General features: G+C 57.5%; 88 protein-coding genes and 2 tRNA genes (1 of these 90 only partly in view). 38 read left to right on the top strand and 52 right to left on the bottom strand.

Translation table 11 applies throughout. From position 1 onward, the window contains the following. Positions 1–44 precede the first annotated feature (44 nt). Complete coding sequence (locus METAL_RS01820) at positions 45–1,967, bottom strand: TolB family protein (RefSeq protein ID WP_005369053.1); 1,923 nt, start codon at positions 1,965–1,967, stop codon at positions 45–47. A 577-nt stretch (positions 1,968–2,544) separates the two neighbouring features. Further along, the gene (locus METAL_RS01815; RefSeq protein WP_005369051.1) at positions 2,545–4,659 is read right to left on the bottom strand and encodes a RelA/SpoT family protein; all 2,115 of its coding nucleotides are present in this window, start codon (positions 4,657–4,659) and stop codon (positions 2,545–2,547) included. Positions 4,660–4,771: 112 nt separating this feature from the next. Here METAL_RS01815 and METAL_RS01810 point away from each other — a divergent pair, with 112 nt between their 5' ends. The 8 genes from METAL_RS01810 (at position 4,772) to ubiD (ending at position 15,209) form a co-directional block, all read left to right on the top strand. Next, positions 4,772–6,094, top strand: coding sequence for a UDP-glucose dehydrogenase family protein (locus tag METAL_RS01810; RefSeq protein WP_005369049.1), 1,323 nt, complete (start codon positions 4,772–4,774; stop codon positions 6,092–6,094). 174 nt (positions 6,095–6,268) lie between these two features. After that, entirely contained in the window at positions 6,269–6,766 is a 498-nt protein-coding gene (locus METAL_RS01805; RefSeq protein WP_005369046.1) for an acyl-CoA thioesterase, read from the top strand. Further along, positions 6,767–8,998, top strand: coding sequence for a DNA topoisomerase IV subunit A (gene parC, locus METAL_RS01800; protein ID WP_005369044.1), 2,232 nt, complete (start codon positions 6,767–6,769; stop codon positions 8,996–8,998). Positions 8,999–9,235: 237 nt separating this feature from the next. Continuing rightward, positions 9,236–9,565, top strand: a complete 330-nt coding sequence (locus tag METAL_RS01795) for an exosortase system-associated protein, TIGR04073 family (RefSeq protein WP_005369041.1) — start codon at positions 9,236–9,238, stop codon at positions 9,563–9,565. 611 nt (positions 9,566–10,176) lie between these two features. Beyond that, entirely contained in the window at positions 10,177–10,680 is a 504-nt protein-coding gene (locus tag METAL_RS01790; RefSeq protein WP_005369039.1) for a hypothetical protein, read from the top strand. A 149-nt stretch (positions 10,681–10,829) separates the two neighbouring features. After that, entirely contained in the window at positions 10,830–11,606 is a 777-nt protein-coding gene (locus METAL_RS01785) for a pentapeptide repeat-containing protein (protein WP_005369037.1), read from the top strand. A gap of 103 nt (positions 11,607–11,709) precedes the next feature. Then, positions 11,710–13,749, top strand: coding sequence for an oligopeptidase A (gene prlC / locus METAL_RS01780; protein ID WP_005369035.1), 2,040 nt, complete (start codon positions 11,710–11,712; stop codon positions 13,747–13,749). Continuing rightward, positions 13,746–15,209: a 4-hydroxy-3-polyprenylbenzoate decarboxylase gene (gene ubiD / locus METAL_RS01775; protein WP_005369033.1), complete on the top strand. Its 1,464-nt coding sequence runs from the start codon at positions 13,746–13,748 to the stop codon at positions 15,207–15,209. The genes prlC and ubiD overlap by 4 nt, the downstream gene beginning before the upstream one ends. A 429-nt stretch (positions 15,210–15,638) precedes the next feature. Here the strand turns inward: ubiD and METAL_RS21390 are convergent, their stop codons facing one another. From METAL_RS21390 to METAL_RS01760, 4 genes are all read right to left on the bottom strand, one after another. Then, positions 15,639–15,785, bottom strand: a complete 147-nt coding sequence (locus METAL_RS21390; protein ID WP_245549439.1) for a hypothetical protein — start codon at positions 15,783–15,785, stop codon at positions 15,639–15,641. A 154-nt stretch (positions 15,786–15,939) separates the two neighbouring features. Continuing rightward, the gene (locus METAL_RS19720; protein ID WP_051040258.1) at positions 15,940–16,206 is read right to left on the bottom strand and encodes a hypothetical protein; all 267 of its coding nucleotides are present in this window, start codon (positions 16,204–16,206) and stop codon (positions 15,940–15,942) included. A 4-nt stretch (positions 16,207–16,210) separates the two neighbouring features. Then, complete coding sequence (locus METAL_RS20330) at positions 16,211–16,402, bottom strand: hypothetical protein (RefSeq protein ID WP_213069434.1); 192 nt, start codon at positions 16,400–16,402, stop codon at positions 16,211–16,213. Positions 16,403–16,630: 228 nt separating this feature from the next. Beyond that, positions 16,631–17,356, bottom strand: coding sequence for a TonB-dependent receptor (locus METAL_RS01760; RefSeq protein WP_005369032.1), 726 nt, complete (start codon positions 17,354–17,356; stop codon positions 16,631–16,633). A gap of 282 nt (positions 17,357–17,638) precedes the next feature. Between METAL_RS01760 and bfr the strand changes: the two genes are divergently transcribed. Beyond that, the gene (gene bfr / locus METAL_RS01755) at positions 17,639–18,106 is read left to right on the top strand and encodes a bacterioferritin (RefSeq protein ID WP_005369030.1); all 468 of its coding nucleotides are present in this window, start codon (positions 17,639–17,641) and stop codon (positions 18,104–18,106) included. A gap of 209 nt (positions 18,107–18,315) precedes the next feature. Here bfr and METAL_RS01750 read toward each other — a convergent pair whose 3' ends face one another. The 6 genes from METAL_RS01750 to METAL_RS01725 form a co-directional block, all read right to left on the bottom strand. Next, positions 18,316–18,738 (bottom strand): ExbD/TolR family protein, encoded by a 423-nt coding sequence (locus METAL_RS01750; protein WP_005369029.1) that lies wholly within the window; start codon positions 18,736–18,738, stop codon positions 18,316–18,318. Then, positions 18,738–19,436 carry a MotA/TolQ/ExbB proton channel family protein gene (locus tag METAL_RS01745; protein ID WP_005369027.1) on the bottom strand — a complete coding sequence of 233 codons (699 nt, stop codon included), beginning with the start codon at positions 19,434–19,436 and terminating at the stop codon, positions 18,738–18,740. The genes METAL_RS01750 and METAL_RS01745 overlap by 1 nt, the downstream gene beginning before the upstream one ends. A gap of 2 nt (positions 19,437–19,438) precedes the next feature. Then, entirely contained in the window at positions 19,439–20,311 is an 873-nt protein-coding gene (locus METAL_RS01740; protein ID WP_005369025.1) for an energy transducer TonB, read from the bottom strand. Positions 20,312–20,578: 267 nt separating this feature from the next. Then, positions 20,579–20,851, bottom strand: a complete 273-nt coding sequence (locus tag METAL_RS01735) for a hypothetical protein (RefSeq protein WP_005369023.1) — start codon at positions 20,849–20,851, stop codon at positions 20,579–20,581. Positions 20,852–21,196: 345 nt separating this feature from the next. Continuing rightward, a complete protein-coding gene (locus METAL_RS01730) occupies positions 21,197–22,177 on the bottom strand; it encodes a 2Fe-2S iron-sulfur cluster-binding protein (RefSeq protein ID WP_005369021.1) in 981 nt (326 codons plus the stop codon). Positions 22,178–22,219: 42 nt separating this feature from the next. After that, positions 22,220–22,588, bottom strand: coding sequence for a group I truncated hemoglobin (locus tag METAL_RS01725; RefSeq protein WP_213069433.1), 369 nt, complete (start codon positions 22,586–22,588; stop codon positions 22,220–22,222). A 247-nt stretch (positions 22,589–22,835) separates the two neighbouring features. Between METAL_RS01725 and METAL_RS01720 the strand changes: the two genes are divergently transcribed. Next, entirely contained in the window at positions 22,836–23,534 is a 699-nt protein-coding gene (locus METAL_RS01720) for a helix-turn-helix transcriptional regulator (RefSeq protein ID WP_005369016.1), read from the top strand. Here the strand turns inward: METAL_RS01720 and queA are convergent. Then, complete coding sequence (gene queA / locus METAL_RS01715) at positions 23,497–24,522, bottom strand: tRNA preQ1(34) S-adenosylmethionine ribosyltransferase-isomerase QueA (protein ID WP_005369014.1); 1,026 nt, start codon at positions 24,520–24,522, stop codon at positions 23,497–23,499. The two genes, METAL_RS01720 and queA, sit on opposite strands and share 38 nt — an antisense overlap. An 84-nt stretch (positions 24,523–24,606) precedes the next feature. On the opposite strand from queA, the gene METAL_RS01710 reads away from it, so the two are divergent. Continuing rightward, a tRNA-Leu gene (locus METAL_RS01710) sits at positions 24,607–24,693 on the top strand. A gap of 947 nt (positions 24,694–25,640) precedes the next feature. Here METAL_RS01710 and METAL_RS01705 read toward each other — a convergent pair. Together METAL_RS01705 and METAL_RS01700 are read right to left on the bottom strand one after the other, a co-directional pair. Further along, positions 25,641–25,997 (bottom strand): HPF/RaiA family ribosome-associated protein, encoded by a 357-nt coding sequence (locus METAL_RS01705; RefSeq protein ID WP_005369012.1) that lies wholly within the window; start codon positions 25,995–25,997, stop codon positions 25,641–25,643. Between the two features lie 174 nt (positions 25,998–26,171). Continuing rightward, a complete protein-coding gene (locus METAL_RS01700) occupies positions 26,172–26,954 on the bottom strand; it encodes a hypothetical protein (protein ID WP_005369010.1) in 783 nt (260 codons plus the stop codon). A 691-nt stretch (positions 26,955–27,645) separates the two neighbouring features. Between METAL_RS01700 and METAL_RS20325 the strand changes: the two genes are divergently transcribed. The 5 genes from METAL_RS20325 to METAL_RS01675 all read left to right on the top strand — a co-directional run bounded on the left by METAL_RS20325 (position 27,646) and on the right by METAL_RS01675 (position 33,533). After that, positions 27,646–28,011 carry a VPEID-CTERM sorting domain-containing protein gene (locus METAL_RS20325; RefSeq protein ID WP_084675321.1) on the top strand — a complete coding sequence of 122 codons (366 nt, stop codon included), beginning with the start codon at positions 27,646–27,648 and terminating at the stop codon, positions 28,009–28,011. 292 nt (positions 28,012–28,303) lie between these two features. Beyond that, positions 28,304–29,926 (top strand): exosortase E/protease, VPEID-CTERM system, encoded by a 1,623-nt coding sequence (xrtE, locus tag METAL_RS01690; RefSeq protein WP_005369006.1) that lies wholly within the window; start codon positions 28,304–28,306, stop codon positions 29,924–29,926. Between the two features lie 133 nt (positions 29,927–30,059). After that, on the top strand, positions 30,060–31,256 hold the full coding sequence (lhgO, locus tag METAL_RS01685; RefSeq protein WP_005369004.1) for an L-2-hydroxyglutarate oxidase: 1,197 nt from the start codon (positions 30,060–30,062) through the stop codon (positions 31,254–31,256). 391 nt (positions 31,257–31,647) lie between these two features. Further along, positions 31,648–32,253: a polysaccharide biosynthesis/export family protein gene (locus METAL_RS01680; protein ID WP_005369003.1), complete on the top strand. Its 606-nt coding sequence runs from the start codon at positions 31,648–31,650 to the stop codon at positions 32,251–32,253. A 17-nt stretch (positions 32,254–32,270) separates the two neighbouring features. Next, on the top strand, positions 32,271–33,533 hold the full coding sequence (locus METAL_RS01675; protein ID WP_005369000.1) for a porin family protein: 1,263 nt from the start codon (positions 32,271–32,273) through the stop codon (positions 33,531–33,533). 166 nt (positions 33,534–33,699) lie between these two features. Here METAL_RS01675 and METAL_RS01670 read toward each other — a convergent pair whose 3' ends face one another. Next, complete coding sequence (locus METAL_RS01670) at positions 33,700–35,454, bottom strand: O-antigen translocase (protein WP_005368998.1); 1,755 nt, start codon at positions 35,452–35,454, stop codon at positions 33,700–33,702. A gap of 1,016 nt (positions 35,455–36,470) precedes the next feature. Here METAL_RS01670 and METAL_RS21785 point away from each other — a divergent pair. Both METAL_RS21785 and METAL_RS01655 read left to right on the top strand, forming a co-directional pair. Then, positions 36,471–38,465: a LamG-like jellyroll fold domain-containing protein gene (locus METAL_RS21785; RefSeq protein WP_005368994.1), complete on the top strand. Its 1,995-nt coding sequence runs from the start codon at positions 36,471–36,473 to the stop codon at positions 38,463–38,465. 246 nt (positions 38,466–38,711) lie between these two features. After that, entirely contained in the window at positions 38,712–40,139 is a 1,428-nt protein-coding gene (locus tag METAL_RS01655; RefSeq protein WP_005368993.1) for a chondroitinase-B domain-containing protein, read from the top strand. 169 nt (positions 40,140–40,308) lie between these two features. On the opposite strand, the gene METAL_RS01650 is transcribed toward METAL_RS01655, so the two are convergent. Continuing rightward, positions 40,309–40,992, bottom strand: coding sequence for an FkbM family methyltransferase (locus tag METAL_RS01650; protein WP_245549506.1), 684 nt, complete (start codon positions 40,990–40,992; stop codon positions 40,309–40,311). Between METAL_RS01650 and METAL_RS21370 the strand changes: the two genes are divergently transcribed. After that, positions 40,972–41,172, top strand: coding sequence for a hypothetical protein (locus METAL_RS21370; protein WP_031430531.1), 201 nt, complete (start codon positions 40,972–40,974; stop codon positions 41,170–41,172). The two genes, METAL_RS01650 and METAL_RS21370, sit on opposite strands and share 21 nt — an antisense overlap. Positions 41,173–41,199: 27 nt before the next feature. Here the strand turns inward: METAL_RS21370 and METAL_RS19710 are convergent, their stop codons facing one another. From METAL_RS19710 to METAL_RS01605, 8 genes are all read right to left on the bottom strand, one after another. Continuing rightward, positions 41,200–42,168, bottom strand: coding sequence for a glycosyltransferase family 2 protein (locus METAL_RS19710; protein ID WP_005368991.1), 969 nt, complete (start codon positions 42,166–42,168; stop codon positions 41,200–41,202). 20 nt (positions 42,169–42,188) lie between these two features. Continuing rightward, a complete protein-coding gene (locus METAL_RS01635; protein WP_169740951.1) occupies positions 42,189–43,535 on the bottom strand; it encodes a glycosyltransferase in 1,347 nt (448 codons plus the stop codon). Positions 43,536–43,650: 115 nt separating this feature from the next. Beyond that, positions 43,651–44,586, bottom strand: coding sequence for a glycosyltransferase family 8 protein (locus METAL_RS01630; protein ID WP_005368986.1), 936 nt, complete (start codon positions 44,584–44,586; stop codon positions 43,651–43,653). Positions 44,587–44,804: 218 nt separating this feature from the next. Beyond that, the gene (locus tag METAL_RS01625) at positions 44,805–46,478 is read right to left on the bottom strand and encodes a glycosyltransferase (protein WP_005368984.1); all 1,674 of its coding nucleotides are present in this window, start codon (positions 46,476–46,478) and stop codon (positions 44,805–44,807) included. A gap of 408 nt (positions 46,479–46,886) precedes the next feature. Continuing rightward, entirely contained in the window at positions 46,887–48,299 is a 1,413-nt protein-coding gene (locus METAL_RS01620) for a class I SAM-dependent methyltransferase (protein WP_005368979.1), read from the bottom strand. A gap of 18 nt (positions 48,300–48,317) precedes the next feature. After that, a complete protein-coding gene (locus METAL_RS01615) occupies positions 48,318–49,718 on the bottom strand; it encodes an O-antigen ligase family protein (RefSeq protein ID WP_005368977.1) in 1,401 nt (466 codons plus the stop codon). A gap of 62 nt (positions 49,719–49,780) precedes the next feature. Further along, complete coding sequence (locus tag METAL_RS01610; RefSeq protein WP_005368975.1) at positions 49,781–50,653, bottom strand: glycosyltransferase family 2 protein; 873 nt, start codon at positions 50,651–50,653, stop codon at positions 49,781–49,783. Between the two features lie 93 nt (positions 50,654–50,746). Continuing rightward, positions 50,747–51,706 carry a glycosyltransferase family 2 protein gene (locus tag METAL_RS01605; RefSeq protein ID WP_005368974.1) on the bottom strand — a complete coding sequence of 320 codons (960 nt, stop codon included), beginning with the start codon at positions 51,704–51,706 and terminating at the stop codon, positions 50,747–50,749. 525 nt (positions 51,707–52,231) lie between these two features. On the opposite strand from METAL_RS01605, the gene METAL_RS01600 reads away from it, so the two are divergent. Both METAL_RS01600 and METAL_RS01595 read left to right on the top strand, forming a co-directional pair. After that, on the top strand, positions 52,232–53,737 hold the full coding sequence (locus METAL_RS01600; protein ID WP_005368972.1) for a polysaccharide deacetylase family protein: 1,506 nt from the start codon (positions 52,232–52,234) through the stop codon (positions 53,735–53,737). A 3-nt stretch (positions 53,738–53,740) separates the two neighbouring features. Continuing rightward, a complete protein-coding gene (locus METAL_RS01595; RefSeq protein ID WP_005368969.1) occupies positions 53,741–54,925 on the top strand; it encodes a glycosyltransferase family 4 protein in 1,185 nt (394 codons plus the stop codon). Here METAL_RS01595 and METAL_RS01590 read toward each other — a convergent pair. The 12 genes from METAL_RS01590 to METAL_RS19700 all read right to left on the bottom strand — a co-directional run bounded on the left by METAL_RS01590 (position 54,902) and on the right by METAL_RS19700 (position 76,234). Further along, positions 54,902–56,221, bottom strand: a complete 1,320-nt coding sequence (locus METAL_RS01590) for a nucleotide sugar dehydrogenase (protein WP_005368967.1) — start codon at positions 56,219–56,221, stop codon at positions 54,902–54,904. The two genes, METAL_RS01595 and METAL_RS01590, sit on opposite strands and share 24 nt — an antisense overlap. Before the next feature lie 82 nt (positions 56,222–56,303). After that, positions 56,304–57,041, bottom strand: a complete 738-nt coding sequence (locus METAL_RS01585) for a CpsD/CapB family tyrosine-protein kinase (RefSeq protein WP_005368966.1) — start codon at positions 57,039–57,041, stop codon at positions 56,304–56,306. Between the two features lie 37 nt (positions 57,042–57,078). Next, positions 57,079–58,794: a GumC family protein gene (locus METAL_RS01580; protein ID WP_005368963.1), complete on the bottom strand. Its 1,716-nt coding sequence runs from the start codon at positions 58,792–58,794 to the stop codon at positions 57,079–57,081. An 18-nt stretch (positions 58,795–58,812) separates the two neighbouring features. Next, entirely contained in the window at positions 58,813–60,012 is a 1,200-nt protein-coding gene (locus METAL_RS01575) for a DegT/DnrJ/EryC1/StrS family aminotransferase (protein ID WP_005368961.1), read from the bottom strand. Beyond that, on the bottom strand, positions 60,009–60,986 hold the full coding sequence (locus METAL_RS01570; RefSeq protein WP_005368958.1) for an NAD-dependent epimerase/dehydratase family protein: 978 nt from the start codon (positions 60,984–60,986) through the stop codon (positions 60,009–60,011). Before METAL_RS01570 ends, METAL_RS01575 begins: the two co-directional genes overlap by 4 nt. Positions 60,987–61,021: 35 nt before the next feature. Next, positions 61,022–61,711 carry an LbetaH domain-containing protein gene (locus METAL_RS01565; RefSeq protein ID WP_005368956.1) on the bottom strand — a complete coding sequence of 230 codons (690 nt, stop codon included), beginning with the start codon at positions 61,709–61,711 and terminating at the stop codon, positions 61,022–61,024. Positions 61,712–61,728: 17 nt separating this feature from the next. Beyond that, positions 61,729–62,847, bottom strand: a complete 1,119-nt coding sequence (locus tag METAL_RS01560; protein ID WP_005368954.1) for a DegT/DnrJ/EryC1/StrS family aminotransferase — start codon at positions 62,845–62,847, stop codon at positions 61,729–61,731. Next, the gene (locus METAL_RS01555) at positions 62,844–63,887 is read right to left on the bottom strand and encodes a Gfo/Idh/MocA family protein (protein ID WP_005368952.1); all 1,044 of its coding nucleotides are present in this window, start codon (positions 63,885–63,887) and stop codon (positions 62,844–62,846) included. The genes METAL_RS01560 and METAL_RS01555 overlap by 4 nt, the downstream gene beginning before the upstream one ends. Positions 63,888–64,003: 116 nt before the next feature. Further along, entirely contained in the window at positions 64,004–64,528 is a 525-nt protein-coding gene (locus METAL_RS01550) for an acyltransferase (RefSeq protein WP_005368950.1), read from the bottom strand. 82 nt (positions 64,529–64,610) lie between these two features. Beyond that, entirely contained in the window at positions 64,611–68,129 is a 3,519-nt protein-coding gene (locus METAL_RS01545) for a DUF4082 domain-containing protein (RefSeq protein WP_213069432.1), read from the bottom strand. Between the two features lie 490 nt (positions 68,130–68,619). Then, entirely contained in the window at positions 68,620–75,018 is a 6,399-nt protein-coding gene (locus METAL_RS19705) for a DUF4082 domain-containing protein (RefSeq protein WP_005368945.1), read from the bottom strand. Positions 75,019–75,094: 76 nt separating this feature from the next. Beyond that, positions 75,095–76,234: a sugar transferase gene (locus METAL_RS19700; RefSeq protein WP_005368942.1), complete on the bottom strand. Its 1,140-nt coding sequence runs from the start codon at positions 76,232–76,234 to the stop codon at positions 75,095–75,097. A 987-nt stretch (positions 76,235–77,221) separates the two neighbouring features. On the opposite strand from METAL_RS19700, the gene METAL_RS01525 reads away from it, so the two are divergent. The 5 genes from METAL_RS01525 (at position 77,222) to METAL_RS01505 (ending at position 85,632) form a co-directional block, all read left to right on the top strand. Next, positions 77,222–80,464: a chemotaxis protein CheB gene (locus METAL_RS01525; RefSeq protein ID WP_169740950.1), complete on the top strand. Its 3,243-nt coding sequence runs from the start codon at positions 77,222–77,224 to the stop codon at positions 80,462–80,464. A gap of 343 nt (positions 80,465–80,807) precedes the next feature. After that, a complete protein-coding gene (locus tag METAL_RS01520) occupies positions 80,808–81,386 on the top strand; it encodes a hypothetical protein (RefSeq protein WP_005368936.1) in 579 nt (192 codons plus the stop codon). Positions 81,387–81,858: 472 nt separating this feature from the next. Then, the gene (locus tag METAL_RS01515; RefSeq protein ID WP_005368935.1) at positions 81,859–82,962 is read left to right on the top strand and encodes an AI-2E family transporter; all 1,104 of its coding nucleotides are present in this window, start codon (positions 81,859–81,861) and stop codon (positions 82,960–82,962) included. Between the two features lie 27 nt (positions 82,963–82,989). After that, positions 82,990–84,942 carry an aconitate hydratase gene (locus METAL_RS01510; protein WP_005368934.1) on the top strand — a complete coding sequence of 651 codons (1,953 nt, stop codon included), beginning with the start codon at positions 82,990–82,992 and terminating at the stop codon, positions 84,940–84,942. A gap of 240 nt (positions 84,943–85,182) precedes the next feature. Then, positions 85,183–85,632 carry an RpnC/YadD family protein gene (locus METAL_RS01505; RefSeq protein ID WP_031430497.1) on the top strand — a complete coding sequence of 150 codons (450 nt, stop codon included), beginning with the start codon at positions 85,183–85,185 and terminating at the stop codon, positions 85,630–85,632. Between the two features lie 128 nt (positions 85,633–85,760). Here METAL_RS01505 and METAL_RS01500 read toward each other — a convergent pair. The 7 genes from METAL_RS01500 to hisC form a co-directional block, all read right to left on the bottom strand. Further along, a tRNA-Lys gene (locus tag METAL_RS01500) sits at positions 85,761–85,836 on the bottom strand. Between the two features lie 73 nt (positions 85,837–85,909). Beyond that, positions 85,910–86,299, bottom strand: a complete 390-nt coding sequence (locus METAL_RS01495) for a ClpXP protease specificity-enhancing factor (RefSeq protein WP_005368932.1) — start codon at positions 86,297–86,299, stop codon at positions 85,910–85,912. Next, positions 86,296–86,871, bottom strand: coding sequence for a glutathione S-transferase N-terminal domain-containing protein (locus METAL_RS01490; protein WP_245549438.1), 576 nt, complete (start codon positions 86,869–86,871; stop codon positions 86,296–86,298). Before METAL_RS01490 ends, METAL_RS01495 begins: the two co-directional genes overlap by 4 nt. Positions 86,872–87,060: 189 nt before the next feature. Continuing rightward, a complete protein-coding gene (locus METAL_RS01485; protein ID WP_005368928.1) occupies positions 87,061–87,783 on the bottom strand; it encodes a cytochrome c1 in 723 nt (240 codons plus the stop codon). Between the two features lies 1 nt (position 87,784). Further along, entirely contained in the window at positions 87,785–89,200 is a 1,416-nt protein-coding gene (locus tag METAL_RS01480; RefSeq protein ID WP_005368925.1) for a cytochrome b, read from the bottom strand. Further along, positions 89,197–89,796 (bottom strand): ubiquinol-cytochrome c reductase iron-sulfur subunit, encoded by a 600-nt coding sequence (gene petA, locus METAL_RS01475; RefSeq protein WP_005368923.1) that lies wholly within the window; start codon positions 89,794–89,796, stop codon positions 89,197–89,199. Before petA ends, METAL_RS01480 begins: the two co-directional genes overlap by 4 nt. 184 nt (positions 89,797–89,980) lie before the next feature. Further along, positions 89,981–91,072 (bottom strand): histidinol-phosphate transaminase, encoded by a 1,092-nt coding sequence (hisC, locus tag METAL_RS01470; RefSeq protein WP_040578411.1) that lies wholly within the window; start codon positions 91,070–91,072, stop codon positions 89,981–89,983. Between the two features lie 395 nt (positions 91,073–91,467). On the opposite strand from hisC, the gene METAL_RS01465 reads away from it, so the two are divergent. Then, on the top strand, positions 91,468–94,908 hold the full coding sequence (locus tag METAL_RS01465) for a PPi-type phosphoenolpyruvate carboxykinase family protein (protein WP_040578267.1): 3,441 nt from the start codon (positions 91,468–91,470) through the stop codon (positions 94,906–94,908). Between the two features lie 92 nt (positions 94,909–95,000). On the opposite strand, the gene METAL_RS01460 is transcribed toward METAL_RS01465, so the two are convergent. Further along, positions 95,001–97,046 (bottom strand): TonB-dependent receptor, encoded by a 2,046-nt coding sequence (locus tag METAL_RS01460; protein ID WP_005368917.1) that lies wholly within the window; start codon positions 97,044–97,046, stop codon positions 95,001–95,003. A gap of 224 nt (positions 97,047–97,270) precedes the next feature. On the opposite strand from METAL_RS01460, the gene METAL_RS01455 reads away from it, so the two are divergent. Beyond that, the gene (locus METAL_RS01455; RefSeq protein WP_005368915.1) at positions 97,271–98,623 is read left to right on the top strand and encodes an ATP-binding protein; all 1,353 of its coding nucleotides are present in this window, start codon (positions 97,271–97,273) and stop codon (positions 98,621–98,623) included. A gap of 652 nt (positions 98,624–99,275) precedes the next feature. After that, entirely contained in the window at positions 99,276–100,526 is a 1,251-nt protein-coding gene (locus tag METAL_RS01450) for a cysteine desulfurase-like protein (protein ID WP_031430485.1), read from the top strand. Positions 100,527–100,689: 163 nt separating this feature from the next. Here the strand turns inward: METAL_RS01450 and METAL_RS01445 are convergent, their stop codons facing one another. The 3 genes from METAL_RS01445 to METAL_RS01435 form a co-directional block, all read right to left on the bottom strand. Next, complete coding sequence (locus tag METAL_RS01445; RefSeq protein ID WP_005368911.1) at positions 100,690–101,361, bottom strand: 2OG-Fe dioxygenase family protein; 672 nt, start codon at positions 101,359–101,361, stop codon at positions 100,690–100,692. A 135-nt stretch (positions 101,362–101,496) separates the two neighbouring features. Then, a complete protein-coding gene (locus METAL_RS01440) occupies positions 101,497–102,207 on the bottom strand; it encodes a hypothetical protein (RefSeq protein ID WP_213069431.1) in 711 nt (236 codons plus the stop codon). A 429-nt stretch (positions 102,208–102,636) separates the two neighbouring features. Further along, complete coding sequence (locus METAL_RS01435) at positions 102,637–102,867, bottom strand: hypothetical protein (protein ID WP_169740932.1); 231 nt, start codon at positions 102,865–102,867, stop codon at positions 102,637–102,639. 4 nt (positions 102,868–102,871) lie between these two features. Here METAL_RS01435 and METAL_RS20320 point away from each other — a divergent pair, with 4 nt between their 5' ends. Next, positions 102,872–103,027, top strand: coding sequence for a hypothetical protein (locus METAL_RS20320; RefSeq protein ID WP_169740931.1), 156 nt, complete (start codon positions 102,872–102,874; stop codon positions 103,025–103,027). Between the two features lie 15 nt (positions 103,028–103,042). Here the strand turns inward: METAL_RS20320 and METAL_RS01430 are convergent, their stop codons facing one another. After that, the gene (locus METAL_RS01430) at positions 103,043–105,511 is read right to left on the bottom strand and encodes a histidine kinase dimerization/phosphoacceptor domain -containing protein (RefSeq protein ID WP_213069430.1); all 2,469 of its coding nucleotides are present in this window, start codon (positions 105,509–105,511) and stop codon (positions 103,043–103,045) included. A 328-nt stretch (positions 105,512–105,839) separates the two neighbouring features. On the opposite strand from METAL_RS01430, the gene METAL_RS01425 reads away from it, so the two are divergent. Then, positions 105,840–106,313 carry a Crp/Fnr family transcriptional regulator gene (locus tag METAL_RS01425; protein WP_005368905.1) on the top strand — a complete coding sequence of 158 codons (474 nt, stop codon included), beginning with the start codon at positions 105,840–105,842 and terminating at the stop codon, positions 106,311–106,313. 339 nt (positions 106,314–106,652) lie between these two features. Here METAL_RS01425 and METAL_RS01420 read toward each other — a convergent pair whose 3' ends face one another. Continuing rightward, on the bottom strand, positions 106,653–107,345 hold the full coding sequence (locus tag METAL_RS01420) for a carbonic anhydrase family protein (protein ID WP_005368903.1): 693 nt from the start codon (positions 107,343–107,345) through the stop codon (positions 106,653–106,655). Positions 107,346–107,382: 37 nt separating this feature from the next. Continuing rightward, on the bottom strand, positions 107,383–108,924 hold the full coding sequence (locus tag METAL_RS01415; RefSeq protein WP_005368901.1) for a SulP family inorganic anion transporter: 1,542 nt from the start codon (positions 108,922–108,924) through the stop codon (positions 107,383–107,385). Positions 108,925–109,082: 158 nt separating this feature from the next. Between METAL_RS01415 and METAL_RS01410 the strand changes: the two genes are divergently transcribed. The 3 genes from METAL_RS01410 (at position 109,083) to METAL_RS01405 (ending at position 110,884) form a co-directional block, all read left to right on the top strand. Next, positions 109,083–109,775 carry a TetR/AcrR family transcriptional regulator gene (locus tag METAL_RS01410; protein WP_005368899.1) on the top strand — a complete coding sequence of 231 codons (693 nt, stop codon included), beginning with the start codon at positions 109,083–109,085 and terminating at the stop codon, positions 109,773–109,775. Between the two features lie 146 nt (positions 109,776–109,921). Next, entirely contained in the window at positions 109,922–110,059 is a 138-nt protein-coding gene (locus METAL_RS20315; RefSeq protein ID WP_005368897.1) for a hypothetical protein, read from the top strand. Positions 110,060–110,224: 165 nt separating this feature from the next. Next, positions 110,225–110,884, top strand: a complete 660-nt coding sequence (locus METAL_RS01405) for a peroxiredoxin (RefSeq protein WP_005368895.1) — start codon at positions 110,225–110,227, stop codon at positions 110,882–110,884. 36 nt (positions 110,885–110,920) lie between these two features. Here METAL_RS01405 and METAL_RS01400 read toward each other — a convergent pair whose 3' ends face one another. Next, complete coding sequence (locus tag METAL_RS01400) at positions 110,921–111,280, bottom strand: DUF3301 domain-containing protein (RefSeq protein WP_005368893.1); 360 nt, start codon at positions 111,278–111,280, stop codon at positions 110,921–110,923. Between the two features lie 86 nt (positions 111,281–111,366). Here METAL_RS01400 and METAL_RS01395 point away from each other — a divergent pair, with 86 nt between their 5' ends. The 4 genes from METAL_RS01395 to pyk all read left to right on the top strand — a co-directional run. Beyond that, positions 111,367–111,789, top strand: a complete 423-nt coding sequence (locus METAL_RS01395) for a GFA family protein (RefSeq protein ID WP_005368891.1) — start codon at positions 111,367–111,369, stop codon at positions 111,787–111,789. A gap of 8 nt (positions 111,790–111,797) precedes the next feature. Then, positions 111,798–112,463, top strand: a complete 666-nt coding sequence (locus METAL_RS01390) for an alpha/beta hydrolase (protein WP_005368889.1) — start codon at positions 111,798–111,800, stop codon at positions 112,461–112,463. Between the two features lie 543 nt (positions 112,464–113,006). Then, positions 113,007–114,020 (top strand): type I glyceraldehyde-3-phosphate dehydrogenase, encoded by a 1,014-nt coding sequence (gap, locus tag METAL_RS01385; RefSeq protein ID WP_005368887.1) that lies wholly within the window; start codon positions 113,007–113,009, stop codon positions 114,018–114,020. A gap of 15 nt (positions 114,021–114,035) precedes the next feature. Further along, positions 114,036–115,343, top strand: partial view of a pyruvate kinase gene (gene pyk / locus METAL_RS01380; protein ID WP_005368886.1) — the 5' portion only. It continues 138 nt past the right edge of the window; 1,308 of the gene's 1,446 nt are visible here — the first part of the coding sequence; it begins with the start codon at positions 114,036–114,038; its stop codon lies beyond the right edge, outside the window.

Here is a 115,343-nt window from a genome sequence, read left to right as displayed (position 1 = left end):
GGCGTAATACGGCTATCGCCTATGCGCCCTACGGTCCTTGAGAATTATCCGGGCAGGGTGAATTTGAGCGTGGCGCGATTGTTTTTCCGATAGTTTTTCGTTTCTTTGGTGGCCGAGGCGGCTTTGGCCCTAAGAGCGATTGTTCCGGTTCTTTTTTTGACTTGCATGCTCAATTCGACGTGGATTTCGGAACCGGGCGCTAACGCGTCGAAACGGCATTTCAAATGTTTTTTCACATCGCAAGCGCCGCTGTCGGATACCGCGGACACCAGTTTAAGACGAGGTGGCGTTTTGCCGCTCAGCCTGATTCGTTCGAGAGTTTTGTCGCCCCAGTTGATCACCTTTATCGTCAATTGAAGGCCCTCGCCATTCGGGCTCAGTTCGTATTGACCGAATTCGACGCCGAGGTCCGCCACATTCTCGTTGCCAGCCGGTTGCGAAGGCCCCGTGACAACGCCGTTGTCAAGGTCCGCCGTATCCTCGTCGCCAGCCGATTTCGAAGACTCCGTAACAACGATGTCCGCAACGCCGTTGTCGTCGCCGCTTACCCGCTGCTCCGACTCCGTGGCGAACGACGTGATTCTCCCGTCGGCGGATACGCCGCCCAGGTGATCGCGTACAGCCGGATCCGCCGGCAGACTGGCCGGGTCGTAGCTTACCGGTTCCGATGACCGGGATATTCTGTCGTAACGCATGACGTGGCGGGCTTGATTGAAAAATACATAATGTTCATTGCCGGATAGCGCGATCGTTTCGAACGCTTCGATCGGACTTTCGACCCACATGCCGGGATCGATCGGAGCGTACTGTGGAAAGGTAAGGTTAACCATACAGTAGGTCGCGCCCGAGAGGATGAAATGACTATAGAAATCCTCTTCAAGCGGAACGACAGTCGCGCTATTGACATTTTGCATGTAGGCGTAATCGTTTATGCGGCCGCCGCAAGAAGGGCCAAAAGATTGAAAAGGCGTCGCCAGAAATACGGCTTCTTCTCCATTATTTGCAACGGCTGGCATGGCCGAGGGGGAAAAAAATTCGATGCGCTTGTTATCGATGGCCGAGGTTTGACCGGTTTTCCGGTCGTGCACGAATACGTTGGTATTTCTTGCATAACCCAACTTGGCGGAAGGCGCCCAGGATCGGCTATCGGAAATGAAAATGACATAGTATCCGTTGGCCGAGATGCGGGCCGAGCGGGTCGTCGCATCCGTGGGTTGGCCGCTGCCGCTCACGTTGACGCGTTCTGTCGCGCCGTTTGAGCGATCCGTGACGAACACGTCGATTTCGCCGTTGCTGTCGCCGGCTATCAAATTGTCCGCGGCGGACAAATAAGCGACAAAGCGCCCGTCTTGAGACAGCGACGGCAAAAATGAGCGGCCATTGGCTTCGGCCATGCCGGGGCCGTGGCTCACGCGTTCGATCGTTCGATTTTGCCTGTCGTAGACAAAGATATCTTGCTTGTTATTGGTGTCGTCGGCGACCAGATTGCTGGCGCGCGAGCTGAAAGCGATGAAGCGGCCATCGCCGGACATCGCCAAGGCATCGATGCGGCCTATGCCGTGGTTACGGGGGGCCGGGCATACCAGGTCGGATTCGGGATCGGGTTGAGAGCAAATGGGGATATCCCATGATCGGTAATCGCCCTCCGCTTCACTCCGATAGACGTCGATGCCGCTGGCCGCGTTTCCTTCCTGGCCCTCCGCGTTGATGCTGATCCGCTCGGTGGTGCCGGTTTGCCGGTCACGGACGAATATATCGACCGCCCCGTTCGTATCGCCTTCGACCAGGTTGCTTGCCGCCGACGAAAACGCCACGTAGCGGCCATCGGCCGATAAGGCCGAATGATAACTCGCGGCATTCGCTTGGTCGCCCTGGCTGGAAATACTGATCCGCTCGATCAGAGGAGCGGCGCTGTGCGCGGGAAGGGAAAGGGCCAATAAGAAGGCGGCGTGAACGATAGGGCGCATGATTAAGAAATTAAGGGCTGATTTTGGATAACGGCAACTCTAACATTTATTATGAAGTTTTCAAAGCCCGGCATTTTCGATGTTTGAATGGGCCTCGGTTTCGGATCATCGCCTATCTGCGGCATGATTGTCGATTTATTGGGGGAAAGAAGTAAACTGTAGGGCGTTTTCGCGATAGCAAAACGCCAACAGACTTCAATGCAAGGCGGATTGCCTGCCGGCGAATCCACCCTACAAACGTTGTAGGGCGTTTTCGCGATAGCAAAACGCCAACAGGCTTCAATGCAAGGCGGATTGCCTAACGGCGAATCCGCCCTACAAACGCTGTAGGGCGTTTTCGCGATAGCAAAACGCCAACGGGCTTCAAAACGATGGCGGATTGCCTGCCGGCGAATCCACCCTACAAACGCTGTAGGGCGTTTTCGCGACAGCAAAACGCCAACAGGCTTCAAAACGATGGCGGATTGCCTGCCGGCGAATCCGCCCTACAAACGCTGTAGGAAAAGAGGTGGTGCCAAGATCACAGGCGTCCGATTACGCTAACCGGACCTACGCGAGCCGGATATTTTTATCTCCTTCAAACCGTCTGCCGCCGCGAAACCTCGACAATGTTCGGCAGGCAGCTGATCCGGTTCAATACCTGGCTCAGCTGGCCGATGTTCTCGATCTGGATGGTCAGGTTCAGGTCGGCCGAGAAATCCGGATGCGTGTTCAGCGAGGCGTTCGAGATGTGAATCTTCGAATGGGCCAGAAGCTGGGTCACGTTGCCCAGCAAATCCTTGGCGCTCTGGGCCTGAATCCGAATCGGCACCGAATAGTAGGATTTGTCGCCGCCCCATTCGACCTGAATTAACTGCGCCTGCTTTTCGGGCGGCAAGTGCAGGATATTCTCGCAGGCCGTCCGGTGGATAATGATGCCTTTTTTGTGCGAGATGTAGCCGATGATCTCGTCGCCCTGCACCGGCGAACAGCAGTGCGCGAAGGTGGTCAGCACGTTGTCGATCCCGTCGACGGTAACCGCCGATTTGGCGGACGGCTTTTTTTGCCGCACCTTGGCGGGCGGCGCTTCCAGCTCGGGAATCTTGACAAACGCGGCGAGCTGGCGGCTGTTGATGTCGCCGCGGCCGATCGCCTCGAAAAACCTGTCCTTGTCGGTATGCTTGAAGTGCTTCGCCAAGTCGTTCAAGTTGACCATTTTCAGGCCGAGCCGCTGCGTTTCCTTGTCCAATATGCTCTTTCCGGTCGCGATGTTCTGCGCCATCTGCTGGTTCTTGAACCAGCTTTTGACGCGCCCGATCGCGTGCGGCGATTTCAGGTAGCCCAGATTCGGATCGATCCAGTTGTGGTTCGGCCCGCCTTCCTTCGCGGTCAGAACTTCGACCTGTTCGCCCGATTTCAACGCATAGGTCAACGGCGTAATGCGCCCGTTCACCTTGGCGCCGCGGCAGCGGTGGCCGATTTCGGTGTGGATCGCATAGGCGAAATCGAGCGGCGTCGAGCCTTTAACCAGGTCGATCAGTTTGCCGGCCGGGGTCAGCACATAAACGCGGTCGGAGAACAGTTCGGTCTTGAAATCCTCGGCCAGGGTCTCGTCATTGTCCTTTTCTTCGAGCAGCTTGCGCAGGGACGCGATGTTTTTTTCGACCGCGGCGTTGTGTCGGCCGCCTTCCTTATACGACCAGTGTGCCGCAACCCCCATTTCGGCGAACTCGTGCATTTCGCGGGTGCGGATCTGCACCTCGATCCGGTTGCCTTCGTTGTCGACGATGACCGTGTGCAGCGACTGATAGCCGTTTTCCTTGGGGTTGGCGATGTAGTCGTCGAACTCTTTCGGAATGGTCTGCCACAGGCTGTGCACGAGGCCCAGCACGGTATAGCACTGGGTCAGATTGGTCACGATCACGCGCACGGCCAGAAGATCGTACAGGTCCTCGATGTCGAGCTGCTTCCGCTGCATCTTTTTCCAGATACTGTAGATATGTTTCGGCCGGCCGTACACTTCGGCGGTGATGCCTTCGAGGCCGAGCGCGGCGTTCAGTTGTTCGATGAAACGGTTCACGCAGCGCTCGCGCTCCGTCCGCTTGTCGGCCAGCGATTTGGCGATGCTCTTGTAGACCAGGGGTTCCAAATAGCGGAACGCCATGTCTTCGAGCTCCCATTTGAACTGGTGAATCCCCATCCGGTTGGCGAGCGGCGCATAAATGTCGAGCGTTTCGCGCGCGATGAAGTGGCGCACTTCTTCCGGTTCGCCCGCGAGGCTGCGCAGCCGCTTGATCCGATAGGCCAGCTTGATCAATACCGCCCGCACGTCGTGCGTCATCGACAGCAGCATCCGCCGCAAGGTTTCGGTCTGGTTCGGCTGGTGCGTCATTTCGGGCGTGTAAACGGAAAGCTTGTTCAGCCAGTTCACGTCCTTGACCAGGGAGTCGACCGTTTCGCCGAACAGGCCGGCGATGTCCGGCTGGGGATCCAGGGTGCTCAGCCGCGGGTCGCTCAGAATGGCCGCCAGCGTGGTTTTCAGATCGACATGAAAATCCGTTAAAATAGCCGCCACTTCAAATCCTTTCGGGCGGTGATAATCAGGATCGTCGGGAATCCTGGCAATAATGGCGAGCGCCTGGTTCAGTTGCTCGCGGTCAGGCTCGGAAAACCCGTCCAGCAGCGATTTATTGGGATCGATTTTTTTCGACATCGTTAAGAGGATGCAAGAGCCGCACGGGCTGTTGACTCGATTACTCGGAAGCGTAGACAGGCGTTACCGCCGTTTAGAATCAAATTCTTCTTCTAATAATAAAACGAATGATATGAAAATTACAGTATTCGGTAGCGGTTATGTCGGTCTGGTGACGGGCGCCTGTCTGGCGGATGTCGGCAACCAGGTCGTTTGCATGGATATAGACGCGGAAAAAATCGCCAAGTTGCAGCAGGGTGGGATTCCGATCTTCGAACCGGGCCTCGATGCGATGGTCAGGGAAAATCAGGCGGCAGACCGCCTTCGGTTTACGACCGACGCGCAGGAAGCGGTTGAGCACGGCGTTTTCCAGTTCATCGCGGTCGGCACGCCGCCCGACGAAGACGGCTCGGCCGATTTGCGTTATGTGCTGGCCGTCGCCGAAAGCATCGCCGAGCACATGACCGATTACCGGGTCGTGATCGACAAATCGACCGTGCCGGTCGGCACCGCCGACAAGGTCAGGGCAAAAATCGGCGAAGTACTGGCAAAACGTGGCGAAGAAATCGAATTCGACGTGGTTTCGAATCCGGAGTTCTTGAAGGAAGGAGCGGCGCTGAACGACTTCATGCGGCCCGACCGGATCATCATCGGCGTAGACAACCCGCGCACCGCGGAATTGCTTAGAGCGCTGTATGCGCCGTTCAACCGCAGCCACGAAAGGATCATCACGATGGACGTGCGTTCCGCCGAACTGACCAAGTACGCCGCCAACGCGATGCTCGCGACCAAGATCAGCTTCATGAACGAGCTGGCGAATCTGGCCGAATATCTGGGCGCCGATATCGAACAGGTCCGCCAGGGCATCGGCTCGGACAGCCGGATCGGCTACAGTTTCATCTATCCCGGCTGCGGCTACGGCGGCTCCTGCTTTCCGAAGGATGTGAAGGCGCTCGAACGCACCGCGCGCGAACAAGGCTACCATGCCGAACTGTTGAACGCGGTCGAAAATGTGAACAACCGCCAGAAGAACCGGCTGTTCGAAAAAATTGCCGATTATTACCAGAATAAGCTCGAAGGCAAGGTCTTCGCGCTCTGGGGGCTCGCCTTCAAGCCCGACACCGACGACATGCGCGAAGCGCCGAGCCGGGTGGTGATCGAAAGCCTGTGCGGGGCCGGCGCGGCCGTTCAGGCCTACGATCCCGAAGCGCTGGCCGAAGCCCGGCGGATTTACGGCGGCAATCCGCGTTTGAAACTCTGCGCTTCGCCCCACGAAGCCCTGGAAAATGCCGATGCGCTGGTCATTGTGACCGAATGGAAAGAATTCAGAAGCCCCGATTTCGACGCGTTAAGCCGCTCGTTGCGCGACAAAGTGATCTTCGACGGCCGCAACATGTACGAACCCCGGTTTGTACGCCGCAGCGGCCTGGATTATCATGCCATAGGCAGACCTTAATCAATACTGTTATGATAAAAGTGTGATAAGGCGCGCCGCGGAGCGTACCCTGAACTTAACAATCGGAAAAATCTCCGAAAAAGGAGAAGCGTTGCGTTTCCTGTCCGATCTTCGAGATCACACTCCTAACTCTCCCTCCTGTGGAAGAACTCAACCATTTTTTTAACGCCCAACATGACTAAACAAGAGAAATCCCTCGCGATGACCGTGCTGATGACGCCGGACATGGCCAATTTCGCCGGCAATGTGCACGGCGGCTCGCTGCTGAAACTGCTCGACCAGGTCGCCTATGCCTGCGCGGCGAAATACTGCAAGAATTACGTCGTGACCGCGGCGCTGGATCAGGTGTTTTTCAAGGAAAATATCAACGTCGGCGATCTGGTGACCTTTTATGCGCATGTGAACCATGTCGGCCGTTCCTCGATGGAGGTGGGGATCAAGGTCGTCGCCGAAAATCTGACGACCCACGAAAAGCGGCACACGACTTCCTGCTATTTCACGATGGTCGCGATCGACGGGCACGGGCACAGCATCGAAGTGCCCCAATTGATACTCGAAACCGACACCGAGCGTCAGTTGTTCAAGGATGCCGAACAGCGCAAGAAAAATCGCGAGGAATTGCTCGAAAAAAACCGCGCGATCCGGGTCGATCTGCCGGAGGGGCTGCTCTAAGTGGGCATTCAGGACAATTTCGAACAGCAGCCTTTAAAAGAGTTCGCCGAGAAAGCCTACCTCGATTATTCGATGTACGTGATCCTGGACCGGGCGCTGCCGCATATCGCGGACGGCCTGAAGCCGGTGCAGCGGCGCATCGTCTATGCGATGTCCGAACTGGGCCTGACCGCGCTGGCCAAATACAAGAAATCCGCGCGCACGGTCGGCGACGTGCTCGGCAAATACCATCCGCACGGCGATTCGGCCTGCTACGAGGCGATGGTGCTAATGGCGCAGGATTTTTCCTACCGTTATCCGCTGATCGACGGCCAGGGCAACTGGGGCTCGCCCGACGATCCGAAATCGTTCGCGGCGATGCGCTACACCGAATCGCGCCTGACTCAATACGCGCAAACCCTGCTCAGCGAGCTCGGCCAGGGCACCGTCGAATGGACCGATAATTTCGACGGCACGCTGAAAGAGCCGGAACTGCTCCCCGCCCGGCTCCCGAACGTACTCTTAAACGGCACGATGGGCATCGCGGTCGGGATGGCGACCGACATTCCGCCGCACAACCTGCGCGAAGTCGCGGCCGCCTGCATCCGGCTGCTCGACGCCCCGGACAGCACGCTCGACCAGTTGCTTGAACATATCCAGGGCCCCGATTACCCGACCGACGCCGAAATCGTTTCGGCGAAAGACGACATCCGCAAGATGTATCTGAACGGCGGCGGCTCGATCAGAATGCGCGCGAAATACGAAGTCGAGGACGGCAACATCGTGATCACCGCGCTGCCGTATCAGGTTTCCGGTTCCAGGCTGATGGAGCAGATCGCCGCGCAAATGCTCGCGAAAAAACTGCCGATGATCGAGGATCTCAGGGACGAATCGGACCACGAGAATCCGACCCGCCTGCTGGTGATTCCGAAATCGAAGCGCACCGATACCGACGCGGTGATGTCGCACCTGTTCGCGACCACCGACCTCGAAAAAAGCTACCGGGTCAACCTGAACATGATCGGCCTGGACAACCGCCCCAGAGTCAGGGACCTGCGCGAAATCCTGGTCGAATGGCTGCAATTTAGGACCGAAACGGTCCGGAAGCGCCTGCAGCACCGGCTGGATAAGGTGCTCGCGCGCCTGCACATCCTCGAAGGCCTGTTGATCGCCTATCTGAACATCGACGAAGTGATCAGGATCATCCGCGAGGAAGATCATCCGAAGCCGGTGCTGATGGCGCGCCTCGACATTACCGACATTCAGGCCGAGGCCATCCTGGAACTGAAACTGCGCTATCTCGCCAAGCTCGAAGAAATGAAGATCCGCGGCGAACAGGACGAACTGCAGCAGGAGCGCGCCGCGCTCGAAAAGACGCTCGGTTCGCCGCGCCTGTTGAATCGGCTGATCCGCAAGGAACTGGAGCGCGACGCGGAAAAATACGGCGACGACCGCCGCTCGCCGATCGTCGAACGGGAAGCCGCGCAGGCGATGGAAACGACCCAATTGATCAACAACGAACCGTTGACCGTGATCCTGTCGCAAAAAGGCTGGATCCGGGCCGCGAAGGGCCACGACTTCGACGTCGAAAGCCTGAACTACCGGGCCGGCGACAGTTTTCTGGAAGCGGTCAAATGCCGTTCGACGCAGCCGGTTTACCTACTCGACTCGACCGGCCGCGCCTACGGCACGACCACTCACGACCTTCCCTCGGCCAGATCGCAGGGCGAACCGTTGACCGGCCGCCTGAATCCGCCGCCCGGCGCGCTGTTTGCGCATCTTCTGGCCGGCGATCCGGACGACTGGTATCTGGTCGCGAGCAGTTACGGCTACGGTTTCCGGGTGCAGATGAAAGAGTTTTACAGCAAAAACAAGGCCGGCAAAGTCCTGCTGACGCTGTCGGAAGGCGCCAGAGTGGTCAAACCTGTCCAACTCCACGGCGAGAAGGATCTGCTCGCGGTCGCGACCCTGCAGGGACGCTTATTGATATTTCCGGCGCAGGAACTGCCCGAACTGGTCAAAGGCAAGGGCAACAAGCTGATCCAGATGCCTACGGAGGATCTGGCGGCCGGCAAGGATGCGGTAGCCGCGGTGGCGGCACTGCCCGCAAACGGCCGGTTGAAAATCACCGCAGGCAAGCGCCAGTTGACATTGAAAGAGGGAGACATCGCCCAGTATATAGGCTCGCGCGCGAAACGCGGCCTGCACCTGCCGCGCGGATTCCAGCGGGTCGAGGCGCTGGAGGCCGAATGAAAAAATAGGCCGCGGCATGAATTAGGCGAATTTCACGCGGTCTTAATGTGAGGTGGATAATTGCCGAGTATAGTCGAGAGCGCGTTATTTTCTTGAATATACTGGCTACGCATAACAGGGAACGAATCGGGCCCGGGAAAAATCCCCCAAACCGTCTTCGATACTCCCTGATTTATGCCCACTCGATAAAATTTTTGCCGATAAGGTGCAAGAGCACCGACTACGGGAGGTTGATAGATGAACACATTACGTTTTTATTCGACGGTCGCGATTGCCGCACTATGGCTGGGCATCGCCGCCAACGCCAATGCCGACAATACGGCAGCCGGAAAATTCGGGCGCGGCCTCGCCGGAATGACTTGCGGGGTTCTCGAAATTCCGGGCAATATCGTGCATGAAACGCGCCGCAACGGGGCAATGGGCTTTCCGGTAGGTCTGGCCAAAGGATTAGGCATGACGGTAACGCGTGAATTGGTCGGCGTTTATGAATTTATCAGCGCGCCTTTTCCCGTGCCCGCCGGTTTCAGACCCATTTTAAGCCCGGAATATCCTTGGGATTATTTCTAGTCGACAAATCGTTCAACCCTTTCATCGCTCCCACGCGCGGCGCTCGCCGTTATATACATCGGATAGCCCGATCCCATCAACGGACCGGCAGAAGTCCAAAGCTGGCTTTGGATCGCTCCCGAATACGCCTTTCAAAGCGGGCTTTGAACTCCCCGGGATGAATATTGCAGGATTTGCGTATAACGACGAGCGCGCGGCGGGAACGATCAGCGAAAGTTATTTTTGACCGGATCCTGAACATCTTAACCGGTTGGCACCAAGCCCTGTAGCCCTGTAGGTCGGGCACGCTTTTTGTGCCCGACATTTTCAAGACGACGATATCAGGTCACGGTTACGGATCATCGAACGGCCGCTTCGTCGCCCAAATGTCGGGCAACGGTGAAGCGGTTGACGCTAGGCCGTCATCCGCCGAGGCGATAACCGAGCGTCTGGCGCGACTTTACCGGCCACCTTCCGTTATCCATTATTTCGAGCCCCGAATCCCCGGCGTCAACAATGAACCGGACGCCAAACGGACGAGTCCAACCTTCAAGTAAATCCTCCGTGCAGCCTGCATCCGAACTTATTTTCGGGACAGGTTCTTAACCGATCGAAATTGAGAGGGCAACGCGATGAGACGCATCTATTTTCTAGTGCCGGACATCAAAACCACGCATCACATTGTCGACGAACTCCACCGGGAAGGCTTCAACGACCGCCACATCCACATACTCGCCAAGCGCGACACTCCGCTCGAAGACCTCCCGGAAGCCACCATTCTGGAAAAAACCGATTTCATCCCGGCCGTCGAACGCGGCATCGTACTGGGCGGCACCTCCGGGTTGCTGGCCGGCTTGATCGGCCTGTCCTACGCCGGCTTCGTGATCGCCGGCGGGCCGCTCCTGGGCGTTATCCTGGCCGGCGCCACCATCGGCTCGCTGGCGGGCGGGCTGACCGGCATGAGCGCAAGCAATTCCAAACTCAAACAGTTCGAAGAGGCGATTGAAAAAGGCGAATTGCTGGTGCTGCTCGACATTCCGATCGAACGAATCACCGAAATCACCCAAAAGATCCTGAAACACCATCCGAATGCCGAATTCGACGGCATCGAGCCGATTTTACCGCCGACGCACTGATCCTCGCGGCACGCGCTAAAACCTCAAGGCCGCCGAAGACAAGGCGAAACGGGCGTTTGCCGGCACGGCTTTGACGGGTTGCAATCCGTTCGCTCCGGCGGTAGAGTTGTCCGCTCACTCAGCTTCTCACTTTTCTGGAGTTTGTCGATATGACTTTCCGATCCATCTTGACGGGCCTGCTGGCGATCGGCTTTTACGGAATGGCTTGTGCGGCCGAGATCGACCGTGCGGAAGTCGAAAAGCGCCTTGCCGCGGCCAGCAAGAACCGTCCCGCCGACCTGCGCCGGAAAGACCTGACCGGCCTGGACTTGTCCGGTCTGGACTTCCGGCAGGCGGATTTGTGGGGCGCCGATCTGCGCCAGGCGAATTTCAGCCGAAGCAACCTGTCGGGATTGAATCTGGATCTGACCGTGATGACCCGCATCAATTTGTCCGGCGCAAACCTCTCCAACACCAGCATCTTCGGGGTTTCGATCATGAACGCCGACCTCAGCGGCGCCAACCTGACCGGCAGCCGGATCATCGCGAATCTGGACCGGTCCGATCTGAACCGCGCCGATTTGTCCCATGCGAACTGGGGCGCGGACATGAAGAACCAGCCGATGGGCTTGATGCGGGTCAGCCTGAACAACGTCGATCTGTCGGGCGCCGATCTGAGCGATGCGAATCTGAGCCGCGCCTTGATGCGGCACGCGAACCTGAGCGGCAGCCGTCTGCACAATGCAATGCTGGCCGGCGTCGATTTATCCGGCGCGAACCTGACCCATGCCGACTTGAGCGGCGCCGACCTGTCCGGCAGCCACCTGGAAGACGCCGATCTGACCGGCGCCAATCTGGCCGGCGCCCGCTTGACCGGGATAGGCAACAAGTCCACGATCAAAGGCCTGGATGCGGCAAAAAATCTGCAATCGGCGATTTTCGACTGACCGCGCTTTTTCCCGATAAATTCGCCGGCCGAAGAAATCCCGGCCGGTTCCGCACTGTCTTATTTATAATGACGCCAACTCGATTTCATTACCGGATATTTTCATGAGCAACCCATTACTGGCCCATACCGAACTGCCGCTATTCTCGCAAATCAAACCCGAACATGTCGTACCCGCGATCGATCAGCTTTTGGCGGAGGCGCGCGCTACCGTCGAAAGCTGCCTGAACACCGCCGACCGCTACACCTGGAAGAACCTGATCGAGCCGATCGAAAACGCCGAGGACCGGCTCGGCAAGGCCTGGTCGCCGGTCAGCCACATGAATTCGGTCGTGAACAGCGACGAACTCCGCGAAGCGTATAACGCCTGCCTGCCGAAACTCAGCGCCTATTCGACCGAAATGGGCCAGAACGAAGCGCTGTTCAGGGCCTACAAGTCGATCGCCGAGAGCGAAGAATATGCGGCGCTGGATACCGCGCAGCAAAAGATCATCCGGAACGCGCTGCGCGATTTTCATTTGTCCGGCATCGATCTCGACGCCGAAAAAAAGCAGCGCTACAAGGAAATCAGCCAGGAACTGTCGCAATTGGCGAGCAGCTTTGAAGAAAACGTGCTCGATGCGACGAACGCCTGGACGAAACTGATCACCAACGAACTCGACCTGACCGGCCTGCCCGCATCGGCCCTGGCGCAGGCCCGGCAAACCGCCGAACAGAACGGGCAGGAAGGCTGGATGATCACGCTGCAGTTTCCGTCCTACCACGCAGTCATGACCTACGCGGACAACCGCGAGTTGCGCCGCGAGCATTACGAAGCTTATGCGACCCGTGCGTCGGACCAGGGCCCCGATGCCGGCCGCTGGGACAACAGCGAAATCATGGAGAAGATTCTTGCATTGCGCCACGAGAAGGCGCGCCTGTTGGGTTTCGAAAATTACGCCGAACTCTCGCTGGCAAAGAAAATGGCCGAAAAGCCCAATGAGGTGACGCATTTTCTCGAAGACCTGGCCGACAAGTCCTGGCGGCAGGCACGGCGCGATCTGGCCGAACTGCGCGACTTCGCCCGCACCTATTATGGCGTGGGCGACCTGCAAAGCTGGGATATCGGCTATTACTCCGAAAAGATGCGCCAGCATTTTTATCAGCTGTCGCAGGAAGAAGTGAAAGCCTATTTCCCGATCACCAAAGTATTGCCCGGCCTGTTTGCGGTAGTGGAAAAGCTGTACGGCCTGCGCATCGCCGAAATCCACGATTTCGATACCTGGCACCCGGCCGTCCGCTTTTTCGAGATTACCGACCAAAACGGCGAACTGCGCGGCAGATTCTTCATCGATTTATACGCGCGTCCGAAAAAACGCGGCGGCGCCTGGATGGACGACTGCGTCGGCCGCAAAAAGATCGACGGCAAAGTGCAAACGCCGGTCGCCTACCTGACCTGCAACTTCACCCCGCCGGCCGGGAATGAACCGGCCCTTTTGACGCACGATGAAGTGACGACGCTGTTCCACGAATTCGGCCACGGCCTGCAGCACATGCTGACGAAAATCGACCATCTCGGCGTGTCGGGCATCAACGGCGTCGAATGGGACGCGGTCGAGCTGCCGAGCCAGTTCATGGAAAACTGGTGCTGGGAAAAAGACGCGCTGCCGTTGATGTCCGGCCAGTATCAAACCGGCGAACCCTTGCCCGATGAACTGCTGAACAAAATGCTCGCAGCAAAAAACTTCCAGTCCGGCATGCTGATGGTCCGCCAGCTCGAATTCAGCCTGTTCGATTTTAGAATCCATCGCGACTACGAGCCGGCCAAGGGCGGACGCATCTACGAAACCCTGAACCAGGTCCGAGAACAGGTCGCGGTCGTGATTCCACCCGCCTTCAACCGTTTCGCGCACAGCTTCGGACATATTTTCGCGGGCGGCTACGCGGCCGGCTACTACAGCTATAAATGGGCCGAAGTGCTGTCCAGCGACGCGTTTTCGCTGTTCGAAGAGAAAGGCATCTTCGACTCCGCAACCGGCAATGCCTTCCTGACGAACATCCTCGAAAAAGGCGGCAGCGAAGAGGCGATGGACCTGTTCGTCAAATTCCGCGGCCGCAAGCCGACGATCGATGCACTGCTCCGGCACAACGGCATCGAAGTATGAAATATAAAGACCTCCGCGATTTCATCGCACAACTCGAAAAGGAAGGCGAACTGAAGCGCGTCAAAGTACCGGTCGACCCGCGCCTCGAAATCACCGAAATCTGCGACCGTACGCTGAAAACAGGCGGCCCCGCGCTGCTGTTCGAAAATCCGCTCGACTCGACGGTTCCGCTGCTCGGCAACCTGTTCGGCACCGCGCGTCGGGTCGCGATGGGCATGGGCGCCGATTCGGTCAGCGAACTGCGCGGCATCGGCGAACTATTGGCTTATCTGAAAGAGCCCGAACCGCCGAAAGGCATGAGGGATGCGTTCGAAAAGTTTCCGGTGTTCAAACAGGTCCTGAACATGGCGCCGAAACTGGTCAAGGAGCCGCCCTGCCAGCAGGAAGTGATCGAAGGCAGCGACATCGACTTGAGCCGCTATCCGATCCAGACCTGCTGGCCGGAAGACGCCGGGCCATTGATCACCTGGCCTTTGGTCATCACGAAGGGGCCTTTCAAGGAACGGCAAAATCTCGGCATCTATCGCCAGCAAGTGATCGGCAAGAACAAGGTGATCATGCGCTGGCTGGCGCACCGGGGCGGCGCGCTCGATTTCCGGGAATGGCAGAAAGCCCGCCCCGGCGAGCCGTATCCGGTCGCGGTCGCACTGGGCGCCGATCCGGCGACGATTCTCGGCGCGGTCACGCCGGTGCCCGACGCGCTGTCCGAATACGCGTTCGCGGGCCTTTTGCGCGGCAGCAAAACCGAAGTGGCGAACTGCCTGAGCAACGACTGGCTGCAGGTGCCGGCCAGCGCCGAAATCGTGCTGGAGGGCTTCATCTATCCCGGTGAAACCGCGCCCGAAGGCCCGTTCGGCGACCATACCGGCTATTACAACGAAGTCGACGAATTTCCGGTATTCACGATCGAAAAGATCACCCAGCGCCGCAACCCGATCTACCACAGCACCTACACCGGACGCCCGCCCGACGAACCGGCGATCCTCGGCGTCGCGCTGAACGAAGTGTTCGTGCCGATCCTGCAGAAACAGTTCCCGGAGATCGTCGATTTTTACCTGCCGCCGGAAGGCTGCTCGTACCGGATGGCGGTGATCAGCATGAAAAAGCAGTATGCCGGCCACGCCAAACGGATCATGTTAGGCACCTGGTCGTTTCTGCGCCAGTTCATGTATACGAAGTTCGTGATCGTGGTGGACGACGATGTCGACGTGCGCAACTGGCAGGATGTGATCTGGGCGATCACCACCCGGATGGACCCGGCCCGCGACCTGACGATCCTCGAAAACACGCCGATCGACTATCTGGACTTCGCCTCGCCGGTTTCGGGACTCGGCTCGAAAGTCGGCTTCGACGCAACCAACAAATGGCCGGGGGAAACGAACCGGGAATGGGGCCGGACGATCGCCATGACCGAAGAAGTCGTCAAAAAGGTCGACCGAATCTGGGAAAGTTTGTTTTAGGGGATGTAGATGCGATTGGCGCAGCGTAATCGCACGCACGTGAGCGGCAACCTTCCTCCGATTACGCTATCGCTAACCGGAGTACAGGTCCTGCCCGCTACATATCCGCCCACATGCGCAGCAGGTTGTGATAGCAGCCGGTCGGTCAGGTTGACTACTGCCGGAGTGTCCCCCTGCGTTTCGCGCAGTTCCAGAATCGCCATGTCCATTTCGAACAGCAAGCGACGGCGTTCGGTTTCGCGCACCCGGCTCTCGATCCAGAAAAACGACGCCAGCCGGGCGCCGCGGGTAACCGGCTCGATCCGGTGCAGGCTGAACCCGGATACAGCACCATGTCGCCGGCCGCCAGTTTCACTGCGTGCTCGCCGAAGGTGCCTTCGACCACCAGTTCGCCGCCGTCGTAGCTATCGGGATCGCTGAAGAACAAAGTTACGGACAGATCGGTGCGGACCCGAACGCCGGAGCCGGCGCAGACGCGCACCGCATATTGTCGATGTGATTGCCGAAGGCGTTGTAGGCGCCTTCGTAGCGGTTGAACAGCGGCGGAAAGATCCGTTTGGGCAGGGCCGCAGACAAAAAACAGAGCGTTCCGGCTCAGCGCGTCGAGCACAATCTAGCGGACGGCCAGGCTGGCCTCGCAAAGCTCCGAGCGCCCAGCCGATGCCCATGCCGACGCCTTTATGCAGATTGGTCAGCAACACAAACAGGTTGCCGGTGCCGCGCTTGACGGTCACGGAACGGTTGCCCGGCCAGTATTCGGCCTGCCCCGATTCCCGCGGCGTACGCAAGGTGACCTCTGCCAGCGCGGCGGCTGCTCGACACTGATGCCGTTCCAGACGACCGTTCTCGCCGGTTCGCGCTGAATCCTGGCATGACGAGCGTCTAGCCCGAACTCCTGCCCGAGCCATTCCGCCAGTACTTTCGGATCGGCAGGAAGCGGCTCCGGCAATGCCAGATGCGCTTCGGACTTTTCGATTTTAGCGGCGGGAATCTTCATCGCTTCATGGTGATTCAACAAAATGCCGGTAATCCCGAACAGCAGCCCCAGCGATGCCCCCCCAGAGCCCGAACCAGCCGTGGGTTCGGCGCAACCATTTCAAAAAACTGCCGCGCGCCCAGCGTTTCGGCAGGAGCAGATAGCCGCCCCCGGTTTTGGGGCGGGGATTGACAGTAATATTTTGCGATTTATGCATAGAGTCTCAGGATGTGATGGCCGCGTCCCTATCGCTCCGATGTTCCCCGCGAACCCTCAGCATAACAACGCCTTGGATACGACATACGGTAGGGTACGCTGTGCGTACCTTTTCAGAATGTTCTGCGGCTGAGGTGTTGTCAAAGGTACGCGCAGCGTACCCTACGCGCGTCCTTTCGCCGAATGCCTGCCGTCCAGGAGCAAAGGATATACCTGTACGGCCTGCATGTTAATATTTCAGCCTGACCGACAGTTGCCCGAACGCCGGAGCGCCCGGCAACGCGGAACGGGTCTGCCCGGACGCGTAATAGACCGTGTCGGTATGCCGCTCGCTGCTGTAGAACACCCCGCCGCCGATCTCCCAGGCACCGGTCAGATGATAACCGAGCCAGGTTACGCCGCTGTGCCGGGGCACGTTGACCGGGATCATGCCCTGCAACGACTTATTAACGTTGCTGACCGTACCGACTGCCTCCGTATTCGATTTGGTCACTTCGGCATCCAGATAGGCATAGGTCATCGACAAATCCAGACGCGGCAGAATTTCGCCGAACAGCCCCAGTTCAAAACCGTCGGTGCGCTGTTCGCCCGACAGTACGGTCAGATCGGATTGATTCGCCGCCACGGTGCGGGCATTGGTCTTTTCGAGCCTAAATAAGGCGGCGGTCGCCGATAGCCTGCCGTCGAACAGGTCGTACTTCGCGCCGATCTCGAAATTGCGGTTCCTTTCGGGCGGCAACGGGCCGGTCTGATTGCTCAGAGCGTAGGCTTCGGCGGACGGATTGAACGAGGTGCCGTAACTGAAATCATACGATTGCGCTTTGGTCGGCTGCCAGACGATCCCGGCGCGCGGATTCCACTGACGGTCGATGCGCTCGAAATCGCTCGCATCGTTCAGCCGGTCGTTCTGCGAAGCCGAGAACACATCATAACGCACGCCGCCCAGCAGTTTCATCCGGGGTCAGCTCGAACTGATCCATCAGGTAGCCGGCATAGGTGCGGGTTTCGGTGTAGCGGTCAGTATCCAACTTTCCGTTAAGATCGGTAGCGAGCCCCGTCCCGACCGAATATGGGTTTTATCCCGACGCCAAGCGCCAATTGAACGCAACGCAAATGCGGCCGATTGCCTAAATGAGACCGGCATGCTTATAATCCCCAGCAGAGCGGATCGAGCCCGGCCGATGCATTTTCCCTGCAACGTCCGGTTCGTATTTTTAATTCTTTGGAAATAGAACGCATGCAAGGCAATCAACAAGTCATCGAATATCTGAATCAACTATTGACCGGCGAACTGACCGCGGCGGATCAATACCTTATTCACTCCCGGATGTACCAGAACTGGGGCTTCGAAAAGCTGTACGAGCGCATCGCCCACGAAGTGCAGGACGAATTGGGCCACGCGGACGCCCTGATCAAACGCATCCTGTTTTTGGAAGGCACGCCCGATGTCGCCAAGCGCAATCCTCTCAACGTCGGCAACAGCGTTCCGGAAATGCTGAAAAACGATCTGGCGCTCGAACTCAGCGTCGTGGCGGCGCTGCGCGAGGCGATCGCCGTGTGCGAACAGCAGCGCGACTACCAGACGCGCGAAATTCTGCGGGTGATGCTGGAGGATACCGAGGATGACCACACGCACTGGCTGGAAAAACAACTGGGGTTGATCGGGCGGATAGGGCTGGAAAACTATCTGCAATCGCAGCTTTAGCCGGCGGCATAAAACCGCGCAGCAGATCGCCTCTTCGCCCAGCGCATTTTGGTTACGACGAATAGCTTACGGAGCAGGAAGTGAATTTTTCTCCGTTCCGGGCGAAGCGAAGGCGAACGGACGCGCTTCGGCCCACGCATTAAAACGCAATCCGTCGGCCGCGCGGAGCCGAAGCCGGCCATTTTCTGCTGCGTGCGAAATGGAAAGCGCTAGCGAGAGACTTCCGGCTCGGAAATAAAACCGATCCGGCTGACTCCGGCCGTGGCCGCATCGGCGAGCGCCTCCGCGACTTTGCGGTACGGCACGTTCTGGTCGGCGCGGACGTGCAGTTCCGGCTGCGGCGTCTCGGCTGCGATTCGCTGCAGGTTCTCCCGGAGCTGATCGCGGCTGACAGCGGCCGCATCCCAAAAGATCTGGCCCTCCGCATCGATCGCCAGATCGATGTGCGGGGTTTCCTGCGTCTGGGCGATGCTGTCGGCTTTCGGCAGATCGATCTTGACCGCATGCGTCATCAAGGGCGCCGTAATCATGAAAATGATCAACAGCACCAGCATCACGTCGATCAGCGGCACCATGTTGATCTCGACCACCGGGTGCGCATTACTGTTTTGATTGAAGCCTCCGAATGCCATCAGCGTTCTCCCTGCACGACAGGCAAAGCGCCTGTGGTCAACAGCGCGAACAGGTCATGCGCGAAGGCGTCGAGTTTCGCCAGCACCAGCCGGTTCGAGCGCGCGCAGGCGTTGTAGGCAAGCACGGCCGGAATCGCCACCGCCAGCCCCAGGCCGGTCATGATCAGCGCCTCTCCGACGGGACCCGCGATTTGTTCCAAAGTGGCCGCCCCGCCCTGGCCTATGTTGGTCAAAGCGTGAAAAACCCCCCAAACGGTGCCGAACAGGCCGACGAACGGCGCCGTACTTGCAATCGAAGCCAACGCCGTCAACCCCCATTCCAGACGCGCCGTTTCTTCATCGATGATACGACGCATCGCGCGGGTCAGAAATTCGGATGCGGAACCCGCTTCCTGAAGCCGCTCTCCACCGTGCCGGGCATGATGGCGCCGGGCGTTTATCGCATGCAGCGTCAACAGCGAAAACGACTCTTCCGGCGTTTTCTCTTCCAATCGTTCGGCAATCTGTTCCAGAGATGCGGCACTCCAGAACGCTTGCAGAAACTGTGCGGAGCGGCGGCGTGCGCGGATACCCTGCCAAGCCTTGATCAGAATGAAGTACCAACTGGCGACCGACATGGCCGCCAGAATAAAGAACAGCGTCCGGCCGACGCCGTCACTTTGAGCAAGAAAATGTTGCAGGGAGGTTGTCGTATTCATTGTTATCCTTCCAAAGAAAAAGAGATCGGCACCACGACCCAGGCCGAAACGGCCGCCGCGCCGCGCCGCGCCGGCACGAACCGCCATTTTTTGACCGTTTCCAGCGCGGACCGGTCGAGGTCGGGAAAACCGCTGCTTCGCTTCATCGCAAGCTCGGCGACGGTGCCGTCGGCATTGATCAGCGCCCGTACCAGAACCTTGCCCTGTTCGCCGCGTTCACGCGCGCCCTCGGGATAATGAGGCGCCGGGTTATCCAGATAATTGGCATTCAGATTCGGCAGAGTCAGCGGCAGACTGCTGTCGGCCGAGGGCGCCGCGGGAGCCGGCCGAACGGCAGTGGACGCCGGTTTGGCGACCGGCGCTTCATGAGGCTTTGTCATGGGCGGTGCGGTTCTCTCCGTGTTTTCTGCCAGTGCCGGAGCCGTTACCTGCGCCGGAGCATGGGTAGAAAGCACGGCTTTGGGACGGCTTTTTTTCGGCTTAACGGCCTTCGGCTTCGGTTTGGGCTTGTTTACCGTCTGCTGTTTCGGTGGCGAGGGCGGCGCGACCGGTGCGACCGGCGGTTTTTCTGTCTTCGGTTGGGGCGCAGCAATCCAGGTAACCTGGATCGGGGCCGGCGCAGTCAGCGGCTCTTCATGCTCCGCCGCAGACAGCCAGGCAAACCCGGCAAAATGCAGACCCACCACCAACAGCAAGGCAAAGACGCCCTCATGGCGTCGACAGCAAGGATACGCCTCTAAAGGGCGATACATCGCAAGATGTTCGGACTCCGGCGCGAAAGGAATCACCTTCCGGCCGATAAGGCTCGATTGGCTCGAACCGTCCGGGCGGTTCGCAGGCGCAGAAAAATCGACTTTATGAATAATAGTGGGCATGGCCGTACCTCCTGTATCGGAATTCAGAGTGGCCGCCTACCCGGTACGGGATAGCTGGCTATGGGTTGGCAAGAACACTATTTGGTCAGCATCGGCTTGCCGTTGCGGGTGATGCGCAGGCGGCATGCTTCTTCATTGGAAGAATCACGCTTTCGTTCCGGGTTCCGAACGAAACGTTGCTGCTGATCCTGCGCTTCTCGCCGAGCGAATCCATTGGCGGCATCGCACCCGCCGCTACGGAGAGCTTTCCGCTTTTCATCGACCCGCTCAATGGTAAACCGCGATTCTACGGGCGTGGTGTTGTTGTTCCAGAAGCTGCGCGGCGATCTTTTGCCAGTGTTCGAGCATTTGCAGGTACATGTCGCGCGCGCTCGAAACGGGTTCCAATTCCGGATGGGCCAGCAGTTGGTTTAATTGGTGAACGATCATGTGCGCCAGCTTGGGACATTGGTGTCCATTGATGAACCGCGTCATCGACAGGCAGGTTGCCGTATGCAGACGCGCCAATTCCCCCTTATCAACAGATTGTGATTCGAGCATAAGAGTCCTCGCTTCGAGTAATACGAAAAAATGTTCGACGCATCCGCAGAGAGGGTTGCAGATGCGCCGAACAAGAGCGACGAGAGGTCAATGTTATGGCCCTCGGATAAATGATAATCATTATCATTAATTAATGCAAGAATTGGCGGATCGTTTGCCGAATGAATGCATGCACAGCATGCCCATCAACAATCAAATTATTGATTAATAAATATTATTATCTCAGAGACGCGCCGGCCCGCGGTATTGATGAAATTCCGCCATTGCCGCTTATCGAATATTTGAAGGAAAAGAGCGCCGTCCCTTTACGGTCCGGCGCGAAACATGGAGAATTGGAAAGACAATTCAGTCTGCGGCCTCGGTCGAGACGACAAAGGCGTCGCAGTAGATATCGGCCAGCCTGGCGCCTTTCAGATAAGCCTGCTTTTGGGTGTTTTTGACCATATCCGGGTGGCCGCAAAGAAATACCCGCCAACGGGACAAGTCGGGATGCGCAGCCAAGGCCACCTCATTCGCACGTCCCGGAGCGAAGCCTTCCGGTGCATCCCCGCTCGAAACGCACGGCGTATAGGAAAGATTCGGGTAGCGCTTGGCAAGTTCGCGCATTTCCTCGGTCCAATACAGGTCTTCCTTCTCGCGGCTGCCGTGGAAAAGACGGATCGGCCCCGAATGGCCGTGGGCCAGCGCATCGGCCAGAATACCCGCAAGGGGCGCCAGCCCGGTGCCGGTCCCGATCAGCAGGAGTCCCTGCTCCTTGCGGTCGGGCAGGTAAAAACAATGGCCTTGCGGCTCCGAAACTCGAAGCGAGTCGCCGACCTTCAGCTCATCATGTACCCAGGCACTGAACCGTCCGCCAGGCAGGCAGCGAATATGGAATTCGAGAGCCCCCGACGATTGCGGAATGTTCGCGATCGAATAGCTGCGCGTCAGGCCGTCGCTACGCTGCAGATTGACGAACTGGCCGGCCTTGTACCTGTGCGCGTCATTGACCCGGATGATCAACAGGCGGGTATTCCGGTTCATCAGCTCACTGCCAATGACGGCACAATCCGTATAGCCGGCTTCCTGAGCGGGCAGCTTCAGCCTCATCGCTTGCTCGGGAACGCATTGGCAGGCCAAAAAATGCCCGCTGCTTTTGAGCGTGTCTTTCAGGTTTCCCTGCGCCTCGGCCGGCGGGGTGACGTCGAGGCTTTGCACGACACAGCTCTGGCAAATGCCTGCCCGACAGCCGTAAGGAATATTGACATTCTCGCGCAGCAGCGCATCGAGCACGGTTTCGCCCGGCCGACAGGTAAAACGGTTGTTTTTAATCAGTAAGTCGAACATAATGCCATCTCGACAATCAAGCCGCGGTTTGCAATCGCTCGATTACAAGCCCAGGACATCCGAACGCGCGCCGAGAGCAATACCGGCAGCTTCGGCGATCAACTCTCCAGGCACATTCAATTCGTGCAGCGTAGCCCCCAAATGCTCCATCACCACATCGAAATGCGAACCGTCCATACCCATTTTGACCAGACGCGCATGTGCGCTGCGCATGTCTTTGCCGGTGTAATGGTTCGGCCCGCCGAACGCATAAGTGAAAAACGCCTTTTGCTTGGCAAGCTGGCTGTCCATGTCGGTTTTGTCGAAGAAACGGTTGATCCGATAATCGTTCAAGACTTTCCGATAGAAAAGCTCCACGGCGGCGTTGACCGCTGCTTCGCCGCCAATTCTTTCATAAAGTGAATCACTCATTGTAATTTTCTCATAATTTCTGGACATTAAGTTCTTCATGCGGCCTCCTTCCGATAGCTCGAAAAAAACCCGCGACGATAATTCTAACTCGATATTACACTTATGCAATACTTTTATTGCAAAATAGAATAAAATAATCCGCAATCCCGAACCGGGCACGTCACTACTTTTTGCGAGGAACATTCCTGCAAAAACGCGTATTTGCTATGATGCATCCTGATAAACCTTAAAAAACAGACAGGCTTTTATGGCTGAAAGCATAAGTTCCAGGCAACATCAAATTCTCGATCTTTTACTCAACACCAAAGTTGGCCTAAGCATCGATGAACTTGCCGCTCAATTGTCGATTTCCCGGAATGCGGTGCAACAGCATATCGACAAACTGGAGCGGGACGGCTACGTAAAGACCGGCATGCTGAACAAGACCGCCGGACGTCCGGTGCGCGTGTTCGTGCTGACCGAAGCCGGCATCAACAGTTTTCAGAAACAATACGCCTGGTTTTCCGAACTGCTCCTGACAAAATTACGGCAGGAAATGGGAGCCGAGGAATTGAAACGCTATCTACATGATCTGGCGGAGTCTTTGGCGCAAGGCTTGCTGCCGCAATTTGCCGGCAAACAGGACGCGGAGCGGCTTACCGAGCTGATCAGAATCATGAACGAACTCGGCTTCAAGGCCAGGCTGAACACATCCGGCGAAGAGCCGGCCTCCATCGAGGCAGTCAATTGCATCTATCACGATCTGGCACAAAAGTTTCAGGAAGTTTGCGAGTTTGACCGCACCCTGATCGCGAAGCTGCTGGAGCGGGACATCGAGCATCTCGAATGCATGGCCAAAGGTGGAGGCGTATGTAAATTCAGGACCCAACCCAGCGCCCTCCGAATCCGTGAAACCTTCACTTCAGCGCTTAACCGCTTGCCAGAAACATCGCATCGCCGTAGCTGAAAAAACGGTAGGAGTGGTCGATCGCGTGCCGATACGCCTTCATGGTCGTTTCATAACCGGCAAAAGCCGATACCAGCATCAAAAGGGTGGATTCGGGCAGATGAAAGTTGGTCAGCAGTGCATCGACCACATGAAAACGGTATCCCGGCATAATGAACAAATCAGTATCGCCCCAGCCCGCTTCCAGCCGGCCGCTTCGGCTGGCCGACTCAAGTGCCCTAACCGAAGTCGTGCCGATCGCGACGACACGCCCGCCGCGCTCCCGCGCCTGTCGAACCGCTTCGACCGTTTCGGCAGGGACCGAAAAAAATTCCTGGTGCATCACGTGGTCGGCCAGATTCTCGACCCGCACCGGCTGAAACGTGCCGCTCCCGACATGCAGGGTCACGAAAGCGGTCGAGACGCCTTTCGCGGCAATCCGTTCCATCATTTCCCGATCGAAATGCAGCCCCGCGGTCGGCGCCGCCACCGCACCCGGCCGCTTCGCGAAAACGGTCTGGTACCGGCTCAGATCTTCCCGCTCGTCGGCCCGGTCGATATAAGGCGGCAGCGGCACATGGCCGATCTGTTCGAGTATCTCCGGAAGCGGCGCCGCCGAATCGAATTCGAGTTCGAACAAATCACCGGCCCGCCCGACAACCCTGCATTGATGCCCCCGATCCAGCACGATTGCCGCACCCGGCTTCGGCGCCTTGCTAGCCCGGACATGCGCGACGGCGCGATGCGCATCCCGTATTCGTTCGATCAGGATCTCGATCTGGCCGCCCGTGCTTTTCCGTCCGAACAGCCGGGCAGGAATCACCCGGGTATCGTTGAATACCAGCAGGTCCTTTACGTCGACCAGATCGATAAAGTCGGTAAACTTACGGTCCTCGATCCGCCAGTCGGGAGTCCGCATGCATAACAGCCGGCTGGCCTGCCGCTCGGGTAACGGATGCTGGGCAATTAGATTTTCGGGCAGATGGTAAAAAAAGTCGCTTTTCTTCATGATGGCAATGTTAAGGGTTTTCCCTGCTATTTTAAAAAAATGCTTGCCAATATGAAAATTATTTCATTATAATGTCGATTCTTTGCCGGGGTGGCGGAACTGGTAGACGCGCCGGATTCAAAATCCGGTGATGGTGACATCGTGTCGGTTCGATTCCGACCCTCGGTACCATTTCATGGTTCAGAGCCGTGCAAAGAGATTCAAAAACCCGCTAAGCCTTGGCTTAGCGGGTTTTTTATTGCCTAACGCAGCCGGGCATCCAGACACGGGATGGGATCCCGAGGTTATACATCGGCAAGCCCATTACGACGGCCCGCACCGCCGGTTTGAGTTCATTGATCGGCGCGCCTGTCGGCTACAGATGCCTGTTATCTCGGGCGCGCCCCCAAAAACCACCACCCGCTACGCATCCAAGTATTCTTTCTGGTCCAGATCGCCACTTCAACCCAGACCCTGCCACCCATCGTGATACACAAGTCCTGCAAAGCTCAAGTGTTGGCGTTCAAAGCTCGCTTTGAACGTGATAGAAGAGTGATCCAAAGCGAGCTTTGGACTTCTGCCGGTCCATTTAGGAGGCAGAGGTGCGAAAACCCTGCGCGAAGAGAGCGCTAATCCAAAATTGTCTCGCGATTGACGCCAGGTCATTGTCGGGCACAAAAAGCGTGCCCGACCTACTTCGCGGAGTTTGCGGTCAAGCATGAGTAGGGCTCCGAACGCCTTCAGTTGTGTATAACGATGAGGACCGTGCCATGGGTTTCGGCTTCGCTTAGCTTCCGTAAGAACCTATTTTCGTGAAGAGTTGGGAGCGCGCTCAAGCCGCCTTCTTTACGGTAAGGCGGAACACACGAAGGCCGCGCTATACATGATTTTTGCCAATCCGGACCGGGGGTCCCGGCAAATCCCCTGACCGAAATGACCAGAGAACGCTAAGGACTTGCAAACGCCTTGCCTGGAATGAATGAAAATCCGGACGCAGCTTGCAAGATTGTAACCGAGGGGTTTGAAGCAGGCTCCCGCGCCACATTGAACGCGGCGCGAGAAGCATTGGAATATTGCGGAGATCGTCTAACCGCTTTTACGCAAGAACAAACTCCGCTTTCGCCTTTTTGGGATCCGGATTATCCTGCCTGCGCTGAATGGTTTTTAACTTCGCCGCGCTGCATCCGGACGTAATCTTCGAGTTGCCTTGTCGCGGCATTGAATGCGTCGCGGATCGCGACATATACGTCTTCGTGAGCCTGGTTTTCATGGCGCTCGCGGCTGGTGACGATTTCCTTGCCCGGCGTGGTAATGTCGATGCGAATATGGTACAGATTGCCCTGGTGATGATGGTGATGACCGGATTCCACCGCCACTCTGCAACTCATGATGTGCGAGTGAAACCGATCGAGTTTGGCGACTTTTTCCCGAATTCTTGCTTCAACCGCCTCCGAGGGCTCAATGCCGCGGAAAATGATCTGTAACGGAATTTGCATGATGATTTACCTCTTCTGTTGTTTTCTAAATACGGCTTAGGCTTTTTTGCAAGTCAATGGCATGCTTAACAGCACTCCAGCCCAAGCTTGATTGTAAATCTCAGTCTACTTCGACTGTCATTGTTTACATTGCGAACTGTCCGCACAATCGGTACGAATACCTAAAACCGCCCGCTAATTCGACGCTATGCTACCGGAAGGCGCCTTCCCTACCAGATTACCATAGTTGATCGAAATCTTGAGCCCCGCAAACCGGCCCGACATTTTGGTCAGCTCCTGCGTTTTTTTATCGAAGCTGAGGTTGAGAGTGGTCAATTCCCGGTCTTCGTATCCTTTTTCGATCCCGTGCGTGATCAGCTTGAAATGGTACACGTAGATCTCCTGATCAGGGCCGTCGTTGATGCGTAACGGCTCGCCCAGTTTCTCCACGACCTTGCTTTTCAGGGGCAGGTCCACATGGATTTTGCCGAGATGCGACGTATCGGCTTTCAACTGCATTTTTTCTTTATTGATGTCCGCACCGCCTATCGAACGCAAGGAGACTTCGAGAAGCTTCGGCGGCGCGATTTCGAGAAAAAGCGAGGAGAACGACCAGGCCGTAATCCGGTCCTGCCTGTTGAAGTTCAGATCGGAATAGAACTCGATTTTCGGTTTGACCACTTTGCCTTGTCGATCGACTTTCCGGAACCAGTAGCGCCAGCGTTTCCCGTCAGCAGTCGGTTTTTCTTCGCTCGCGTGCAGTTTGGCGAGAGAAACGAAGTCATCGCTGTACAGAATCGGCTCCTTGAATTGCAGGGTAAAATCGTCGGCAACCGCAACCTTGAAGTAGCGGTCGAACTTACTCATCTGCAAATAGGTTTGATAGGCGCGCCACCAGTAAATACAGCCGGTTAGCGGCAGTGCCAGCAGCAGTATCAGGATGATGCGGAAAATTTTCCGGGAGAAAAATGAATTCATGAAAAAGGTTTTGAGAGAGAGACTTCCGGCTCTTGGGGATGTTCAGAGACAGCCCGGCCTAGACCAAGTGCAAGGAAGTCGACCGGATAAGCAACGGAAAAAGACTGCACCGGGCGGGTATCCGCGCTCGCTGCCGCGAGCTTGTCAAGAACCGGCGCCGAAAGGTAAATTATTGCGCGCCTGCACGCTTTGTCAAGCCAAGTCTCTGTTTTTTGCCGGCTGATCGCTCTATATACCGCCTTTTTCCCGAAAATCGCTCTGTCCGATAAATACCGGCCGCTCAAGCAAGCGCGGCTTTTTCGCCGGCATAGACTGTCTTTACTGGACCCATAGCAATTCAATAGATTCGGAACAGCGCGCCGGACAATCCGGATTTTCCGGCGTTTGACCCATTCCGGCCCGACGGCCATTTACTCCGAACCGCACACCCAACAACCCACTACGGCTGATTTTCGGTGCGCCCATAGTCTTTATCCACCGTTTCATGAAGCCTCAAAAACCCTTCTCGAATATATAAAATGGATATCTATTTCCTATCTTCTCAATATCCTTTTTTATAAGTATCAGCATATCATTATTAATATAAACTGTGCTCAACAAGAATAATAAATTAGTTGCTTCTATTTATGTCCCATAGCGTATCGGCAGTAGTTTATGGTTTGATTTTTTCACCCATGAGAAAACGAGGTGTATGATGAAATTAGGACAAAAAATAATAATGGGCTTAATGGTGATATTGTTGACTACGGGCAGCCCACTGGCGTGGTCCCACCCCAGTTCCGACTCCAATTTTCACAACTGGAAACATACCTGGTCACGCACTTGGTCACATGGTTGGTCACGCGCCAAGTCCCATAGCGGCTGGTTCCATAATAAGTTCGGATGGTTAAAAAATAACAATGAAACGAACACCAACATCGGCAAAAATCCCCCCAGTCAGTCCGGAGCGCTCTATGTAGTACCGGAAATCGACGCGGCATCGGGTACCCGCGCGTTTGCGCTGCTGACGGGCTTTTTGTTGCTGGCGGGAGAAAAATCCCGATCTAAACGCCGCTGACATTTTACCGGCGATACGAATGACAACCGGACCGGTAAATGGTTTTTTTGACTGTTTATTGGTCCGGCCTCTTCTCTTTGGCAACTTTTTCTTGCGAAAGCCTACAATCTTGCCGCAATCGAAAGGCAAAAGACAGAAAAGGCAGGGGCGACATTATGCGACAACATTCTTAGGATCGAAATGCATGGATCGGTATTTTCGAATGCCTCTTTCATTTATGCACCGTATTTAGCCAATGGCTTCTGAAAGTGTAATGCAAGTCCATGTATCGACATCCTCGAAGCCGTCAGCGATGCGCTGGCTGCTGATTCTGGGAATCGCGGCCGCCGAAATCACGGCGCTGGCGGCGCGATACGAAGCACCGCCGCTCCAGCCGTACGAGAACGACTGGACGGCAAAACTATTTCATTTTTCAAAAGAGGTCTGGCCTGCCGGCCTGTGGATGGCCGGAGCGTGCTGCCTTATCCTGAGCCCCCGGCATAAGGCGATCCTCGCTAATTTACGGGAGCACGGCATCGGCTATCGCTGGCAAAGCTGGCTGATAGGGCACATGCTCGCGTTTGCGGCCTTCGCCGGTTTCACTCAGCTCATATTCGGAATACCCCGCGATCCCGCCCATCTCACGTTACCCTGGCTCGCAGGCTGGACCGGAATGGCAGGCGTCACGGTGTTTTCGTGGATGATGGCGTTCGCGCCCGGCCACTTTTGGCAACGCCTGGTTCGCCGGGAGTACGCCGCCTTGTTCGCCGGCTGCCTGTTGGGAACAGGGGCCCAGACACTCATTGTCATGCTCGGCCGGTTCGAAACCTCATTGCTCGGGCAGAACGAATTCTGGAATATGCTCGGCACACCCACTTTATACATCGTCCATGCGCTGCTCGGCTGGATATATGCGGATCTCGTCATTCAGCCCGAAAATCTTATCCTCGGCACCGCTGCATTCCGCGTCAAAATCAGCTATGCCTGTTCGGGCATCGAAGGCATCTCGCTCATCGTGCTGTTTCTCGCCCTTTATCTCTGGCTGTTCCGCAAAGAGCTGCGTTTCCCACAGGTCTTCTGGCTGTTCCCGCTGGGAATTGCAGCCGTCTGGTTAGCCAACGCCGTGCGTATCGCCCTGCTGATAGCGATCGGAACCTCCTTTTCACCGGAAACCGCCATGCAGGGCTTCCATTCCCAAGCGGGATGGATAATCTTTACCCTAATCGCGATCGGTGCGATTACCCTGTCAAACCGGATGCAGTGCTTTACTTTGACGCAACCCGGCCTGCCTGCCGCAACGCCCGCCAAAAATCCGGCCTCGGCGTTGCTCTTTCCTCTATTGGCTCTCATGGCCGCCACAATGATAACGTCCGTCTTTTTTTCCGGCTTTGATTCCTTTTATCCGTTGCGCATGGCGATTCTCGCCGCAACGCTTTACTACTTTCGCAAATACTACAGGAATCTCGGCTGGGCATGGGCCTGGCACGCGCCGGCCATCGGAACCGCCGTGTTCCTGCTCTGGATGCTTTTGGAACCGGACGCGGCCGAAGGCGTAACGCCTATGCAGGAAGGATTGGCCGAACTCCCGAACGGGATGGCCGGCGCCTGGCTCGTGTTCCGGGTGCTCGGTTCGGTGATTGCCGTGCCCTTGGCTGAAGAGTTCGCCTTTCGCGGCTATTTGCTCCGTAAGCTGATCGCCAAAGATTTCGAAAGCGTTCCGCTCGGACGGCTTACCTTGTTGTCTTTTCTGCTGACCTCCGTGCTGTTTGGATTACTCCATGAGCGCTGGCTTGCGGGCACCCTGGCGGGAATGGGGTACGCTTTGGCCCTTCACCGCCGCGGACAGCTGGGTGATGCGGTTATCGCCCATATGACGACCAACGCCCTGATCGCCGTCGCGGTCCTAACCCAAAGCAGATGGTCTTTATGGACGTGAAAGAACACGCGGTTTCAGAATGCCGACGATCGGTCCGGCTTGAATACATCTTTACACCGAGCCCGGCTGCTCGCTGCCACCGCAGCTGCCGGACAAGCTCCGCCGCGATTTTTTCATCTTTTGAATTGACGCCATGAAAACACGAAAAACTTTTCTGATCGTCGGCGGCGGCCTGGTCGGCCTGGCAACGGCTTACCGGCTGCTTGCGCGGCTCCCGTCCGCGCACGTGACCCTGCTTGAAAAAGAAACGCGCGTCGGCGCGCACCAAAGCACTCACAACAGCGGCGTCCTGCACGCGGGCCTTTATTATGCGCCCGGTTCCGCCAAAGCGAGATTAGCGGTCGGCGGCATACGGCAAATGACCGACTTTTGCCGCCGGGAAAACATCGCCCACGAAATCTGCGGCAAACTCGTCGTAGCCGTCACGCCCGATGAATTGCCGCGACTGGATGAATTACTTCGGCGCGGCATCGCCAACGGACTGAACGGGCTGAGAAAAATCGACGCAGCCGCCATGCGGAAAATCGAGCCTCACGTCAACGGCATCGCCGCCGTGCATGTGCCCGAAGAAGGCATCGTCGACTACGGTCAGGTTTGTGACCGGCTGGCCTTTCGCGTGCAGGAAAGAGGAGGGACGATCGTTACGGGCGCCAAAGTCGAACGTCTCGAAAGTAAAGCCGATGCCTGGGTCGCCGACACGTCAAGCGAAGAATTCAGCGCCGATTTCCTGATCAACTGCGCCGGGCTGCAATGCGATCTCGTAGCCAAGCTGGCCGGCGAACGGCGGGATGTCCATATCGTACCTTTCCGCGGCGAATACTATCATCTCGGACAGGAGGCCAGGCATCTGGTAAAAAACCTCATTTACCCGGTGCCCAATCCGCAATTTCCGTTTCTGGGAGTCCATTTCACGCGGAAGATCCACGGCGGCGTGGAAGCCGGCCCGAACGCCGTCCTCGCCTTTGCGCGCGAAGGCTATCGCTTGACGGATGTCGACCCGCACGACCTGCTGGATACCCTGCTTTTTCCGGGAATCTGGCGTTTTCTCCGAAAATACCGGGCAACAGCCTACGCGGAATTAATCCAGTCATTCAGCAAAGCCCGGTTTTGCCGCGCACTGCAGCGGCTGGTGCCCGACATTCGCCCCGTCGACCTCGCTCCCGGCGGCGCGGGCGTCCGGTCGCAAGCGATGAAACCTTCCGGCGAGTTAATGGACGATTTTCATCTCGTCGTACGCTCGAACGCACTGCATGTGCTGAACGCCCCCAGCCCCGCGGCCACGGCGTCGCTGGCCATCGGCGAATATATTGCCGATCGGCTGCCGGACTGAAGCGGCGCCCAAGGGAAGAACAACTTAATAAATAATCGATGTATCTATTACTTACCTCTCCACTATCATTTTTTACCGATACCGCTACCTTGTCATTAAATATAAACTGTGACTCGTGTAATGACTGATAAAAATTATTACCTCAAAATAAAATAGACTTTTCGTATCAAATATTGATCATCAACCCAAACCTTTGATACGGGACACCGCCGGAAATTGGAAAACATTCCCGGCAGATACGCGCAATGTTTCTTCGATTCAAGCGGAAGCGATTGCAATTGAATGGACAACAAGAGCGATTTCCATGATGGGCCAGACTCTGAAAAACCCGTTGCCCCGCTGGCTGGGCCGGGTGCGGAGATCGCTCTCGATGATTTAGGATTATTCGCAAATGAACACATTCACTATCAAAAGAAGCCCGATATTTTTATCTGGCAAGGGTGCTGTTTCCGCCATTTTTTTCGGCTGCCTGCTCTGGCTGGCCCCTCCGGTCCTTGCCCTACCCGACGACAGCTACCGGCTCAATCCGGGAGACAAGCTGGAAATTACCGTCTGGGAAGAAGAAAAGCTGAAACAGGAAGTCGTGGTGCTGCCCGACGGTACCATCTCTTTCCCTCTGGTCAGGCAACACGTGAGGGCTGCCGGCAAAACGACCGAGGAATTGGTGGGTACGCTGCGTTCCCTGTTGGGCCAGTTCATCGCCGACGCCGAAATCAACGTCAGGCTGATCGCCGCCGAAGGCAACAGAATCTATGTCATGGGCGAAGTCGCCCATCCTGGCGCGTTCGTGATGACGAGCCCCACGAATATCATGCAGGCTTTGAGCATGGCGGGAGGCTTGACGGAATTCGCAAAAAAGAACGATATCCTGGTATTGAGACGTGAAGCGGACGGACACAGCCGGTCTCTGCCTTTCGAATACGGCACCGTGGAAGACGGCAAAAATATAGAATCGAATATCCTCTTGCAAAGCGGCGACACCCTGGTCGTGCCCTGAATGATTTCCATAACAGCATGTACCGCACCCGAAGTATAGGATTGATTGTCGTTGCCTGCGGTTTCTTCGGGAAAAACATCGCCGCAGCCGAATGGGAGTTAAAAGGAGAATTGGGCCAACAGTTCCAGTATAACGACAATTTTTCGTTGACGCCCGTCAGGCAAGAATCCGTAGCGGGCTATCTCCTGAATCCGAGGTTCCACACCAGCAGAAAGACAGGAAACCTGGACCTTGCCGTTGATGGCCAGGCGGATATTCGCCGCTACAGTGACTCACGTTGGGATTGCGATAACTTCAATCTGGGCGCCAAAAGCGAATACCGGACCCGCCGCAGCATCTTTAACTTGAATGGCGGATACGGCGTTAACTGTACCTACTCACAACAGATCGTGGATACAGGCTTGATTCTGCCCAATAGCCAGTCCGAAAACTACCTGCTGGCACCGTCGTGGACTTGGCAATGGACGGCCCGCGATCAATTGATACTCGATGCCTCTTATACAAAAACAAGCTATAACAATTCGCAAAACGGAATAGCTTCGAGCAATCATTCATTCTCCTTCAGCGGCAACGACACCTACACCGTCGGACTCGGCGGCAATCATCAATGGAGCCGGCGCCTTGTCCTGAATGAAAAACTCTATTTTTCCAATATCCAATACACCAGTTCGAACGCTTCGACCCAAAACCTGTTCGGTTTCCAGCTCGGCGGAAATTATAAAATTAACCGCTTATGGAAAATTAACGCGAATGCAGGACCGGTATGGGTCGATGCCCGGATGGACGATTCGAGTACGATCGCTTCCGCCGGCAGTTCCTCGTGGACCGTAGGCCACGTCGCCAATATCAACTTACATTATGATGGGCGGCTAACCCAGTTCTCTACCGGTTATTCCAACGCCCTCAACCCCAGCGCCATCGGCCAGACACTGCAAAATCAATCACTCTTTGCCAATTATTCGTACCGCCTGGCCCGGCATCTGATGATGAATCTCTCCGGGATCTATAGCTTGAACGAGTCGATTGCCAACAATTCGATTAATCGTTCAAACGGTCAATTTGACCGCACTTACTTCACCGTAGCCGCGGGCATTACCTGGGATTTGACGAAACATTGGCAGCTTAGGGGCAGTTATGCCTATAACTGGCAGAACTATCGGCAACCGCAAAGCCAGCAAAATCTCGACGGCATAGCGAATTTGAACGTGGGATCGAGCGAATCCAATGTCGTAATGCTCTTTCTGAACTACTCCTGGGACGGAATTCGCCTTTCCCGCTGACCCGATTCATTTTCGCCCATTACCATGAAAATAGGCCGCGTAAGCGGCGCCCTTCGTCTAATCCCCTGGCATTTTCCCCGGAAAGCAAACAGCCCCGCCCCGTTCCGTTGTTACCGCAAAGGCCGTCCCCTCCACAGGGACATCTCAGGCCTTGCCGTCTCGCACCTCACCCTCCGGTCCAATGTTTCAGTCTGTCGGGCAAAGCCGGCAACAATGTCTCGACTTCCAAACCCAAAGATTTCCATTCGCCAGACCATCCGTAGACTTCTTTATACCAATGGGCCCACAGCGAAAACGCGGTACAAATCATGATGGCAAAAATCAACCGTTTCAGGCCCGTTAACGGTTTATTTACAAGTGCGGCTCCGGCTACCGTTATTTTGACGCACGACGCCTCCACATCTTCGTATCCGTACGAGCCGGCATCGATCAACTTGAATCCTTTCAATAATCTAAAGATGGGACCGGGCAACCGGTCGGGGGAAACAAGATCGAGCAAGACTTGCAGCGAATAAAGGCCGCTTAACAAGACGGCCAGCGTGCCGACGCCCATCGCCAACCATGCAGGCAAGGCATAATAGCCGCAGAAAACGGCCGTGATCAGGGCCAGGAAAAGAAAGCTGGTCTGTAGGTTTTCGGTAGACCAGCGGAAGCCGCTCAGCTTCCGGACCATCACGTAGATCATCAGTACATGGAACACATACGACCCAAAGAAAGCGATACCCGCGCCTTTTAAGCCGAAAGCGTTCACGCCGATCCACGCAAGCCCGAGATAGACGGCTGTCCAGGCCACCTCGGAAAATATCAATAGATTTTGCACGCCCTTGACTACGATAATGTAACCCATCGGCCAGGAAATGACGCGGAGAGTCATGCCCAGGCACAGCCAGCGTAAAATCTCCACCGCGCCCTCAAACTTCGGGGTATAAAAGATCGCAATAACCAGCGGTGCAAAAGTCAGGGTTCCTATGACTCCCGGACCAGCCAGCAACAAGCTGACATGGGCCTGCTCATTGACCACGCGGTTGCATTCGGTATTGTCCTTGGCGATCGCCGTCAAGCGAGGATAAAAATCCGCGCCCATCGCCTGCAAAATGAACCCGATATAAAGGCCGCCGAGCGCCCAGGCCGACTGGTACAATCCGGCCGCATCGAAACCGACCTTGCGTACGACGATCAGGCGCACCGCATAAGCCGCGCCGCTCATCAACAGGCCGCAGGCCATGAAAGCGAAGCCGAGCCTCAACATGGCGGCGGCTTCATGCCCGATTTGGACCGCCGATATTCGAGGCATGTGTAAATGAATTTTTCGGCTATACCACCAGGAGATGGCGAGCGACATGGCGGCAGGCAATACCAGTGACAGCACAAGCCCCTCTTCGCGAAACAAGTAGACGACGCCGATGCTGATCAGCGCCCCTCCCAGCGTGCCCCATATTCCCATCCTGGCCATATCCGAAATGCGGCGCATCCCTTGCAGCAATGCACCCTGGCCAGCGGAAACCAGATTGAAAAATAGGGCAATGGAAAGCAGCGCTACAGCGGGAGCATATTGATCGCTGCCGAAAGTCAAAGTGGACACGAACCGGGAAAATCCAAGCAGAAAAGCCGCGCCGATCAAGCCGAGAAAAATCGAAATCCGCCGCAGCACGACCGCAGTCCGCGCCACCCTTTCCGCCTCGCCGGAACCGGCTGCCTCGGCAATCTGGCGCACCCCGCTGCTGTTGATGCCCATGCCGGCAATGTTGACCGTCAGTTCCAGGATCGCCCCGTACAGCCCCATCATCCCGACGCCGGACGGGCCCAGCAATATCGCCATGACCTTGGTGCGAACGACTCCGATCGCAACGTTCACCAAGGACGAGCCGCCGATCAAGGCTGAAGATTTCAAAATCTGTCCGTAGGTATGCTTTTCAGCCATGACTCCTCCTGCATGTCAATGCCTCGGGCGAATGCCCCAGGTATCCGTTCGAAAATAGGCGTTCCTTTTTGCGAAAAGCGTTGTTATCCGCAGCCTGCGCCGGCCGGCCTTCCGGTTCCGAACCGCAACCGGACGCTATAAGGCGGCAACCGCACCGCCGCTATATATTTATTCAAATTATTGATTTTTAATATAGATATCATTTAACACAGCCAACATCACGACGCCATGCAAACATAAACCCGGCATAACTAAATAGATATTGTTTATATACATAAGGACCTGTTAAGTATTGTAGATTATGATCTTGAGCTACGGACATACCGACCATAAAAGCTACACTATTATTTTCACAGCTTTGCCAGGGAATTTTTATATTAACTAATATATTGTTAATTAAAGTAGATTATGATCTTCAGCCATAGATGAAAATATCAGGAAACCCGCCTGGCCTTCATCCGAAGACACTAGATTTCTATCCGCAAAATTAAAACTATCGAGGTATATGCTTATAAAAAACATGCATTTGTGAATTATTTTTTCAAAGATCCAAGAAATTCACATACTTAAGCCACCGGTATCCCTTAACCGCATGCGAAAGGATTGCCGGCAGATAAATGCGCACTCTAAACGGTAGCACGGCAAAACTATCGGAAAGGTGCTGCGCAAAATTTCCAGTCTAACTGGGCTTTTTCCTAATGACAGTGGGGAGCGACAGGCCACGCAGCAATGCGAATGCTGCTTAGTTGGCTGCCGCATACCCATAATGGAACTCGTCGCGATCGATCAAGGAACTCCTCGGCCCTATTTTTTACTAGGAGAAGAGTTTTGTACTCATATATTCAAGACTTTCAAATCATATAAAAGTTCCTAAAGAATTCAGGAACATATCGACTTTTTCCTTGTGCCTTCTCAAGGGCTTCGACAAGCCCCGCGGGACAGCTTTGGGTAAAAAAATCATCCACTTTGTCCGGCTTGTTTTCGATGAGCCAGGCATTCAATCACTCTCGACAATAATGAAAAATTTTCTTATTACGAACACCGCCTTACGCAAGCTTTTTCCGCGTAATTTTTTGACCCTGCTTTCCCTGCTTTTGTTCGGCGTCAATTCATACGCGGGAACCATCAACCTCGCCTGGGATGCCAGTACATCCTCCAACATTGGAGGATATAAAGTTTCTTACGGAACCAGCAGCAATAAGTACACAACGACCGTTGACGCCGGCAGCAAAACCACTTATTCGGTTTCGGGGCTGCAGGATGGCACCCAGTATTTTTTTGCGGTAAAAGCCTACGATACGGCCAAAACGTCCGAAAGCGCTTACTCCAATGAAATCAATACAACAGCGCCTGCCGCGACGCCGGCGTTGACGGCCGATTTCACCGCGAGCAAAACCAGCGGCATGGCACCTTTGACGGTGGATTTCACACCGGCAACGACGGGCACAGTCACCAGCTGGAAATGGGATTTTCCAAGCTCGTACACGCCTACCGTCACGAACTCCAGCGCTAAAGTCACCACCGTGACTTACGCGACGCCGGGAACCTATAACGTAAGCCTGACGGTTACCGGCGCGAACGGCAGCGCGACCAAAACCAAGCCGGGCTTTATTACCGTCAGCGGCGGCACAGCCCCGGTAGCCAATTTCTCGGCCACCCCGACCTCCGGCGGCGCACCTTTGACAGTGAATTTTACCGATACCTCCTCGGGCAACATCACCGGCAGATCGTGGAATTTCGGCGACGGTTCGACCAGTACGGCAACCAGCCCGAACCACATCTACAGCGCACCCGGCACCTACACCGTGAGCCTGACGGTTACCGGCACAGGCGGCAGCAATACCAAAACGAACAGCAATTTCATCAATGTCTCTTCTTCTACGGGAGGAACCACGCAATCGCCAGCGAACAGCAACGACGGCCTGGTAGCCGCTTACGGTTTCGAAGAAGATAGCGGCACGACAGTGGCGGATGCTTCAGGTAAAGGCAACCACGGCACGATCAAGGAAGCGGTCAGAATCGCTAACGGTCGCTATGGGAAAGCGTTGAAGTTCGACGGTATTAACGATTGGGTCACCGTCAACGACAGCGCCTCGCTGGACCTTTCGACAGGCCTTACTCTCGAAGCCTGGGTGTATCCGCTGTCGCAATCGAACGGCGGCAATACGATCATTCTAAAACAAGCCTCAGGCGCCGAAGTTTATGCTCTGTATTCCGAAGAAGACGACAATCTGCCCGTCTCTTATATCAACGACGGCAGTTACCGCAGTGTCGTAGGGCCCAACCGGTTGCCTACAAATACCTGGACCCACCTCGTAGCGACCTACGACCAGACCTATCAACGGCTGTACGTCAATGGCGCCGAAGTGGCCAAGAGCACCCGGAATACCTTGATCCAGCCATCCGACGGCGTGCTGCGCATCGGCGGCAACAGCCTGTGGGGCGAGTATTTCCACGGTTACATCGACGAGGTTCGTATTTATAACCGGGCCTTGACCGCAAGCGAAGTCAGCACCAACATGAAAACCGCGGTCAGCGTTTCAAATCCTTCGCAGCTCGTGATGGGCGACAAAAACGTAGAACCGTGGGCCGAAGCTAGAGCCCGGGGTACGGCCGAAGCCTTCCAAACCGTGCCGTCGGCGTCGAAAACGATCACCTCGGTTCAGATCTACCTGGATGCCGGCTCGACTGCGACGAAAGTGGCGGCGGGCATTTACAGCGACAACTACGGCCATCCGGGCACCCGCATCGGCCAGGGTAAAATCGGCAACCTGAAGGCAGGCGCTTGGAACACCGTGCCGGTTTCCGCCGCGGCGGTGACTCAAGGCAAGCCATACTGGATCGCGATCCTCAGTTCGCAGGGACAGATCGTCTTTCGCGACCAAGTCGGCTCATCGACCGGTAAATTGGAAACCAGCGCCTCGACCGCGCTGACCGACCTGCCAAACACCTGGAGAGGCGCGGCGGCGAAAGGTCAGGCCGCTCTGTCGATTTACGGCAACGGTTATTAACCCACGGGCCAGCTTTAAAGGCATGAAAAATCCCGGCGTGTGCACCTGAATCCACACGGGTGCTTCCGCCAGGCCATCCGGGAAAGGAGAAAAAACCGCCCCGCATGCGTGAAGCGCGAACCGAAATTCGACAAATGAGATTTTAAAGAATCTAAATAGTCATTAACCTGCGGTCGCCCGCTCCGGGCGGCCCTCGATTTATGTCTTTGCTTTCCTGACCGAAAGACACTTACTGAGATTATCTAAATGAAAAAACATACCACTACCACTGCAACGCGTTATCTTCTGATTCCGGCCCTAGCCTTCCTGTCCTCGGGCGCCTGGTCCTACGCGAGCGCCGCGACTTACCACGTCCGCAAGGACGGCAGCGACAGTTCTTGCAACGGCTCGGCCAACACCGCGTCGTCCTCCGCGCCGAACTGCGCCTTCTCGACCATTCAAAAAGGCGTCAATGCCGCGCAAGCGGGAGATACCGTAACGGTCCATGCGGGCGATTATTCCGCTGCAGCCATTTCTTCCGTCAGGGCGGGCACATCGTCTGCGCCGATCACGATCCAGGCCGCATCCGGCGAAACCGCCACAATCGGCGCCGTGACCGTCAATAGTGGGCACAATTACTTGACGGTCCAAGACTTCCAGGTCACGGGCTTTCAAGGGCCGGCAGGTCTGTTCAGGCTGAACGCGAATAATACGAAGATCCTGAATAACTATTTCTATTCGAACAAAACCCAGGATTATTACGATGCGATCGGCATCTACATGAACATCAATACCTCGGGCGTATTGATCGACGGCAATACGTTCGACGGCAAGAGCACCCCGAACAAGGTCGGCCCGTCGATCTATATTCCGATTGCCGCGAAAGGCTCGAACCAGAAGATTTCTCATAACATCTTCAAGGACATGGTCGATCCGGAACGCGTGATGGACCTGAACGGCTTTTCCAACTCGACTATTTCCAACAACGAGGTCCGCAATATCACTTACAACGGGGCGAACGGCGCGCACGTCGATATTTTCCAGTACTGGGTCAGCGGCGAACCGACTCAGAACGTGATCATCGAAAACAACTATTTCCACGACCTGCAAAGCCAGATCGGGGATCTGGTCGACTCGACGACCGCGAACAACATCACCTTCCGTAACAACGTATTCGCAAACATGTGGCAGGGCAACAGCGCGATGTTCGGCGGCTCGCCCTACATGAAAATCTACAACAATACGTTCTACCGGGTTGGCAACGGGGTACAGCCGCTCTTGTTCAACTACGCGCCAGGCGCCAATAACGCGGATATCAGGAACAATATTTTCTATAACTGCGGCAACAGCAACAGCATGGGCTGGTACGGCACCAACGGTTCGAACACGATCAAGGATTACAATTTCGTGGCCAACGGCAGCAACGCAGCGAAGTCCGGATTTTCCGAACCGCACGCGGTGAATGGCGGGGATCCGGCGTTCGTGGCGGCCTATTCGAATTGCGTAACCAACGCGTGCGACTTCCACATTAAATCCACTTCCGTCGTGAAGGGTAAAGGAACCCCCATTTCGGGCATCACCACCGACATGAGCGGCGCGTCGCGGTCGTCGGCGCCTTCGATCGGCGCCTACGAAGCGGGCGGCACGGTTTCGGCCTCGCTGAATCCGCCGACGAACCTCAGATACCTTCCCTAAAGTCCGGGCATTTCCCGGCTTCTGAATCGGCAGGCCGATCGGCTCGACCTGCCGACTGCGTTTAGCTTCCGATCCTTTCGTTTCCGGCGTTAGCCGGGCCGGAGGGATCGCTCTCCGGTTCGACCGCGCCTTCCTGCCAACTTCGGGCTGGCCGCTATATCCCGACTCCCTACGCGTCCAGCACGAGCTGGCTATATCCCGCCTCGCCTCCGCGAAACAGAGCGTAAACCTTTTTCACCTTTTCCCGGGGTATGAACAGATAATCGCAAAGGTCCTTGTTGTCCATAGTCCAGTAGGCGGAAGGGAAATTCTGAATTCGCCTGACGTCGACGACAGACTTGTCGTCGGACGACTTGATCAACTGCAGCACGTCATAATTCAATTCGCCTAGAAACTGCATCAGTCGGCGGTTCCGTTCCCGATGCCGCTCGATGTCCGCCTTGCCGTCGGTGAACAGCACTTCGCAGAGAATCTCGGGCCTGAATGCCTGCAAACTGTCTCGCATCCCTTTCAGACATTCAAGCTCGGAACCTTCCGCGTCGATTTTTATAAAATCGATCCGCCCGATGCCGAGGCGATGCCGAATCTCATCGAACCTGAAGCAGAGTGCATGATCGACGTCATAAAACCTTTCGGGGCGCAAATCCGAGTTGATCGTCGCGCAAACGTCGTCCTGGTGGTCTTTGGCACGATACAGCGACAGGCAGTTGGTTTCGTCGTTCAACGCCGCGGGTATGATCTGGCAGTTCCGGAAGGAATTTACCGAAATCAATTCTTTTAGATAAAAAACGCAGGAAATGTTGGGCTCGAAACCGACATACTGCGCGTTCGGGTGCGTGACCCGAAAGTCCAGCAGCGTTTGCCCGATATTGGCGCCGACATCGATGAAGACCCCCTCCTCGGCATCGAACAGGCGTTTGACGATTTCAGTTTTCCAGGTTTTTTTCCAGTAGACATTCGTAAATTTGGTACTGACGCTGAACGGAATGTGGATCTTCGGACAATCGTAATTCAGCGAAATTCCGTTGAATAAAATCAGGATCCGCCTGATGACTTTTGTCTAAAAACGCAGGGCTTTGCAAAAGAGCATATAAGCGTGTCGCATCATAGCATCGCCGGCCAAGCCGCGACCGGACAGCAGCACCAGTTTGAGCAGATATTTCATGTTCGAAGGTTCCAGGGATAGCGCGGCCCGGACGGCGCGGACCGCCTCACTGCCGCGAGCCTCCGTCGCCAGCCGGTTTGCCAAGTGCGACCATTTTGCCGCCAGCCGCTTTCCGGCCGCCGCATAGGCTTGAGGATGGACGCCGGCCGTCCGCTCCCTGATGCGGGCGAACACGGTGATCAGGCTACGCAGGGACTCTTCCCGTTCCTGGCTGATCTGGCCGGGATGGAAGCGCCGGCAAAGAACCGTTTCGGGGGTGTAGCGGAATTTTTTTTTCAGCGAAGCCCGGCTGAACCAGTCCTCATCTTCCCCCATGCACAGGCCCGTATCGAACCACCCGACATCCAGAAAGGCACTTTTTCTACACAGGAGCGTTCCGAGATGCAGATAACAGCCTTCGGCAACGTCCAGGACTGGATCGCTCACGTAACCGGCAGTGTCGCAATGTGGCCAGGTCACGCTTTCGGATTGGCCCAGCAAATGACGATCCTCCGCATTGTCGACAAACCATTCGACGCCTCCGAAGCTGAACACATCTTCGCCGGCGGCCGCCTCCAGCCGGGCTTTCAGTTGCCCGGACACCCAACGATCGTCGCTGTCGAGAAAAGCCAACCATTCGCCGCGGCTTTCCCGGACGCCGTGATTACGCGCGGCGCTGACGCCTTGGTTGTCCTGGTAAACGTAACGGATCTCCTGCTGGTAGGGCTCGAGCAGATGCCGGGTTCCATCCGTCGAGCCGTCGTCGACCACGATCACCTCCAGATCGTCGATTTCCTGGCTCAAAACGCTTTCCACTGCCTCGACAATAAATCGATGCCGATTGAAGGTTGGAATGATTACAGAGATTAGCGGGTGTTTTTCCATGGCACTGTCTTCTTTTATATCTAAAAAATGACTGGCTGAAGCGGTAGATGTCTGTTTTCGCCGGCCGGAACCTCCGGAAATCCTTTCGCCAAAGGATCGGACTCCAGCATGGCGCGCTGCATGTCCCGCGCGGTTTGGGCCAATCGAGCCGCCGCTTCCCGATAGGCCGGATTCGAGAGCAACTCCCCGATTTCCCGGTTGATCCGGCGACTTGTCAGCTTACACTTGAGAACGGTCCGGCCGAAACCCAGGCGTGCCGCAAGGGCACCGTTGTAGGGCTGGTCCCACAGGAACGGGATGCACAGCACAGGCTTGCCGGCCATTACCGCGTCCTGCAGGCTGCCGGCGCCGCCATGCGTCACGAAGCAGCCCACCTTCGAAGACGCCATCAGTTCCGCCTGCGGCACGAACGACTCGATCCGGATGCGCGCCGGCAACGCGTACCCTGCGAGGCACGAGGCCTGTGGCTCGGGCAGCGACCAGAGCACCGGCGCACCGGTCGCGGCAAATCCTTTTGCCAGGACTTTCAGTATCCCGTCCGATAACGCGATCATGGTTCCGAAGCATACATACACGACCCTTCCGTCGGACTGGCGGTCTAGCCATTCATTCAGGCCGGCCGGCAGGGAGGACTCGCCGATCTCGACCGTCGGCGGAAAGAAAAGCTCGCGTTCTGCGGGCAGAGTCCGGCGCAAGGATGCGAAGTCCGGTTCCAGCACGGCGAGGCCGGCGTTCAGGTAAACGGGTTCAACCCCGCCATCCGGACGATTTTTAAAGGCGGCCTCCGTGAGGCGTCCGGTAGCCAGATCAAGGGCGATGCTGCGCCGGCGGCGCCGGGAATGGACGAACGCGCGCCAGTAGCGGAAAAACGTCCTCGCGCCCCAGCCTGCCGTTTCGACCAGTGTCTGCTGCCACGGGGACGTAGCGCCGATCCCGTAGGCCTGGACGAACGGCCGCCTGAATTCCCGGAGCGTGCCTTCGGAACGGTTGAGCAGCAGCGCGGCGCCGCAGGCCTGGGCGAGGCGCTCGTAATAATCGGAAAATATGTGGTTGTCGCAGAGTAGATACCGGGGTTCAAGGCTTTGTAGACTTCCGGCCAGACCGGCCAACTTTTGGCTCGCCGCCGCGCGGAGAGGCGTCCAGTAATAGTCGGAGAGGTCGTAATAATTGGAAAAAGCATTGTAAAAAATCGATTTTCCGGCCAGTCTGACGAAAACGGCAGCGTCAGGCTCGAACTCCGCGCCGCCCGGATCGTAATAATCGAATCCAAACGCCCGCGCCGCGGTTTCGAACCTGCGCGGCAGAAAGCAAGCGACCCGGCAGGCGCCCCGGCGGCTTAGCCATCGGGCCAAACGGAGCAGGGGCAAGACGTGGCCTGCATCCGGCAGTAAGCAAACCACCGCAAGGATTGCTCCCGACGTACCTGAAGGATACTGCATCTGGAGGTTCATGCCGTCTTCCCGAACCATTGCCAAACAGTCACTACAGCATCGCGCGCATGGAAGCGACGGCCCGGCGCCATACCGCGGCCAGCAGGGAATAACGCCGCAACGCGGATTTAAAGCGGTGCCATCCCGCCCAAATCCCATCCGCCAGCCTGTCCCAGGGTCTCCTGCCGAACCGGGTCCGGTTGCGGAACCCGTCGTAAAAATCGGCGTTCAGGTTCGGAATCCGGGCATTCCAGGGTTTGACCTTAGTCACGAAGTGCACGATGCCCGGCCGTTGGTGCGGAGCCATCGCCGCCAGGCTTTTTTCGACGTGGCTGTGGAAATTCCAGCGCGAATCCAGTTTTTTCCAACGGCCGTCGCAGACGACGTTCAACGCGTCCTGGTCCGAATACGGCGTGTCCGGGTGCGCGGCCAGATAGGCCATCGCCTTGGCTGCTATGTCCTCCTCGCGCCAGCGGCCAAGGTCGATCAGCAATACGCCGGCGTTGAAATAATTGCTGACGCGCGGCACCGCGGCAAATAGCGGTTCTCCGCGTTTCAGACAGGCGTCCAGGTAATCGGTCACGGCTCCGAGCAGGGCGCCATTCAGTTCCATCCGGCACAGCGGCGCGATGTCGTCGAGCACCAGAATGTCGGCATCCAGGTAAAGCACCTTCGAAACGGTCTCCGGAAACACGTCCGGAATCAGGAAGCGCGCGAAGGTGATCCTGGAAATATGCGCGATCGTCGAGAATTCCCTGAACGGCTTCATGTCCACCTCGATCCAGCGGATTGACGCGGAGCCTGCCGGCAGCGAGTCGAGAATCTTATTCCGGGTCTTTTCGGTAATGCCGTCGGAGAAGATATGAAAGTCGAAAGGCGCATTTACGGGGCCCGCTTCGATAATCGATCTCAGCGTCGTCGCCAGCGGCATCGCGTATCTTTCATCGCTCGCCAATACGATCGGCAGCATCGTGTTTTTCGGACTCATCCGGTTTTCACTCCTGAAAATTAGACGGTTTTTCCTTCAATCTCGGCTAAAGCCTTTTCCTCAAGACAGCATGCATGGCGCGCCGAGTCAGTCGATTAAGCCACCGGGCCGTGTTACCTCGATGCCGGCATGTTCTGCCGCCAACGGGCTAAGCCTGGCAAACCCTACAGGCTCTCTTTTATATATTCCGCAAAGAAAATCCCTTTTGGAACCCTTTCTCACGCACGCCTTAAGCACTGCCTGAGCGATCTTGCCGGCTTCCCCAGCATAGCGATCACAAACAAGCGCCAGAATATCCATCGAGACGGACTCCTTAGAACGGCGCGCCAAGCAAACCGGCGCGCCGTTTCATAATCCCCGACATACTTCGCCACAAACGCTTTATGGGAGAAAACAGCGCTTTCAAAATCGCTCTCAACAAAAGTACCACTCGTATGTACATCGGCAACGGCATCCCATTGGCTTAAGCCGGCATTTTCCCTTGTACATTCGGAAACGGGAATCGGTCTTGGGTTGTGTTCTAAAGCGCCAGTGACTTTATACAGTTCTGCCAGTCGTTTCTGCCAGTTTTCGCCGACATGGTCGGCCAGAATCCTGTCCCGCAAAACCTTGCCTCTGGCATGACGCAAGCTCGGATTTCGAATCAGCTCTGCAGCGTTAGAAATATATTCCTGCTCGTTCTTGGGATTAGGCAAGATGTCCAAAAGCGAATCATCATTAGCGACCAGGAGCGGAAATAATGGAGCATAAGCCGGCACAATAGGCAAACCGGCCAAACCTGCCTCAAGAAGCGCCGTTTGAGATCCGTAGGGAAAGGACTCCAAATAAATATCGGCAGCGGCCAGATACAAGGAAGGATCTTTCGCACTCCCCATAAAATGCAGGCGATTATGCGGCGCACAGCGCAAGTAGGGCTTTATTCCATCGGGCGTTTCGCCGATCACATATAGATGAGCATCGGGATCGTGATCTAGAATTTGGCCGGCTGTCGCTACGAAGTCATACCTTCCACAAGGCCGGTATTTCAAAGCCCTGCCCACGCTTAATAGTACGACCTGGTTTTTTTCAATCCCCAGTTTTTGCCGGGCTTTATCCCGCGAAACATTTGCATGCCGATCCCGTAAAGGAATGGGGATCACCGCCGTGCGAGCGGCAAATCTTCTTCTAGAAGAATGCTTCGCCCCGGCCAATCTCAAATTAACCACGATATCCGCGACTGTGCTGCCCAACCAGAATAAATGGTCGGCGTGATCGATGAGCGCGACCGGCGGGCATTGATCAGTCGCAAAAGCCACTACAGGCAAGACGTCAGGGCAGATTACATGCCAGAGGACCAAATCAGCTTCTTGCTTTGCAAGCTGTCTTAGCGAATTCGCTCTGCTCATGAAGCTGGAATTCACGGGAATTACGGTCAATTTGCCCCCTTGTTTCGCGACCGCCTCAGTCAATCGGTCTGGGAGGCTTCCCCTATGATTAAGCAAAACAATCGAGTGGCATGAAGCCGGATCATTCTGCATCCAATGATACAGAAAGGGCATATGCCCACCAAAGGCGACCACAGAAACTACATGCAGGATCTGTCGGCGGCTATCCACACGCCTATTCGGTGTTTGGTTAATATCGGCTTCAACGCCAATACTCTCCAGCCTTTGCCCGATTTCAAGCGCCACATTCTCGATAGCCCCGTCCGCGAATCTTCCTGTAAAAAACCTTTCCGCAACATGCGCAGCCTGGCTTATTCCATTTAATATCGCCTCGGCGTCCTTTTCTACATCTTTTGCATGAAGCATTTTTAAAATGCGCTTATAGACATCATTGTTGGCCAATAGAAAAGACTCATTGGCTGTTTGCGAAATTTTTCTGGATACTTTCCGCAGAAGTAACGGGCTCATCTTGATCTCTTGCCTCCTTATCTATTCCGCCGATGGGGAAAACTTTCTTATAACACTCATCTCATAAACCCGTTTTGCGGACGCAATTGACAATTCTCTGACTCGCCAGCAATCTGCTAAAAACGAAAGAGATGGCAATAAATAATCCCTTATTAAAATAATATATGGATTGCATTCAAACTTCCAAATCAACATTTAACTTTGAATAAAACCCGTCACCTGTCTTTGGAATTCAGTATACATATATTGAAGATTCATTAATATATTCATTAAAGGCTATTAGAATGATATCTAATGGATATGTACCCTATTTATTCTTTAAATTCTATCTGGAGACGAATAGGTTTAATAGTGAACTCCCGTATCCGGAAGCCTGATAACATGTTGAATATAATTACCCATGCAAAATTAATCCGGGAGTCTTCCAGCGGTAAAGACGATATTGGCCGCAGTTAAGGAATCGGGTAAGAGAGAGACCAGTCCTGTCCATGAGCGGGTTGAGGAAAAACCGCTGTAACTTACTGCCTGCATGTTGAAGCCGCTTTTTTTTAGCCAGGCTTTCAGCATAAGCGCGCTCGGCCGATGCATTCCCATTTTTCTGAAGCTGCCGTTTAATTGGGTCCATTTATTGCTTTTGGCCCTGAGACGACCGATGATCCTTCTGTTCAGGTTGAGATTAGGGACCGCGCCTACCATAACCCCGTCCGGGCCGAGATACGCGCTTAATTTTTGTAGGACTTCGACAGGATCGGGCAAATGTTGAAGGACATCGGATAAAAGGATCGCATCGAATGTATTCCCCTCCAGCCGCCGGAACGCCTCGGCAAAATCCGGCGGCAGCACGGTCACGCCACGCGCCTCGGCCAGCCTGCCGATCACCGCGTCGAGCGGAATTGCGGTCACGCGTTTGCCTTGCGCCACCAGTTGTTCCTCGGTTTTTCCCCAGCCGCAGCCGATTGACAGAATCTCATACGCGGCGGACGGAACCCTCAAGGCCAGATCATTCCGGCAAGGCTCGTAATAGAGCTTGTCCCAGGCGGATGTATCCAGGGGTTTTTCAGCGGCGAACAGTTCCGCGGCGGAACGCTCGTTCCGCAGCACCTCCAGTAGTGCGTCGATCTGCAGCCGGTATTCGTCTTCGTCGAGCCCGACCCGGTCCAGGTAGGCGTTGGACAGGTGGTGCAATTCGAATTCCGCCAGATGCGACAGGCAGATCACGCGCGTAAAACCGCAACGGGTATAGGGATCGGTTCCTGCGGAACAGATCAGATCGTAGCGACCGCTGTGCGGTTCGACCAGGAACCCGCCGGACCGGATCGCCTGACGTAACTGCGACCGGGTCAGCATATAACAGGCCGAATGCAAGTTGGACAGCCGCACGTAGACATACTCGCCCGCCTGCCGCACCGAATCGGGCAGCCAGTGGTACGGTCCATGGATATCGGTGTAGTTCTTGCTGCCGTCGGGATAAAGCTCGTAGCGGACGAATCCGGGCAGCAGCCCCTCGCCCAGCGCTTCGGAGGCGCCCAAATAAGCACGTAGGTTCTCTTCCCGGATCAGGGTATCGTCTTCGGTGTAGATGAACAGGTCGTAGTCCTCGGCATGGTCGGCAAAGAGCCGCTTGTGCGCAAAGGGTAGCGACCACGGATCCGGGGACGGCAGCCCGACCAGCACGTTGACCTCTTTACCGTAATCCTTCGGCGCTTCGGACAGCACGAAAATATCCACGTCGAAGGGCATTGCCTGGTATTCCCGAATCAGTCTTGCGGCGTATTTGGCGTTTTTGGTGCCGTAATTGGCGATCGCGACCATGATCTTCATAGTGGTTTCATCCTTCTATCAATATTGTTTTTCCGGAAGGGAGCCGGCCGTCGCTTCGCGTTCTACCCGATAGCGGAATTGGGGGTAAACCGCGCGGATTGGGACGGCCGTTCGAGCCTCGGCCGGCGTGCTTCGAGCATGGGCGACGCAGACGATCGCCCCTTCCAGCCAGAACCAGACCAGCACGGTCTGGTCGAAATAATTGGCCGAAATAAAGGACAGGCAATGCGCGAAAAACGACACGCCCATCGCCCAAACCAGGAACTGGTCCGGCGACACGGCCGGAAACGCGCTGAGGCGGCGGCCAAGCGCGCGGAAACAGGCGACGATGATCGCCAGGAATAGGCCGAGTTTCAGGATGCCGCCTTTCACGCCTTCCATGATGTAATGGTTGGTGATGTCCATCATGTTCGGGTCAGCCGGCGTCACCTCGCCGGCGGGTCCCCAGTGCGCGGTGAACGTGGTGCCGAACAACCACCATTCGTCGAAATGCCCGATCGCCTGGTCGATCAGCCAGGCGCGATGCCAGCCGGTTCCGCCGGTGATTTCGCTCATCCGGGCCAGCAGGTACCAGACCGGAGCTTTCATCACCATCGCCAGGCCGATGATCGCCGCCAGGGAGCCCCAGCGCAGCCAGGGCATCGCTTTCCTGAAACGCCACAACGCCAGCCCGGCCAGGCAGGACAGAAAGGCCAGAAGGCCGCCGCTGGAATGCGCGGTGCCGATGATCGCCAGCGAAGAAACCATCGCCAGCGCCGCCAGTTTGCGACTCCTGCGGTCGTACCACCAGAGGGCCGCGAACAGCGGGAATTGCGTGGCGCCGAACACCCCCGCCAGGATCGGGTGACGAAAGGCCCCCTGGCAACGCAAATGCCCGTCGCGCATCGCGGTGATTTCGGACACGCCGCCGAATACCGCCAGAAGGTTGTGCGAAGTCCGGTTCTCCACCAGCATGAAGGCCGCGATCGGCAGGGTGATATAGGCCAGGGCGCGCACGCTCGCCACTACATCGTCGAACTCCGCGAGCACGCAACGGGCGAAAAAATAGCAGCCTAGCGCGTTATAGGCATCGCCCAAACGGTTGATCAGCAACTGCGTCGAAGGCTTCGACAGGGAGCCCATCACGACCGTGGCGCCGATCCAGCCAACGAACAGCCTGTCTATACCGGTCCAGTTAAGCCGTGCGAATTCGCCTCGCGCCACGACGCGCAAAAGTCCGCACAGCAGCAGAATCCGGAATAAATGGAAATGCAGTCCCATGACCACGATCTGCTGCCCCATCGGCATCAGCCCTATCATGATCAGCACCGGCGAAAACGCCTGGCGTCGGGGCAGTACCCAAATCAGAGAAGCCAGCGTCAGCAGCAAGCCGAGGGCCAAGGGATTGAGGCTTGAGGGGTCCTGTATCTTATCTTCCATAGTCCATTACCCGCTGTAAACCAACACCGGCGCCAGGCCGTCCCAGACACCGCCTGACCGGCTCAGGCCGAAGGCCATGCCCAGCGACGCAGCTTCGAAAGCTGTTCCTTTCTCAAGAACTCGACTTTCTCGCGGGCAATGACCGGTTTTCTTCGGGTCAGATGCCACCAGAGATAGCCGCCAAAACGGACGAGGCTGCCGAACAGGACCGGCGAATTGCTTATGCGCCGGCAGCACTTCATGAATTCGAACGCGGGATGGGAACCGAAAGAAGCATCCATCAGCCCTTCACGGAACTTGCCCCGCCAGATGCCGCCCACGCTCGAGGTCGGCCGGTAATGCAGCATACGCAGGTCCGGCCGCGTGAAAATCTCCCAACCCTGGCTTTTGGCGTCGAGTTGCGCCAGCCAGTCCGAGCCGCCGTAAGGCAGCGGCGTATAGCCGCCTATTTCTTCGAAACAGGCGCGGCGGAACATGGCGCTGCCTGTCGTCGAATCCTTCGAATTACTCTTCCGGCACGCCCACACGCCGCCCGCGCGTTCGTAAATAAAGCCGCTCGCCACCCCGATGCGAGGGTTGCGCGCGAATTCGCCCAGCAGCGATTCGTAGTAATACGGCTGTTCCGGCGCCAAGTCACCATCCTGCACGGCGATATAATCGAACGCAAGCGCCTTGGCCAGTTCGTAGGCCGCCTGCAACGCCTTGTACTGCGAGCCGAAACTACGCCCGCCCCGAGAATCGGCCGAATGGAGCTGGATGAAAGGGTATTGCGCGGCATACTGGCCAACGATTCTGGCGGTGTCGTCGCTCGACCCGTCGTCGATGATGATCCAGGCGTGCGGCAGTATCGATTGCCGCAGAATAGAACGAATGCCTTCGGCGATATAGTCCGCTTCGTCTTTTGCCGCGGTAAGTAGTACGTATCGATTGTCCATTTCCAAATGCCTGCTTCGGTTGAATTGATCAACTGCCGGTCTCGGCGGGCGAGCCGCGGAAACTGTCGGCGTTTCTTTGTGGGAAGAGCTCCTTCATGCGTGCTCGGCCTTGCCCGAAACGATCCATTTCAGGCAAGCCCAGCTTCGTTTCATCTTGTATTTTCCCGACTGCGTAGCCGGATCGAGTAGCATCACGCAGGCGTAGCCGGCCAGCCGCAATGCCATGTGCAGGCACGAGATCAACAAGTAGGCCGCCACCGCCGGAGGCGAATGATGTTTGCGCCAGTATTGCAGGTCCGCCTTTTGCCGTTCGATGTAAAAGCGGACCGGTGCGTTTGACGAACTGGCGCCGCCGTAATGGATGGCCTTCGCCTCCGGGTAAAACACCACTTTCCAGCCGTGTTTCCAGAAACGCTTGCACCAGTCCATATCCTCCCCATAAATGAAGAAGGCTTCGTCAAGCAGCCCAACCCGATCCAGTGCCGGCCTCCGAACCAGCCAGAAGCAGCCGGAAAGGATGTCCACCGGGCGAAGACTGTCCTGCGACCAATAAGCCATTGAATAACCGCTGAACAGCCTGACGCTTCGAAACAGCGTATCCAGGGCCAATGCCCGGCAGAACATGTTCCAAACGCCTGGAAAGCCTCGGCAGGAGCGCTGCATGCGGCCGTCGCCGCCGATGATGAACGGCCCCGCCATTCCGACTTCGGGATGCGCTTCGACATAGTCCACGAGCCGTGTCAGACAGTCCGGCAACACCTCGACGTCCGAATTGATGAAAGCGAGGTACTGCCCGCGACTGGCTACGACGCCGATATTGTTCGCTTTCGCAAACCCCAGGTTATCGGCATTGCGGATCAATCTAACGTGTGGAAATTCGGCGGCTACGCACTCGGCCGAGCCGTCGGACGAGGCATTGTCCACCACGATGATTTCCATCGGATAGCTGCACATACCGCCCGCCAACGACTTCAGGCACTTTTTGAGATAGTCGCGGGCATTCCAGCTCACGATGATGACCGACACGGTCGGGAGGGGAGTTTTGTCGTTCATGGTCGGATTCTTTATTGCTCACAAATAATGATGGGTTTTCGGCACGCCCTGCCGCATGCGATAACTTTCCGGTTATCGCGACGCTCCTGTCTCAAAACGCGAATTAACGGGCCGAGATAACGACCCTTAGGCGCACACGCGGCCTCTTTGCCGAATCAGCGAACGTCCAGGTCCAGCCTGATGTTGCGGGATTAATTTTAACTGGCTTTAAGGAATGCGAAACCAGTAAAAAAGGGTAACGAAGCGGTAAATAATAGATAGCGGCGCTATCGATTCCGCAGTTTAGGTTGACGTATCGGCAGGTCTATCCGGCATTTTTGAAGTCGACGATTTGATCCTACGGTAACAGCCCGGGAATTCCGATAAGACGTCGAACGGGCCGGGACAACGACCGGTTCTCTTCCGCCGTGCAACTTTATTCTGAAAAACGAACCTAACTGGTTCAGCGTAGCAGAAACCGATTCCCCCCAGCCTGTAAGGGAATCCGTATCGGTATGCTTTTCAGCACAGAAAGGAAGCGCCCTCATGTCGAAGCCCTTACCCATCGTTTTACGTTGCGGCGACGCGCTGCAGCCCAAAGTCCGCTACGTCTTTGATACCCTGCTCATGGCGCACGGAATACCCGTGGCCTATTACGACACCCCGCCGGTGGAAGGCCCGTGGATCCTGTACGGAGACGCCATTGAAGCGTCCCGGCTACCCGATGGCTGCCTGGCCGTCGCCTATTGTCCGAATGCCTGGCGACTCTTCGAAGGCACCGATGATGTCGATGCGGCAGACCCGAACGACGGTCTGCCACTGGTCTTTCCGCAGCGCGCCGCCAACCTTGAGATGCCGCACATTCCGTTCGACCTCGCCGCCAACGCGTTCTATTTTTTGAGCTCCTGGACGGAACGCCGCACGCGAAAGGCGGAGCAGACGCGCCGCCTGTATCCGGACAGCGCGTTCGCCCGGCTGGAAATTCCCCAAGACATCGTCGACCGCTACCTAGAAACGCTGGATGGCTCGCTGCAGCAGGTTTGCGAACGGCTGGGCCGCATCGACTGGCGGCGTTCCGTCTGGCCCAAAGGAGCCAGCTATGCGCTAGTGCTGTCGCACGACGTCGATTTCGTCCCATACGGCTTTTGGGACATCGCGAAACAGGGTGCGAAAACCGTGCTGCGCCACCTGGTCCGCCAGCGCGACCCCAAAGACGCAGTGCTCGCTGCCAAAGGCCTGGGGCTTGCGCTGCTGCATCGGCAAGACCCCTATGGCTGTGTGCCGGAGATCATCGCGCGGGAAAAAAAGTTGCGCGTGCGTTCATCGTTCCAGGTCGCGGTCGCCCGCCGGCATCCCGTAGACGTGAATTACCGGATCGAGGACGATCCGATCCGCGACTATCTGCGCACAATACTGGAAGCCGGCTTCGATCTTTGCCTGCACGGCAGCTACCGCTCGACCGAGCATCCCGACCGGTATCTTGAAGAGGCGGCACTCTTGACGCGGCGCCTTGCAAGGCCTTTGGGTTCGCGCCAGCATTTCCTGTCCTTCGACTACGACACGCTCTTCACGGCGCAGGAGAGAGCCGGTATTCTGTACGACATGTCGATGGGTTTTCCGGATCGCAGCGGGCCGCGAACCGGATTTTCGCATCCCTATTTTCCCTATTGCCTGCCCGAGGACCGGCCTTACAATGTGCTGCAGATCGGTCTGTTCCTAATGGACGTAACCTTGCGCAGCTATCAAGGGCTGAAAGGGGAGGCCGCCTGGCGGGCAATACGGCATACTTTGGACGGCTTGCAACGGAAGGGGGGCTGCGCCTCCGCGGTCTGGCATCCGATCGTGTTCGGCGGCGCCCGCGATCCGGGCTACGACCGGCTGTACTGGGACATGATCCGCTATACGCACGAAACCGGCGGCCTAGCCACGGACGGCCGGACCGTAAACGAATTCTGGCGCCGCCGCGCGCAAGCCTACGCCAGCTTTAACCGGACGTTCCGACCGCCCGTCCCCCACCTTGACGCCGCATCCGCGATTCCACAGGGAGGTTGACCGATGGCTACGATTTTCATGGCCGCCTATACCAATTACCGCCGCGATCCCAGAGTCAGGCGCGAGGCAGAAGCGCTCGCCGAGGCGGGCCACCGCGTCGTGTTCCTGAGCCGCCGCCAGCCCGGCGAGCCCGATGCGGAAACGATCGCGGGCGTGGAAGTAATCAAGGCGCCAGGTCTCAAAGAGAAGTGCGATTCTTTCGGCGAATACCTGGCCGACTACCTACTGTTTTTTGCGATCACTTTTCTCCACTTGCTCTGCCATCCGCGCCGCTACCGGCTGATCCACATCAACAACATGCCGGACTTCCTGGTATTTGCAGCCTGCGTGCCGCGCCTTCTCGGCGTGCCGGTGATTCACGATGTGCACGACCTGATGCCGGAGCTGTTCCTCGAAAAATTCTCCGCCGACGAAACGCACTGGGGCATCCACGCTCTAAAGCTGCAGGAACACTGGGCCGGGCGCTTCGCCTCGGCGGTTCTCACGGTCGAGGACCGACTGAAAACGATCCTTTCGGAACGCGGCATCCCGAAGCGAAAAATCCATGTGTTGATGAACCTGCCCGACGATCGGATCTTTGCCGCGCAAGAGCCGCCGCCACCGAAACCCGACGGCGCGCCGTTCGTGATGGTGTACCACGGCACGCTAGCGCGCCGGCTCGGGATAGATATCGCGATCGAAGCGGCTGCGAAGATCCGGGAGCATATCCCCGTAATGGAACTCAGGATCATCGGCGCGGGTGAGGAGCGGGAACGCTTGATCGCACTTTCCGAGCGGCTGGGTTTGCAGGCGATCGTAACGTTCAGCACAGGCTACGTACCAGTGGAAACAATCCCCGGACTGATCCGCGACGCGGATGCCGGGATCGTGCCGTTGCGCGCCTGCAGCGGTACCGACATCATGCTGCCAACCAAGCTGCTCGAATACGTGACGCTGGGAATTCCTTCCATTGTGCCGAAGACGCGGACGATCGGTCGCTATTTCGACGCCGACATGGTGCAGTTTTTCGAAGCCGGGGACAGCGACTCGCTGGCCGCGGCAATGGTCGAGTTGTACCACGATCCGGCCCGGCGAACCGCCCTGTCCGTGAATGCGGCCGAGCGGTTCGGCAAGCTATATCATTGGAGCCGGCATAAGGACGTGTACCTGAACCTGGTCCGGACCTTAATCGCCGATCAGGCTGGGTAACGGCCGATTGGCTCGGCGCGCGTGCCGGCCGATGCCCAAGTAATGGAGGCCGGCGGCCTCGCAGGCGTCCGGCAACCAGAAATTGCGGCCGTCCAGTACAACTTCGACTCCCGCTTCGCGCCAGGCCCTGAAGTTGGGATTCGCGAACTGCTGGTGCGCCGTGCACAGCACAACCACGCCGGCCGCTTCGGAGACGCCGGGCTCGAATCCGGCCCGGCGCAGTTCGCCGTCGGTGTAATAAGGATCTTCAATGGTCACCTGGGCGCCTATCCGCTCCAGCTCATCGCGTAGCGCGTAAGCCGGGCTGAAGGTATCCACCTTCACCCCCGGCCGGAAGCCGAGGCCCAGGATGTGCGCCTTTTCGCCTTTCAAAGGCCGCCAAACCGCCTCAATCCGCTTCAACTGGCGGGCGGGCTGGTTATCGTTGATTTCGCGCGCGGTTTCGGACAGCAGTTGCGGCAGCCCCAGCCGCCGCGCCTCGCGGGTCAGAAAATACGGATAGACCGGCACGCAATGCCCGCCGACACCGATGCCGGGTATCAACAGATTCGCTTCGCCGTCGGTATTGGCCGCGACCCGGACCCGTTCGAAATCGACGCCGGCCCGTTCGCAATACGCCGCCAGCTCGTTCGAAAAGGCGATATTCACATCGCGGTACAGCATGCCCAAGAGCTTGGTCATTTCCGCCGCTTCCAGCGTGCCCACGTCATCGACCGGTGCGCCGAGATACTGTCGGTAAAAGGCGGCCGCTTTAGCGCAAGAAACCGGGTCGAGGCCGCCGACGACTTTCGGAGTGTTTTCAAGCCGGTCCAGCACCAAGTTGGCCTTGACCCGTTCGGGGCTGTAGGCGACGAAAAACGCCTCGCCCGCCTTCAGGCCGCTGTACTTCTCCAACAGCGGAGTCAGGTTGCGGCGAGTGCCGCCGACCGCGACCGTGGTTTCGTAAATCACCAGCGTATTCGGCCTGAGGCCCTTGCCGATTTGAATGGACACCTGCTGCAGGATGCTAAAATCGATGTCCCGCTCCGGCGTCAAATGCGCCGGCACAATCACCACGACCACGTCGGCAACGGATACCGCGATCATCGCATTGGTGCAGGCGCTCAACCGTCTCGTATTGTGCAGATGCCGCATCAGCTCGGGCAGGCCGGGCTCCTCGTAGGGGCATTCGCCGCGGTCGATTTTGTCCGCCAGCTCCGTATTGATGTCGCACACCGTCACCGATGCGCCGTGCTTACCGAAAACGCATGCCAGCGGAAGGCCCATGCGGCCTCCGCCTACCACTGTAACTTTCATGTTGGGATCTCCCTATACAATAAAAATGGGTTTTGTCCAAATGGCCGGCGCCTCTACGCCCGGCCGTGCGCATTGCGCGCAGTCAGCCGTATTGATGGGTCGGCAGCGGCTGCCGCGACTTGTTCAGCACCAGGCCCAGAAGATTCGTGTCCTCCAGGATATACATGGCATGCTGCAGCTCGTCGGGAGTATTCCTGCCATCCTCCACGACCAGGAGTGCCGCGTCGACATGCGGCATGAACAGCAGCGCCTCATCTGCAGCGAACAGCGAAGGCAGGTCGAAGATCACAATCCCGGAGGAGTAGCGCAACTTGATCTCACGTATCAAAACCTGCATGCGCCGGGAGGAAATTAGTTCGGACGCGTTGCTATCCGACTCCCGGCCCGGCAGCACCTGTAGGCGTTCGATGCCCGAATTCATAGAAGCTTCGTACAGGGACAGGTTTCCGTTCAGGCAATCGATCAGCCCGACGTCGAACGAGAGGCCGAGCGAGCGCCCGACGTTCGGGCATTTGAGGGCCGCGTCGACGAGCAGAACGTTCTGGCCTTCTTCCATCGCCATCGCGATGGCGAGATTGATGGACACGAAGGTTTTACCCGCGCCGGGTGTCGCGCTGGTCACTACAAAACTGTTCCAGCGGTTCTGCCGGAGCTGTCGCAATACGTTCGTCCTGAGCACACGGAAGATGTCCGCCCTGGGATCGTGGGCGGTTCCCATGATTACCCGGTTATTGAGCAACACGTCCGCCTCGGCGTTTTCGTGGGTGATTCCGGGGTAGCGAACCGTCTCGAAAGACAGATCGACAGCGTTTTTGATCATAGATAAACTCTCCAGAAAAAAGGGAGGCGATGCATTGTTACCTCAGCCCGAAAAAGGCTAGCCCAGCGACCACGAGGGCCACCGCGCCGAAGCCGAAGGCGGTCCGGACCATAAACTTGCGGATCCGGCACTGCCTGGCGAACTGCACGGTCAGCTCGGCGGGCGACTCGATGTAAGGAAGCACGACGAGCGGCATCAGTCCGGTAATTTCACGCACCGCGCGGTAACCGCGCACGCCCGGCGCCAACAGTTCAATCAGGAAGGCGACGCCGAGGCCCGCGATTAGGCCGAAGCAGAAGCCACCGATCGCGACCTTTCTGCGAATCGCCTTTTCCGGATGGTTCGGAATCACTGGCGGTTCGATCATCGTCAGTGTCTGACCCTGCTGCTGCTCTTCCAGGGTCTGGGCCAGTTTCGCGTCGAGCCGTTTCTCCTTGAGCTGGTTGTATTTCTTAATGATGTTGTCGCGCGTCCGCAGCATGTCGGTATAAACCATCTCGATTTGCGGCGCCTTCAACAGGATCTCGTGCAGGTTTTCGATCTTGGTTTTCAAGTATGACTGCTTCTGGACCAGCGCGTCGAGATCGTTCTGGCTGGCTTTGTACTGCGCCTCGACGCTACGGAAATACGGACTGCCCGACGAAGATCCCATGCCAACCACGCTGTTGCGCGCATTCGCTCGGAGACTTTTCAGCCGGCTTTCCAGCATAGTCACCTGTTTCCGGCGCGCCGCAACGTCAGGGTGGCCGTCGCCGTAGGTTTCCTTGAGAGTTTTCAGTTCGGCTTTGGCCTGATCGAGCTGACTGCGGATGCCCTGCTCCAAAGCCTCGCCTTCGAATGACGGATCGAGCGCCCGAATTTCGCGCTTCAGGCGTAGCAAAGAGGGATGATTCGGCGAATAGATACTCGAATAGCGGAGGTATTTCGCCCGCAGCATCCGCAGGGCCTCGGCCTTGGTTTTCGGCACGGCATTCTCCGACGCCATCGGGTCATCGTCCTGTGTTCTCGCCAGTTCCGCGTTCAAAAAGATCAGCCGGTCCTTAGTCGTGCGAATCTGGGCTTCGGTATCACGGAGTTCGCCCTCGGCCCGGTCGATCGCCGCCTGGTTGCCTTCCATCTGCTCGGGCAGGCTGAAGTTATGTTCTTCCTTGTATTTGGCGATTTTGATATCGACTTCCTGGAGTTCACGGTTGAGTTTTTCCACTTCCTCGGTCAGAAAATCGGTGGCCTTGCTGGCCCTTTGCGTTCGCGCCCGGTCGTTCTGCTCGATGAACAAGGCAGCCAGCTTGCTAGCGATTTCCTGCGCGATGACGGGTTCGGCATGGCTGAACGAAATAGCAAAGGCGATCTCGGCCATTTGTGAATGCGCCTGCGGCGCGATCGACAAGGTGGTCAGCTCGACGTTGGTGCTGCTCTTGAACATTTCCGCCAGCTCGAACGGTGTCATGCTATCCCAGAACTCGTCGTAGAGATCGTTCTGTTCGATGATCGCCAGCACCTTGTCCGTGGACAGCACGCGTTGATAAATCGACTGGATTTGCTCTTCGCCATATTGGGAAACCGGCGCGTCGATATATTTCGGCGGTATCGGGGTTTCTATCAGCAGCGTCGCCGTCGAACGGTAAATTTTGGGCAAGTTATAGGCCACGATGACGGTAATCAAAGTCACCAGCAGCCAGGTCACGCCAATGTGAGCCTTGCGCCGCCTGACGATATCGAGGTAATCGGCCAGGGTTTTAGTGTAGGGTTCCATAGTGCTGACAATAAGGTCTCATTCGTTCAATGTGACGACGCGCAACGCGTCCTGAAGCGACTCGGCGACCCGGTCCTGCTGCTCGAAGGTCATCTCCGGAAACAACGGCAGAATGACGGTCCGGTCCTGCGCTTCCTCGCTGTGGCGCAGACACCGGCAAACTTCCTCCGTACAAGACCGGTTCCGAATCCTGCCGGCGCAGGACCAGGTATCGGGCGGGTAGGCGGGTTCCCGGTGCGCGCACATGACGCCCCGGCGGGTCGCGATGCCTTCGTCCAGCATCGCCTGCATGACCCACCGCTGATCCGAGTCTTCGGGCAGGCGGACGCTGAAGCTTTGCCAGGTACTGCGCGCCCAGTCCGGCTCCGTCGGCAGGCCGAGCCCCGGCACCTTGGCGAGCAGGGTCCGGTAGCGCGCCGCCAGCTCGCGGCGTTTCCGGACGATGTCCGGGAGGCGCTTGAGCTGTTCTCTGCCCACCGCGGCCTGGATGTCGGTCATCCGGAAATTGAAGCCGACGATCGGGTAGGATTCGAAGATCACCCGGCTCGCGCCGTGGCGCACCGTATCCGGAACGCTCATGCCGTGCTGTCTGAGCAGCCTGAATTTGGCATCCCATTCCGGATTGGCGGTCGTGAGCATGCCGCCGTCGCCGGTGCTGATCACTTTGCGCGGATGGAACGAAAAACAGGCGATGTCGCCCTGCGGCCTGCCGATCTTTTCCCAATGCCCCTGCCAGAGGATCTCGCTGCCGATCGCGCAGGCGGCGTCCTCCACGACGGCCAGCCCATAGCGGCGGGCGATTTCGCAGACAGCCGCCAGATCGCAGGGCATCCCGATCTGGTGCACGCATAAAATCGCGCGGGTGCGCCCGGTCACGGCGCTTTCGATCAGCACCGGGTCGATATTGAAGGTCGCGGGATCGATATCGACGAATACCGGCCTGGCGCCGCAATAGCGGATCGAGTTGGCGGTCGCGATATAGGAATGGCTGACCGTGATCACTTCGTCGCCGGGCCGTACGCCGGCCGCCAGCAGCGCCAGATGCAGGGCCGTGGTGCAACTGGACACCGCGCAGGCATAAGGCGCGCCTACATACGCCGCAAACTCCTTTTCGAACGCCGCCACTTCCGGCCCCTGGCTGGTCCAGCCGCTCGCGATCACGCGCCGCGCCGCCTCCGCCTCGTTTTCGCCCAACATCGGTTTGGTAATGGGAATCATACTTCCGCCTCCACTTTCTTGTTCATGCGCCACCATTCGACCAGTTGCGCGAGCCCTTCTTCCAGACCGATCCGGGCTTTGAAACCCAGCAGTCTTTCGGCCTTGGTGGTATCGGCCAGCCGCCGCGAAACCGGATTCACCGTCCGCTCCGGGCCGTATTCCGGCCGCAGCCCGGAGCCCATCACCTTCAGCAGCGCCGCGGCCAGCTCGTTCAAGCTGGTTTCGCGGCCGCTGGCGACATTGAACACCTCGTCGCTCAACTCCGCTTGCAGGGCCAGAATATTGGAGCGCGCGACGTCTTCGATATAGACGAAATCCATCGTCTGCGCGCCGCTGCCGAGAATCAGCGGCGGCCGGCCGTCCGCGATCCGCTCCATCCACCGGATCAACACCTCGGTATATTTCCCGTGCATGTCCATGCGCGGGCCGTAGACGTTGAAATAACGCAACATCACGTAGGGCAGTCCGTACATGTCGTTGAACGACCGCAACAGCCCCTCCAGCATCATCTTGCTGGCGCCGTACCAGGTGCGGTTGTTGTAGGCATGGTGGTCTTCGCGCGTGGGAAAGCTCTCGGCCAGGCCATAGACCGACGCCGAAGAAGCCGCGACGACTTTCTTGACGCCGGCATCCTGCGCGGCTTCCACGACATTGAAGCTGCCGTTGCACATGACTTCCATCGCCTCGCGCGGCTGGCCCGCGCAGGCGGTGATGCGCAGGGCCGCCAAATGAACCACCGCATCCATCCCCTGCATGGCTTTATGGACGGCATCCCTGTTCCGGATGTCTTCCTGGATCAGTTGCACGCGGGGGTCTTTTAACGCGTTTTCGACATTGGCCGGCGTACCGCGGCTTAAATTATCGAAAATGACGATCCGTGCCGGCGAGCAGTCCCGCAGCAACAGATCCACGGTCGTCGAGCCGATCAGCCCGCAGCCGCCCGTGACCAATATGTTTGCATTTTTGATTTTCATGAATGAGGTTACCTTGTCTTCAGCATTGTATAAGTTCAGTTTGAAGCGTTCCGAACCGAAGCGCACGGATGGACCGGCAGTTCAGGCCACGGCTTTTTTCGTATTTCCCGTGCGGGATTCCCCGCTACCGTGGCATGGGCCTCGACGCTGCCGATCACGTTGCTGCCGAGCCCCACCAAGGCCCCGTTCCGGATACGTATGCCGTTCATCAGACTGGTGCCGCTGCCGATATAGCAGTTTTCCTCGACGACAGTATTGCCTGCGATCGTCACGTTGGAGCCGATCAGGCTCCAGTCGCCTATCGCAACGTCATGGTGGATTACCGTGTTCGGCAGAATACAGATATGCGAGCCGATCGCGGCGTTGCTGGTCACCACCACGCCCGCCATGATCAGTACGTTGACGCCGAGCGAAGCGAGGGGAGACACCCTGGCGGCCGGATGGATCACGGTGGCGAAGCGCTCCTCCGCAAGCCCCAGTCCCCGGATAATATCCTTGCGGGCGCGATAGGAACGGGGGCTGCCGGGTACGGCCAACACCCGGGCATCGGAGAACCGGTCGAACGCCTCCCGGCCGAAAACCGGATACCCGTTCGGATCGATCCCCCGCTTACCGGGCGTATCGTCGACGAAACCGATCAATAGATAGGCGTCGCCGAGACAATCCAGGGCCTCCAGGCTGTTGCCGTTATAAGGAAAAATCAACAGCGGCTGCGCTTCTTTCATGGCATCGTCTCCTTGGGTCACGCGTCTTCTATATCCGGCTGTTTTGCGAGCAAAGCGACCGCCTCGCCGACTTCTTCGCACTGCGCGCGGGTCAGCTCGGGAAACATCGGCAGGGAAAGCACTTCGCCGGCCGCCTGCTCGGCATGGGGAAAATCGCCCGGCGCATAGCCCAGATCGGCATAGGCAGGCAAGAGATGCACCGGAATCGGATAGTGGATGCCGGTATGGATGCCCTTGGCTTGAAGCGCCTCTTGCCAGGCACTGCGTTGGGGCGTGCGGATCGCGTAGATATGGTAGACATGCCGGGCATAGGCCATCGCTTCCGGGGTGGCTACGCCGCTGCCGGCGAGCAGTTCATCGTAATGGGCGGCGTCCACCCGGCGGGCTTCGGTCCAGACTTCCAGATACCGCAGCTTGACCCGAAGGACGGCCCCCTGAAGCCCCTCAAGCCGATAGTTGTAGCCTTTCAGCACATGCCGGTATTTCTGTTCCGCGCCCCAGTCGCGCAGCATCCGGATCGTGCGGGTGTAATCCGGATCGTCGGTCACCACCATGCCGCCCTCGCCATAGGCGCCCAGGTTCTTGCCCGGATAAAAACTGAAGCAGCCCATGTCGCCCAGGCTGCCTACGCGGCGCCCCTTGTATTCGGCCCCGTGCGCCTGCGCGGCGTCTTCGATCACCACGAGCCCCCGGCGCCCGGCGATCTCCAGGATCGGATCCATATCCGCCGGCTGGCCGTACAGATGCACCGGAATAATCGCCTTGGTGCGTTCGGTGATCGCAGCCTCGATCCCTCGCACGTCCATTGTGAAGGTGCGGGGATCGATATCGACGAACACGGGACGGGCGCCGGTATAGTGAATCGCCGCGACCGTCGCCACAAAGGTAAACGGTACGGTAATCACTTCGTCGCCGGGACCGATGCCGGCCGCGAGCAAAGCAAGATGCAGCGCGCTGGTGCCGGTATTGACCCCGATGCCGTAGCGGGCCTGGCAATAAGCGGCGAACTCTTCCTCGAACGCGGCGACTTCCTGTCCCAGGGTGAACTGGCTGGTTTCCAGAATACCCTGGATTGCGGCGTTGACTTCATCCTTGATGCCCAGGTATTGGGCTTTCAGATCGACGAAAGGAATCATGCCACTCTCCTGCCTTGAAACATGAACTTGCCGTTCACTTCGACGGACCGCCCGCGATCGTTCATCGACCGGGTAGCCGCCTCGATCAGCTCGACCACGCGCATGCCCAGAAAGCCGTCGGTCAGCGGCGTTTTGCCGGTCTCTATGCAATCGGCGAAATGTTCCCCTTCGACGCGCAGCGCCTCCGTCGCGTCCAGCCGAGGCGCCCACATGTCGCCGCTGCGGTAGCCGACCCGCATTTCATAGATCCGCTGCGGATCGTCGGTCAGGCTGATGCCCTTGTCGTAAACCTTGATTTTTTCGCTCGACTCCAGGTCGTCGTAGACGATCATCTTTTTGCTGCCGCCGACGAAGATCTGCCGCATCTTTACCGGCGCCAGCCAGTTCACGTTCACATGCGCGATGATGCCGGAGCCGTAAAACAAAGTCAGGTAGGACAGGTTTTCCGGGGTTCCGCGAAAATGGTTGGTGCCGACCGCGGACACCGCGACCGGCTGTTCGTCCAGCAGATAATCCAGGATGGAGAAATCGTGCACGGCCAGATCCGAAATCACGCTGACGTCGCGCTGGAATAGGCCGAGATTGATCCGTGTCGAGTCGTAATAAAGCATGTCGCCGAAATCGTCGCCCTTGACCAGTTCCGCCATTCTGCGGACCGCGCCGGTGTAGATAAACGTATGGTCGACGAGCAAAACGCGCTCCCGCTTCTCGGCTTCCTCGACCAGCTTGCGCGCCTGCAACGCCGTCTCGGCCAGAGGCTTTTCGATCCAGACGTGCTTGCCGGCTTTCAAGGCGGCCATGCCCAGTTCGAAATGCGTGCTGACCGGCGTCGCCACCGCGACCGCATCGATGGAGCGGTCCTCGATCAATTCCTGAAAGCGCGTGGTGGTTGCCACGCCCGGATACCGTTTTTTCACGATATCGAGCTTTTTCTGATCGATATCCGCCACACTCGCCACCGCAAGGCCTGGGGTTTCGGCAAAATTCCTTACCAGATTGGGCCCCCAATAACCATATCCGATAACACCTATTCTAATCATGGTCGTACTCCTTTATTTTTGATCCAAAAATCCCATTGTTTCGCAGCGGCCGCATCGCCTCTGTCTTGCCCGGCGCAACCGGCATAAAACGACATTCCGCCGGACCGGCGTGACGCTTACTTCCCGGACAAGGCTTGGGCAAAACCGCCCGATGCCTTGTATCTTGGGTCGCGCATGCGCGCATCCGCAATGACCCGGGCGGGAACGCCGGCAACAACGGCATAATCGGGCACATCACGGGTCACCACGGCACCGGCTCCGATCAAGGCCCCTTCACCGATCGTGACGCCGCACAGAATGGTCGCGTTGCTGCCGATGGAGGCGCGGGTTTTGACCCGGGTTCTGACCACTTCCCAATCCACCTCGGTTTGCAGGCCGCCGTCCGGATTGACGGACTTCGGATACATATCGTTGGTAAACATCACGCCATGACCCACGAAGACCCCGTCCTCGATGTCGACCCCTTCGCAAATGAAGGTATGGCTGGAGATTTTGCAGCGGGCTCCCACCGTAACGCCCTTCTGTATCTCGACGAACGTACCGATCTTGGAGCCCTCACCGATCGTGCAGCCGTAGAGATTCACGAACTGAGGGTGGTAGATGGCGACCTCTTCGCCTAAAACGACGTTCTCTTTAATCATTCTTTATCCTCTGTTGGTTGGATTTTTCTCTCGGATGAAAGGCTTCTCCTATCCGGACCTTTATAATTTCGCCGCTCTGTCCCTAATTGGGCGTGAATAGCACATCGACCCAATAATTGCTGGCCTGAAAGGTATCGGTCGGAAAGCCGCCCGTACCGTACCGGTACACGCCGTTGCCGCCGGCCGCCGCATTGCCCGGCGCGGTCAGCGGCCCGCTGGTCACTGCGCTGTTGAAGTAATTGACGTCGGCGGAATAGCGGCCGACCGGCGCCACGTACGAGGCTACATAGAGGGTATTGGCCGTGATCGCCACCGGGCTGGCAAAGCTGACCTGCTGCCAGCCGGAGGCGGTTTCGTTCTGGAACGTGGCACTGGCAAGTAAAGTGCCCGTGCTGCTCCACAATTTACCGATATGCGTGCCGGTGTTGGTGTCGCCCTTGTAGAAGCGGATGCCGCAGACGAAGCCATTGGTGTTGGATTGGAACTTCACGCCCAGCTCGACCGATACCGTATCCGGATCGATTACCAGTCCCGGCGTCGGATTGCCGGGCCAGAGCGAGACGGCGGCCCCGGAGCAGGCTACGCCGCTTCCCCCGCTGGCGGTGGTGAACGTCCAGCTCACATCCGCCGCGAGCGGATTGCCGGCCGCGTCTTTCACTCCCGTACTGCCGCCCTTCACGGTCGCCGTATAGGCCGTGTTCGCCGCCAGCGCGCCGTTGGGGGTCAAAGTGGCCGTGCGACTGATACTGTTATAGTTGACGGTCGCCGGCACCGGGTTGCTGCCGGCCTGCAGCTGGAAGGTCGCGGTCGTCAGCGTGGCCGGGTCCATCGCTTCGCTGAAGGTCGCGGTCACCGCCGTCCCGGTCGCCACGCCGGTCGCGCCGGGCGCCGGGCTGCGCGACGTAAGGGTCGGCGGCGTCGTGTCAGGCCCCGAACCCGAGCCGACATTTACGGTAATGCCCGGTCCCGCCGTTTCCAGATTGCCGCTGTCATCTACAGCCCGGCTTTTGATGTTTACCGTCGTGGACGCGCTCGGCGTTCTCCAGTTGTAAGTCCAACTGCTGCGTCCGCTGGCCGGATGCCAGGCCAGGCCGCCATCGACCGAAACCTCGATGCCGCCAACCCGCCCGCCGCCGCTGTCCGTGGCGCTGCCGCTGATCGTCACGTTGCTCCCCACAGGGACCGTTGCCCCGGACGCCGGCACCGATAGGGTCGATATCGGAGAGGCTATATCGGTCGACTCCGTCGCCGCCTGGAGGCCCGACTGCAAAGTAGCCGGCTGAACATTCATATCCGCAAACAGATTGACGGTCGCCTGCTGCATATTGGTATCCGTCGGTGTGCCGGCCCGGTCATGATTACTGTCCAGGCCCCATATCCACTGTACGGAGCCTGCTCCGAAAACCAGAGCGTCGCTGGCTGCCCGGTACAGCGTCAGCGCATGATTGGCGGTGCCAGAGCCATAAGTGGAACCGAAATCGGTCAGGACGGGCGCATTATTGACTATAGTCGTTGACAGCCTGACCAGTCCGGCCGGACGGAAGCCGTTATCCAGGTCTTCATCCCACTCATAACCCAGCGTGCCGTTTGGCAGAGAGGCTGAACTTCCGGCCGGCAAGTTCGCAATGCCGGTGTTTCGCCAGAACCGCATCTGGCCTTCTTCCGCCGGTACGATGATTCTGGTAGTGGCGCCATCGTTGACAGTAAAGATAGTGCCCGTCAGCGCATTCTCAGGCCGGCCTCCGTCCGCCGGGGGACTGAAGCGCGGATCACGCCACGTGCCTGTCCATACATTGGGCAACGGATCGATCTTATTGTTGGCATGGGTTTCCTTATAGCAAACCAGCGTTCGATAAGATGCGGCGCCCAGGTTACCTGCCGAGTTGGTGATATTATTTTCCCAACGGGTTTTCCAGAATATCTCGTTGCCGCTGAAAAACCCCAGATGAGTACCCGCATCGCGGGCCGCTTCGACATTCGTGCGTTGGGTATTGGACCAATATTCGTCATGCCCGACTGAAAGGAATACCTTATGGTTGGCTATCAGATTGCCGCGCCGGTCGCTGTCGACACCGGAGAAGTAGCTGACGTTATAACCATTGGCCTCCAGCCAGCGCACCATCGGATACTCGGCGTTGAATACCCAATCCTGGCCGTTGTCCACGCTACGCGTATTGAAAGGCCGGTTATAGCTGACTTTGTAGGCACGGCCCGCCGGTGATCCCGTGTAAAGGCTATTGCCGCCGTACGTATTGTAAGCCTGCCAGGTGGTATCCGAAGTCTGGAACAATATATCGGAGGTGCTCGCGTCGTCCCGAACGATGAATACGATATGGCTGGCCTGGCCGGCGCTGTCCTGCTGGACCGCCTTAGCAAAGTAGATGCCGGAAACGGCATCCGTCGGAACCGCCCAGGAGGCCGACTCCGCCCAATTACCGCAGTCGATCAGTCCGGTCGCGCTATTGTTCAGACAGGCTGGCTGGGTCTGCGGCAAATTCGCCGAAGGCGCCACCGTGGCAATCTTACGAGCGCCATTCCCGCCGTAATAACCCATGCGGTAGATATCGAGCCGATAATTCGTGGATGGCGTCTTGATCTTGAAGTGAACGGTCTCGCCCTTGTTGACACTGATATCCGTGGCATAGCCCTGAATATTTGAACTGCCAGCCCCTGCGACATCCCACTCACTGGCAGGATTGCCGGCCTTGGAGTTCTCGCACACGATAGCATTGCCCCCGATTGAACAAGGATTTACGCCAGTGGTGAACGTCCAGCTCACATCCGCCACGAGCGGATTGCCGGCCGCGTCTTTCACCCCCATACTGCCGCCCTTCACGGTCGCCGTATAAGCCGTGTTCGCCGCCAGCCCGCCGTTGGGGGTCAAGGTGGCCGTGCGACTGAGACTGTTATAGTTGACGGTCGCCGGCACCGGGTTGCTGCCGGCCTGCAGTTGGAAGGTCGCGGTCGTCAGCGTGGCCGGGTCCATCGCTTCGCTGAAGGTCGCGGCCACCGGCGTCCCGGTCGCCACGCCGGTCGCGCCGGGCACCGGGCTGCGCGACGTGAGGGTCGGCGGCGTCGTGTCCGGGCCCGTATCCGTTGAAAACAACACATCGACCCAGTAATTGGTCGACTGAAAGGTATCGGTCGGGAACCCGCCCGTACCGTACCGGTACACGCCGTTGCCGCCGGCTTCCGTATTGCCCGGCGCGGTCAACGGCCCGCTGGTCACTGCACTGCCGAAATAGCCGGCATCTACCGAATAGCGGCCCACCGGCGCCACATACGAGGCCACATAGGGGGTATTGGCCGTGATCGCCACCGGGCTGGCAAAGCTGACCTGCTGCCAGCCGGAGGCGGTTTCGTTCTGGAACGTGGCACTGGCAAGTAAAGTGCCCGTGCTGCTCCACAGCTTACCGATATGCGTGCCGGTGTTGGTGCCGCCCTTGTAGAAGCGGATGCCGCAGATGAAGCCGTTCGTGCTGGAACGGAACTTCACGCCCAGTTCGACCGAATCCGTATCCGGATCGGCCGCCACTGCCGGGGCCGGATTGCTCGGCCAAAGCGAGGCGGCGCCGGAACAGGCGGCTGATGCTGGCTTCATCAATCCCGCAAATAGAAGACCCATCGATGCAATCATTATTATCCGCGGAATCGGGGATACGATAATGTTTGAAAAATTATTGGCAAAGCCAGATTGCCCGTCATTATTTTCAGCAACAATTTTTTCTATCATGACCGCGCTCCCTTGATTTTTAATGGAAAAACTTCATTGTTTTGAAACGGCAGAATCCCCGCTGCTGTGCCCGGCAACCGGTATAAACCTTCATCCTACCGGACGGGCATAACATTTACTTCCCGGCCAACACCTAGGCAAAACTGGCCTCTGTTTTGTATCTTTGCTCGCGTATGCGTGAATCCTGTCCTTACCCATCGTGCAGCCATAGAGATTCACGGACTGAGAGTGGTAGATGGCGGCCCCTTCGCTTAAAACGACGTTCTCTTTAATCATTCTTTATCCTCTATTGGTTGGGTTTTTCTCTCGGATGAAAGGCTTCTCCTATCCGGACCTTTATAATTTCGCCGCTCTGTCCCTAATTGGGCGTGAACAGCACGTCGACCCAATAATTGCTGGCCTGAAAGGTATCGGTCGGAAAGCCGCCCGTACCGTACCGGTACACGCCGTTGCCACCGGCCGCCGCATTGCTCGGCGCGGTCAGCGGCCCGCTGGTCACTGCGCTGTTGAAGTAATTGACGTCGGCGGAATAGCGGCCGACCGGCGCCACGTACGAGGCTACATAGAGGGTATTGGCCGTGATCGCCACCGGGCTGGCAAAGCTGACCTGCTGCCAGCCGGAGGCGGTTTCGTTCTGGAACGTGGCACTGGCAAGTAAAGTGCCCGTGCTGCTCCACAATTTACCGATATGCGTGCCGGTGTTGGTGACGCCCTTGTAGAAGCGGATGCCGCAGATGAAGCCATTGGTGTTGGATTGGAACTTCACGCCCAGCTCGACCGAATCCGTATCCGGATCGGCGGCGATCGACGGTGTCGGGTTGGCGGGCCAGATCGAGGCGGCTGCCCCGGAGCAAGCCACGCCGCCTCCCCCGCTGGCGGTGGTGAACGTCCAGCTCACATCCGCCGCGAGCGGATTGCCGGCCGCGTCTTTCACTCCCGTACTGCCGCCCTTCACGGTCGCCGTATAGGCGGTGTTCGCCGCCAGCGCGCCGTTGGGGGTCAAAGTGGCCGTGCGACTGATACTGTTATAGTTGACGGTCGCCGGCACCGGGTTGCTGCCGGCCTGCAGCTGGAAGGTCGCGGTCGTCAGCGTGGCCGGGTCCATTGCTTCGCTGAAGGTCGCGGTCACCGCCGTCCCGGCCGCCACGCCGGTCGCGCCGGGCGCCGGGCTGCGCGACGTAAGGGTCGGCGGCGTCGTGTCCTGGCCCGTATCCGTTGAAAACAACACATCGACCCAGTAATTGGTCGACTGAAAGGTATCGGTCGGGAACCCGCCCGTACCGTACCGGTACACGCCGTTGCCGCCGGCTTCCGCATTGCTCGGCACGGTCAACGGCCCGCTGGTCACTGCGCTGTTGAAGTAATTGACGTCGGCGGAATAGCGGCCGACCGGCGCCACGTACGAGGCTACATAGAGGGTATTGGCCGTGATCGCCACCGGGCTGGCAAAGCTGACCTGCTGCCAGCCGGAGGCGGTTTCGTTCTGGAACGTGGCACTGGCAAGTAAAGTGCCCGTGCTGCTCCACAGCTTACCGATATGCGTGCCGGTGTTGGTGCCGCCCTTGTAGAAGCGGATGCCGCAGATGAAGCCATTGGTGTTGGAACGGAACTTCACGCCCAGCTCGACCGAATCCGTATCCGGATCGGCCGCCACTGCCGGGGCCGGATTGCTCGGCCAAAGCGAGGTAGCACCGGAGCAGCTTATGGCGCCACCTCCGGTAGTGAAAGACCAGACGACGTCCGCCGCCAGGGCATTACCCGCCGTATCCTTCACACCGGCCGCTCCGCCTTTGACGGTGGCCGTATAGGTGACGCCCGCGGCCAGCGCCGTGTTCGGCGTCAGGGTCGCCGTATTGCCGGCATAGCTCACTGCCGCCGGCACTAGATTGCCGCCCGCATTCCGCAGCTCGAACGTCGACGTGCCAATGGTCGACGCCTGCATCGCCTCGCTGAACGTCGCGGTCACGGCCGTATTGGCGGCGACGCCGGTCGCATTCGGCTGAGGCGACTGCCCTGTTACCGTCGGCGGCGTGGTGTCGGTACCGGCGCTAGTCGCGAACAATACGTCCACCCAGTAATTGGTCGACTGGAAGCTAGCGGTCGGGAAGCCCCCGCCCGTGCCGTAAACAAATACGCCGTTACCTCCGCTCACGCCGCTTTGCAACAAATGGACCGGCGGCGCATCGACGCCGGTGCTGCCGAATTCGGGGCTGCTGGTGGCTGCGTAATGACCGTTAGGCGCATAGTATGAGGCGACATAAACCGTACCGGCATTGACTGCGACCGGCGGATTGAAACTGACCTGCTGCCAACCCGTCGCGGTTTCGTTGCCGAAGGTCGCCGACGCCAGCAATTGTCCGGTGTTCGTCCAAAGGTGACCCACATGGGTACCCGTGTTGCCGGTGCCCTTGTAGAAGCGGACGCCGGTGATAGAGCCGTCGAGGTCGACGGTGAACTTGACGCCCAATTCGACAGAGTCCGAATCGTTCGCGGACGGATTACCGGGAACGGCCGAGCCGGGCCAGGCGCTGCAAGGACCGGACACGCAAGGTTGCGCCTGGGTCGTGAAAGACCAGGTATAAGGCGAAGCCAGGGGATTGCCGGACGCGTCCTTGATGCCGGTCAGAATCCTGGCCGTATAAAGCGTGGTCGGCGACAGCAAGGTGGCGGGCTTCAGCTTCGCGGTACGCGTGTCGGCATCGTAACTGACCGTGGCGGCCACCGGGGGATTGCTGCCGGCCTGCAATTGAAAATTGGCTGTGGTGACCGTCGACGGATCGATCGGCTCACTGAACGTGGCCGTCACATCAGGCTGCTGAATGATTCCACCGGCGCCGCCCGCGGGAAAGGTCGACGTGACCGTCGGCGGCGTCGTATCCAGCCCGTAAGTCGCGGTATAGTTTCCCGCCGTTGCATTAAAAAAAGCGTATTGAATCCCTTTAACCGTAGGCGTCGTATATTGGACGGCTCCGCTTGGGCCGCCGATACCGGTCAGAGAAACACCGTTGGCGGCGGCAACCGGCACCATCGCCTGCAGGCCGTTGGCGCCCGCGCCGCGGCTCACCTGAAAACTCAGGCTGTTGCCGTTCCACGTCAGCGAGCGGAACGAGGACCCATTGCGCCCGTCCAGCCAGTCCAGCATCTGTTTGCTGGAGACAACCGGCACGCTGCGCGCCAGGGCCGAATCCACCGTCTCGGTCGCTTCCGGCGTTTGCGCCACATCGGTATGCGCGTTGATGGTAAAGGCGCCGTAATAACCCTCCTGGCCGAGCGCCCGGTCCAACAGGGTATCGATCGTGAACGGATAGGTCTGCCCCGACTCGTCCGTCATATAGGAAGTGGCGTTATAAACATCGATCAGCGAACCGTCCAGATTGACGAATCGCATCGGCATTCCGGAACCGTTGAAAAATCCCGGCCGGTTTTGTACCCAGCCGGGTGGCCAGAAGTAATAGCTGGTATCGAAACGAATGCCGTTTTCCAACTGGACGACCGCGCCGGTAACCCAATCGCTCCAGGTGATGCAATGATGGCGCATCGTAACGGGAGCCGGAATGCCGGAATACTTGGCGGTGAAATCGGAAAGTTGCTGGTTGTAAAAAGACCTCAGGGATGAAGGGGTAAAATCCTCGCAGTTCGTGTTGAGGTGCAACCCCATCTCGAAACCGTCCGCGTTATAAGCGGCAGCGTCATTAGGCGCCAGCGGCGTGTTCGGAAAGATGTACGACGTGCCCCGTACACATTCCCAATTCGCCACCGAGCAGCCCGATGGACTCTTGGATTTGAAATAGTTGAAACGCCCCTGCGTGCCGTTATTGCCGTGATCGTCCCCGGTCATGATCACAACCGCTTTCTCGCCGCGCGGAAAATACCAGAAACGGGGCAACGGCTTCCTGTCGCGGTTCATTTCGAGTATCAGATTGGCGAGCAAACGCTGCTGCTCGTCCGCTTGCGGAATCGCCAGCTTGTTGAAATCGATCCAGTCGGGCTGCGAGTCGCCCGCCGCATCGCCGTAAAACTTGTCGTCGGAACGGATGGGCGCAAATCCGTCGCGCTCCTGATCTTTCCAGTCAGGATTGCCTTGGCGGGTCTGCACGATGGATGTCGCAAGATCGTAGGCAAACGCCGCCGCCTGGCCGCCGCTGCTGCCGACGCTGCGCAGCGTCAGAGCGGGATTGGCGGTCGCGGTTGTGGCGTTCGAGTAAAGCGTCGCCAGGCTCGTGGCGCCGGAAAGCGTATAGCGGTCGGCAGCGCCATGAAACTGGAGTGTCTGGTCGACGATGCCGTTGCCCGGCACCCTCGAATTGTCGACGCGCAGATAAGCGTTCGACAACGGCGTTCCGCCAGCCATATTGACGCCCAGCAAATTGGCCAACTGTGAGTCCGGCCGCATCGTGATCAGATTGCCGCCGGCGCTCACCCAATTGGAAAACAGGGTTGCCTGGCTGGAGCTCAATGTCATCTTCGACAGAATCACCACATCATACGCGTTCAATGTTGTCGAATTGACGGTGGCAATGTCGGCCATTGCGAATTCGTTGAGCCCTTCTGTCCGCAGAATCTCCGCGTAGTACTTGCCGATGGAATCGGTGGTGGTCGTAACGATCAGAATGGGGCCACCCGGTGGGTCGGGGATGGCCGCCTTGGCCGTAGGAATCAGCCAATTCAGAATCCGTTCGAAGATCCCGTCCCGAGTATGCGCTACGGAGCTGGATCCCGTACGACCGGCAATCAGCACATCCAACGCAGCCGCGCCGGGCTCCACGACGGAGTTATTGGCCGGCGCGGGTGGTTTTATGTCAATCGACCGGATCTTTTGGCTCGTCCTCGGGTTCCATTCGGTCACTTGTCCGTCCTCGCCCCCCGCAATCAAATCGCCGAGTGGATTGTAGGCCAGCGCATTGACCGCCTTTGTCGCGGCGGGGATTTGCCTATCGAGCTGTTTGGCGACCGTATTCCAGACCAGAATCTGGGCATCCTCTCCCGTACTGGCCAGTTCCTGGCCGTCCGGATTGAAGGCGACGGCCCTAACGGCAGCCCGGTGTCCATCGAAGCGCGCTGCCTGGCTGCCGGTGGCGACATTCCACAGGTACACCGTATTATCCGAGCCGCCGCTGGCTACCCATTTGCCGTCCGGGCTGCAGGCTACCGCGTTCACTTCGCCCGTATGGCCGAGCAGGGTGTGGACGAGCCGCCCCGTCTCCACTTCCCACCAAAGGACGCTGCCGTCGGCGCCCGCGCTGGCCAGATGGGTTCCGTCCGCGCTGAAGCACAAGGCATTCACGAAATCGCTATGGCCGCCGGAGAGAATGTTTCTCAGCTTGCGCGCCTCCGCATCCCACACCATGATCCGGGTTTCTTCACCGGCGCTGGCGAGCAATTTTCCATTCGGGCTCGCGGCCACGGCTCTGATCGGATGTTCATGCGCCGCCAGCACCTGGACCTGCTGACCGTTCGCAACATTTCTTATCTCCAGTTCCGAATCGCGGCCGACGCTGACCAGATCCTTTCCGTCGACGATGAATGCGATAGCGGTTACGCCGGCGCCATGATGCGCCGACACGGTAAAGCGCTCGCTTCCGCCGGCGGTCCACACCTTGATCTGACCGTCCACGCTACCACCGACGAGCGTTCCATCCGGACTTACGGTAAGCGCCGCCACACCTTTCCAGTGGCGGGGACTTCTTTTCTTGCCGGAAACATCGGCATTCCGGCCCGCGGCCAGTCCCTGGGCGCTCTGCACGTTGCCCGCAGCCGGATTCGACACGCCGGCGGCCGCGGCAATATTGGGACTTGCATTCAAAGTCTCGGCGACAGCTCCCGTAAGCGCCGAGGCGACATCGGACAAGGAAGTCTGCAGCACCGCGAGCTTCGAAACGTCCGACAGGTTCCATACGATCATCTGGCCGGTTTTAGCCATGCTGATCAAATGGTTCCGATCGGCGCTGAAAGCGACCTTGACCACGGCGCTGTCGTGGCCGGTCAAAAGCTGCGGCCGTTTATCGGCCACATTCCACAGGAAAACCTGTTCATTTTCGCTTCCGGTTGCCAGCCAGTTGCCGTCCGGGCTGAAGGCCAGCGCGGTGACGGCCGCGTTGCCGGGCAGGGCCGCGGCCTCTTCGCCGGTCGCCGGATCCCACAATTTAGTCCGGCCGTCCTGGCCGCCCGTCGCCAGCCATTTGCCGTCCGGGCTGAAGCTCATGGCATTGACTGCCTCCTGGCCGGTGGCAAGCTGCCGGGCCACACTGCCGGACCGGGCATCGATCAGCGTCACGGCCGCCTCCTCGTCCGCCGCCGCCAGCCAGTTGCCGTCCGGGCTGAAGGCCAGCACCCGCATCGGCACCGTCTGGGAAAGCGTTAAGCGCACGCTGCCGGCTGACGTATCCCATATTTTGACCGAATCATCGCTGACGCTGGCCAGCGTTTTGCCGTCAGGACCGAAAAGAATGCCCTGGGCCGGACTTTCGGCCTGGGCCGGCAGCGCCTGGAGCATCCGCCCTGCGGCGGTATCCCACAAGACGATTTTTCCGTCGGTTTCCACGGTAGCCCAAATATTGCCGTCCGGACTGATCGCGACCGGATCGAGCCCCCGCCCGGAGAGCTCGATCCCGGAGGCCCCACTTGCCGAATCGGCGCTCGCGGCATGGGCGGCGCTTATAGGTCCGTCCCTATCGGGAATTTGAACATAAACGGTCCAAAACAAAATAGCCAGAATGAGGGTATTTAAATACAGATACTTTACTTTGGGCTTCTTCACGTGCGCACTCCTCTTGCAATTGAATGATTCAAATCCGGTTTGACGTCTTGACTGAATTTCAAGGTTTCGGCGCCGCTCATACGGCGCCTCTGCCTCGCAATACTTCTCCGATCGTTTTGATTAACAGCTTCAAATCGAACAGTAACGACCAATTCTGAAGGTAACGAATATCAAGCCTCACGGTATCATCCCAATCCGTCTTGCTCCGGCCTTCCACCTGCCAGAGCCCGGTAATGCCGGGTTTCATTTCTAATATTCGCCTGAGGTGCCAGGCCTGGTATTTCTCGGCTTCATAGGCAAGCGGCGGGCGCGGCCCGACCAGGCTCATATCGCCCTTCAGCACATTAAAAAACTGCGGCAATTCGTCGATGCTGGTTTTTCGGATGAATTTGCCGACGGGGGTGATTCTGGGATCGGATCTGATCTTGAAAAAAGGCGTTTCCCCATCCCCCTGATTAACTTTTTCATGATTGCCGCCGATCAAGTCGCGGATGTATTCGCGATGGATTTGATCATCCGTATTCGTATACATGGAGCGAAACTTGTAAAACGTGAAAGGAATCCCTTGTTTACCCAGGCGGGCCTGCCTGAAAATGACGGGGCCGGGCGAAGTCGCTTTGATGACCAAGGCAGTCATCAACATAACCGGCATGAAGGCCAGAATGCCGATGATCGATCCTGCGATATCGAGGCCGCGTTTCAGCGACAGTTCAATCCAGGAAGGACCTCTGACCTCCTCCAGCGCGAAAGGAAAAGCATCGGGGCGAATGCAGCCCTCCTTGGCGAGGCTCTCGAAGATGTGATCGGGATAAGTCGAGAGCGTAAAAGAAACCGGCAAATCCCGATATTCGTGAATCAACTTTTCACAGATTTCTTTTGCCCCTTTCTCATCCGTATCCGGCAGCAATACGCCCAGGTTTTTTTCGCTGACCAGGCCGCAAATGTCGGTAGCCCGTGTTTTGGCCCGGACAGTATTCAAAAGCGCCATCCTGTCGATGAATTTGTCTTCCTTTTCCTGATCGAGCGTTAACATGATAATGGACAATTTGGATTTGGCCCGCTGCGCCCGGAGTTTTTCAAGGCGCAACTGATCGATAAAAAATGAGTTATAAAAAATTTCGCTGTAATCGACTGGATTGGGTTTTAAATTATTCGGTATGTCGGGAGAGAGCACGGATTCTACTTGAAAGGATTCTCTTTTTTCTTTCATTTTCATTATAATTTTTCCCTCCTGAAGTCTAACCGGCTTTAAACTCCATCTTACCGGACACGAGCCCATTTCCTGCCTTCACGCCGGCGACCGCATGAATATCCACGATACCAACTGTGTAAATATTAATGATAGGATTATTACCCTGTATTCCTTATAAAAACCACGGCTTGTCTTTGTGTTGGAGGGTAGAATAGAGCAACGAATAAAAATTTTCATTAGATATTATTGGAATGATTTTGAATAAGTTTCTGATACATTTTATATACCAAAAGCGGGCAAATAATCCCAGATTAAAACTCATACTCGACCATTATCGAGCCATTAAAAATATAATATTAAGCGCGCTATTCGACCTAAAAGGCCAATGGAATTTTCCGCCTAAACTTGCCATCAAAACATGCACACAGAATAATTCCCAAGGCGGAGTTCTAGACTCCATACCGTTAAATTAACAGAAGAGAGGAACCGAAATGAAACTCAACTTTGCCGACGATACTTTCGTATTAATGTTGAATCTGGGAGCGATCATTATTGGCCTGATAATCATGTGGCTTATCATATAAACGCCAACCCGGCATGATCGCCGCCGGGAACGAGCTTTTGAGAGTTGACATCGCCCGTTCCCGCCCGTCTGTCGTCCGCATACGGGAGCGCGATTTGCGGGGCCGGCGCATCGGCCTTGTTATCTTGAATTTTGACGCCCGCCAAACGCGATGAGTAAACCAAGCCCTCCCGTTTTATTGGCTTGCCTGTTAAATAGGGCGCCTATTCCGAATCGAAGACATTTTCCCCGGCAAGTGAACTAACCCGATCTCCAAATGGCCATATCTTCATCATTCCGTGGACAGCATGAGCCATAGCCTGAGAAGGGCATGAAAATTGCCTGTCAACCGGTCAGTTCCGAACGAACGTTTATTTTTGTAATGGATCATAATGAGTTAATTAACCCTTTGATTTAAAGAGCATACTCTCATGGAGTGAAAAATGTCGGTGAGTGACAACAATGGACAGCAAACACCAGGCTTTCCGATAGTCGGCATCGGCGCATCGGCCGGCGGAATGGAGGCGCTGCAAAACCTGTTTTCCGCCCTGCCGCCCCAAACCGGGCTGATATTTGTGGTGATACAGCACCTGCCGCCCGACCATACGAGCCATCTTCCCGAACTGCTCGGAAAGGTGTGCCGTCTGCCTGTTTGCGAAGCCAAAGACGGCATGCAGGTAGAGCCCGATCACGTCTACACGATCGCCCCCGGCGAAGCGCTGGCCCTGGATCAAGGCAGGCTGCGGAGCCGCCCGTTTCCCGCCAACGCCAGGGTCTGCATCGACATTATCAATATTTTCTTCAAAAGCCTGGCTGCAGACCGCGGCAACAATGCCATCGCGGTGATCCTCTCCGGCACCGGCAACGACGGCGCGGAAGGCGCCCTCCGGATCAAGCAGGCAGGTGGCACCGTTTTCGTACAGAACCCGACCACCGCCATGCACGGCGGCATGCCCTGTGCCGCGATCGCGACCGGTACGGCAAAGCATATTCTGCCGGCGGATGCGATCGCCCGTGAATTGCTCGCCGACACTTACGCTGCGGCGGTGCATCCGCCGGCGGCTACGGGACCGGAAGACATCGCGCAACCGCTGGAGGAGATTCTAATGCTGATCCGCCGCCATGCCGGCTCGGATATGAGCGGTTACAAGTTCAGCCCGCTGTTTTGGCAGATTCAGCAGCGTATGCGTGCCCGGGGCATCGATCAGGCCCACGATTACGTCGCGCTGCTGCGCGAGGAACCGGCCGAACTGGAAACGCTGGTCCGGAGCATACCGATTCACGTGACTGAGTTCTTCCGCGACCCGGAGGCATGGGACATGCTTGAAAGCAAAGTGATCCCGCCCTTGATCCGGGAGCACCGTGGAGACCGTCCCGTACGGGTTTGGACGCCGGCCTGTTCCTCGGGCGAAGAAGCGTATTCGGTCGCGATGCTGCTGGCCGGGCAGATCGATCGGCTGGGCGAACCGGCCGATTTCCGGATTTTTGCTACCGATGCGTCGCCGGATATCGTCGCCCGCGCCCGGCGTGGCGTATTTTCCGCCGCTGCGGTCGAGAGAATTTCACCGGAACGCCGGATGCGCTTTTTTTATCCCTACGGCGGAAAGTACCGAATCAAAAAGAGCCTCAGGGAAAAGCTGGTGTTCGCGCCGCAACACCTGCTTGCGGATCCGCCTTTTGCCGATGTGGATCTGGTCACTTGCCGAAACCTCTTGATCTATTTGGAACCCTACGCACAACAGCGGGTGGTGGCGCTGCTGCATGCCTCGCTGCGAATGGGCGGTTACCTATTCCTCGGCCGGGGCGAATCCCTGCCATTAAAACAGGACGGTTTCGAAACCGTATCGATGCCCCGGCGCATCTATCGAAAAGTAGCCCCGCTGGAGAATAGCCCGGTCCGGTTTCCAAAACGCCTGAAGCGGCTACCGCCCTCGCACACCAGCGCCACCCTCGGTGCTGAAAGCGCGCATCGGGCGGTACTGGAAGAATTCGATCTTCCGTCCGTGTTGATCGACGTGCAGTTCAACATCCTTCACATCTACGGCGACACCTCTTCTTTCCTGCGGCTGCCGCCGGGCCAGCCGACCCTGAACCTGCTGGCGATGGTTCCGCCGGTCTGGGCCGCCGACATTCGAGTTGCGGCCCAGACCGTTCTGTCCGAGCTGCAACCGGTGACGATGGACCGCCTGCGTGAACCCCAAACGGCCGAAGGCGCATTGCGCATCAAGCTCACGCCGATCCAGTCCGGAGAAGGGGAAAGCACATCCCGCCTGCTGGTTTCGTTCGTACGCTCGAACGGCTCCGGCACCCTCGCTCCCCGGAACGGCTCCGGCCAGACCGTGCCGGACGTTTCTGCGGCCGGACCGGGGACACTACCCTGCTGGTGCGATACGCTGAGTCTGACGATCGAAGAACTGGCAGCCTCCCGCGAAGAACTTCAGGTGCTGAATGAAGAACTCCGGGCCGTCAACGACCAGCTCAATCTCAGCAACGAGGAGATCAACGACGTCAACGCCCGGCTGCATGCCAAGATCCAGGAACTGGAAACACAGAGCCATGTGCTCAGCAGCGGCGCGGTGATGACCTTGTTCCTGGATAAGGAGCTGCGCGTACGCTGGTTTACGCCGGCCATCGGCGAACTTTTTCCGCTGCGGCTTTACGATACCGGACGGCAGATCACCGAACTCGGGCCGCGGTTTGTCGATCCTCATTTCATTGACGATGTACAGGCCGTAATGCGGACGGGCGAACCTCTCGAAGGAGAGGTGTGCAATATGGAAGGCCGCTGGTATTTGCGCCGGATCGGCCCTTTCCGTACCGGTAACGACAAAACCGCCGGCGTCGCCATTACCTTCACCGACATCACCGAACACAAACGGGCCGAAGAGGAGGCTCAGGCGCAGCACAACCTGCTGAAAACGGTTCTCGACCATTTGCCGGTGGCGGTCAACATCGTGCGCGCCTCGGATATGAACATCTTGCTGGTCAATCCGAAATACCAGGAATTGGCGCCGCAAAGAAAAATGGTGGGCAAGACGCCTCGCGAGGTATGGCCGGAGGAACCGGAGATAGAAAAACACGTTCTGAACGTCGCGAAAACCGGAAAGCCGTTTTCCGCGATAGATGCCCCCTATGAAGTAAAAAGCTCCGAAAACAGCCGCGTGGAGGAAGTTTACTTCAGCTGGTCCATATTCCGGATCGCGCTGCCCGGAGACGCGGGTTGGGGATTGATCACGACCGCCTGGGAAACCACCGACCGCAAACGCACCGAAGAGACGTTGCGCCGGACCTTGGCCAAAGCGGAGCAAGGCGACCGGATGCTGGCCGCCTTGATGGAATATCTGCCGGAAGGCATCGTCGTCGCGGACGCCCCTGACGCGAAAATCCGGATGATCAACCGGACCGGCCGGGAGATGACCGGCAAACCGGACAGGCACCTGAAAGTCGCCTGCGGCAAACTGGCGGAGCGATGGGGCATCCGCCGTACCGATGGGGTCACGAAGCCGGCGGATGACGAACTCCCTCTGGTGCGCTCGATCCGAAACGGCGAAACTGTCAAGGATGAAATTTGGGTAATCGTCCGCAAGGATGGGCAGCACATCCCGGTGCTCTGCAATTCAGGCCCGATCCGGGATGCAAAGGAAAACATCACGGGCGGCATTCTCGTCTTTCGCGACATCACCCGGCCGTAAACAGGGACGGCCGTGCGTACTTTATTCAACCTTTCATGGTACGCACAGCCTACTACAGCGGCTTATCCCCTTTGAGGACCAACCCAAGTCAGATAAGGGTGTCTCACGATGAACGCCCGGTATGGGAACGAGGGGGAAATTATGATCGGCCCAATCCTTAGCCGACGATGCGCCCGCCATAAGTTTTCAGCTTGCATGAAGCAAAAAAGAATCGGGGAATTGCCGAACTCTCGTTTACCGCAGCTCATCCAATTGAATAATCAGATTCCACAATGACGGACGAATTTTCGGGTATCGCCCGACCGGTACGATACCGCCAGAGCCGGAAGAGAGGAGGCAAAATATGACGGCATCCGCTTCTCTTAAATATACGGCGTCCGAAATCCATCGGGCGGCGCGCCTTTATCAACCCAGAAACAGAAAAGTAATCAACGGGTGCATCTTTTACGAGCCCCGGCTGATCTTACCGCTGGAATGGGACGGAGAAACGCTCTGCCAGATGAATGAACTGCTCGCGTGCCCCTCGGTGGTCTCTTATGCGATCCTGCAGCTGCTTTCGGCGACACGCACGAACCTTCCCATTTCGCAGCGGTTAAGGCGGGACTGGAAAATGGTTCGGTACGAAGATGAAGATTTCGATCCCTGGGAAGATGCGCTCGACGACCGCTATTTCACGGAACGGGTGCGCGTGCCGGTGGAACGGCACAGATACCTGCTGTCCTCCCAAGGGATACGCAGGATCATCGACCGGTTATGCGCGCAACAGACGGGCGACTACGTGGGCGTACCGGTGTCGGACAGCCCCTGCACCGCGCAAGAAGCAATTCAGGCCGCGCTGCTGGACCGATCGGTCAGCCTCAGGCAGGTGCGTTTCATCCTGCATCTCGACATACACTACCTCGTATCGCTGGTGTCCGTTTGATGAACAAAGGCTGTCTGAAGAAAGCGGATAGAAAGGTGAAGTCGTCCGCGCCGCATAGAAACCGCCCACCCCGGCCGAACGCTGGCAAAGCCTGTATCACTTTACCGTGGGCGAGGCACTGGAAGATGCAAGGCTGCAAAGCCTGCCCGCTTACGATCATTTGGAATGAGCCATCCCTTCCTTCTTCTACCGCGCGGCGGAATCGGAGGTAGTTGTCCTATGCCAAGAAAGAATTGCCCGATAATGCTCATGCAAGGTTTACACGCTTTTTGCGCCCACTTCGCCGAGGGTGAAGAAATTGGAACGATCGTCATATAGGCACGGTCTTTTTCAACTAAAACCCCGTTGAAATTTTATTTGCCGAGGAGGCGGTTATGGAAGAAAAGCCGTACGGTCGAAAGAACGTTTTTCCTGGCCGACGAGAGGAGACGAAGCACAGCAAACCGACCCGGCTGCCAAGGGAGAAGGCGCCATGAGCTTGTGGGACAGAATCAGGATGCCGGGCAGTGACTCCCTCGAAATGGAGCCCGTCGGGATCGGCAGCACGAACGGCCTGTTGACCAAAAGAACGCTGATCGTGGCGCTAACCGCGGCCGCGGTGATTGCGTTGCTACTGATGGTGTGGCAGGTCGCACAGATTCTTTTGCTGATTTTCGCCAGTCTGTTGTCGGCGCTGTTTTTGCGCACCTTGGCAAACCTGATCAGCCGGAACACGGAGTTGAGCGTAACGGCCTCTCTGAATCTGGTAGTGCTGGCGCTGCTGGGAACTTCCGTACTGATCCTCTTGCTGTACGGACCCGACATTGCGGAAGGTTTTTATCAGTTATCCAAGAAATTGCCGTCGACGCTGGACCGCCTGCGCACTTCTTTAGGCCAGTATGCCTGGGGACCTTTGTTGCTGGACACCTTTTATCAAATCGGAAACGCTCTGACCGATCCGCGGCAACTTGGAAAAATCGCCGGCATTTTTTCGACCGCATTCGGGGCGGTCGCGAGCTTCCTGATCGTAATCGTGCTGGGCCTTTACTTTGCCGCCGAACCCGGAATTTATCTCGATAGCACGGTTCGCCTGTTTCCCCAGGCGCGCCGGGCGCGAATCCGCGAAGCCTTCGACAGAATCGGGCAGGCGCTCCGCTGGTGGCTGGTCGGCCGATTCGCGTCGATGTTCGCGATCGGTTTGCTGACGTTTATCGGGCTGGCCGTTTTAGGGGTGCCTTTCGCCTTCATCTTGAGTCTGCTCGCCGGCGTCCTGACCTTTGTGCCGATCATCGGTCCCTTGATTTCCGCGGTACCGGCCGTCATGGTGGGCTGGGCCGAAAGCGGCTCGACGGCGCTGTACGTAATGATTCTCTATTCGGTGATACAGGCCCTCGAAAGCTACTGGATCACTCCTTATATCCATCAGAAAGTCGTGGCGCTGGCCCCGGCCTGGCTGCTGACCGCCCAGTTGATCATGGCCGCGGGCTTCGGCATTCTCGGCTTCCTGCTCGCGCCGGCGCTGGCGGTCGTGATAATGGTGCTGGTGCAGATGTTTTACGTACGCGACGTGCTCGGCGAGCCGGTGGAACTGCCCTGAAACCTTCGACCTGAACCTCAAAGTGCCATGGCCAGAAACGTAACGCAGAAACTGATCGAAAGCCATCTGGCCGAAGGCCGGATGGTGGCGGGCGAAGAAATCGGCCTCAAGATCGACCAGACGCTGACCCAGGACGCGACCGGCACGCTGGTGATGCTGGAATTCGAAGCGCTCGGCATCCCGCGCGTCAGGACCGAACTTTCCGCCCAATACGTGGACCACAACCTGCTGCAGGAAGACTTCAAGAACGCCGACGACCACCTGTTCCTGCGCAGCGCCTGCAAAAAGTTCGGCCTCTGGTACAGCCGTCCCGGCAACGGCGTCAGCCATCCGGTGCACATGGAGCGCTTCGGCATCCCCGGCAAAACCTTGTTGGGTTCCGACAGCCACACCTGCGCGGCGGGCTCCTTAGGCATGCTGGCGATCGGCGCGGGCGGGCTGGAGGTTGCAATGGCGATGGCGGGCGAGCCGTTTTATGTCAGGATGCCCAAAGTCTGGGGCGTCAGGCTGACCGGCGCATTTCCCGATTGGGTCAGCGCGAAGGACGTGATTCTGGAGATGCTGCGCCGGCACGGCGTAGACGGCGGGCTGGGGAAGATCGTCGAATATTACGGCCCCGGCTTGAAACACTTGAGCGCGATGGACCGGCACGTGATCGCCAACATGGGCGCCGAACTCGGCGCCACCACGACCGTGTTTCCGGCCGATGCGGCGGTCAGGGCGTTTTTGAAAAGCCAGGGCCGCGAAAACGCCTTTCGGGAACTGCTGGCCGACGAAAATGCGGCATACGACGAAGACGAGGATATCGACCTGTCGGCGCTGGAACCCTTGATCGCGCTGCCGAGCAGCCCCGGCAGCGTGGTGCCGGTGCGCGAGGTGGCGGGCCGGGAAATCTACCAGTCTTATATCGGCTCCTCCGCCAATCCGGGCTTTCGGGACTTCGCGGTCGCGGCCGAGATCGTCGCCGGCAAACAGGCGCACGACCGCGTATCGTTCGACGTGAACCCGACTTCCCGGCAGATCCTGGAAAACATGACCGCGACGGGCATCCTGGCAAAACTGGTCCATGCCGGCGCCCGCCTGCACCAGGCCGGCTGCGGCGGCTGTATCGGGATGGGGCAGGCGCCGGCGTCGGGCCGGATCAGCCTGCGCACCGTGCCGCGGAATTTCCCGGGCCGTTCGGGCACCAAGGAAGACCAGGTTTACCTGTGCAGCCCGGAAACCGCCGCCGCTTCGGCGCTGACCGGCATCATCACCGATCCGCGCACCCTGGATATGCCCTATCCCCGCATCGCGGAGCCGGCAGAAGTGATTCTCAACGTTTCGATGCTGGTTCCACCCGCGCCGGCAGCGGAAGCCGGATCCTATCCTCTGGAAAAAGGTCCCAATATCAAGCCGCTGCCCGACTTGGAACCGATGCCCGAGGCGCTCGAAGGGCCGGTGCTGCTGAAAGTCGGGGACGACATATCGACCGACGAAATCATGCCGGCCGGCGCCAGGGTGCTGCCGTACCGCAGCAACATCCCGGCCATCAGCCGATTCGTATTCAGCCAGGTCGACGAGACCTACTACGACAGGGCGATGGCATATCAACAACAGGGCTCGTTCGTAGCCGGAGGTGCCAATTACGGGCAGGGTTCGAGCCGCGAGCACGCCGCGCTGGCGCCCCGCTTTCTGGGCCTGAAGGCGGTCATCGCGAAAAGTTTCGCCCGGATTCACCTGCAAAATCTGAGCAATTTCGGCATCCTGCCATTGATTTTTATGAATCCCGAGGATTGGGATCGGATCGAACTAGGCGACCGGCTGTCGATCCCCGACGTGCGCGCTGCGATTCGCAAGGGAAAGCGCGTCCGGGTGATCAATCTGACCAAAAACGAGGCTTATGAAACCGAACACCCATTGGCGCCCAAAGCGGTCGACAGGGTGCTGGCGGGCGGGCTGATCAACTGGGTCAAACGGAAAAGCCCGAGCCCGGAATAGCGTAGCGGCGGCGGTAAAACCGGATCAAGGGCTAGTAGTCACTCATGTTGAAGCAAAGAAATAAAATCAGACCTACGAGGTTTTTTAAAACCTCGTAGGTCTTTTAGTGCGGTAATCCTGCATGCCGGACGGGATAAATGAGGCTGTGAAAGTATTCCCCGCCCTTGCTAAAATAACGGAGCCCGCCACCGCCCCGTTAGCGCCGATGACCCGTCCGTACAAAGAAGGACATTTGATAGAATGGCTGGCAGCGCCGGAATAAACCCGGCTGCGGCGCAGTTTCAGCGTCTGGATCAACCGGGTGCTCATGCGCCGGGCGAGGACCGGCCGACCGAACCGAACGATTTACGGGAGATCAAGACCATGCTGGCACAACGCATTTCGCAATGGCTACAAGAAGCGAGATTACAGGGCGAGGCGCAAGGGGAAGCTCGGGGGGAGGCTCGGGGCGAAACCAAGGGCGAAGCCCAAACACTGCTAAAACTGCTCCGGCTAAAATTCGGCCCACTGCCCGCGGACATGGAGCTGCGAGTGCACGCGGCCGCGAAAGCCCAACTGGACGCCTGGGTCGAGCGTATTTTGACTACCGAACGGTTGGAAGACGTGTGGGACGAACCGTTATCCGCTGCAGCCAAGTGCCTCCCCAGCGGTAGGCAACGCAGGAGCAGTTGCCGAGCGATCCGCCATTGAGCGGCCATCCTCCTCCGGCGAAATTGCTATCGCTTTCCGCGCGGTACTTCATTGGACAATAAAAAACCCGCTAAGCCTTGCAGCTTGCGGGTTTTATGTATTCTGTGGAACTCTAAAAAACTTATAAGTGGTGGGGGGTCAGGGACTCGAACCCTGGACCTATGGATTAAGAGTCCACTGCTCTACCAACTGAGCTAACCCCCCGCGTTGAATGATCAACTAGAGAATAGAAGCGGAATTATAGCGGATATTTCTACAAATTCCAATATCCTCCGCTTCATTTGACGACCTTCAGTTGCGGCCTGCCCGTCGGCGGCCGGGTATCCGGCGTTTCGGGCGGCGTATCGTCTTCAATTTCTTCTTCGGGATCGAAGATCATCCCTTTGCCGTTTTCTTTGGCATAAATCGCCAGAACCGCCCGAATCGGCACGAAAATGTGCCTGGCGATACCGCCGAAACGCGCGTTGAACTCGATCTGGTCATTGCCGAGCGACAAACCGTGGACCGCCTCCGGACGCACGTTCAGGACGATCCTGCCGCCTTCCACGAATTCGTGCGGCACGAGCGCACCGGGATGTTCGGCATTGACCAGAAGATACGGCGTCAGGCCGTTGTCGGTAATCCACTCGTAGATCGAGCGGATCAGGTAAGGTTTTAGCGGAGTCATTTCGGGAGTTGCGCCATGTCTTTTTCGGCGTCGCTCAGGCTGCGCTTGAATGCAGGGCGTCTGAAAATACGCTCGGCATAATTGATGATCGCCTCGTTCGGAGTCGAGACATCGATGCCCACCATGGGCAGGCGCCATAGCAGAGGGGCCAGCGCGCAGTCGATCAGAGAAAATTCGTCGCTCATGAAAAACGGCCGGGCCGCAAAGATCGGCGCGGACGCCAGCAGGCTTTCCTTGAGCATTTTTTTCGCGCGGGCGGATTTTTTCTCGCCGGAGTATAAAATCTCATCGAGCAGCTGATACCAGTCCTGATCGATGCGTTTGATCAGCATTCTTGCATTGGCGCGGGATACCGGGTCCATCTGGTGCAAGGGCGGATGCGGAAAACGCTCGTCCAGGTATTCCATGATGATCCGGGAATCGTAAAGCACCAGATCGCGTTCCACCAAAGTCGGCGATACGGCGGTCGGGTTCAGTTCGAGCAAGTCCTCGGGCGGACTGGCCGGATCGTAGTATTCGATGTCTGCGACGATCGCTTTCTCGTGTAATACAAAGCGAACGGAATGGCTCATTGCGCATGTTGGAGAAGAGAATAGAGTCATCACAGATTTATTACTAAACAAGTTGGTCACTAATCAAGAACCTCTTTTGAACGTCCTAAACGCTGAATTGAGGCATTATAACATTCAAGGACGCGGCTTTGGGCGACGCGGTACGCGAATCGCCCGGATTATGTGGAGCCGCTACGCCGAGTCGATCGCTTAATGCACGTCCTTCCAGTACTCCTTTTTGAGCACGTAGGCGATACCCAAAAACATGAACAGGTAAAGCAGCACATACTTGCCTAGACTGACTCTCTCCAGTTGCATGGGTTCCCCGACATAGGCCAGAAAATTCACAAGATCGTTCACCAGATCATCAAACTCTTTTTCGGACAAAGTGCCGGGCTTGTCGAGCACCAAACCTTCGACGATCTGTTTGCCTTCGACCATGTTGACCACCGCTTGCTGCTGGCCTTGCAACTGCCAGAATACATTCGGCATGCCGACATCGGGGAAAACCGCGTTATTAACGCCCAAAGGCTTGCTTTTATCGACATAAAAGCCTTTCAGGTAGGTGTACAGCCAGTCGGTGCCGCGTGAGCGGGCGATCAGCGACAGGTCGGGCGGCTGGATGCCGAACCATTTTTCCGCGTCATGCTTGTTCATCGCGGTGAACATCTTGTCGTAGATGCTGGCATTCTGCGGCGCGATCTGGGTCAGCATCTTCTTCTCGTCGAGCCCGAAATCCTGCGCCAGGCGTTTGTAACGCATATATTTGAGCGAATGGCATCCGAGACAGTAAGTCACGAAGGTTTTTGCGCCGCGCTGCAGGGAACGCTTATCGGACAAATCGATATTCGCCGCTTGCAGTTCGACGTCTTCCGACGCGTATCCTTCAACCGACAACGCGCAAAACAGCAGTAATGTTATTATTCTTCTCATATCAATCAAGGCTCGTTTTGAGGGTTTTGACAAAGCGCTTGGCGACACTGCGAACGCCGACAGGATTCAGCCGTCTTCTCAAAAAGGTGCATTTGGCCAGCGGCGATGCAACCGGTTTGGACAACGGTTCCACAAAAGTGACCTCTTCATAGACTTTCTTTAACGCTTGAAGGCGGTCGTCGAGACTCGGCTGATAAGTGACCCGGCTCGGCACCGGTTTCAATTTTTCCCAGCGCGTATAGATCGGCATCAGCAGGAAGAAGCCGAAATAGATCGCGGTACAGATCCGCGCAATGACGCTTGCGAGCGGCGTCGGCGGCTGGGTACCCAGATAGCCGAGGATCAGAAAGCTGACCACGAACAGAAACAGCGCTTTTTTATAGATACCTCCACGGTAACGGACCGATTTGACCCTGCCGCGGTCGAGCCAGGGCAGGAAAAACAGCACGACGATCGCGCCGCCCATGCCGATCACGCCGGCGAATTTGTCCGGGATCGCACGCAAAATCGAATAGAACGGGGTGAAGTACCAGACCGGCGCGATATGCTCCGGCGTCTTCATCGGATCGGCCGGGATGAAATTGGCGTGCTCCAGGAAGAAGCCGTTCAATTCCGGCATGTAGAAGATCACGACCGAGAAGAAGACCAGAAACACCGCCACGCCGACGATATCTTTGACCGTGTAGTAAGGATGGAACGGAATGCCGTCGAGCGGAATGCCCTTGACATCTTTCTGTTTCTTGATTTCGACGCCGTCCGGATTGTTCGAGCCGACTTCATGCAGCGCGACGATGTGCAGGAACACCAGCATCACCAGCACCAGCGGCACCGCGATCACGTGGAACGCGAAGAAGCGGTTCAGGGTCGCATCGGAAATCACGTAATCGCCGCGAATCCACAGCGACAGATCCTCGCCGATCACCGGAATCGCGCTGAACAGCGAAATGATCACCTGCGCCCCCCAGTAGGACATTTGGCCCCACGGCAGCAGATAACCCATAAAGGCCTCGGCCATCAAGGCGACGAAGATGAACATCCCGAAGATCCAGATCAGCTCGCGCGGATGCTTGAACGAACCGTAGATGATCCCCCGGAACATGTGCAGGTAAACCACGATGAAAAACGCGGAAGCGCCGGTCGAATGCATGTAGCGGATCAGCCAGCCCCAGTTCACCTCGCGCATGATGTATTCGACCGAATCGAAGGCCAATTGCGCATCCGGCTTGTAGTTCATCGTCAGCAGGATACCGGTAATGATCTGGTTGACCAGCACCAGAAGCGCCAGCGACCCGAAAAAATACCAGAAATTGAAGTTTTTCGGCGCGTAATAATGCGCCATGTGCTCTTCCCAAATCTTGGTGATCGGAAAGCGTTCGAGTATCCACTCGCCGAACAAAGTCAGACGTGAAGGTTTCATGCGCTTGCTCCTTGGCTGGGTTCACCAATGATCAGTTGGTTTTCGGTCACATACCGGTAAGGAGGAATCTCCAGATTGGTCGGCGCAGGCACGCCCCGGTAAACGCGTCCGGCCAGATCGAACCAGGAACCGTGGCAGGGGCAGAAGAAGCCGCCTTTCCATTTATCGCCGAGGTCGACGGGCGCAATTTCGGGCCGGAAAGTGGGCGAACAGCCCAGGTGGGTGCAGATACCGATCGCGACAAATATTTCGGGCTTCAGGGAGCGGTAGAGATTTTTGCTGTATTCGGGCTGGATCGACTCCTCGGACAGCGGATCGCGCAGCTCGTTATCCAGCGTTTTCAGCGTCGCCAGCACCTCGGGCGTGCGCTTCAGAATCCAGACCGGCTTGCCGCGCCAGGCCACACGGAGCAGTTGGCCGAGCTCCATCTTGCCGATGTCGACCTCGACCGGCGCCCCCGCCGCCATCGCCTTTACGCTGGGCTGCATCTGGGCGAGAAAGGGTACCGCTAAGTAACCCGTGCCTACCGCCCCCACTACGGTCAGCGCCGAGGTTAAAAATTGGCGCTTAGACTTATCGACGCCTTTATTATTCATTATCTAACTCTCCTGTTCCGGTCTATGCCGTGACTAACGCGTTAACCGGGGCAATATACCACTAGAACCTAGTCGATTTGAAGTGCTTCGACCGATTTGTTTACCGTGAAATAACAAAATGCGGCGAGAAAAAATGGAAAACCGGCGTCTTTTTCTCTGCCGCCTTCTCCCGTCGCAAGAAGACTCACTGACTGGATACAAAACTCTGATTCAGCGCGAAAAGAAAAGCTTGGTTTTCATCGGGCTTACCGATCGTCACGCGCAGGCAATCGGCCAGCAGGCCGCCCTGCGGGCTCAAATTCTTGATCAGTATCCCCCGCTGTTTAAGCCCGGTAAAAATTTCGTCCGCGCGGCCCGGCGGCGTTCTGAACAGAATGAAGTTGGCGGCGCTCGGGTAAGGCATGATGCCGCCGATGGCGGCCAGCGCGGCGAAAACGCGTGCCCGCTCGGCGCAGATCAGCCGGGTCTGCTGATCGAACAGGGTTTTGTGGTTCAACGCGAACTCGGCGCTGGCCTGGGTCAGCACGTTGATGTTGTACGGCAGGCGGATTTTATCCAATTGCCCGAGCAGTTCGGCGCTGCCGGCCAGGTAGCCGAGCCGCAGACCGGCCAGTCCCAACTTGGACACCGTACGCATCACCAGCAGGTTCGGATAGCGGCCAAGCATGCCCAGGTAACTGGCGCCGGCGAACGGCTCGTAAGCCTCGTCGATCACAACCAAGCCCGGCGCCTTTTCGACGATTGCCTCGATCGCGGCCCGGTCGAACAGATTGCCGGTCGGGTTGTTCGGATAGGCCAGGAAGATCAGCTTCGGCCGGTGCCGCTCGATCGCGGCCAGCATCGCCGGCAGATCGAGACCGAAATCCTCCGCACGCAGCGGCACGCCAACGTAATCCAGACCCAGGCAGCGGCTGAGCTGCCGGTACATCACGAATCCCGGCTCCGGCGACAGCACGGAGGAATCCGGCGGCAGCGCCATCAACAAGAGCTGAATGATTTCGTCGGAACCGTTGCCGAGCAGCAGCGGCGCATCGTCATCCAGGCCGGCGGAACGTCTGATCGCCGCGGCGAGACGGCGCGCACAGGGATCGGGATAACGGTTCAACGGACAGGCGCGCAGGGTTTCGAGCCAGCGCGTCTTGAGGTCTTCGGGCCATTCGTAAGGATTTTCCATCGCGTCCAGCTTGATCAAGCCCTCCGCATCGGCAACGTGGTAGGCGGACATGGCCAGCACTTCCTTCCGGAAAACACCGGCCGCCAGGTCGTTCATGTTCATCATTAATATTAGGAGTCGGTATCGCTGCGGTTGAGTTTCGGTCACATTGTCCCAAATTCCTCGGCCGATGTCTTGCCGAGTTTCAACCGCTGTCGACAGCCTGTTGCTGGGACGCCGGCCGGCTTGGGCACGAATATTTTGGGGACAAAGTGTTAACCGGCGGAGATGATGATCTTCTCTGCGCAACCGCCATGAACCGACGCTCAATCGTTAACCGAAGTTCAGGCCGTCCGGATTTATGAATACAAACGCCAACATCCCGGCAACCGGCAACCGGCAACATGAAATTTCGCTTGAACGGCGCGTTAACTACCGGTACGCTGCACGGCGTCAGTTTCTCAAATGCGTTAGCAATAATAACTAAATTTAAACCAACGCTCGTTACCGTTACCCCGATGAATACATCCGTCATTCCGCCTCCCACCGATTCACCCGGCCAACAACGTGAACAATTGCATCTGATCAATCTGCATTTGGCGGCCTTGGGACAGCCGACCTGCGAAGCCGAGCACGATCAAAGTTATCTGAAGATCGCGGACGGCTTGTTGAAAAATTATTCCCTGCAGCGCCGCCTGCTGTCCCGCTACCGGTGTCCCGCCGATCAGCGCATTCAGGATTTCCTGAACGCCTACCTGCGCGAAAACGGCGTCGAGAGCGAAATTCTGCTGCCCGGCGAAACCTTCATCCTCGAAGAAGGGCTGGCCCGGGAATTGTCGCTGCCGTTCCAGTCGAACGAATACCATTCGCCTTACATCGACTCGTACCGGGTTCGGCAAGGCGTTCTGCACAATCCGAAAAACGACCGGCGCACGACCCAAGGCGTGTTCCACATCGCGGCCGGCGGCTTGCCGGTGCCGGCGGACAAAAGCGAAGTGCCGGTTCGCGCTTACGCGGAAATCCTGCTCCGGGCCCTGACCCCGCCCGACGACCTGCTGTGCCTGCCTTATACGAGCCGGCAGCAAAATCCGGCGAAACTGTGGCTGTCGATGCTGATCCGGCCGCGGGTGGTTCCCGGCATTGCCGGCGTAGCGCCGCCGAAAACGATGGAAACGCGTTTTTTTGCGCCGGCCGGCCTGGTCGCGAACCTGGACTTCGTCGAATCGATCTTCGGCAATGCCGGTAACCCGTTTCTGCCCGAAAACGATGCCGCGCTGGACATCGAGCATTGGACCGGCCACACCGGCTGCATCATCCTGGCGCCGCATCTGGTGCATTGCCGCAAAAAGGACCTGGGTTTGCCGCCTGTCGAGGAAGCGAGCGAACGGCAGCGCCAGGACGGCATGTGCTGGCGAAGCGAAGACGAACGCTACAACGACGGCAAGCCTTTCAAACTGGTGTGCCGGAACCTGCACGGCGTCATCGTGACGATCATCGCCGACAATTATTTCGGCTACAGCAAAAAAGAGATCAAATCGCAGATCAGCTATGCGGCCAATCTGTACGGCGGCTGCGAAGAAGAACACGCCGGCGGGGCGCTCGCGTTCGTCCGGGCCAGCCTGGGGGACATTTATCTGGCGGGCCCGGAAAACATCAAGAACGTCACCTTCGAACGGATTCCGCGCCTGTTGGGTGAATCGATCGACCTGCACCCCAAAGGCCATGCGACCGACAAAACCCATCCGGACATCGTGTTCATTCCCGAAACGGCCGAAATCAACATCCAGCGACAGCAAGTCAGCTGGGCGCGAAACGGCGCGGCGCAGACACTGAAACTGCTGGCCGACCGAACCTACGTGTATCCGAACGGTTTCCGCGTGCACATGGAGCGCCACCCGCACGCGCCGAGCTGGCGGCTGATCGGCACTTTCCCGGAAAGCACCCTGTGCCACAAACCGAGCACGGTGTCCGGCGGCGGCAAATCGGAAATTTCGAAGTCGATCGCCGGCGCGATCCTTTTCGGCTCCATCTTCGTCGAAGATTTCGACAAAGACATGGACACCGTCGCCGAAATTTTCGCCTACGACTATTCACAGCGTTTTCGCGATCCGGCGCGCAACGGCGTCGACCGGCGCCCGCTGCTCAGCAACCAGCGCACGCTCGGCTCGGTGATCAAACTCTTGACTCCTTCGCAAGGCGAATATGCCGACACCTACAACCATTGGCTGACGCAATTTCCGCAGCACATCTGGGCGCTGGTGCTGATCATCAAGCGCTTTTTCAACCCGGCGTGGGGCGAAGAAAACTGGCGCGAACATTTTTCGGTCGACGTGGTGAACGGTTATCCGGGCAACGAACTGAAATTTCAGGGCCGCAAACTGATCGCCTGCTATCTGCGCGTCGGCTACGACAGCAGCGGCGCCTGGCGGGTGTTCAAACTGCGCCAGGATTTCATCGCCTCGGAAAAAATCCAGTTCGAAGACGACATCACCGCATCGACCGTGGTGCCTGCCGGATTTTTGCCGGGATTGAGCCCGAACACGCCGAATCCGAGCGTCAAACTGGTCGACAACTGCGAAATGAGTTTTTTCCAGCGGCCGGACGACGCGGTCCACCGCGGCACCGACCTGCAAACCGAAACCGACCTGGCCGGCGGCAACAATTTCATTTCGAATTTCGAACCGCTGACGCCGGCCGACGCCCGGGAAATCCGGGACGACGTGGTGCATTTCGACCAGTTCAGCGAACCGATGCGCAATCTGATCGCGCGCGCCGCCGAGGCCCCGGAAGGCGAATTTTTCGTCTCCTCGGCGCATCCGCGCCGGGTCGACGGCAAACCGAGCCAGAACGTGCGCTACCTGCAGCGGCGGCCCGATCTCGTCGATCCGCGTCCGCGCTATCTGGCGGAACTGTCGACCCGGCTGGCGCGCGGCCTCGACTTCGATCAACCGGTGCATTTTCCGGTCGATGCGGTGCTGCCCGGACGCCGCAACAACCCGCGCGATGCGGCGGCCGGCATCAAGCCGCTGGCGATTTACAATCCGATCCATTATCAGGAACTGCCCGAACTGTTCATGGATTTCATCTGCAGCCTGACCGGAAAATCGCCTTCGACAACCGGCGCGGGCTCCGAAGGCGCGCTGACCAAAGGCCCGTTCAACGCGGTCTGCGCGACGGCCGATTTGAACACCGCGCTGGTGTCGTTCATCCTCTGCGGCTACGACGGCTTCTCGACCGCGGCCGGTTATATCGGTTCGGCGCGGCGGATCGATCACGACATCAGCCTACTGATTCCGGAAATCTGGTCGCGCCTGCCGGTCGACCAGCGCGATCCCCGCTACCTGATCGCCGAAGGCCATCTCGAAAAGCTCGAAGATTTCGAATTCGAAGGCCGGACCGTGTACGCGAGCCGCCTGGGTTATCGGATTACCGAACGCTTCGTGCATACCAATTTCGGCAAGGTCTTCGATTATCCGACCGCGGTGTTCGACGAAGCGATGCTGAAGCCGGAAATCCAGAGCCTGCCCGACTTCGTCGACGGCGTCGACAACGTTTACCAGGCGCAGCGACGGGTCGCCTCGCTCTATTTCGGGGACGGCTCGATCGACGACGCCTGCCCGCCGCTCAAAGCGCTGCTGCAGGTGATGGCTTACGGGCATTACGAAGGCAAAACGGTAGACGATCCATCCATTCGTGCGCTGTTCACCCGCGAGGCGCTGCTCGAAAGCGACTGGTACCGCGAAAGGCTGCAGATCAAGCAACAGCGGGAATACGCGCTTTGGCTGCGGCACCGCGAATATATCCGGCAACGTTTGAGCGAAACCGAACCAAGCGAAGCGTGGCACCGGGTTTTAAGCGAAAAACTCGAAACCGCCGAACGGATGCTGGCCGAGGTTGGCGAACCGGCTTATTTCGAAAAGTTGTCCGGGACTTTGGGAGCGGACTGGGTGCATCGGTGAAGAATTGCAGGGCGCAATAGGCGATAGCCGTATTGCGCCGCATGCATATAACATCCGGCGGAATACGCTGCGCCATTCCGCCCTACGCGGGCTTAATAACTCAACCGGAAGCCGATCTCCGCCCCTCGTCCCGCTTCCGGCGCAAAATTGCGCAGGTACGAAGTCGAGTTGCGAATATTTTGATCGAGCAGGTTATTGCCCTTCGCGAACAGCAGCAGTTCGGCCTCCTTGTAAGCCTTCAGTCGATAGTTGACGCCGACATTCAGCAGGAAATAGCCGGCGGTGGAAGTTTCGAAGTCTCCGGCATGCGGCTGGTCCTCGGCGCGCGTGAAGCGCAAATAGCTCGACAGTTTGTCCTGCTGATAATCGAGCTGCAGCCCGTAACGCAAGGGCGGCATCCGCGGCACGTCGCCGCCGTTTACGAATTCGCCGCGCGTATAGTCGCTGAACAGCGTCAGGTCCAGCAGCCCGTAGCGGTTCTCCATCATCGGAAAGATCAGCTTGGCCTCAAAGCCTTTGAAGATCGCGTCCCGCTGGCGGGTGACCAGGACCGGCTTGCAGTCGACGGCGCAGGGATTGCCCTCCTCATCCACGAATTCGCCGCTGCGCTGCTGGTAGATATAATCGCCGGCCCAGTTGTGGAACAGGTCGAACTCGGCGCGCAGCCAGTCGGACTTGAAACGGTAGCCCAGATCGAGGTTGTAGGAAGTTTCTTCCTTGAGGTTCACATTGCCCCGCTCGAAGCTGCGGGTCGCGTCATGGAAGCCGTCGGCCAGCAGTTCCTGCACTTGCGGCGCGCGCGAGGCACGGGTGACGGCCAGATTCAGGCTGTTGCGTTTGTCGATTTTCCAGGCGGCGGACGCCGACGCACTGACCGGCGTGTAGTCGAGCCCTTTTCTCCCGTCCGGCTGAATACCGGTTTGATCGATGCGCATGCCGAACTGATAAGCCACAGGCCCCGCATCGAACGATTCGATGGCAAAGAGACTATAGCTGTCGATCAGCGAATGCGGCACGATCGGCTCACCGGTCAGTTTCTCGATCGCGGTAAAGTCGCTGGACTGCACCTGCAAACCGACGGTGCCGCGTAGGCGGCCGATGTCCCGGTGGTCCATTTCCAGCCGGCTTTCATAAGTCCGGTTCGCGAAAAACGCGCCCGGCTCGCCGTTCGCGATTTCGGTATGCTGGTAGTCGGTATAACCCAAACGGGCGCGCAGGCTTTTCGCCAAGCGGAACGGATCGGCCAGCTCGCCTTTGAAGTCGTACTTGTCCTGCCGGAGAGCGATACGCACGGTTTCTTCGCCGGTCCCATCCGGCGCGATGCCGTAATTGTTTTCGAGATGATTGATCGAGACGCCCGCGAAGCCCGGTTCGCCGATCCAGGAGAGGCCGGCCGAACCGCTGATCGCCTCCGCGCCGGTGTTGTTCAGATGGCCTTTGGGATTATCGACGATCTCGAGCGAAGGGTCGGTAATCGAAGCCTTGGCCGTATCGATCGCGCTACCGCCGATCGAAAGATTATCGCGGTGGCGGTAGAAGCCGTCCAGGTGATAGGCGATGTGGTCCCGGCCGCCGTCGATCTTCATCGCGGTGCCGGTTTCGTCGCTGGTCGAATCGAAGCGCTGTTCGAGCGCCCCGCCGACCGGTTTGTCGGGCAGCTTGTCCGGAATGCGGTTGTCGATCACGTTGACGATGCCGCCGATCGCGCCGCTGCCGTACATCAGCGTGGCCGGCCCGCGCAATACTTCGATCCGTTCGGCCAACAGCGGTTCGACGCTGGCGGCATGGTCCGGGCTGAATGCGGACGCATCATTGCTGCCGATACCGTTGCTCAAGACCCGCACCCTGGGCCCCGCCTGTCCCCGGATCACCGGCGTGCCGACGCCGGGGCCGAACGACTGGCTGGCGATGCCCAGTTCGTCCTTCAGCGTTTCGCCGATGCTGCGGCCGATCTTCATCCGCAGCGCTTCCTCGCTCAATACCACCGAAGGCTGTACGGGATTCTCTTTTTCTTTCCGCGCAGGCGCGGTGACGACGACTTCGCCCAGCGTCGTGTCGTTACCCGGTTCCCCGGCTTGCACGCCCCCGCCCGGCAAGAACAGGCAGGCCACGATATAAGGATAAATCGGTTTTTGCATCAAATCATCTCATCCGTTGTGATGTTATATTATAACATACAAAAAATTCTCCCTGCACTTCCATTCTTTCAATCGCCCGATCATCCAAAGTGCAGCCCCGCCCGAACAGTCTCATGATCAAGAACGAAAGCGGCGGAGGCGCGATTTTGATTAAAATAGAATTCCCGCTGACGACAGCGCTGTGACAAACCGATCAGCCTTTAATTCTCAACCGTCATCCGATAATGAATGCACTACGCGCCAAATCCCTAAGCTTTAGATTACTGACCTCCGAGGGCCTGGTGCTGGCGGCCTTTTTCGCGCTGGTCGCCGTGGTGCTCGAACAGGGCTTCCGCGAAAGCGCCGAAGAAGCGTTGAAGGAACGCTTGCAGGTGCAGGTGTACTCCCTCTTGTCTTCCGCCGAACTGAAGGACAACGGCGAATTGTCCGTTTCGCAGAATCTGCAGGACCCGCGCTTCATGAATCCGGGCTCGGGGCTCTACGGCTTCATCCGGCAGACCAACAAGAAACAGGTCTGGAGCTCGCCTTCCGCGATCGGCCTCGATCCGCCGCCGCTCCCCGACATGGCGCCGGGCGAGCCGGCTTTCACCCGTGAAAAACGCAACCGCTACGCGTTTCATTACCGGGTCATCTGGCAGACCCTGGCAGGCATGGAACGCGAATACCTGTTTACCGTCGTCGAAGACGGCGATTTCGTCGAACAGCAGGTCAAGCACTTTGCGGTCACGCTGTGGACTTGGCTGCTGGTGATCGGCGTGGTATTGATTTTCATCCAGTTTTCGCTGCTGCGCTGGAGCCTGAAGCCGCTGCGCCGGATCGTCAGGGATCTGGAATCGATCGAAAAAGGCACGCGGTCGCGCCTGGACCATTATTATGCGACCGAACTGCAGGGACTGGCGAACAACCTGAACGCGTTCATCAGCAGCGAGCGCGCGCACCTGGAGCGCTACCGCAACACCCTGGCCGATCTGGCGCACAGCCTGAAGACGCCGCTGGCGATTCTGCACGGCTGCGCGCATTCGTTTCAGGGCAATCAGGACGCGGTGATCGAGCAGCTGACCTACATGGACAAGATTATCCAATACCAGTTGCAGCGCGCGGCCGCCAAAGGCGAAAGCAAGACCGTCGGCGCCTCCGACGTTTCGGACATCATCCGCAAAACGGTCGCTTCATTGACCAAGGTTTATCTGGATAAGGGAATCTCGTTCGACCTGAACATTCCCGAGGCGAGCCCGGTGTATTACGAGGAAGGCGATCTTTACGAAATCATCGGCAACCTGCTCGACAATGCCAGCAAATGGTGCCGGAAAACGGTCCGGGTCCAGGTCGCGCTGAAGCAGCGCAAGAACCGCCGCAATTATGCGGTGTTCCTGTTGATCGAGGACGACGGCCCCGGCATTCCGCAGCAGAAGCTCGGCGAGATTCTGAAACGCGGCGTCCGCGCCGACGAGAACATTCACGGGCACGGCATCGGAATGGCGGTGGTCAGCGACCTGATCGAACTTTTGGATGGCAAGCTGGAGGGCATGCCGAGCAAGACGCTGGGCGGGATGAGCTGGAGCGTGTATTTGCCCTAAAGCCTCTTTAGGATTGGGCCGATCATCACTGCCCTCCACGCGTTCCCTCGCCGCGCGCTTATCGGAATTCCCCCTTTGCCGGTTTGGGTTACACCCCCAAAGAGCACAAACCGCTGTAGGGTACGCTCGACTGCACGGGCAGAGATTTGCTCCGCGACAACCGCTCCCTGCGTTGCCCTACCTCCTGTATCCCTACAGTCGTGCAATCTCTGCATTCACGCCATCCCTGGCGTTCATGCAGGAGGTACGGGGCCCTAGGGATGAGGGAGGTAGATCGTGTCGGGAATATGCGATCGAGAGCAATGCCACCGCTAAAGGGTGGTCTAAGGACAGAGCAATTGCCGACGACTGCACGGAGGCAGGAGATAGAGCGATGCAGGAGCAATTGCCGAGTGCGTACCTTTTCATCACTCCATGGTACGCACAGCGTACCCTACGACTGAAAATAGGAACGAGCAGGCGGCATGTCGGGAAGTTATTTTTAGCCGCATCCTTAACGGCATTGGATAGGGGCTTTGGTGGCGCGGCGGGCGAGTTTGAATTTGTTCAAGGGAAACGGCTGGATTACCCTTTTTTGTTTTGCCGCGATAAACGAAAACCCTATCAACTTGTCCAAGAGCTGTTAACTCAGCATCGCAACAAGGAGTTTCGCATGCGTTCTCTCGACCCCGCTTGGGTACGCTCCCGGTTTCCGGCGCTCTCTCAGGAGATTGACGGGCGCATTCCCGTTTTCTTCGACGGCCCCGGCGGTTCACAAGTGCCCGGCTCCGTAATCGAGGCGATGGCCCGTTACCTGATATTCTCCAACGCCAACGCGCACGGGGCTTTTGCGAGCAGCCGGCGCACGGACAAATGCATTGCCTCGGCCCGGAAAGCGGCGGCCGATCTGCTCGGCTGCGAGCCTTACGAGGTGGTTTTCGGAGCCAATATGACCACGCTGACCTTTGCGTTGAGCCGCGCGATCGGCCGCGAGCTGAATCCGGGCGACGAAATTTTGGTGACCCGGCTCGACCATTACGCGAACGTCTCGCCCTGGAAGGCGCTGGAAGAGGAGGCCGGCGCGGTCGTCCGGGTTGCGGACATCCATCCCGAAGACTGCACGCTCGATCTGGAGAACCTGAAGCGCAAGATCAACGCGAAAACGCGGGTCGTGGCGATCGGCTATGCGTCCAATGCAGTCGGTACGGTCAACGACGTGGCGGCGGTGGTACGCCTGGCGCATGCGGTCGGCGCCTGGGTTTTCGTGGATGCGGTGCATTACGCTGCCCACGGGCCGATCGACGCGTATGCGCTCGATTGCGATTTTCTCGCCTGTTCCGCTTACAAATTCTACGGTCCGCATGTCGGAGTCCTGTACGGCAAGCAGCAACATCTGACCCGCCTGCGTCCGTGCAAGGTGCTGCCCGCCCCCGACGAGATCCCCTCACGCTGGGAAACCGGCACGCTGAACCACGAGAGTCTGGCGGGACTTACGGCGACCGTCGATTATCTGGCCGAATTGGGCCAGCAGATCTCGCCGTCCCCGTCGCGACGGGGCGCGCTCGTCGCCGCGCTGGAAGCGAGCCGGCGGTATGAGCGGGCGTTATGCGCACAATTGATGGCGGGACTGTCAAAGATACCGGGACTGACCGTTTACGGCATTACCGATCCCGCGCGTTTCGCCTGGCGCACCCCTACGGTCGCAGTCCGGCTGGCCGGGAAAAAGCCCGATACGGTTGCGAAGGAACTGGGCGATCGCGGCATTTATACCTGGCACGGCAATTTTTACGCGCCGGGCCTCACCGAAAAACTGAACGTCGAGGCGGACGGCGGTTTTTTGCGCATCGGGCTGCTGGCTTACAACACGTCTGACGAGATTGAACGGCTGCTCAGGGCATTGCGGGAAATTACTGTTGAGGGATAGCCTTTGCAATACGGCAGCGCTGTCCCAATATTAGGCTACAGTGCTTTCCATAGTGATAGATCAAGAAGGTAAGCCCCTTCTCCAGCAGGCATGAGTATCCATACAGCGTTGAACATGCCTGGTATAGGATGGGTAGAGCGCCAGCGAAACCCATCGGCGGGGACTAATCGACCAGCAAACTCGGGCAGGTCAGCACGAACACATCGCGGGTGCCGTTGCCTTCGCCGGCCGGATGCACCGGCGTCGTATAATGGAAGAATCTGCGGTCGTTCACCAGCACCAGTTCGCCGGGATACAGCGTTTTGTTGAATACCGACGATTCTCCGCTCTCGCTCGTGTACAAATGGGTTTCCGCGCCTTCGACATTGTTCCGGTCGATCGAATAAATGCAGACGAAATCGGTCCCGTCCCGGTGAATGCCTTCCGGGGCAGGGTCGCCGAAACTCTCCGGCGAACAGGTCGTCCGGATCTGGTGCACACCGATTTCGGCGCCGGGGCGAAGCGCGCAGAAATCCCGAAATACCAGCAAAAGAGCGCTGAACATGTCCAGCTTGACCAGTTCGTCGTCAAGCTCTTCGAATTCCCTTTTGATGTCGCCGACCAAAGGATTATAGTCCTTGCTCTGAAACAGATAGCCGTGGGGCAGCCTCATGATTCCGTCGTCGGTAATCCTGAACCGGGACAGTCTCCGATATCGGTAATGGCCCTCGATGTTGGGGTCGACCGGAAGGTCGTTGAAGAACGGTTTGAATACGGTCGGATCGATCGCGTTTTCCGTTCGCATGCAAAACAGAAACCCGAATTCGAATCCGGTCGATACGAAGACTTCTTGCATAGTGGCGGTCTCCTTTGCGGACGGCATCCCGTTTTTTCTTAGCCTTAAAACACAAGCCCGGCGATGCGGGGACCTTTACTATATTCTTTAATCCCGGACGAAATAAGGCAAGATCGGTCTGAACCGGCTGCGATCTTACCAGTTCAAATCATGGACATCGAACTGAAAGGTTTGCTTGGTCTGATCCAGAAACGCGGCGGTAATCGTGACCGTATTGGACACTTCCGCAAAATGGATAAAGATATCCGCGTTTCTTATATAAATTCCTGGCATGTTTTCGTTTTGTGCCGGAGTGGCTTCAAAAAATTGCACCATGCCGGTATCGAACCGCGCGGTGATGCCGCAAGCCCGGTTATCGCACAGGAATTGGCCCTTTTCCAGTCCGAAATACACATCGTGCGAATTGTTGAAATTTTGGCGCAAGGTCAGCACGCCGCGCTGTTTGCCCTCGTAGGGCGGGCCGAATTCGATCTCGTTCAGCGAATAAGTGGTGGCGGTAACGATCGAACCGCGCCCGATGGGGCTGTGCGTTTTTGCGTAAATCCAGCGCGTTTCCGGTTTTGCCTGTTGCGTTGCCGGTCCAATGGCCGCATCGAGGGGCGCTTCGGGAGGGTTGCCGCTGGACAGGCCGGAATAGACTTTGTAGCCGGCGATCGAAATCAAGGCGAGAAAAATGAGGATGATGAAGCCTACGTTCGTTTCGGTGGGCAAGCCGTATTCGCGGGCGATCTGATTGCGCCGCCGGGTATTGTGAATGCTGATCGCCAGCCACACCAGCAGCCATAAGCCTGCCGTGACGATACTCAAGAACGCGTGCAGGGAGCGATTGGTCTTGTGCCTTGCCATGTTACTAAAAGCAAACCTTCTTTGCGCGTCGCTAGGCTGTCGATTGGGCTGCTTATACGCTGACATTAGAGTGCCGCCTGCTGATAGTGCATGAGTGTCGGTCGTGTTCGGCCAGTGGACGCAAGACATTCGCCCGCAACGAACGGAGCTGCATTTTACTGAATTTTTTGCGAAGCCAGAAGAACTTCCGTACCGTTCCCTTTTTTAGGCTCATTCCCGAATACTCGTAAGACTTTCAAAGCCGGCTGAAATTCCTTCGCTCACAATAGCGAGACCGCCGATTGCATCTTAAAAGTCAGGGTTTCCGCGGTCAGGCGCGCGTTCATCCGCGGAACCGCCGGTTTTGAGGCAGCTTTATTCCCGGCGTCGCTCATTGATGTGGGTTGACTATTGGGAAAGCGGCCAAGGGAGGATTCAACGATTTTATCCCTACAGCGGGTTGGTTCCCTGCCGCTCCGGAGGAAAATTTACCGGCTCAGTCGGGCGCATCTGGACGTTTTCGGCAAACGGGTAGTCAGCCATGTTGAGGCAAAGAAATAAAATCAAACCTTCGAGGTTTTTAAAACCTCGAAGGTCTTTTAGTGCGGTAATCTTCGCTGTCAATGCCAATGGCGCCAACGATAATTTCAAAGGAGCCGCAAGCTTGTTCGGCAGCGGCATCCTCATGATTCTGGCGACCCGTTTCGGTTTTCCGGTCTCGACCAAGCACGCGCTGTTGGGCGCGATGGCCGGCAGGGCCGTAGGATGCGGTGACGATAGGAACCGCATCAATCGCGAACGATGCGGTTCGTTCCTCACCGCATCCTACGGCCCTGTATGATTGAGAATATCCGTTTCAGCCGGAGAAAATTCTCTCTCCTGGAATGAAGATGCGAAAGACTGCACCCGAACGGCGCTCGACGGTAAGCCGGCCATGCAGTTGCAGGACCAGGCTCTGTACGAGTTGCAGGCCCAGTGAGGGCGAGCGGTCGAGATTCAGAGTGTCCGGCAGGCCGCACCCGGAATCGCCCACTTCCAGCGTCAGCCCGCCGGGCGCATTCTGCGCCATTGTCACCCAAATCTCTCGCTTTTCGCCGCCGCTCGGCCTGGGAAACGCATGCTTGAAGCTGTTCGAAACCAGCTCATTGACGATCAGGCCCAGCGGCAGCGCATGGTCGATGTCCTGCGTGAAGGGAAGAATGTCCAGGCGGACCGTGACCTGGGGAATGGTGTGCGCAAACGAGCGGTGAAGGTGGCTGACCAATTGCTCCACATAATCGGCGAAATCGATCGTTTTCAGATCCTGGCTTTTGTAGAGTTGCTCGTGAATCAAGGCCATGGAGCGGATGCGGCACCGGCTGTCCTGGAATAATTCGCGCACAGCGGAGTCGGTTTGGGCATCCGCTTGCAATTGGAGCAGGCTGGCGATGATTTGCAGATTGTTCTTGACGCGGTGATGGATTTCTTTCAGCAGCACTTCCTTTTCATTCAGGGACGCCTGTAATTGTTCTTCGTTGCGCCGAAGTTCGGCGGTGCGTTCCAGGACCCGCCGCTCAAGTTCCGCATTCAGCCGAAGGAGGGCCTCTTCCGCCTGCTTGCGCTCGGTGATATTGAGCACGTGGCCTACAAATCCGCGGACCTGCCCTTCGGCGTCGACGTCCGGTGAGTATGTGCCATGAACCCAGCGCAAGTTCCCATCGTGAAAGAGTGATTGGAACTCGAAGTCGATCCGTTCTTGGGTAAGAACACGCTCCAGATAAGGCTCAACGGTTTGCCAAAGGGCTTCACCGTGGACGTCCCGTATGTGGCGCCCAAGCACCTGTTCAGCCGTATAGCCGAACCACAGTTCGTAGTTCTTGTTGATGCGCTGGTAACGGCCTTCCCGGTCAATGTAGGACATCAAGGCAGGAGCATTGTCCATGGTGATCTGCAACAGATCACGGGTATGCTCGGCCTCCTGCCATGCCTTTGCCAGCTCGGCTGTCCGTTCGGCCACGCGCCGCTCTAATGACGCATTGGCTTCGCTTAGCGCCTGCCTCGCCCGATTCACCTCCGTAATGTCGATGCCCACTTCCATGATCATCGGCGAACCGTCCGTGTCCGCAAAAGGAAAGTCGTGGATTTCGTAATCACGGCCGTCCGGGCCGCTCCAACGCCAGTCCAGTGGCCCCCCTGTCTTGAATATATTGAAAGTATCGCAAACTTCGCAGGGCGCATTACGGTTGAACAGATACTTATAGCAGGGCCTCCCTTGGGCTTTCCCGTAGCGTTGCTCGAAAAAACGGTTGGCAAAGATGACCCGATAATCCTTCGATAGCAGTACCACGTAAACCGGCAGTGCCTGCAGTACGTCATAAAGCCGCTGACGTTCGGCTTGCGCGGACTGGTTGGCCTGAGTCAGTTCTCGGGTTCTTAGCGCCACCTGGCGGCGCAACTGCCAGGTCCACAGCCCCATCAATGCCAACAGGCTGACAGCGGCCGATACGCCCCAAGCCAAGTAGGTCGCCGGAAAAGTCGGGATCTCGTTGATGCCCAGCCATTTCCGGTAGAGCCGGTCGTATTCGCCATTGGCCTTGACGATGGCAAGGCCCTGATCGAGACGATCGCGTAATTCGGTATTGCCTTTACGGACGGCGAAACAGAATTCCCGCCGGTATTCCTTGAGCAGGGGGCCCGGCACGATAATGCTTTCCAGGCCGATTCGATGCCGTAACTGATTGCCCTGCAGCTGCGGGGCCAGTAGCGCGTCATGTTGTCCCGAAGCCAACAGGCGAAAGCCGTCAGCCAGATTATCGACGAGTACCAGTTGCTGATCGAAACCCCGGCTGCGGAGCGCATCATGTGCGGCATCCGCCCGCAGTACGATAATATTCAAGCTCCGTGCCTGCTCGATAAACTTGATCGGGTCACGCCCTTTACGTACGAAGAAGCTGTCATAGCCGATCGTATGCGGTTTAGTGAACTCCACCTGACCTTCGCTTTCCGGCATGTGCGCGACTAACGGCAGGGCATCGAGCTTGCCCGTTTTCAAACCCTGCCAGACCGTATCCCAGCGTCCCGGATGAAAGTCGATGGGAATATCCATAGTAGAGGCAACGGCCTCGAACAGCTCGACGGCGAAACCGGTCGCGCGCCCCTGATCATCGATATCGACATAAGGGAGAAAGCCGATTTCAGAGCCCACGCGCAAGGGCTGCTGCGGTTCGGTGCCGGCAAAACTCGGAAGCCCGGCGATAATACAGGCCAACACGAAGGCAAATAGAGTCGATGGACAGGAAAAAAGAAGCGCCGCGGCCTTTGCCGGAAAAGGGAGTAATGTTTTCAAGATGAAGGGCTCGGATCGATTCTGAAATTCTGAAATAAGGGGGCGTAGCTGACGAACGCAGCCGTTAAACCTTGTTCATGGCCGGATAAGGGCCGGTTGGTACATAAGGAGAACGCTTGCTTCCGTTTTAATTCGGCTATTGATATTGATGATATTACTAATAAGTGCGCTTCGAGGAAACCATCGGTTTTTGCTATGAGCCATGGATTTGGATACACTTTACCGAAAAAATTCGGTCCCTTATTGACAACCGGAGCATCTTCATTGTCAAAACGGTACGTTGATCTTTTTATTCTCCCTATCAGCCGTCGATTCATGGAGGCAAACAATGAGCGATCAAGCCACGCGAGACTATCTGTCGGCTCACGAGTTTTTCTCCGGCCTGGGCGATGAGGCTCTGGAATTCCTGTCCAAATGCTCGAACGTTCAGGCGATCAAAAAGGGGCAAATCCTGTTTCGGCAGGGCGAAAATGCGGATAAGTTCTATGTAGTCCGGAGCGGGCGGATCACCGTGCAGATGCCGGCCATCCTGGGGCCGCCGCTGGAAATCCAGACGCTGGGTCAGGGCCAGGTGCTGGGATGGTCGTGGCTGATCTCGCCTTATAAATGGACTTTCCAGTCCAGAGCCGAAGAAGACTCGGAAGTGCTCCAGTTTGACGGGACGGCGATTCTGGCACGGTGCGAGCGGGAACCGAAATTCGGCTACGAACTGTTGAAGAAATTTGCCGGCTTGATGTCGGTGCGTCTCGATGCGGCGCGCCTGAAGATGATGGATGAATGGAACCCGGCCGGGTTTGCTTAGGATTTGGCTCCAAATAATTTCCCGAAATTGGTAGGCTACGGATGGGCTGAAATAAGCGCTCACCTCCCCCTTTGAAAAAAGGGGGATCGAGGGGAATTTATTAAAAAATCTCCCCTAACCCCTCTTTTTCAAAGAGGGGGACTGAACGCGTACGCGCTGAAAAGGTAGGCGATGCGAACACGTTAAAACCGCGAAGTTATTTCCACCCAAATTCTTAGGTGTAGCCTCGAGTTTTTCCCTGTTTGCAGCCCTATAGGGACGGCGAACCCGGCGCTTATCCCGGCACGCACGCGAAACGCATGGCGCGCGGGCACGGCTCGACGGAAAAAACAGGTCCGTTTAATCGGTTCTGACCGCTGTTCTGCTTGGCGGGGCGCCGGCTTTACCCGGTTCGTTGATGATCAAGGTATCCTCGTAAAAATCCACCGTGCCGCTGCCGACTTCATACATGCCGCCGACGATGCCGATCTCGCCGTTCTGGATCATTTCCTTCAGGATCGGGCTGCGCTCCATGATCGCATGGACGGTGCGCCTGACATTGATCACCGCCACTTTTTCCACGAAACCGCCGTTATCGGAGTTCCGGTTCGCCGTTTCGGTTTTTTCCTGATAGACCGCCGGCTGCAGTTTGGCGAGCAGCGCGGTCAGATTGCCCATTTCGACGTGGTCGCAGGCCCCCTTCACCGCCCCGCATTTGGTGTGGCCCAGCACGACGATGATCTTGGCGCCGGCGACTTTGCAGGCAAATTCCATGCTGCCCAGGATGTCTTCGTTGATGATGTTGCCGGCAATCCGGACGCTGAAAATATCGCCCAGCCCCTGGTCGAAGATCAGTTCCGCCGAAGTCCGGGAGTCGATGCAGCTCAGGATCACCGCAAACGGATGCTGGCCGTCGGAGGTTTCGTTGACCTGCTGCAGCAGGTTGCGGTTGATCTTCAGGTTGTTCACGAAGCGCTTATTGCCTTCCTTCAGCAAATCCAGCGCGATCCGGGGCGTGATCAGGTCCTGCAATTCTTTGGTCAAGGTCTTCATGTTCGGTAGTCTCTTTCGGATAAATTTTTAAGGCGGATCAGGCGAAATTGATTTTTTTCACGGCAATGTTTTTGATTTTGGCGCTCTGTTCATAGTTTTTAATGACTTCGACGACATCCTGAGCGATCGATTTCGAATGGGAACCATCGATGATCACGGTGGAATTGGCCGGTATCGCCTCCAGCGCCTGCAGAATGTTGGCCTTGTTGAAAAAAGACACCACTTCCGCCAACACCAGATGATGCGTCTCGCGGCCATCTTGCGAAGTGACGATGTCTTTCATCGAATAACCGTTCAGGTAGCTGTTGCGCAAGGTATAAAAGATCCCGAAAACCATCCCGATCGCGATCCCGGTCAACAAATCGGTCGTCAACAAGCCGATCACGGTGGCGACGAACGGCACGAACTGCTCGCTGCCTTGTGCGTACATCTGTTTGAACAGGGCGGGCCTGGCCAGCTTGTAGCCGACCGTGATCAGGATCGCCGCCAGGCTGGCCAGCGGGATCATGTTGAGGACTTCGGCCAGCGTGATCGCGCTGATCAGGATGAAGACGCCGTGCAGGATCGCCGACAGCTTGGTTTTGCCGCCGAACGAAATATTGACCGAACTGCGCACGATCACCTGGGTAATGGGCAGGCCGCCGCACAATCCTGAAACGATATTGCCGAGGCCCTGCGCCTTCAACTCCCGGTTGGGCGGCGTCACGCGTTTGTAGGGATCCAGTTTGTCGGCGGCTTCCACGCTCAACAGGGTTTCCAGGCTGGCGATCAAGGTAATCAAAAAGGCGATTTTCCAGACCTCGAACCGGGTCATCACCGAAAAATCGGGAAAAATGAACTGGCCGAAAAAGCCGGCCATGTTTTCCGGAACCGGGATGTTGACCAGATGATCGGGCGCCAGGCTCAAATTTAAAAATCCCATCCGGATGCCGTAATTGATCGCGATGCCGGTAAAAACCACGACCAGAGAACCCTGCAGCACCTGAAACAGCTTGTGTTTTTTCATCAGCACCGTTTCCCACAGGATCAGGATCGCCAGCGACAAAAGCGAAATCAGCAGCGCGGCCGGAGTAATGGCCTGCACGGCGTTGCCGATCGCGGACAAAGTCGTTTCGCCGGACGCCTGCAAAAACGAAAAATCCCCTTCGAAATCCCTGTCGTAGCCCAGCGCGTGGGGTATCTGTTTGAGAATGATCAAGAGGCCGATGCCTGCCAGCATCCCCTTGATCACCGAAGAGGGAAAAAAGTAGGCGATGAAGCCGGCTTCCAGATAACCGAATATCACCTGCATGACGCCGGCCAGCACGACGCAGGTCAGGAATTGTGGCCAGGATCCGAGCATCGCGATGGCAGAGGCCACCAGAACGGTCAAGCCGTTGCCCGGCCCGCTGACGCCCAGAGGCGAACCGCTGGCGATCCCCACCACGATGCCGCCGACGATCCCCGCTACGATGCCGGCGAACAAAGGCGCGCCGGACGCCAAGGCAATGCCCAGGCATAAAGGCACCGCCACCAGAAATACCACGATGCTGGCCGATAAATCGCTTTTGAATTCCTGAAACAGCCTGGGAGCGTGCATAGCCGATCACCCGTAAAAGTAGTGGTACATATTAATAATGGTAGTAATACTATCATTGTAAATTGTAATACTTCAAGTATAATTTTTCCCGGCCCGCAGCCGTCCTGCCGGCATACCCTATCGACAAGTCAATCCCGCAAAACGCTTAACCCGACATCATGGACATACAACTGCATTTCAAAATGAATGAAAAACTTTTTCTCAAAGATCCCGAACAGTCGGAACTGGGCAGGAAAATCATTCAGCACAGCATCCTGTCGATTCATCAAAACGGTTTCGAAGCGTTTACGTTTAAAAAACTGGCGGAGCGCATCGGCACGACCGAGGCGAGCATTTACCGTTATTTCGAGAACAAGCACCGATTGCTGGTTTATATCGCGGCCTGGTACTGGAGCTGGCTCGAATATCAGGTCGCCTTTCAGACCCACAATATTCAAGACCCGGTGCTCAAGCTAAAGAAGGTGATCAAATTGCTGGCCTTTTCCGTGGAAGACGATTTGAGCACGCATCATGTCGACGAAAGCCTGCTGCACCAGATCATCATCACGGAAGGTTCGAAGACCTATTTGACCCGACGGGTTTCGGAAGACAACAAGGACCGGCTGTTCAAGCCGTACAAGGATTTGTGCGCGATGATCGGAAATATCATTCTGGAGTGCCGCCCGGACTATCGCTATCCGAAATCGTTGGCTTCCACGATCATCGAAATGGCCCATTTCCAGAATTTTTTCATGAATCACCTGCCGTCGCTGACCGATTTCGGGGACGGCAAGGACGAACTGAAAATCGTCGCGTTTCTGGAGGATCTGGTGTTTTCCTGTATTCGAGGCAGTGAGAAACCGGAGTGTTGAAAATTTGGGCAATAAGGTTTTAGCGCCCTGGCTCATCCTTACACCGAGATAGGAAAACCCGCTCCATTATTCTTTATGTTGCAGGGCTTTTACCCTGAAATTTTTCCGTATTTGCAACGGATAATTCAGTATTTGGTCTTAAAAACATGAACCCCATTACTGCACAGCAGCTGCAGAATCATGTCGAGAAACTGGCGTCCGAGGACAAGTCCGACAGGCTCGATTATCTCTCTTTCGCGCGGCTCACGAACGAGGTGTTTTTGATATTGAAAGCCGAACAGTAAAAGCCGGGACCGGCCGATTGTCTTTCGGCAGAATTTAAAGAGAAGGTGAGTGGGGTCAATTCGAAGGAAGCGGCGGCGTCGGCATGGCTCAGCGGCTTGCCGGCGCGGCGGCATTTTTCCGCGAGTGATATCTCGACATGGGTTTAAAAATTCAGGAGGACGCACATGGCTCTTAGAATCAATGATGAAGCGCCGAATTTCACGGCCAAAACGACACAGGGTACAATCAATTTTCACGAATGGATCGGCGATAGCTGGGCCATCCTTTTTTCGCATCCGAAAGACTTTACGCCCGTCTGTACGACCGAGCTCGGCTACATGGCACAGCTGGAACCCGAGTTTCGCAAACGCAACTGCAAAATCATCGGCCTGAGCATCGACCCGGTCGAAAGCCATACGGCGTGGTGCAAGGATATCGAGGAGACTCAAGGCTGCGCGGTCAATTATCCGCTCATCGCCGACGACGAACTGAAGGTCGCCAAACTTTACAACATGCTGCCCGCCGACGAGCCGGGAACATCGGAAGGCAGAACTGCCGCGACCAACGCGACGGTGCGCACCGTCTTCATCATCGGCCCGGACAAAAGGATCAAACTGATGCTGACCTATCCGATGGCGACCGGCCGCAATTTCGACGAAATTTTGCGGGTATTGGACTCGATGCAATTGACCTCGAAACATAAGGTGGCGACACCGGTCAACTGGAAGAGCGGCGAAGACGTGATCATCTCCCCGGCCGTATCCGACGAGGAGGCGAAGGCGATGTTTCCGCAAGGCTGGAAGACGCTGAAACCTTATCTGCGCGTTGTCCCTTCCCCCAAGTAAGAGGCCGTCCTTGCGCCGTAATGGGTCCGCCGGGTTTTATGAACCCGGCAGGTCTTCGGCCGAAAAAGCGGGTGGAGTGGGATTCTGCGGAAACCGGTAAGCCGGCATTTCGATCGCGGCGACTTCGGTTCCCCGCATGAGGCAGACGCCTTGGCAACGGTCTTCGCCGGTGGCCGAGAACTCGAACGTAAAACGCCTCAGGATGCGGAGTTTTCCCGCCTTGTCCCGTTCCAGGCCGCAACGGCTCAGGGCAACGTAATCGTCCAGCATTTGCACCTCGCACAATCGGCATTGACGCCGGGTTGCCGCCAAGGCGGCTTCCTTGATTTGCTGGGCATGGCGCCAATACAGATACGCGGCGACCAGTAACGCAATCAGCACGATGTCGGTGGGCATCGGTTCGGATAAACGGGGTTGAAGTTTGTCATTAGTCTGCCAATTGTACTAAGATGGCCGGAAATCCGCTAAACAAAGGGTGATCGATGAAATTTCCGATAACCGGCGGCTGTCTCTGTGGCGCCGTGCGGTATGAGATCGGCGCGAAACCGGTGCGGATGGTGAATTGCCACTGCAGGACCTGCCAGAAATCGTCCGGCTCGCCTTACATGGCGCTGCTGTTCGTGCCGGCTTCAGCGTTGAAGGTGGATGGAAACTATCGGGAATTTCCGACTGTCGCGGCAAGCGGCAATACGGTTTACCGGGCTTTTTGCCCGCAGTGCGGAACGCCCTTGTTCGGACGCAACAGCGCCTTTACCCAACTCCGGCCGGTCGCGGCGATGTCGCTCGACGATCCCGACCTTTACCGTCCCGAGCTGGATATGTGGGTTGCCGATGCCCCATCCTGGGATTTAATGAATCCCGGCTTACCCAAATACCCCGGCAACTTCTGGCAAACCGCAGATTGAGGACCTGAATGAACCCACTCAGTATCGTCGAAATCGAACCTCGGGCGGAACACCGCCATTCGATCATCTGGCTGCACGGCCTCGGCGCCGACGGGCACGATTTCGAATCGATTGTGCCCGAACTCAGGCTTCAGGCCGAGCCGCACATTCATTTCGTTTTCCCCGACGCCCCGTTTCGCCCGATCACGATCAACGGCGGCATGACCATGCGCGCCTGGTTCGACATTCTCGAACTCTCGCGCCACCTCAGGGTGGATATTGCCGGCCTCTATGCTTCCTGCCGATTGGTCGGGCAGCTGATCGAGGCCGAAATCGCCCGGGGCATTCCAGCCGACCAGATCATGCTGGCCGGTTTTTCGCAGGGCGGCGCGGTCGCTTTACAGGCCGGCCTGAGCTATTCCCGGAGACTGGCTGGCATCGTGGCGCTCTCGACCTTCCTGCCGACGCTGACGCAGTTGGAGTCCGAACGCTCCGCCGCCAATCGGGATCTGCCGATCTTCATCGGGCACGGCATCCTCGACTCGGTCGTCGCGGTCGAATACGGCAAACAAACCAGCGACCGGCTGCAAGCGTGGGGCTACCCGGTCGAATGGCACGATTACATGATGGACCATTCGGTCTGCCGGGAAGAAATCGAACGGCTCGCCGGCTTCATCAATGGCATCTTTCGTTAGGCCGCCTGAATCTGCCTCCGGGCAGGCCTGCCGCGCTTAAGGGTGCGGTTAAAAATAACCTCCCCGCATGCCGCCCGATCGTTCCCTCGCGCGGCGCGCGTCATGATTACCTCGTAGGGCGACCGCGGGTAGAGGCGCTCTGTAGGGTACGCTGTGCGTACCTTTTCACTCCCCCAGTGGTATAGCACACCAATGGTACGCACAGCGTACCCTACAGCGGTTTGTACTCTTTGGGGTGTAACCCACAAGCCGGCAAAGAGTGTATCGCGATAAGCGTTCGACGGGGAACGAGAGGGGAAAGTGATGATCGACCCAATCCTTAGCATTCTCTGTATCGTTCAAAGACACCGCAAAAAACCGCGATCATTTTGCCTCCGGCACCTGAAAATTCACCCGCAAGCTTTAGTGCAAGGGAAAAAGATTTTTCCGCCCATGTCAATAGACGAATACCCCCCGTTTTTGGTATAGTGAGCGGATTTTAGGGTTGCTCTATAACCCCTCATCTTAGTTGGTTTTTCATACTCATCACTCTGGAGAGACTCAATGGCAATTAAAATTGCAATCAACGGTTATGGCCGGATCGGCCGCAATGTGATTCGCGCCCTCTACGAATCAGGCCGCACCGGCGAAATTCAAGTCGTCGCCATCAACGATCTGGGCGACAGTAAAACCAACGCGCACCTGACCCAGTACGACACCGTACACGGCAAATTCCCATTCGACGTGAGCGTCGACGGCGACTACATCGTAATCAACGGCGACCGGATCCGAGTCCTCTCCGAGCGCGACCCTTCCAAACTGCCCTGGGGCGAACTGGGTATCGACGTGGTTCACGAGTGCACCGGCCTGTTCACCAGCAAGGCCAAAGCCTCCGCGCACATCACCGCCGGCGCCAAAAAAGTGATCATCTCCGCGCCGGGCGGCAACGATGTCGACGCGACGATCGTTTACGGCGTCAACCACGATACCCTGAAAGCCTCCGACACGGTCATCTCGAACGCTTCCTGCACCACCAACTGCCTGGCGCCTCTGGTCAAGCCGCTGCACGATGCGATCGGTATCGAACACGGTTTGATGACCACGATCCACTCTTACACCAATGACCAGGTGCTGACCGACGTTTATCACAGCGACCTACGCCGCGCGCGTTCCGCAACCCAATCGATGATCCCGACCAAGACCGGCGCTGCGGCTGCGGTAGGTCTGGTACTGCCCGAACTGAAAGGCAAGTTGGACGGTTTCGCGATGCGCGTTCCGACCATCAACGTTTCGGTCGTCGACCTAGTGTTCAAAGCGAAGCGCCCTACCAGCAAGGAAGAAATCACTTCGATTTTGACCGCCGCGTCCGAAGGCCCGCTGAAAGGCATTCTGGCGATCAATGACCTGCCGCTGGTTTCGAGCGACTTCAACCACAATCCGGCTTCTTCGATCTTCGAAGCGCCTTCCACTTACGTGGTCGACGGCGATTTCGTGAAGGTTCTGTCCTGGTACGACAACGAATGGGGCTTCTCGAACCGGATGCTGGATACCACCGTTGCCTTAGTCAACGCTAAATAAGCGATTTATTATCGAATGTTAAGACGAACCAAAATTTTAGCGACCCTGGGTCCGGCTACCGACAAACCCGGCGTACTGGAAGGGTTATTCGAAGCCGGCATCGATGTGGTCCGGATGAACTTCTCGCACGGCTCCGCCGAGGATCATATCAACCGTGCGGAGCGGGTCCGGGAACTCAGCAAGGAGACCGGCCGCCGCGTCGGCATTCTCGGCGACCTGCAAGGCCCCAAGATTCGAATCGAACGCTTCAAGGATACCAAGGTCTCCCTGAGCGAAGGCCAGGACTTTGCGCTGGATATCAACCTCGGCAAACTGGACGGCGACGAAACCCAGGTCGGGATCAGCTACGAGCCTCTGCCGCGGGAAGTCAAGCCCGGCAGCCGCCTGCTGCTGGATGACGGCCGCATCGTGCTGGACGTCGTAAACGTCGAACCGAATCTGCGGATCAACTGCAAGGTCGTCGTCGGCGGTTACCTGTCCAACAACAAAGGCATCAACCTGCTCGGCGGCGGTCTGTCGGCGGCGGCGTTGACCGACAAGGACAAGGAAGACATCAAGACGATCGCGAAAATCGGCTGCGATTTCGTCGCGGTGTCGTTCCCGCGCTGCGCGGCCGACCTGAACGAAGCGCGCGAACTGCTCGAAGCCGCGGGCTGCTATGCCAACATCGTCGCGAAAGTCGAACGCGCCGAAGCGCTGGAGGTGATGGATGAGATCATTCTGGCCTCCGACGTGATCATGGTCGCGCGCGGCGACCTCGGCGTCGAAATCGGCGATGCGAACCTGCCGGCGGTACAGAAAAAACTGATCAAACGTTCCCGCGAACTGAACCGGGTCGTGATCACCGCGACGCAGATGATGGAATCGATGATCGACAACCCGATTCCGACCCGCGCGGAAGTGTTGGACGTCGCAAACGCGGTGTTCGACGGCACCGATGCGATCATGCTGTCCGCGGAAACCGCTTCCGGCAAATACCCGGTCAAGGCGGTCGAAGCGATGCACCGGATCTGCATCGAGGCCGAAAAGCAGCCCAGTATGCTGAGATCGGAGCATGTCCCGAACGTCAATTTCGAACGCGACGATGAAGCGATCGCGCGGTCGGCGATGTACATGGCGAACCATACCGAAATCAAAGGCATCGTCGCGTTGACCGAATCGGGCGCGACGCCGCTGTGGATGTCGCGGATCAGCTCCGGCCTGCCGATCTTCGCGATGAGCCGGCTGGAAAAGACGCTGGGCAAGGTGACTCTGTACCGTGGCGTCTTCCCGATTTATTTCCCGTTGGAAATGAATATGGATCACGGGGAAGTGAACCGCAAT

The organism is Methylomicrobium album BG8, assembly GCF_000214275.2.
Taxonomy (GTDB): Bacteria; Pseudomonadota; Gammaproteobacteria; order Methylococcales; family Methylomonadaceae; genus Methylomicrobium; species Methylomicrobium agile.
Note: the sequence above shows the minus strand (reverse complement) of the source record. Positions and strands in the feature narration are given on the sequence as shown.

Excerpts from the sequence above, each read along its gene's own strand:
- METAL_RS01820 (WP_005369053.1), bottom strand. The coding sequence starts at position 1,967 with ATGCGCCCTATCGTTCACGCCGCCTTCTTATTGGCCCTTTCCCTTCCC.
- METAL_RS01815 (WP_005369051.1), bottom strand. The coding sequence starts at position 4,659 with ATGTCGAAAAAAATCGATCCCAATAAATCGCTGCTGGACGGGTTTTCC.
- METAL_RS01810 (WP_005369049.1), top strand. The coding sequence starts at position 4,772 with ATGAAAATTACAGTATTCGGTAGCGGTTATGTCGGTCTGGTGACGGGC.
- METAL_RS01805 (WP_005369046.1), top strand. The coding sequence starts at position 6,269 with ATGACTAAACAAGAGAAATCCCTCGCGATGACCGTGCTGATGACGCCG.
- METAL_RS01795 (WP_005369041.1), top strand. The coding sequence starts at position 9,236 with ATGAACACATTACGTTTTTATTCGACGGTCGCGATTGCCGCACTATGG.
- METAL_RS01790 (WP_005369039.1), top strand. The coding sequence starts at position 10,177 with ATGAGACGCATCTATTTTCTAGTGCCGGACATCAAAACCACGCATCAC.
- METAL_RS01785 (WP_005369037.1), top strand. The coding sequence starts at position 10,830 with ATGACTTTCCGATCCATCTTGACGGGCCTGCTGGCGATCGGCTTTTAC.
- prlC (WP_005369035.1), top strand. The coding sequence starts at position 11,710 with ATGAGCAACCCATTACTGGCCCATACCGAACTGCCGCTATTCTCGCAA.
- ubiD (WP_005369033.1), top strand. The coding sequence starts at position 13,746 with ATGAAATATAAAGACCTCCGCGATTTCATCGCACAACTCGAAAAGGAA.
- METAL_RS19720 (WP_051040258.1), bottom strand. The coding sequence starts at position 16,206 with ATGAAGATTCCCGCCGCTAAAATCGAAAAGTCCGAAGCGCATCTGGCA.
- METAL_RS20330 (WP_213069434.1), bottom strand. The coding sequence starts at position 16,402 with ATGCATAAATCGCAAAATATTACTGTCAATCCCCGCCCCAAAACCGGG.
- METAL_RS01760 (WP_005369032.1), bottom strand. The coding sequence starts at position 17,356 with ATGAAACTGCTGGGCGGCGTGCGTTATGATGTGTTCTCGGCTTCGCAG.
- bfr (WP_005369030.1), top strand. The coding sequence starts at position 17,639 with ATGCAAGGCAATCAACAAGTCATCGAATATCTGAATCAACTATTGACC.
- METAL_RS01750 (WP_005369029.1), bottom strand. The coding sequence starts at position 18,738 with ATGGCATTCGGAGGCTTCAATCAAAACAGTAATGCGCACCCGGTGGTC.
- METAL_RS01745 (WP_005369027.1), bottom strand. The coding sequence starts at position 19,436 with ATGAATACGACAACCTCCCTGCAACATTTTCTTGCTCAAAGTGACGGC.
- METAL_RS01740 (WP_005369025.1), bottom strand. The coding sequence starts at position 20,311 with ATGCCCACTATTATTCATAAAGTCGATTTTTCTGCGCCTGCGAACCGC.
- METAL_RS01735 (WP_005369023.1), bottom strand. The coding sequence starts at position 20,851 with ATGCTCGAATCACAATCTGTTGATAAGGGGGAATTGGCGCGTCTGCAT.
- METAL_RS01730 (WP_005369021.1), bottom strand. The coding sequence starts at position 22,177 with ATGTTCGACTTACTGATTAAAAACAACCGTTTTACCTGTCGGCCGGGC.
- METAL_RS01725 (WP_213069433.1), bottom strand. The coding sequence starts at position 22,588 with ATGAGTGATTCACTTTATGAAAGAATTGGCGGCGAAGCAGCGGTCAAC.
- METAL_RS01720 (WP_005369016.1), top strand. The coding sequence starts at position 22,836 with ATGGCTGAAAGCATAAGTTCCAGGCAACATCAAATTCTCGATCTTTTA.
- queA (WP_005369014.1), bottom strand. The coding sequence starts at position 24,522 with ATGAAGAAAAGCGACTTTTTTTACCATCTGCCCGAAAATCTAATTGCC.
- METAL_RS01705 (WP_005369012.1), bottom strand. The coding sequence starts at position 25,997 with ATGCAAATTCCGTTACAGATCATTTTCCGCGGCATTGAGCCCTCGGAG.
- METAL_RS01700 (WP_005369010.1), bottom strand. The coding sequence starts at position 26,954 with ATGAATTCATTTTTCTCCCGGAAAATTTTCCGCATCATCCTGATACTG.
- METAL_RS20325 (WP_084675321.1), top strand. The coding sequence starts at position 27,646 with ATGATGAAATTAGGACAAAAAATAATAATGGGCTTAATGGTGATATTG.
- xrtE (WP_005369006.1), top strand. The coding sequence starts at position 28,304 with ATGCGCTGGCTGCTGATTCTGGGAATCGCGGCCGCCGAAATCACGGCG.
- lhgO (WP_005369004.1), top strand. The coding sequence starts at position 30,060 with ATGAAAACACGAAAAACTTTTCTGATCGTCGGCGGCGGCCTGGTCGGC.
- METAL_RS01680 (WP_005369003.1), top strand. The coding sequence starts at position 31,648 with ATGAACACATTCACTATCAAAAGAAGCCCGATATTTTTATCTGGCAAG.
- METAL_RS01675 (WP_005369000.1), top strand. The coding sequence starts at position 32,271 with ATGTACCGCACCCGAAGTATAGGATTGATTGTCGTTGCCTGCGGTTTC.
- METAL_RS01670 (WP_005368998.1), bottom strand. The coding sequence starts at position 35,454 with ATGGCTGAAAAGCATACCTACGGACAGATTTTGAAATCTTCAGCCTTG.
- METAL_RS21785 (WP_005368994.1), top strand. The coding sequence starts at position 36,471 with ATGAAAAATTTTCTTATTACGAACACCGCCTTACGCAAGCTTTTTCCG.
- METAL_RS01655 (WP_005368993.1), top strand. The coding sequence starts at position 38,712 with ATGAAAAAACATACCACTACCACTGCAACGCGTTATCTTCTGATTCCG.
- METAL_RS19710 (WP_005368991.1), bottom strand. The coding sequence starts at position 42,168 with ATGGAAAAACACCCGCTAATCTCTGTAATCATTCCAACCTTCAATCGG.
- METAL_RS01630 (WP_005368986.1), bottom strand. The coding sequence starts at position 44,586 with ATGAGTCCGAAAAACACGATGCTGCCGATCGTATTGGCGAGCGATGAA.
- METAL_RS01625 (WP_005368984.1), bottom strand. The coding sequence starts at position 46,478 with ATGAGCCCGTTACTTCTGCGGAAAGTATCCAGAAAAATTTCGCAAACA.
- METAL_RS01620 (WP_005368979.1), bottom strand. The coding sequence starts at position 48,299 with ATGAAGATCATGGTCGCGATCGCCAATTACGGCACCAAAAACGCCAAA.
- METAL_RS01615 (WP_005368977.1), bottom strand. The coding sequence starts at position 49,718 with ATGGAAGATAAGATACAGGACCCCTCAAGCCTCAATCCCTTGGCCCTC.
- METAL_RS01610 (WP_005368975.1), bottom strand. The coding sequence starts at position 50,653 with ATGGACAATCGATACGTACTACTTACCGCGGCAAAAGACGAAGCGGAC.
- METAL_RS01605 (WP_005368974.1), bottom strand. The coding sequence starts at position 51,706 with ATGAACGACAAAACTCCCCTCCCGACCGTGTCGGTCATCATCGTGAGC.
- METAL_RS01600 (WP_005368972.1), top strand. The coding sequence starts at position 52,232 with ATGTCGAAGCCCTTACCCATCGTTTTACGTTGCGGCGACGCGCTGCAG.
- METAL_RS01595 (WP_005368969.1), top strand. The coding sequence starts at position 53,741 with ATGGCTACGATTTTCATGGCCGCCTATACCAATTACCGCCGCGATCCC.
- METAL_RS01590 (WP_005368967.1), bottom strand. The coding sequence starts at position 56,221 with ATGAAAGTTACAGTGGTAGGCGGAGGCCGCATGGGCCTTCCGCTGGCA.
- METAL_RS01585 (WP_005368966.1), bottom strand. The coding sequence starts at position 57,041 with ATGATCAAAAACGCTGTCGATCTGTCTTTCGAGACGGTTCGCTACCCC.
- METAL_RS01580 (WP_005368963.1), bottom strand. The coding sequence starts at position 58,794 with ATGGAACCCTACACTAAAACCCTGGCCGATTACCTCGATATCGTCAGG.
- METAL_RS01575 (WP_005368961.1), bottom strand. The coding sequence starts at position 60,012 with ATGATTCCCATTACCAAACCGATGTTGGGCGAAAACGAGGCGGAGGCG.
- METAL_RS01570 (WP_005368958.1), bottom strand. The coding sequence starts at position 60,986 with ATGAAAATCAAAAATGCAAACATATTGGTCACGGGCGGCTGCGGGCTG.
- METAL_RS01565 (WP_005368956.1), bottom strand. The coding sequence starts at position 61,711 with ATGAAAGAAGCGCAGCCGCTGTTGATTTTTCCTTATAACGGCAACAGC.
- METAL_RS01560 (WP_005368954.1), bottom strand. The coding sequence starts at position 62,847 with ATGATTCCTTTCGTCGATCTGAAAGCCCAATACCTGGGCATCAAGGAT.
- METAL_RS01555 (WP_005368952.1), bottom strand. The coding sequence starts at position 63,887 with ATGATTAGAATAGGTGTTATCGGATATGGTTATTGGGGGCCCAATCTG.
- METAL_RS01550 (WP_005368950.1), bottom strand. The coding sequence starts at position 64,528 with ATGATTAAAGAGAACGTCGTTTTAGGCGAAGAGGTCGCCATCTACCAC.
- METAL_RS01545 (WP_213069432.1), bottom strand. The coding sequence starts at position 68,129 with ATGAAGCCAGCATCAGCCGCCTGTTCCGGCGCCGCCTCGCTTTGGCCG.
- METAL_RS19700 (WP_005368942.1), bottom strand. The coding sequence starts at position 76,234 with ATGAAAATGAAAGAAAAAAGAGAATCCTTTCAAGTAGAATCCGTGCTC.
- METAL_RS01520 (WP_005368936.1), top strand. The coding sequence starts at position 80,808 with ATGACGGCATCCGCTTCTCTTAAATATACGGCGTCCGAAATCCATCGG.
- METAL_RS01515 (WP_005368935.1), top strand. The coding sequence starts at position 81,859 with ATGAGCTTGTGGGACAGAATCAGGATGCCGGGCAGTGACTCCCTCGAA.
- METAL_RS01510 (WP_005368934.1), top strand. The coding sequence starts at position 82,990 with ATGGCCAGAAACGTAACGCAGAAACTGATCGAAAGCCATCTGGCCGAA.
- METAL_RS01505 (WP_031430497.1), top strand. The coding sequence starts at position 85,183 with ATGGCTGGCAGCGCCGGAATAAACCCGGCTGCGGCGCAGTTTCAGCGT.
- METAL_RS01495 (WP_005368932.1), bottom strand. The coding sequence starts at position 86,299 with ATGACTCCGCTAAAACCTTACCTGATCCGCTCGATCTACGAGTGGATT.
- METAL_RS01490 (WP_245549438.1), bottom strand. The coding sequence starts at position 86,871 with ATGAGCCATTCCGTTCGCTTTGTATTACACGAGAAAGCGATCGTCGCA.
- METAL_RS01485 (WP_005368928.1), bottom strand. The coding sequence starts at position 87,783 with ATGAGAAGAATAATAACATTACTGCTGTTTTGCGCGTTGTCGGTTGAA.
- METAL_RS01480 (WP_005368925.1), bottom strand. The coding sequence starts at position 89,200 with ATGAAACCTTCACGTCTGACTTTGTTCGGCGAGTGGATACTCGAACGC.
- petA (WP_005368923.1), bottom strand. The coding sequence starts at position 89,796 with ATGAATAATAAAGGCGTCGATAAGTCTAAGCGCCAATTTTTAACCTCG.
- hisC (WP_040578411.1), bottom strand. The coding sequence starts at position 91,072 with ATGAACATGAACGACCTGGCGGCCGGTGTTTTCCGGAAGGAAGTGCTG.
- METAL_RS01465 (WP_040578267.1), top strand. The coding sequence starts at position 91,468 with ATGAATACATCCGTCATTCCGCCTCCCACCGATTCACCCGGCCAACAA.
- METAL_RS01460 (WP_005368917.1), bottom strand. The coding sequence starts at position 97,046 with ATGCAAAAACCGATTTATCCTTATATCGTGGCCTGCCTGTTCTTGCCG.
- METAL_RS01455 (WP_005368915.1), top strand. The coding sequence starts at position 97,271 with ATGAATGCACTACGCGCCAAATCCCTAAGCTTTAGATTACTGACCTCC.
- METAL_RS01450 (WP_031430485.1), top strand. The coding sequence starts at position 99,276 with ATGCGTTCTCTCGACCCCGCTTGGGTACGCTCCCGGTTTCCGGCGCTC.
- METAL_RS01445 (WP_005368911.1), bottom strand. The coding sequence starts at position 101,361 with ATGCAAGAAGTCTTCGTATCGACCGGATTCGAATTCGGGTTTCTGTTT.
- METAL_RS01440 (WP_213069431.1), bottom strand. The coding sequence starts at position 102,207 with ATGGCAAGGCACAAGACCAATCGCTCCCTGCACGCGTTCTTGAGTATC.
- METAL_RS01435 (WP_169740932.1), bottom strand. The coding sequence starts at position 102,867 with ATGCCGCTGCCGAACAAGCTTGCGGCTCCTTTGAAATTATCGTTGGCG.
- METAL_RS20320 (WP_169740931.1), top strand. The coding sequence starts at position 102,872 with ATGATTCTGGCGACCCGTTTCGGTTTTCCGGTCTCGACCAAGCACGCG.
- METAL_RS01425 (WP_005368905.1), top strand. The coding sequence starts at position 105,840 with ATGAGCGATCAAGCCACGCGAGACTATCTGTCGGCTCACGAGTTTTTC.
- METAL_RS01420 (WP_005368903.1), bottom strand. The coding sequence starts at position 107,345 with ATGAAGACCTTGACCAAAGAATTGCAGGACCTGATCACGCCCCGGATC.
- METAL_RS01415 (WP_005368901.1), bottom strand. The coding sequence starts at position 108,924 with ATGCACGCTCCCAGGCTGTTTCAGGAATTCAAAAGCGATTTATCGGCC.
- METAL_RS01410 (WP_005368899.1), top strand. The coding sequence starts at position 109,083 with ATGGACATACAACTGCATTTCAAAATGAATGAAAAACTTTTTCTCAAA.
- METAL_RS20315 (WP_005368897.1), top strand. The coding sequence starts at position 109,922 with ATGAACCCCATTACTGCACAGCAGCTGCAGAATCATGTCGAGAAACTG.
- METAL_RS01405 (WP_005368895.1), top strand. The coding sequence starts at position 110,225 with ATGGCTCTTAGAATCAATGATGAAGCGCCGAATTTCACGGCCAAAACG.
- METAL_RS01400 (WP_005368893.1), bottom strand. The coding sequence starts at position 111,280 with ATGCCCACCGACATCGTGCTGATTGCGTTACTGGTCGCCGCGTATCTG.
- METAL_RS01395 (WP_005368891.1), top strand. The coding sequence starts at position 111,367 with ATGAAATTTCCGATAACCGGCGGCTGTCTCTGTGGCGCCGTGCGGTAT.
- METAL_RS01390 (WP_005368889.1), top strand. The coding sequence starts at position 111,798 with ATGAACCCACTCAGTATCGTCGAAATCGAACCTCGGGCGGAACACCGC.
- gap (WP_005368887.1), top strand. The coding sequence starts at position 113,007 with ATGGCAATTAAAATTGCAATCAACGGTTATGGCCGGATCGGCCGCAAT.